The sequence below is a fragment of the Veronia pacifica genome (assembly GCF_001707825.1).
Lineage (GTDB): Bacteria > Pseudomonadota > Gammaproteobacteria > Enterobacterales > Vibrionaceae > Veronia > Veronia pacifica.
On the sequence record NZ_LYBM01000001.1, the window covers coordinates 57,672 to 173,014 of the forward strand.

The 115,343-nt window shown below is 44.8% G+C and carries 100 protein-coding genes and 4 pseudogenes (2 of these 104 cut by a window edge); 47 read left to right on the forward strand and 57 right to left on the reverse strand.

Translation table 11 applies throughout. The annotated features are described in order from the left end of the window. The 12 genes and pseudogenes from tadF to A8L45_RS00320 form a co-directional block, all read right to left on the reverse strand. Window positions 1–375, reverse strand: partial view of a tight adherence pilus pseudopilin TadF gene (tadF, locus tag A8L45_RS00265; protein ID WP_068898010.1) — the 5' portion only. It extends 156 nt beyond the left edge of the window; only the first 375 of its 531 coding nucleotides appear in the window; the start codon lies at window positions 373–375; its stop codon lies off the left edge, out of view. Then, window positions 360–860: a TadE family protein gene (locus A8L45_RS00270; RefSeq protein WP_068898013.1), complete on the reverse strand. Its 501-nt coding sequence runs from the start codon at window positions 858–860 to the stop codon at window positions 360–362. The genes tadF and A8L45_RS00270 overlap by 16 nt, the downstream gene beginning before the upstream one ends. Beyond that, the gene (locus A8L45_RS00275) at window positions 857–1,573 is read right to left on the reverse strand and encodes a tetratricopeptide repeat protein (protein ID WP_068898016.1); all 717 of its coding nucleotides are present in this window, start codon (window positions 1,571–1,573) and stop codon (window positions 857–859) included. The genes A8L45_RS00270 and A8L45_RS00275 overlap by 4 nt, the downstream gene beginning before the upstream one ends. Next, window positions 1,570–2,406, reverse strand: coding sequence for a type II secretion system F family protein (locus A8L45_RS00280; protein ID WP_068898018.1), 837 nt, complete (start codon window positions 2,404–2,406; stop codon window positions 1,570–1,572). The genes A8L45_RS00275 and A8L45_RS00280 overlap by 4 nt, the downstream gene beginning before the upstream one ends. Next, window positions 2,406–3,311, reverse strand: a complete 906-nt coding sequence (locus A8L45_RS00285; protein ID WP_068898020.1) for a type II secretion system F family protein — start codon at window positions 3,309–3,311, stop codon at window positions 2,406–2,408. The genes A8L45_RS00280 and A8L45_RS00285 overlap by 1 nt, the downstream gene beginning before the upstream one ends. A 3-nt stretch (window positions 3,312–3,314) precedes the next feature. Beyond that, window positions 3,315–4,585 (reverse strand): annotated as a pseudogene (locus tag A8L45_RS00290) (TadA family conjugal transfer-associated ATPase). After that, window positions 4,582–5,847, reverse strand: coding sequence for a CpaE/TadZ family protein (locus A8L45_RS00295; RefSeq protein ID WP_068898022.1), 1,266 nt, complete (start codon window positions 5,845–5,847; stop codon window positions 4,582–4,584). The pseudogene A8L45_RS00290 and the gene A8L45_RS00295 overlap by 4 nt, the downstream one beginning before the upstream one ends. Window positions 5,848–5,850: 3 nt before the next feature. Further along, window positions 5,851–6,336: a hypothetical protein gene (locus A8L45_RS00300; protein WP_068898024.1), complete on the reverse strand. Its 486-nt coding sequence runs from the start codon at window positions 6,334–6,336 to the stop codon at window positions 5,851–5,853. Then, complete coding sequence (locus A8L45_RS00305; RefSeq protein ID WP_068898027.1) at window positions 6,333–7,649, reverse strand: type II and III secretion system protein family protein; 1,317 nt, start codon at window positions 7,647–7,649, stop codon at window positions 6,333–6,335. Before A8L45_RS00305 ends, A8L45_RS00300 begins: the two co-directional genes overlap by 4 nt. A gap of 23 nt (window positions 7,650–7,672) precedes the next feature. After that, entirely contained in the window at window positions 7,673–8,482 is an 810-nt protein-coding gene (gene cpaB, locus A8L45_RS00310; RefSeq protein ID WP_068898029.1) for a Flp pilus assembly protein CpaB, read from the reverse strand. Window positions 8,483–8,485: 3 nt separating this feature from the next. Further along, window positions 8,486–8,824 (reverse strand): A24 family peptidase, encoded by a 339-nt coding sequence (locus tag A8L45_RS00315; RefSeq protein WP_349266985.1) that lies wholly within the window; start codon window positions 8,822–8,824, stop codon window positions 8,486–8,488. A 105-nt stretch (window positions 8,825–8,929) separates the two neighbouring features. After that, a complete protein-coding gene (locus A8L45_RS00320) occupies window positions 8,930–9,133 on the reverse strand; it encodes a Flp family type IVb pilin (RefSeq protein WP_068898033.1) in 204 nt (67 codons plus the stop codon). Window positions 9,134–9,506: 373 nt separating this feature from the next. Here A8L45_RS00320 and A8L45_RS00325 point away from each other — a divergent pair, with 373 nt between their 5' ends. The 8 genes from A8L45_RS00325 (at window position 9,507) to A8L45_RS00360 (ending at window position 17,723) form a co-directional block, all read left to right on the forward strand. Next, entirely contained in the window at window positions 9,507–10,091 is a 585-nt protein-coding gene (locus tag A8L45_RS00325) for a TetR/AcrR family transcriptional regulator (protein ID WP_068898034.1), read from the forward strand. A 106-nt stretch (window positions 10,092–10,197) separates the two neighbouring features. Further along, window positions 10,198–11,355, forward strand: a complete 1,158-nt coding sequence (locus A8L45_RS00330; protein WP_068898036.1) for an iron-containing alcohol dehydrogenase — start codon at window positions 10,198–10,200, stop codon at window positions 11,353–11,355. A gap of 119 nt (window positions 11,356–11,474) precedes the next feature. Further along, the gene (locus A8L45_RS00335; protein WP_432416284.1) at window positions 11,475–12,512 is read left to right on the forward strand and encodes an NADP-dependent oxidoreductase; all 1,038 of its coding nucleotides are present in this window, start codon (window positions 11,475–11,477) and stop codon (window positions 12,510–12,512) included. Window positions 12,513–12,533: 21 nt separating this feature from the next. After that, window positions 12,534–13,151, forward strand: a complete 618-nt coding sequence (locus tag A8L45_RS00340) for a glutathione S-transferase family protein (protein WP_068898040.1) — start codon at window positions 12,534–12,536, stop codon at window positions 13,149–13,151. A gap of 212 nt (window positions 13,152–13,363) precedes the next feature. Further along, a complete protein-coding gene (locus tag A8L45_RS00345; RefSeq protein WP_068898043.1) occupies window positions 13,364–13,666 on the forward strand; it encodes a carboxymuconolactone decarboxylase family protein in 303 nt (100 codons plus the stop codon). 302 nt (window positions 13,667–13,968) lie between these two features. Further along, window positions 13,969–15,207, forward strand: coding sequence for a flagellin (locus tag A8L45_RS00350; RefSeq protein ID WP_068898044.1), 1,239 nt, complete (start codon window positions 13,969–13,971; stop codon window positions 15,205–15,207). A gap of 195 nt (window positions 15,208–15,402) precedes the next feature. Beyond that, window positions 15,403–16,179, forward strand: a complete 777-nt coding sequence (locus A8L45_RS00355) for an ABC transporter ATP-binding protein (RefSeq protein ID WP_068898046.1) — start codon at window positions 15,403–15,405, stop codon at window positions 16,177–16,179. Next, complete coding sequence (locus A8L45_RS00360) at window positions 16,167–17,723, forward strand: hypothetical protein (protein WP_068898048.1); 1,557 nt, start codon at window positions 16,167–16,169, stop codon at window positions 17,721–17,723. Before A8L45_RS00355 ends, A8L45_RS00360 begins: the two co-directional genes overlap by 13 nt. 60 nt (window positions 17,724–17,783) lie before the next feature. On the opposite strand, the gene A8L45_RS00365 is transcribed toward A8L45_RS00360, so the two are convergent. The 7 genes from A8L45_RS00365 to A8L45_RS00400 all read right to left on the reverse strand — a co-directional run bounded on the left by A8L45_RS00365 (window position 17,784) and on the right by A8L45_RS00400 (window position 27,143). Next, window positions 17,784–20,003: an esterase-like activity of phytase family protein gene (locus tag A8L45_RS00365; RefSeq protein ID WP_068898050.1), complete on the reverse strand. Its 2,220-nt coding sequence runs from the start codon at window positions 20,001–20,003 to the stop codon at window positions 17,784–17,786. A gap of 131 nt (window positions 20,004–20,134) precedes the next feature. Next, entirely contained in the window at window positions 20,135–20,680 is a 546-nt protein-coding gene (locus A8L45_RS00370) for a GNAT family N-acetyltransferase (protein WP_068898052.1), read from the reverse strand. A gap of 48 nt (window positions 20,681–20,728) precedes the next feature. Further along, window positions 20,729–21,958 carry a sugar efflux transporter gene (locus tag A8L45_RS00375; protein WP_139122262.1) on the reverse strand — a complete coding sequence of 410 codons (1,230 nt, stop codon included), beginning with the start codon at window positions 21,956–21,958 and terminating at the stop codon, window positions 20,729–20,731. Window positions 21,959–22,231: 273 nt separating this feature from the next. After that, window positions 22,232–22,831, reverse strand: a complete 600-nt coding sequence (locus tag A8L45_RS00380) for a rod shape-determining protein (RefSeq protein WP_139122263.1) — start codon at window positions 22,829–22,831, stop codon at window positions 22,232–22,234. 39 nt (window positions 22,832–22,870) lie between these two features. Continuing rightward, window positions 22,871–23,344 carry a RidA family protein gene (locus tag A8L45_RS00385; protein ID WP_349266986.1) on the reverse strand — a complete coding sequence of 158 codons (474 nt, stop codon included), beginning with the start codon at window positions 23,342–23,344 and terminating at the stop codon, window positions 22,871–22,873. Window positions 23,345–23,604: 260 nt separating this feature from the next. Beyond that, window positions 23,605–24,159: a hypothetical protein gene (locus A8L45_RS00390; RefSeq protein ID WP_068898059.1), complete on the reverse strand. Its 555-nt coding sequence runs from the start codon at window positions 24,157–24,159 to the stop codon at window positions 23,605–23,607. 356 nt (window positions 24,160–24,515) lie between these two features. Beyond that, window positions 24,516–27,143 (reverse strand): hypothetical protein, encoded by a 2,628-nt coding sequence (locus A8L45_RS00400; protein WP_068898063.1) that lies wholly within the window; start codon window positions 27,141–27,143, stop codon window positions 24,516–24,518. Window positions 27,144–27,561: 418 nt separating this feature from the next. On the opposite strand from A8L45_RS00400, the pseudogene A8L45_RS00405 reads away from it, so the two are divergent. Next, window positions 27,562–28,943: pseudogene (locus tag A8L45_RS00405) on the forward strand (endonuclease/exonuclease/phosphatase family protein). A gap of 151 nt (window positions 28,944–29,094) precedes the next feature. On the opposite strand, the gene A8L45_RS00410 reads toward A8L45_RS00405, so the two are convergent. After that, window positions 29,095–29,523: a VOC family protein gene (locus A8L45_RS00410; RefSeq protein WP_245680610.1), complete on the reverse strand. Its 429-nt coding sequence runs from the start codon at window positions 29,521–29,523 to the stop codon at window positions 29,095–29,097. Window positions 29,524–29,537: 14 nt separating this feature from the next. Further along, window positions 29,538–30,140 carry a glutathione S-transferase family protein gene (locus A8L45_RS00415; RefSeq protein ID WP_068898066.1) on the reverse strand — a complete coding sequence of 201 codons (603 nt, stop codon included), beginning with the start codon at window positions 30,138–30,140 and terminating at the stop codon, window positions 29,538–29,540. A 270-nt stretch (window positions 30,141–30,410) separates the two neighbouring features. Between A8L45_RS00415 and A8L45_RS00420 the strand changes: the two genes are divergently transcribed. Then, the gene (locus A8L45_RS00420; protein ID WP_068898068.1) at window positions 30,411–31,313 is read left to right on the forward strand and encodes a LysR family transcriptional regulator; all 903 of its coding nucleotides are present in this window, start codon (window positions 30,411–30,413) and stop codon (window positions 31,311–31,313) included. A gap of 594 nt (window positions 31,314–31,907) precedes the next feature. Here A8L45_RS00420 and A8L45_RS00425 read toward each other — a convergent pair. The 4 genes from A8L45_RS00425 to A8L45_RS00435 form a co-directional block, all read right to left on the reverse strand. Then, window positions 31,908–32,960: a WD40 repeat domain-containing protein gene (locus tag A8L45_RS00425; RefSeq protein WP_068898070.1), complete on the reverse strand. Its 1,053-nt coding sequence runs from the start codon at window positions 32,958–32,960 to the stop codon at window positions 31,908–31,910. Further along, the gene (locus A8L45_RS00430; RefSeq protein ID WP_068898072.1) at window positions 32,945–33,916 is read right to left on the reverse strand and encodes a CobW family GTP-binding protein; all 972 of its coding nucleotides are present in this window, start codon (window positions 33,914–33,916) and stop codon (window positions 32,945–32,947) included. The genes A8L45_RS00425 and A8L45_RS00430 overlap by 16 nt, the downstream gene beginning before the upstream one ends. After that, window positions 33,913–34,107 (reverse strand): hypothetical protein, encoded by a 195-nt coding sequence (locus A8L45_RS24320; RefSeq protein WP_175401863.1) that lies wholly within the window; start codon window positions 34,105–34,107, stop codon window positions 33,913–33,915. The genes A8L45_RS00430 and A8L45_RS24320 overlap by 4 nt, the downstream gene beginning before the upstream one ends. Before the next feature lie 362 nt (window positions 34,108–34,469). Then, window positions 34,470–35,513 carry an alkene reductase gene (locus A8L45_RS00435; protein WP_068898073.1) on the reverse strand — a complete coding sequence of 348 codons (1,044 nt, stop codon included), beginning with the start codon at window positions 35,511–35,513 and terminating at the stop codon, window positions 34,470–34,472. A gap of 123 nt (window positions 35,514–35,636) precedes the next feature. Here A8L45_RS00435 and A8L45_RS00440 point away from each other — a divergent pair, with 123 nt between their 5' ends. The 7 genes and pseudogenes from A8L45_RS00440 to A8L45_RS00465 all read left to right on the forward strand — a co-directional run bounded on the left by A8L45_RS00440 (window position 35,637) and on the right by A8L45_RS00465 (window position 41,350). Next, complete coding sequence (locus A8L45_RS00440) at window positions 35,637–36,218, forward strand: TetR/AcrR family transcriptional regulator (RefSeq protein ID WP_068898479.1); 582 nt, start codon at window positions 35,637–35,639, stop codon at window positions 36,216–36,218. Between the two features lie 296 nt (window positions 36,219–36,514). Continuing rightward, complete coding sequence (locus A8L45_RS00445) at window positions 36,515–37,726, forward strand: acyltransferase family protein (protein ID WP_068898076.1); 1,212 nt, start codon at window positions 36,515–36,517, stop codon at window positions 37,724–37,726. A gap of 352 nt (window positions 37,727–38,078) precedes the next feature. Next, window positions 38,079–38,264: pseudogene (locus A8L45_RS23625) on the forward strand (Rid family hydrolase); the annotation flags it as partial. A 38-nt stretch (window positions 38,265–38,302) separates the two neighbouring features. Next, a complete protein-coding gene (locus A8L45_RS00450; RefSeq protein ID WP_245680611.1) occupies window positions 38,303–38,815 on the forward strand; it encodes a GNAT family N-acetyltransferase in 513 nt (170 codons plus the stop codon). A gap of 545 nt (window positions 38,816–39,360) precedes the next feature. After that, on the forward strand, window positions 39,361–40,146 hold the full coding sequence (gene panB, locus A8L45_RS00455; RefSeq protein WP_068898080.1) for a 3-methyl-2-oxobutanoate hydroxymethyltransferase: 786 nt from the start codon (window positions 39,361–39,363) through the stop codon (window positions 40,144–40,146). A 106-nt stretch (window positions 40,147–40,252) separates the two neighbouring features. Next, entirely contained in the window at window positions 40,253–40,855 is a 603-nt protein-coding gene (locus tag A8L45_RS00460; RefSeq protein WP_068898082.1) for a dienelactone hydrolase family protein, read from the forward strand. 66 nt (window positions 40,856–40,921) lie between these two features. Next, on the forward strand, window positions 40,922–41,350 hold the full coding sequence (locus tag A8L45_RS00465; protein WP_068898084.1) for an NUDIX hydrolase: 429 nt from the start codon (window positions 40,922–40,924) through the stop codon (window positions 41,348–41,350). A gap of 500 nt (window positions 41,351–41,850) precedes the next feature. Here the strand turns inward: A8L45_RS00465 and A8L45_RS00470 are convergent, their stop codons facing one another. Continuing rightward, window positions 41,851–42,252: a helix-turn-helix domain-containing protein gene (locus A8L45_RS00470; protein WP_068898086.1), complete on the reverse strand. Its 402-nt coding sequence runs from the start codon at window positions 42,250–42,252 to the stop codon at window positions 41,851–41,853. A 93-nt stretch (window positions 42,253–42,345) separates the two neighbouring features. Between A8L45_RS00470 and A8L45_RS00475 the strand changes: the two genes are divergently transcribed. Further along, on the forward strand, window positions 42,346–43,182 hold the full coding sequence (locus tag A8L45_RS00475) for an alpha/beta fold hydrolase (RefSeq protein ID WP_068898089.1): 837 nt from the start codon (window positions 42,346–42,348) through the stop codon (window positions 43,180–43,182). An 87-nt stretch (window positions 43,183–43,269) separates the two neighbouring features. Here the strand turns inward: A8L45_RS00475 and A8L45_RS00480 are convergent, their stop codons facing one another. The 4 genes from A8L45_RS00480 to bufA2 form a co-directional block, all read right to left on the reverse strand. Then, window positions 43,270–44,157 (reverse strand): hypothetical protein, encoded by an 888-nt coding sequence (locus A8L45_RS00480; RefSeq protein ID WP_068898091.1) that lies wholly within the window; start codon window positions 44,155–44,157, stop codon window positions 43,270–43,272. A gap of 483 nt (window positions 44,158–44,640) precedes the next feature. Beyond that, entirely contained in the window at window positions 44,641–45,408 is a 768-nt protein-coding gene (locus A8L45_RS00485; RefSeq protein WP_068898092.1) for an HvfC/BufC N-terminal domain-containing protein, read from the reverse strand. Continuing rightward, on the reverse strand, window positions 45,405–46,232 hold the full coding sequence (gene bufB / locus A8L45_RS00490) for an MNIO family bufferin maturase (protein WP_068898094.1): 828 nt from the start codon (window positions 46,230–46,232) through the stop codon (window positions 45,405–45,407). The genes A8L45_RS00485 and bufB overlap by 4 nt, the downstream gene beginning before the upstream one ends. A 17-nt stretch (window positions 46,233–46,249) precedes the next feature. Next, a complete protein-coding gene (bufA2, locus tag A8L45_RS00495) occupies window positions 46,250–46,531 on the reverse strand; it encodes a BufA2 family periplasmic bufferin-type metallophore (protein ID WP_068898095.1) in 282 nt (93 codons plus the stop codon). A gap of 785 nt (window positions 46,532–47,316) precedes the next feature. Between bufA2 and betI the strand changes: the two genes are divergently transcribed. The 6 genes from betI to choV are packed head-to-tail and all read left to right on the forward strand — an operon-like array spanning window position 47,317 to window position 54,182. Beyond that, window positions 47,317–47,910, forward strand: coding sequence for a transcriptional regulator BetI (betI, locus tag A8L45_RS00500; protein ID WP_068898097.1), 594 nt, complete (start codon window positions 47,317–47,319; stop codon window positions 47,908–47,910). 16 nt (window positions 47,911–47,926) lie between these two features. After that, entirely contained in the window at window positions 47,927–49,387 is a 1,461-nt protein-coding gene (betB, locus tag A8L45_RS00505; protein WP_068898099.1) for a betaine-aldehyde dehydrogenase, read from the forward strand. A gap of 19 nt (window positions 49,388–49,406) precedes the next feature. Further along, on the forward strand, window positions 49,407–51,113 hold the full coding sequence (gene betA, locus A8L45_RS00510) for a choline dehydrogenase (RefSeq protein ID WP_068898101.1): 1,707 nt from the start codon (window positions 49,407–49,409) through the stop codon (window positions 51,111–51,113). A 46-nt stretch (window positions 51,114–51,159) separates the two neighbouring features. Further along, window positions 51,160–52,089, forward strand: coding sequence for a choline ABC transporter substrate-binding protein (locus tag A8L45_RS00515; protein ID WP_245680623.1), 930 nt, complete (start codon window positions 51,160–51,162; stop codon window positions 52,087–52,089). Window positions 52,090–52,137: 48 nt separating this feature from the next. Beyond that, the gene (gene choW, locus A8L45_RS00520) at window positions 52,138–52,983 is read left to right on the forward strand and encodes a choline ABC transporter permease subunit (RefSeq protein ID WP_068898105.1); all 846 of its coding nucleotides are present in this window, start codon (window positions 52,138–52,140) and stop codon (window positions 52,981–52,983) included. After that, entirely contained in the window at window positions 52,983–54,182 is a 1,200-nt protein-coding gene (gene choV / locus A8L45_RS00525) for a choline ABC transporter ATP-binding protein (RefSeq protein WP_068898107.1), read from the forward strand. Before choW ends, choV begins: the two co-directional genes overlap by 1 nt. A gap of 60 nt (window positions 54,183–54,242) precedes the next feature. Here the strand turns inward: choV and A8L45_RS00530 are convergent, their stop codons facing one another. From A8L45_RS00530 to A8L45_RS00570, 9 genes are all read right to left on the reverse strand, one after another. Further along, complete coding sequence (locus tag A8L45_RS00530) at window positions 54,243–56,654, reverse strand: methyl-accepting chemotaxis protein (protein WP_068898109.1); 2,412 nt, start codon at window positions 56,652–56,654, stop codon at window positions 54,243–54,245. A 444-nt stretch (window positions 56,655–57,098) separates the two neighbouring features. Then, the gene (locus A8L45_RS00535) at window positions 57,099–57,938 is read right to left on the reverse strand and encodes a 2OG-Fe(II) oxygenase family protein (protein ID WP_068898111.1); all 840 of its coding nucleotides are present in this window, start codon (window positions 57,936–57,938) and stop codon (window positions 57,099–57,101) included. A 113-nt stretch (window positions 57,939–58,051) separates the two neighbouring features. Further along, entirely contained in the window at window positions 58,052–58,789 is a 738-nt protein-coding gene (locus A8L45_RS00540) for an alpha/beta fold hydrolase (protein ID WP_245680612.1), read from the reverse strand. A 570-nt stretch (window positions 58,790–59,359) separates the two neighbouring features. Next, complete coding sequence (locus tag A8L45_RS00545) at window positions 59,360–59,920, reverse strand: GNAT family N-acetyltransferase (RefSeq protein ID WP_068898115.1); 561 nt, start codon at window positions 59,918–59,920, stop codon at window positions 59,360–59,362. A 239-nt stretch (window positions 59,921–60,159) separates the two neighbouring features. Further along, window positions 60,160–62,625 (reverse strand): trimethylamine-N-oxide reductase TorA, encoded by a 2,466-nt coding sequence (torA, locus tag A8L45_RS00550; RefSeq protein WP_068898117.1) that lies wholly within the window; start codon window positions 62,623–62,625, stop codon window positions 60,160–60,162. 14 nt (window positions 62,626–62,639) lie between these two features. Further along, complete coding sequence (gene torC, locus A8L45_RS00555) at window positions 62,640–63,821, reverse strand: pentaheme c-type cytochrome TorC (protein WP_068898119.1); 1,182 nt, start codon at window positions 63,819–63,821, stop codon at window positions 62,640–62,642. A 62-nt stretch (window positions 63,822–63,883) separates the two neighbouring features. Continuing rightward, window positions 63,884–64,063 carry a trimethylamine N-oxide reductase system protein TorE gene (gene torE / locus A8L45_RS00560; RefSeq protein WP_068898120.1) on the reverse strand — a complete coding sequence of 60 codons (180 nt, stop codon included), beginning with the start codon at window positions 64,061–64,063 and terminating at the stop codon, window positions 63,884–63,886. A 444-nt stretch (window positions 64,064–64,507) separates the two neighbouring features. Then, window positions 64,508–66,232 (reverse strand): PAS domain S-box protein, encoded by a 1,725-nt coding sequence (locus A8L45_RS00565; RefSeq protein ID WP_217492102.1) that lies wholly within the window; start codon window positions 66,230–66,232, stop codon window positions 64,508–64,510. 175 nt (window positions 66,233–66,407) lie between these two features. Continuing rightward, complete coding sequence (locus tag A8L45_RS00570; RefSeq protein WP_068898481.1) at window positions 66,408–67,316, reverse strand: DMT family transporter; 909 nt, start codon at window positions 67,314–67,316, stop codon at window positions 66,408–66,410. Window positions 67,317–67,424: 108 nt separating this feature from the next. On the opposite strand from A8L45_RS00570, the gene A8L45_RS00575 reads away from it, so the two are divergent. Then, entirely contained in the window at window positions 67,425–68,213 is a 789-nt protein-coding gene (locus A8L45_RS00575; protein WP_068898124.1) for an AraC family transcriptional regulator, read from the forward strand. A gap of 127 nt (window positions 68,214–68,340) precedes the next feature. On the opposite strand, the gene A8L45_RS00580 is transcribed toward A8L45_RS00575, so the two are convergent. Continuing rightward, on the reverse strand, window positions 68,341–70,317 hold the full coding sequence (locus tag A8L45_RS00580; RefSeq protein WP_068898126.1) for a replication initiator protein RctB domain-containing protein: 1,977 nt from the start codon (window positions 70,315–70,317) through the stop codon (window positions 68,341–68,343). Window positions 70,318–71,622: 1,305 nt separating this feature from the next. Here A8L45_RS00580 and A8L45_RS00585 point away from each other — a divergent pair. The 3 genes from A8L45_RS00585 to A8L45_RS00595 all read left to right on the forward strand — a co-directional run bounded on the left by A8L45_RS00585 (window position 71,623) and on the right by A8L45_RS00595 (window position 75,945). After that, entirely contained in the window at window positions 71,623–72,834 is a 1,212-nt protein-coding gene (locus A8L45_RS00585; protein WP_068898128.1) for a ParA family protein, read from the forward strand. Then, window positions 72,834–73,802, forward strand: a complete 969-nt coding sequence (locus A8L45_RS00590) for a ParB/RepB/Spo0J family partition protein (RefSeq protein WP_068898130.1) — start codon at window positions 72,834–72,836, stop codon at window positions 73,800–73,802. The genes A8L45_RS00585 and A8L45_RS00590 overlap by 1 nt, the downstream gene beginning before the upstream one ends. Window positions 73,803–73,896: 94 nt before the next feature. Further along, window positions 73,897–75,945 carry a GNAT family N-acetyltransferase gene (locus A8L45_RS00595; protein WP_139122264.1) on the forward strand — a complete coding sequence of 683 codons (2,049 nt, stop codon included), beginning with the start codon at window positions 73,897–73,899 and terminating at the stop codon, window positions 75,943–75,945. Window positions 75,946–76,333: 388 nt separating this feature from the next. Here the strand turns inward: A8L45_RS00595 and A8L45_RS00600 are convergent, their stop codons facing one another. Both A8L45_RS00600 and A8L45_RS00605 read right to left on the reverse strand, forming a co-directional pair. Further along, window positions 76,334–78,256, reverse strand: coding sequence for a bifunctional diguanylate cyclase/phosphodiesterase (locus A8L45_RS00600; RefSeq protein WP_068898133.1), 1,923 nt, complete (start codon window positions 78,254–78,256; stop codon window positions 76,334–76,336). Window positions 78,257–78,262: 6 nt separating this feature from the next. Beyond that, on the reverse strand, window positions 78,263–78,934 hold the full coding sequence (locus A8L45_RS00605) for a transglutaminase-like cysteine peptidase (protein ID WP_281181476.1): 672 nt from the start codon (window positions 78,932–78,934) through the stop codon (window positions 78,263–78,265). A gap of 419 nt (window positions 78,935–79,353) precedes the next feature. Between A8L45_RS00605 and pdxH the strand changes: the two genes are divergently transcribed. Then, on the forward strand, window positions 79,354–79,992 hold the full coding sequence (pdxH, locus tag A8L45_RS00610) for a pyridoxamine 5'-phosphate oxidase (protein ID WP_068898137.1): 639 nt from the start codon (window positions 79,354–79,356) through the stop codon (window positions 79,990–79,992). 89 nt (window positions 79,993–80,081) lie between these two features. Here pdxH and A8L45_RS00615 read toward each other — a convergent pair whose 3' ends face one another. From A8L45_RS00615 to A8L45_RS00630, 4 genes are all read right to left on the reverse strand, one after another. Continuing rightward, the gene (locus A8L45_RS00615) at window positions 80,082–81,380 is read right to left on the reverse strand and encodes a TRAP transporter large permease (protein WP_068898139.1); all 1,299 of its coding nucleotides are present in this window, start codon (window positions 81,378–81,380) and stop codon (window positions 80,082–80,084) included. Further along, window positions 81,380–81,970, reverse strand: coding sequence for a TRAP transporter small permease subunit (locus A8L45_RS00620; RefSeq protein WP_068898141.1), 591 nt, complete (start codon window positions 81,968–81,970; stop codon window positions 81,380–81,382). The genes A8L45_RS00615 and A8L45_RS00620 overlap by 1 nt, the downstream gene beginning before the upstream one ends. Before the next feature lie 16 nt (window positions 81,971–81,986). Continuing rightward, on the reverse strand, window positions 81,987–83,036 hold the full coding sequence (locus A8L45_RS00625) for a TRAP transporter substrate-binding protein (RefSeq protein WP_068898143.1): 1,050 nt from the start codon (window positions 83,034–83,036) through the stop codon (window positions 81,987–81,989). A 601-nt stretch (window positions 83,037–83,637) separates the two neighbouring features. Further along, a complete protein-coding gene (locus A8L45_RS00630) occupies window positions 83,638–85,479 on the reverse strand; it encodes an SUMF1/EgtB/PvdO family nonheme iron enzyme (protein ID WP_068898145.1) in 1,842 nt (613 codons plus the stop codon). Between the two features lie 612 nt (window positions 85,480–86,091). Between A8L45_RS00630 and A8L45_RS00635 the strand changes: the two genes are divergently transcribed. From A8L45_RS00635 to putP, 4 genes are all read left to right on the forward strand, one after another. After that, window positions 86,092–86,868, forward strand: coding sequence for a helix-turn-helix transcriptional regulator (locus A8L45_RS00635; RefSeq protein WP_068898147.1), 777 nt, complete (start codon window positions 86,092–86,094; stop codon window positions 86,866–86,868). Between the two features lie 282 nt (window positions 86,869–87,150). Beyond that, window positions 87,151–90,258, forward strand: a complete 3,108-nt coding sequence (putA, locus tag A8L45_RS00640; RefSeq protein ID WP_068898148.1) for a bifunctional proline dehydrogenase/L-glutamate gamma-semialdehyde dehydrogenase PutA — start codon at window positions 87,151–87,153, stop codon at window positions 90,256–90,258. Continuing rightward, the gene (locus tag A8L45_RS00645; protein WP_245680613.1) at window positions 90,255–90,998 is read left to right on the forward strand and encodes a delta 1-pyrroline-5-carboxylate dehydrogenase; all 744 of its coding nucleotides are present in this window, start codon (window positions 90,255–90,257) and stop codon (window positions 90,996–90,998) included. The genes putA and A8L45_RS00645 overlap by 4 nt, the downstream gene beginning before the upstream one ends. Window positions 90,999–91,055: 57 nt before the next feature. After that, window positions 91,056–92,552 (forward strand): sodium/proline symporter PutP, encoded by a 1,497-nt coding sequence (putP, locus tag A8L45_RS00650; RefSeq protein ID WP_068898152.1) that lies wholly within the window; start codon window positions 91,056–91,058, stop codon window positions 92,550–92,552. A 252-nt stretch (window positions 92,553–92,804) separates the two neighbouring features. Here putP and A8L45_RS00655 read toward each other — a convergent pair whose 3' ends face one another. Continuing rightward, a complete protein-coding gene (locus A8L45_RS00655; RefSeq protein WP_068898154.1) occupies window positions 92,805–93,497 on the reverse strand; it encodes an HAD-IA family hydrolase in 693 nt (230 codons plus the stop codon). A gap of 141 nt (window positions 93,498–93,638) precedes the next feature. Between A8L45_RS00655 and A8L45_RS00660 the strand changes: the two genes are divergently transcribed. Beyond that, entirely contained in the window at window positions 93,639–94,334 is a 696-nt protein-coding gene (locus A8L45_RS00660; RefSeq protein WP_245680614.1) for a fumarylacetoacetate hydrolase family protein, read from the forward strand. A 34-nt stretch (window positions 94,335–94,368) separates the two neighbouring features. On the opposite strand, the gene A8L45_RS00665 is transcribed toward A8L45_RS00660, so the two are convergent. Together A8L45_RS00665 and A8L45_RS00670 are read right to left on the reverse strand one after the other, a co-directional pair. Beyond that, complete coding sequence (locus A8L45_RS00665) at window positions 94,369–94,941, reverse strand: DUF1415 domain-containing protein (protein WP_068898156.1); 573 nt, start codon at window positions 94,939–94,941, stop codon at window positions 94,369–94,371. Window positions 94,942–95,219: 278 nt separating this feature from the next. Beyond that, a complete protein-coding gene (locus A8L45_RS00670) occupies window positions 95,220–95,693 on the reverse strand; it encodes a CreA family protein (protein ID WP_068898158.1) in 474 nt (157 codons plus the stop codon). A 325-nt stretch (window positions 95,694–96,018) separates the two neighbouring features. Here A8L45_RS00670 and A8L45_RS00675 point away from each other — a divergent pair, with 325 nt between their 5' ends. After that, the gene (locus A8L45_RS00675; protein ID WP_068898160.1) at window positions 96,019–96,411 is read left to right on the forward strand and encodes a DoxX family protein; all 393 of its coding nucleotides are present in this window, start codon (window positions 96,019–96,021) and stop codon (window positions 96,409–96,411) included. Between the two features lie 151 nt (window positions 96,412–96,562). On the opposite strand, the gene ykgO is transcribed toward A8L45_RS00675, so the two are convergent. From ykgO to A8L45_RS00690, 3 genes are all read right to left on the reverse strand, one after another. Continuing rightward, window positions 96,563–96,706 (reverse strand): type B 50S ribosomal protein L36, encoded by a 144-nt coding sequence (gene ykgO / locus A8L45_RS00680; RefSeq protein ID WP_068898162.1) that lies wholly within the window; start codon window positions 96,704–96,706, stop codon window positions 96,563–96,565. Then, window positions 96,706–96,966 carry a type B 50S ribosomal protein L31 gene (locus tag A8L45_RS00685; RefSeq protein WP_068898164.1) on the reverse strand — a complete coding sequence of 87 codons (261 nt, stop codon included), beginning with the start codon at window positions 96,964–96,966 and terminating at the stop codon, window positions 96,706–96,708. The genes ykgO and A8L45_RS00685 overlap by 1 nt, the downstream gene beginning before the upstream one ends. A 315-nt stretch (window positions 96,967–97,281) precedes the next feature. Further along, window positions 97,282–98,244 (reverse strand): DMT family transporter, encoded by a 963-nt coding sequence (locus A8L45_RS00690; RefSeq protein WP_068898486.1) that lies wholly within the window; start codon window positions 98,242–98,244, stop codon window positions 97,282–97,284. A 168-nt stretch (window positions 98,245–98,412) separates the two neighbouring features. Between A8L45_RS00690 and A8L45_RS00695 the strand changes: the two genes are divergently transcribed. The 3 genes and pseudogenes from A8L45_RS00695 to A8L45_RS00705 all read left to right on the forward strand — a co-directional run bounded on the left by A8L45_RS00695 (window position 98,413) and on the right by A8L45_RS00705 (window position 100,305). Then, window positions 98,413–98,868, forward strand: coding sequence for an Lrp/AsnC family transcriptional regulator (locus A8L45_RS00695; protein WP_068898166.1), 456 nt, complete (start codon window positions 98,413–98,415; stop codon window positions 98,866–98,868). 338 nt (window positions 98,869–99,206) lie between these two features. Then, window positions 99,207–99,538, forward strand: a pseudogene (locus tag A8L45_RS25655) (DMT family transporter). 212 nt (window positions 99,539–99,750) lie between these two features. Continuing rightward, window positions 99,751–100,305 carry a Rossmann-fold NAD(P)-binding domain-containing protein gene (locus tag A8L45_RS00705; RefSeq protein WP_068898168.1) on the forward strand — a complete coding sequence of 185 codons (555 nt, stop codon included), beginning with the start codon at window positions 99,751–99,753 and terminating at the stop codon, window positions 100,303–100,305. 205 nt (window positions 100,306–100,510) lie between these two features. On the opposite strand, the gene A8L45_RS00710 is transcribed toward A8L45_RS00705, so the two are convergent. Both A8L45_RS00710 and ileS read right to left on the reverse strand, forming a co-directional pair. Then, on the reverse strand, window positions 100,511–101,662 hold the full coding sequence (locus tag A8L45_RS00710) for a trans-sulfuration enzyme family protein (protein ID WP_068898170.1): 1,152 nt from the start codon (window positions 101,660–101,662) through the stop codon (window positions 100,511–100,513). A gap of 381 nt (window positions 101,663–102,043) precedes the next feature. Continuing rightward, a complete protein-coding gene (gene ileS / locus A8L45_RS00715; RefSeq protein WP_068898172.1) occupies window positions 102,044–105,187 on the reverse strand; it encodes an isoleucine--tRNA ligase in 3,144 nt (1,047 codons plus the stop codon). 463 nt (window positions 105,188–105,650) lie between these two features. Between ileS and A8L45_RS00720 the strand changes: the two genes are divergently transcribed. Continuing rightward, entirely contained in the window at window positions 105,651–106,145 is a 495-nt protein-coding gene (locus A8L45_RS00720; RefSeq protein WP_068898174.1) for an Lrp/AsnC family transcriptional regulator, read from the forward strand. Window positions 106,146–106,165: 20 nt separating this feature from the next. Here A8L45_RS00720 and A8L45_RS00725 read toward each other — a convergent pair whose 3' ends face one another. Then, complete coding sequence (locus A8L45_RS00725; RefSeq protein WP_068898177.1) at window positions 106,166–107,407, reverse strand: diaminopropionate ammonia-lyase; 1,242 nt, start codon at window positions 107,405–107,407, stop codon at window positions 106,166–106,168. Between the two features lie 276 nt (window positions 107,408–107,683). Between A8L45_RS00725 and A8L45_RS00730 the strand changes: the two genes are divergently transcribed. The 8 genes from A8L45_RS00730 (at window position 107,684) to A8L45_RS00765 (ending at window position 112,222) form a co-directional block, all read left to right on the forward strand. Further along, on the forward strand, window positions 107,684–108,016 hold the full coding sequence (locus A8L45_RS00730; protein ID WP_068898179.1) for a DUF2834 domain-containing protein: 333 nt from the start codon (window positions 107,684–107,686) through the stop codon (window positions 108,014–108,016). Window positions 108,017–108,132: 116 nt separating this feature from the next. Further along, window positions 108,133–108,675, forward strand: coding sequence for a chloramphenicol phosphotransferase CPT family protein (locus A8L45_RS00735; RefSeq protein ID WP_068898181.1), 543 nt, complete (start codon window positions 108,133–108,135; stop codon window positions 108,673–108,675). Window positions 108,676–108,748: 73 nt separating this feature from the next. After that, window positions 108,749–109,252, forward strand: coding sequence for a GNAT family N-acetyltransferase (locus A8L45_RS00740; protein ID WP_068898183.1), 504 nt, complete (start codon window positions 108,749–108,751; stop codon window positions 109,250–109,252). A gap of 268 nt (window positions 109,253–109,520) precedes the next feature. Next, complete coding sequence (locus tag A8L45_RS00745; RefSeq protein WP_068898185.1) at window positions 109,521–109,928, forward strand: NUDIX hydrolase; 408 nt, start codon at window positions 109,521–109,523, stop codon at window positions 109,926–109,928. Window positions 109,929–110,053: 125 nt separating this feature from the next. Beyond that, a complete protein-coding gene (locus tag A8L45_RS00750; protein WP_068898187.1) occupies window positions 110,054–110,722 on the forward strand; it encodes a nucleoside/nucleotide kinase family protein in 669 nt (222 codons plus the stop codon). Between the two features lie 21 nt (window positions 110,723–110,743). Further along, window positions 110,744–111,127 carry a RidA family protein gene (locus A8L45_RS00755; RefSeq protein ID WP_068898189.1) on the forward strand — a complete coding sequence of 128 codons (384 nt, stop codon included), beginning with the start codon at window positions 110,744–110,746 and terminating at the stop codon, window positions 111,125–111,127. Between the two features lie 126 nt (window positions 111,128–111,253). Further along, window positions 111,254–111,466 (forward strand): hypothetical protein, encoded by a 213-nt coding sequence (locus A8L45_RS00760; protein WP_068898191.1) that lies wholly within the window; start codon window positions 111,254–111,256, stop codon window positions 111,464–111,466. A gap of 72 nt (window positions 111,467–111,538) precedes the next feature. Continuing rightward, on the forward strand, window positions 111,539–112,222 hold the full coding sequence (locus A8L45_RS00765; RefSeq protein ID WP_068898193.1) for a YdcF family protein: 684 nt from the start codon (window positions 111,539–111,541) through the stop codon (window positions 112,220–112,222). 388 nt (window positions 112,223–112,610) lie between these two features. On the opposite strand, the gene A8L45_RS00770 is transcribed toward A8L45_RS00765, so the two are convergent. Then, window positions 112,611–113,036 (reverse strand): cupin domain-containing protein, encoded by a 426-nt coding sequence (locus A8L45_RS00770; RefSeq protein WP_068898195.1) that lies wholly within the window; start codon window positions 113,034–113,036, stop codon window positions 112,611–112,613. 258 nt (window positions 113,037–113,294) lie between these two features. After that, window positions 113,295–115,343, reverse strand: the 3' portion of a protein-coding gene (locus tag A8L45_RS00775) for a TonB-dependent siderophore receptor (RefSeq protein WP_068898197.1). It continues 150 nt past the right edge of the window; 2,049 of the gene's 2,199 nt are visible here — the last part of the coding sequence; its start codon lies off the right edge, out of view — the gene reads right to left on this strand; the stop codon is at window positions 113,295–113,297.

The following is a 115,343-nucleotide window of genomic DNA, read 5'->3' on the forward strand; positions in this document are numbered from 1 at the left end:
AGACGCCTTATCAAACGTCGGTGCTCGCGGTGAGCCTGTTGCTTTGAACGTGAAATCTGCCACGCGTCCTTCAACCAATGAGGTCATTCTCAGGCTATAAGCGCGGGTCATTTCATCTGTCTGTCGCAGTTTATCCGTCACCTTCAACAGCCTTTTTAGTTCCTGCTGACTAACATGCTTCTGACTGACTTGAAGGCGAGAGCGCTCTTTCACTATGGTCACCAGGTTATAACTGAGCTGATCGAGTTCACCCCGTAACAATACCTGACGGCTGAGATCGGTTAAAAACAGGAGTAAAACAATCAAAAAACTGAGAACAAAAGCCATTTCGATAGCAAAAACGCCCCGCTGCTTTTTCATCATTTGTTCTCCCATTCTTCATGCTCCTGCAATCGCAGAGACTGGCGCTTAATTGTGAACGAGGATATTCCCGGCACCTTGAGTAGCGGAGAGTATTTATAGGTGATGCGGTATTCAGCAAATAGATTACGATTGCGCGTTGATGAATAATTTCCCGCCACATAAGCATCTAAATCTCTGTATAAGCGAACCGAGAAAAAAAACTTTTGTGGTTGAACAATGATTCTCCACAGCGAACTTTGATGCCCCTTGCCCTTTAAGAAATCAGAGAAATGTTTCTTGTAGCCCTCTTTAACTTTTGGATCATCTATCAAGTGACTGTCTCTTGACGCCTCCCGTAACGCGGTATCTGTCAGGTTAACCAAATAGATAAATCGGCAACCCTCAAAGATCAGCATCATAGTGAAAAATAAGACAATCGCCCCGAGCGCAAACTCGACGGTAAAACTGCCCGTTTGCCTTCGCGTACCCCGCCATACATGAGGAGGTTTCAAGGTCATGCCTCACCTCCCCCTGCGACGGTATGGATAAAGGTCGCGACTTCGTCTTTGCTAAATAGTGGCGTCAATACACTTTCTGCCTCTGCGTGTCTGCCTTCGCGAATCAATGCAATCGCAAGGTTAACTTGGGCTTTGTTATGAATAGCAGCCTGATGATTGATCGGAAGCAACATGTCGATAGCCTGGTTATTTTTTCCTTCGGCAAGTAACAACACAGCCAGATTGTTTTTTACTGTGGCTTCATCGCAGCCTTTAATTCTTGCCGTGGTAAAGGCATTGCGTGCCTCAGCAAATTTCGACTGATTGCCCTGCACAATACCTAACAGCAAATACGTTTCGGCATCGTCTTTACCCATTGCTATCGCTCTTTTCGCCGCCTCAGTCGCCTGAACAAACTGTTGACGATGAAAGGCAATTTGCGCTGACAGATAAACAGAGTCCTGACTCATCATCCCCTGATCGTGAAGGTATTGCAGATAGAAACTTGCCGACTCATAGTCCTGACGCATCATGTAAGACTTCACCAGTACAATCGTCCGCTCGGGACTGGACGGCGATTCCAGCCAAGCCGCTTTGTAGTGGTCAACCAATCCCTGATAATTACCCGCCTTCGTCATAGCGTCGGCATCAAAGGAATGTTCAGCGGGGGCAGACGCACACGCAGACAGGAATAACAGCGCGGAAATTGCACCGTAAAAACGAAATGGTTTCATGATAACTGCATAACTCCGGGGGCAATGATCAGCACCACAATGGGAAACATAATGAACAGAATCAGTGGCACACTCATCTTGGCTGACAGTTTGCCGATTTTCTCTTCCACCGACATCACTTGCATCTTTCGGATATCTTCCGACAAATCGCTCAGGACATTGGAAATTGAGGTTCCGTATTGCAGGTTTTGAATCAGGGTAAAAACAAAAGATCTGACTTCCGGTGTCGGTAAGCGAAGGCTTAAATCGTGCAGAGCTTTCTCCAGCCCCTGCATTTTTGCCGCCTCTGCGGTTTTACGAATTTGAAAACACAGATCCTTGTCAAAGGCATCCAGTTCTTTGCTCAGGTAGATGAGTGACGCTTCTACAGTCATCCCCGTTTGCACACAAACTGCCATCATGTCCAACATATAGGGAAGCTGGCGGGATGTTTTCTGAATAAGGGCCTTTTTGCGTAACTCCAGCGCCATATCGGGTATCACCAAGATACCGACCAGCAGGAATGCACCAAGTAATACCTTGTTTTGCATCGACATACCTGCCAATGCCACAACCGATAAACTCACCACCAGAATCAGTACTTTAGCAGGCAGATAATAACGGGCAAAGTTGCGGTTATAGATACCCGCATCAACCAGTTTCTGTTCCAGTTCTTTCTGGTGTTTTTCTCCAAGTCCAATAATCGCGGCGTTGAGTTTTTTCAGCGTATTACCCTGTCGCTGATGGAGAAAGTGCTCGGTATTGGCTTTGCGAATTCGACGCTTCAGCTCCAGGGTGATCATATAAGCGGCTATGACAGCGAAAAGAGCGGAAGCAATAAATACATAAAGCATCAGCGCACCGCCTTAACCAGCATCCAGACAATACCCAAGCCAATGGCCTCACTGCCCACTACGTAGTAGAGCACCATTCGCCCCTCAGGGTCATGAAGGACAAAATCGACGTTTTGAGGGTTGAGAAAACTCAGCATCACCATGAAGCCAAATGGAATCGCAGCAACAATTTTGGCTGACAGACGAGCCTCGGATGTCATGGCCATTTTCTTCTTTTCGAGGTTCCTCGCCTCAACCAGTACTCTGATCAGTCTCGCCATCACTGGCTTCAACTGTCCACCCCGCGCCATGTTGGCCTGAATAGTGACAATGAAGAACAGGAAAGCGGGATACGGATAAATGATGGTCGCCCGGTTAAAGACCTGTGTCGGCGATTCACCGAGACGAAGCCTGTCACCCATGCGTTTGAATTCACGTCCAACTTTGTTATCAAGTGTATTTCCGACGTAGATAATGGCTTGCATGATGCTGTCACCCGCCGTTACCGCACTCATCATCATGTTCAACGCGTCGGGAAAGGTTTCCTCAAACTCGGCCCGGCGTCTTTTCCGGAGCTGTAACCAACCGACCAAAAGGCTGAACACGAGCACAGAGAGAGGAAAAATAAACGGGTTGAAATGTAGATAAAGACTGTTTACCCATACGGCAGCGCCTGTCACACCCAACACAAAACAAGTGATGATCATCGTCGCTCTGCTTCCCAGCATATCGAGCGTTGGAGCCAGCGTATCCAACCAACGCCGGAAGGATGAAATATCGGTCAGAAACCCCATATTCACTGCACTTTCGGTGCTTTCCGTTGACGTGTTTTGCTCATGCTTGAGAAACGTATTAACGTTAGAGCGCTGCTTTTGGCTGTACAGTAAAGCCACAATGCCAAAGAGCACCAAAGAAAGAGATAACATCGATCAGTCCCCTCTGAACGCTGCCATCAGTTCATCTTCAAGGCCAAAGAACTTAGCCCGTTTTACCAGCTCTGAACGCTGCATTATGCCGCCAGTCGTGAACTTACCCTGAACCTGTTCAAGCTGCTGGGTCTCTGCCGCCTCAAAGCGAAAGATCTCCTCCATCACCACACTGTCTCCCTCAAGGCCAACCACTTCAGCGATACTGGTAATTTTTCTCGAGCCATCACGCAGACGGTTAACCTGAACCACCAAATTGACCGCACTGACAATCGTACGGCGGATCGCTTCAAGTGGCAGACTGAGGTTCGCCATCATTACCATAGCTTCGACCCGCGCCATGGCATCTCTGGGTGTGTTGGCATGCAACGTACTCATCGAACCATCATGGCCCGTGTTCATTGCCTGTAACATTTCGAAGGCTTCAGATCCCCGACACTCCCCCAGAATGATCCTGTCAGGTCGCATCCGCAACGCATTGATCACCAAGTCGCGCTGACTGACTGCACCCGTATTTTCAGTGCTGGCCGCCCGGGTTTCGAGACGGACAACATGCGGCTGCAGCAACTTCAGCTCTGCCGCATCTTCGATGGTGACAATTCGCTCGTCTTCACTGGCATATTGGGACAGAGCATTCAGCAGCGTGGTTTTCCCTGAGCCTGTGCCTCCAGAGACCAAAATATTCAGACGACAACGGGCAGCAATCATTAATACCCGCGCCATATCTGCACTCATGGAGCCAAACCCCATCAGTTCCTCAAGGCCCATTTTCTGGTCACGGAATTTACGAATTGAAATTGCCGTACCGTCAATTGCGACAGGGCTGATAACAATATTGACCCGGCTGCATCCTCGAGTCTGGCATCAACCATGGGCGAACTCTCGTCCACTCGTCGTCCTATCTTAGCGACGATGCGTTTGGCGATTTCAAGCAGTTGCTGTTCGTTGACAAAGGTGACTTCAGAACGCTGCAATTTGCCGCTGCGTTCAAAGTAAATGTGATTAGGGCCGTTAACCATAATATCAGTGACCGACTGGTCCTCAATCAATGGCTGCAACGGCCCAAGGCCTGTCAACTCATCAACAAAACCTTTCACCAGATTACTTTTCATCAGTGACGGAACAGGGCGATGGTAGCCAGTTGCCAATACCTCAACAGCTCCCTGAATTTGTGTGGTCAGTGCCTCTTTACTCAAAGAAGCAATTATTTCCGCATCAAGCGCCTCAAAGATCTTGTCACGAAAATTCAGGTACATCTCTTTGTTTGAACTCATCGCTCTGCCCTGCCCGTCAACCAGCTAAAATTCGACAACCGGCTGAGAAGGCGCCCACCCGCACCTACGCGTCGCTGTGATGACTGACCATTAATGATTCTTGCGGCGTCGAAGAAGGGTCGGTCATTCCCTGATTCCAGTTTGAACAGACGTTTTCCCTCTAACAGCAGTTTGGAGAAATGCTTGTCAAAAGGCAGCACAACATCGACATCGCGCGACAGAAAATCCTCGACCTCACTCACCTTGAGTGGAAATGCACTGTCAGGACGGTGAATATTAACGAAGACCAATATCCGGGTTGATACTGTTTGAGGTTGTTGTCTGTCACCGATTTGGTTGATCAGTCTGGCTGTTGAACGCACTGAATTGACGCTAAGGTCAGTGACAATCACCACAATATCATTGCGCTCGACAAGACGATCAGTATCAACTGGCATATGAATTGAGGCGGAATAATCTTCGATAATAAAATGCGCCTGACGATTGAGCAGGTCACAAAGGGTATGGCTATAGTCCCTCAGTGTTTCAGGCTGTTCTTCACCATCCAGTGACAACAGCTTCAGATGCTTCGTCACTTTGTTCAGATACTCGGAGGCACTCTCTTCATCAAGATCATTAATTTGATAAGACAGGCTTTGACTGTCCTGCTTCTGAAAGTTTTTCAACCCCAGAATCACATCAATTCCTACATCACGGTAGTTGTGATTGACCAAAATCGTATTAGCGCCGCCATCGGCCAGTACAGAAGCAATTTCGGCGCTGATCAGGCTGGTGCCAACCCCACCTTTTGCGCCAACTACAGCAACTGATTTTGCTTTCCGGTTCTGACTGACACCCCGGAATTGTTTCTGATTATCGTGAACATGCCGGATAAAGTCAGACAACTCCTGTTTGCTGATCGGCCAGAAAACATAGTAAAAACCCATCTCTTTCAAACTACGCAGGGTAGAAATTGCATCTTCCTGACCGATAACAATAACCCCTTTACGCTGAGGCAACTGGTTAGCAAACCTGACTGCATCTTTCACCACATTTTGGGAGCGATTCAGATCAAGAATCACCAAAGATTCAAGGCTCTCCATGTCATTAAGAGAACGGCTGTATGGTTGCACTTCAGGCGCTGGCCAGCCTTCAAAGCGAAATACTTCTTCGACAAGGGCTTTACACTCGTCACTCTGAAAGAACAATGTGCAATCGACAGACTTTTCTTTTTCAGCCTTCGTCTCGGCCTGAGTGGACAACGATTTTGCCAAATCAAACATACGTTACCCCTTCACACTCGGCATGAGATGCTGCGGATGCGCCACCTGATTCATGCGCATAGATTCGGTATAGCAGCCAATGTTGGTTTGTGGATGCCCATAGCGATAGGGCTGGCAGGTATCGAGATCCAACCGGTGCAAGGTCAGGGTCATGGCGATACTCTTTGGCTCTGCAACAAAAATAGATACGTGATAACGGGTTGGCGCTAAACCATGCTTAAGTAAAACGCGTTGAAGTGCCTTCTCTATGCGGACTGGTACTGTTTCACCAATCGCTAACGATAATTCAAGCCTCTCATCGGTGAGGTCGACCAGAGAAGCAATTCGTTTTACCTCCTCAACAGCCTGCTTCCAATGAGAATCATTAACTCGGATAACGAATTCGTGTTTTATAGGTGACACCGTCACTGAAGCGCCCTGCTGTGGCAATTCGACGAGTGAGCATGCACTGAGTAGCAAACATAGGGCCACTAACATCGAGCTTTTCATTCTGCGAACCCTCCTTCTGCTAGCACCTTAATGGCTGGTAATGAGAAATGTTTTATCGGGGGAAACAGTAAGCGTTCCCAATTCGTCGTTTTATTCATACGAGGCAAGACTATGCTTTCCGGACTGACCGGATTAACAAGATTGACAGTGGCAACAATCAGTAACTCAGTTTTTTGGCGCGTTGTTGACGCCGTTTTAAAGAAGCCACCCAGAACAGGAATATCGCCCAGCAGAGGGACTTTTTTAACCTGCTCAATATCGTCTGAGCTCATCAGACCGCCAAGAATAAAGCTCTCACCATCCCCAAGTTCAATGGTCGTCGATGTCTTGCGCGATGAAAGCTGAGGAACACGCATACCCACTGATTCAATGATCTGTTCAATGGCACTGACCTCAGGCGCTAAATAAAGCTTCACTTTGTCTTCGGACATAACATTGGCCGTCAATTCGAGCTTCACGCCATAGTCTTTAAAGGAGATGCTGGTGCTGGTTCCACTCGATGCAATAACAGGGACTTCGCCACCCGCCAGAAACGAAGCGGACTCACCCGACATAACCGTGAGATTGGGCTCAGCAAGAATGCTGGCAAGGTTGTCATCAGCCATTGCGCTGATGATGGTAGTCAGGTCATCAGACTTAAATTTATTGAGGCTAAAGCTGCCTGAAATTTGCCCCAGTGTTGACCAGTCAATACCCACGGTTTCTTTAAACCGCTCGGTGACCTGTGCGACAGAGATTTTTACATTCACCTGTTTAACACTGATAACCTCAAGGCCCTCGTAAATACCTGTGTAGGTATAGTTTTTAGCAAAACTTGCTTGCGGACTTTCGCTGGTGCCAGAGGGGAGTGTTACCGACTGCGCTTTGCCGTATCTATCGAGCTTGCTCCGATTCAGTAATGTAGCAATGAGTTGGTAGACCTTGTCTCTCTCTTCTTCAGAAAAGACCTTGCCTTTCACGGCTACCTGCTCACCAACAGAAGTAATACGGATATCACGCTCGGGGAAATGGAGTGCTATTTGTCTGCGGACCTGCGAGAGCCCGAGATCAACATGTATTCGGTCAGAGGCCAGCACGTCGCCCTGTTTGTCGTAAACAATCACGCGCGCTTGCCCGACACTGAGGCCAAACAGCACCAAGGTTTTCTTGTTGACGACTTTATAATCTGCAATTAATGGGTCACTGACAAACACAGTGCCAATTTCCTGATCGAATGACAGGTTTTCACCATCACCCGTGGTGAGATACCGAGTGGCAGCCTGCGCGCTGAAGGACGCAACAAGACAGCACAAGATCATCATTTGTTTAAACATTTTCTTTCTCACTGTCTTTTGCGCTAATAGTGTGTGTGCCCGCTGCCACGCAGCTCCAGCACACCGCTGTAATTTTTGATCACATCACTGACATCAACCCCTTGATGGATTCTGCCGGGCTGATTGAGGTAAATTTCAAGGTAAGAGGTACGCTGAGCCAGTGTCAGCACAGGTAAGATATCGGGGTTTACCTCAATGACCACGGTCGACATCGTCCCCTCAGATGCTTTCACCACAGGGTCAATGCCATATTCATTGTCTTGAGCGATAGAAATCACTTTGACGCCAGAGAGCAATACATCAGCAGACACGCCACTGAAGCTGTCCAGACCGAGATTTTCACTCTGGGCTAGGTTGGCTGATGGCGAGCTCACCGCAACAACATCAATCCGATCACCAGGCTGAATATAGTCCGTAATTAGATTTCTCGTAGAGACAGAGAGAGGGTACAACGTCATGTCCGTGTCGGTGATAAGATGGAGGTAGCCCGGGCTGCCCTTGGTTGCAAGCATCTCCGGGAATACCCACTTTCCCTCGGGAATGTCACCCCTAAACAAGGTAGTAGAATCGCGATTAAGCTCAACATCATGACTGATCCCAAGCGCCAGCGCTTCATCCTCAGGCAAAGTCACACGTACTAATTCAGCATCTGTGACTTTACTGCCCTTATGAATATTTTTTGTTGTTTTCCACAAAGAGAAATAGTGAATATCTTTTTGTTGCGGTGTATTTTCAACGGCGACCGGGTCATTATTGTTGACCAAATCATAAATACCATAAAGCCCGGTCATTATCGCAATAAAGGCGATAATAAATATTACTCTGCTATTCATCACTTAAACCGATATTGAATTTAATAAAATCACAAGGTAAAAGCCCGATGAAATAGCAATACCATAGGGTATTCCCCGATCCTTTTTCTCAGGCTTTATTTTTCCAAGCAGCAAATAAAAGACTGATAACACGCCACCAACCATTGCTGTCAGAATCAAAGCATCAGGCAGTATCTCTGGCGTCAGCGCCATAGCAAGCGCGGTGGACAGCTTACTGTCCCCCGCTCCCCATATTCTCACCTTAAACAATATCATCCCTAATATTAGAACAAATAAAAAGCTGATAACTCCACTAATTAAATGGCCATTAAAAAAAGATATTAATATCGATAGTAAAAATATAAGGCTTACTTTTTTGTTTTTTTATTTTTCTTACATAAATATCATCAAAAACAATAAAAAATAAAATTAAAAAAAGTGAAAGATATAAGAATATATCAATTATTTTTAAGATGGAGATAATGTATTCCCGATAGCTTCAAATGCTTTGACTAATTTTGAAACAAAGTTTCCGTCAGCACTAAAAATGAGGGCAAGTGCGGTAGCCATCGCCACAGCAATCAGACCATACTCAACGGCGGTAACACCGCGCTCGTCATTTTTGTAGCTGTAAAGGAAAGCTTGGGTTTGCGCGACTAGTTTTGTCAACATAACGTAATTCTCTTTAAAAAGGATAAAAATGGCTAATGCCAAAAGACCTGAGCATTGATTGCAACCCATTACGATATTTTTATAAGATCTTTTCGTTATGAGTTATTCTCAAAGTGAGAGTATATTCGTTTTTTTTGAGATTTATGTCAACAAATAAGAGGACAAAACTTACCCATTAATTGCAACTTGTTTGATCTAATCGAGTTAATGACCATCAATATAGACAATTAATTTCATATTTGTTTATAAAAAAATACAAATATTAGCGGGTCACTGATCATGGATAGGTCGTTTACTATGGCGATAGGCACGAAGCATCAAGTAAAAAAACAAAACTAGACGACCGGTCTAGTTTTGTTTAGTATGCCTAACCATGAAATCTAAACATCAACATACACAGCAGCATTTACTCGACGTGGGGAGAGACATTTTCTCCAGTGGTGGTTTTAGTTCAGTTGGCCTGAGTACCATACTGAAAGAGGCGAACGTACCTAAAGGCTCCTTCTACCATTACTTCGAGTCAAAAGAGCACTATGGCAAGGCAGTTTTGGTCGAGTATTTTACTCACTACCAGACTTTACTCAGTGACCTGTTTAATCGACCCGACAAAAACGGAAAACAAAAACTGATGGCACTCTGGCAAGCCTGGCAGGAAGTGCATTGTGATTCCGAAACCCAGAAATGTCTGGTCGTTAAACTGAGTGCGGAAGTGGCTGACTTATCAGAGCCAATGCGGTTAACTCTGAAAGAGGGCACAGAAAAAGTGACTCTGAAAATTGCAGATGTCATTGAAGAAGGCATTAAAGATGGATCTCTTTCCGACTGCGATGCGTACAAGCTGTCTGCTCATCTGTACCAATTATGGTTAGGCGCGTCGCTGCTGAACAAGTTGCACAGAGATGGCAAACACCTTGAGCTGGCAATGGAAACTACCCAGGCTCTGCTGAATAACAAGTAGTTCGATAATGAGATTTGTGCCCACTCAAGTGCGTGGGCATTTTTTGGAAACAAAAATAGACGACTGGTCTAATTGGAATGTGTATCAGTCATCAAGAGGAAGCATTATGAACAATTTTGAGTTCTTCAACCCAACCCGGATTGTCTTTGGTGAGGGGGAAATATCTCGGCTGTCATCATTGGTGCCGGAGAAAGCGAGAGTGTTGGTGCTCTTCGGCGGTGAAAGTGCCCGTAAATTCGGCACTCTTGATGAAGTAAAGGCTGCACTTGGTGACCGCCATGTCAGTTTTTTTGGTGGTGTGGAAGCCAACCCGAAATATGAAACACTGCTAAACGCGATTGCTCAGGTCAAGGACGAAAACATTGATTTTTTGATTGCCGTCGGCGGTGGCTCTGTCATTGATGGCACCAAATTTGTGGCCGCTGCAAGTCGGTATCCGAGCGAGCCAATGCAAATGCTTAAAAAAGCAGGGTCAGATCTCAAAGAGGCGATTCCATTTGGTGCTGTGCTGACATTATCAGCAACGGGCTCTGAAATGAATAAGATCTCGGTGATCACTTATGCTGCCGCAAAAGCAAAAATGGCTTTTTTCAGCGAAACCGTGTTTCCTCAGTTCTCTATTCTTGATCCGGTGAAAACCTTTACCCTGCCCCCACGTCAGATCGGCAATGGTATCGTCGATGCATTTATTCATGTCACCGAGCAGTACCTTACCTATCCGGTCAATGCAAAAATTCAGGACAGATTCGCAGAAGGGATCTTACAGACACTTGTTGAAGAAGGACCAAAAACTGTCGAGCAGCCAGATAACTATGAGGTTCGTTCCAACCTGATGTGGGCAGCCTCTCAGGCACTGAATGGCCTCATCGGTGTAGGTGTTCCTCACGACTGGGCAACGCATATGATTGGGCACGAACTGACCGCGCTTTATGGACTGGATCATGCGCAGACACTGGCGGTTGTCCTTCCATCATTACTTGAGGAAAAACAGCAGCAGAAACAATCCAAGTTGGCCCAGTTCGCCGAGCGGGTATGGGGAGTTCAACAAGGTTCTGAAGCAGAAAAAGCCGCACAGGCCATTTCACTCACCCGCGAGTTTTTCGAATCTGTTGGGGTAAAAACCCGTCTCTCCGATTATCAGTTGGATGAAACATGTATCGACCCACTGATTAAACACCTTTCAGACCATGGCATGACAAGGCTGGGCGAACATAGAGACATTGATCTTGATGCATGCCGCCGAATCCTTCAACGCAGCCTGTAACCGAAAAGTCAGAAATAACATCCTGAAGGCTGGTCGCTGACCGGTCTTCATCCACCACTATTTTGAGCACAACACCTGTAACTGGGTGGAGGCGTCTCTACGCCAGATTTAAGGAAAAAATGATGTCACAAACACCATCAACCAATCGCCAGATGACACTGGCCGCACGCCCGTTTGGCGCACCCACTGATGAACACTTTGCCCTTGTTGACACAGATGTTCCCACACCTTCCAACGGTCAGGTATTACTGCGCACCCTGTATCTGTCTGTTGATCCTTATATGCGCGGCAGAATGAACGATGCTGAATCTTATGCTGATCCTGTGCCACTTGGTGGTGTGATGGTAGGTGGCACCGTCAGTAAAGTTCAGATATCAAAAAATGATGACTTTAAAGAAGGCGACTGGGTACTGAGTTTCGCTGGCTGGCAAGATTATGCGCTGTCAGACGGTACGGGATTAATAAAGCTGGATCCTGCCCGCATGCCACCTTCTTATGCATTGGGTGTGATGGGTATGCCGGGTTTTACCGCTTACATGGGATTGATGGATATCGGTCAGCCAAAAGCAGGAGAAACCTTGGTGGTGGCTGCCGCGACTGGCGCCGTTGGGTCTATGGTGGCGCAAATTGGGAAACTACAAGGCTGTCGCGTTGTCGGTATTGCTGGCGGTGAAGAGAAGTGTCGCTATGCGCTTGATACACTCAAGCTCGATGCCTGTATTGATCACAAATCAGAGCACTTTGCCGCCGAGCTGGCTGAAGCCTGTCCGGCTGGGATTGATATTTACTTTGAAAACGTCGGTGGGAAAGTGTTTGATGCGGTTATGCCACTGCTGAATACCCGTGCCCGGATCCCTCTATGCGGTTTGATTTCTCAGTACAACCGCACTGAACTTCCGCAAGGTCCTGACCGTCTCTCGCAACTTGCAGGTCTGCTTTTGGTTAAGCGAATCACCATGCGAGGTTTCATCATAATGGATGATTATGGTCATCGCTACCCTGAGTTTGCACAACAAATGGGGCAGTGGCTGGCTGAAGGGAAAATCACATATAAAGAACAACGTGTTGAAGGTTTAGAGCAAGCACCGCAGGCATTGATTGATGTACTGGAAGGTAAGAACTTCGGCAAGGTCGTGGTAGAAGTTGCCAAAGACTGATTTAACAATAGGACAGAGTTTATGATCACACTTCATCACCTTAATAAATCTCGCTCTAAGCGCATCATCTGGTTGCTTGAAGAGCTGGAGCAACCTTATGAGATTGCTGCTTATCAGCGTGACGCGACCACATTTCTGGCACCACCAGAACTGAAAGCGGTGCATCCATTGGGTAAGTCGCCTGTGTTGGAAATCGATGGCAAAGTGCTTGCTGAATCAGGTGCCATTACTGAATATCTGATTCACCGTTATGCACCAGACACATTGGCACCTGCAAAAGATTCACCGGAATATGCCGATTACCTCTACTGGATGCACTTTGCAGAAAGCTCAGCCATGTTGCCACTGCTGCTGGTAACCTTCCTGAAACGGGAACCAGCAAAAACGGAGTTTCTTGAGTCTTACGCCAACTCAGAAGCAGCCAATATACTCGGTTACATCAACCAGTGCCTTGAAGGTAAAAACTATCTGGTCGGCGATTCTCTGACAGGTGCAGATATAATGATGTCCTTTGTGACGGATGTGCTTGCTCAGCAAGGTGTGATCGAAAACTTCCCGAACATTGCGGTGTATCATCAAACCCTCTCAGCACGACCTGCTTATCAAACTGCAGAGAAAACTGAGAAGGCGCACAATTAATACGAGAGAAAGCGCATAACTAATACGAGAGAAAGCACGAGAAAAGCCGCCTATCAACTGGCGGCTTTTTTTACAACAACGCCCAGTAAGTGCCCGCCCTACTCTCATTCCAGACAACCTTATCTTTATCACCCGAAAAGCTTTTGTCTTTCGCCAGTCTGATTCAAACCCGTTACTGTCATGTAAACCAATGATGAAAGGAAGCAATCACAATGCATGATATGGCTAACCTGAAAAAGCTGGCAAAGCTAAAAGAACACAAACCCGAAACGACGAAAGGTTTTTGGGATTACGATAATCATGCCTTAGCAGAGGGTGTTATTCCGAAGAAATATAAAGAACTGATGGCCATAGCAGTGGGACTGACGACGCAATGTGTTTATTGCATTGAAGCCCATAAAAACGCGGCAATTAAAGCAGGTGCAACCGAAGAGGAATTTGCAGAGACAATACATATTGCTGCGGCACTCCGCGCAGGAGGCGCGCTGACACACGGTACTCACCTTTTTGACTAATTGAAATAAATCTGCGCAAAGGCCAGTAATGAAATAATTACTGGCCTAATAAAAAAGGGCACTTAACTAAAAGTTAACGTATAGATTAAATTATAAAATGCCCATCAAGATAAATATACTGTAAAAGAAACTCTATGTTACAAACCATCATTCCATATATAAATAATTGAAATTATTAATTAATAAAAGAAAAAATAAAACAGCAGAAATAAAAAGAAAAAAACTATTAAAGAGTTAAATTATTAAAACGTTATGGATATATGGAAAAAGTAATAAACAACCTTGGCTAAGGAATTTTCAGTATGGGTGGAAATATTGTAAATGACTACCAAGGGATGATGTTTCATCGGCATATTAATTATGCCAACGAGACAAATGCTACCTCGTCAAACAAGCTTGCATCAGGCATTCGGATAAACAGTGCCGGAGACGATGCCGCAGGTCTGATGATATCTAATCGGCTAATTTCCCAGAGTCGAGGATATGATGTTTCTATGCGAAACATAAACGATGGTATTTCCATTCTCCAAATTGCAGATGGTGCCATCGACGAATCTGTTGAAATACTCCACCGCATGAGAGACCTCGCCCTCCAAGCCGCCAACGGCAGTAATGAGACGAAAGAGCGCGAAGCCTTACAACAAGAAGTCGTCGCCCTGCAAGATGAGCTCTCACGAATCGCTGAAACCACTTCATTTGGTGGACAAAAACTGCTGAATGGCGAGTTCGGCACCCGATCCGTTCAGATAGGTGCTGAGTCTGGCGAAGCAATGCAACTATCACTGGGAAATATTCGCCCGGATCAGGAGGAATTTGGCGGTACTCTTTTCGTGGCAGAGAACAATATGTCAGATGATTGGGTTGTTCCCGAGGGCAACAACTACATCAGATTGTGGATAGAAAACGATTCTCAACTTTCAGAATATTTTGAGCTATTCGGAAAGGAGGGCGACGATCTTCAAGAGTTAGCGACCCGACTCAACAGTTTTAATGGCCAAGGAAATGGTTCATTCTCGGAGGATGCCTTTCGCTTTTCTGTCGGGGATGACAATACCCTTCAATTGTTCGTTAGCGAAGAGTGGCGAAACAATAATGTTCCCATTGGACACCAAGATGACACATGGATTTACGATGGTGATAATGGCTCTCAGACGCTGGTTGATATCCTCGGAATCAAAAATTACACTGATGGGGACACATTGAACCCACCCAATAACAGAAAAAGTGTTACGGTCGACGACATAGAAATTAGCACTATAAGTGGTGCTCAAGCTGCTGTTTCTGTTATCGACGTCACCGCCAAAAGACTCAATGAGCAACGCTCAGAAATTAGCGCAATGCATAGTAAGCTAGAGCACAGCCTTAACAATCTTGGTAAAAGTAATGAGAGTATTGCTGCTGCGACGAGCCGAATTCAGGACACTGACTTTGGTAAAGAGACGGTGAGATTCACTAAATCATCCATGCTTCAAAGTGCGGGAATGTCGATGCTTTCGCAAGCAAAGTCTATTTCGCAGTCTTATTTGCAGTTACTGCGTTAACCCTTCCTAGATAAGTCTTTTAGTCATCTCGTACGAAGTCACCCGGCATAGCAGTAGTGTTTTCATACGATTAACCCGAATTGTACCGCATTTGCTAACCACCCTCCTTGTACGCACATGACGAAAGCGTAAAGCTTCAATATATTCCTGTATTCAAAAATGCAATTTTAATTAGATAGATACGAGGAAAACTCGGTGACGAAGCTGACTGTAAAAAATGCATCAAGACGAGTAGATGGCACAGATATTCTGTCGACGGTGTCTATCGAATTTAACCCGGGTGTCACAGGTCTTGTTGGTGCCAATGGTGCTGGAAAATCCAGCTTACTGAGAGCTATCGCCTTACTCGACCCCCTGTCTGAGGGGGACATACTGATCAACGGAAAAAGCGTTATCGGAAAACCTCAGACGCTTTACCAACAGCTTGGTATTGTTTTTCAGCATAGTCCTTGTTTCGAGCATCTCTCTGTGACTGAATTTTTGCATTACATTGCAGCAATGAAAGGTATAAGGAGGCATGTTGCTGAGGGTCAAATTTCCCAGTGGCTGAATAAAGTCAATCTAAGCTCGGTTAAAGATCGCCTGATGTCTGATTGCTCAGGAGGAATGAGGCAGCGGGTCGGTATTGTTCAGGCATTATTGGGAAACCCTAACATCCTGTTGCTGGATGAGCCCACTGTGGCACTCGACCACAATGAGAGGCTCTCATTTTATTCTTTTATCAAAGACATCAGCAAAACGACCACTGTCATTATCGTCAGCCACCTTAGTGATGACATGGAAGCACTCGCCGATCGCCTCGTTTTTCTCGCACAGGGAAAAGTTATCAAAACAGGTGACCTTGATGCACTTAAAGCCGAGGCCAGTCAGAGTCAGACCAAGGCACCTCTCGCCGTAGACGATATCATCTCCCATTTCTTGACGCAGACCAATGAGACACATGAAAAGGAGGAGGTGTTATGTGGCGTGTAACAATGCTGGATGTAAAACAACGTCTCCACGCACATTCAGTCTGGATTGCCATTTTACTTACCGTCACATTGACCTGTTTTTTATTTCCGGGCGAGAAAGCTGGCTATCGTGTCATTGATATCAACGACTATAGGGGAACGTATAATTCTGCCTGGATGGGGACATCGTTGGCATTGGTTGGCTCTTATCTGCTTTCCATCTTTGGTTATTACTGGCTAAACGGCTCAGTTGACAGGGATCGTCAAAGCAAGATGCTGGAGCTTATCCATACCACAGGCCAGTCGCCGCGTCGGTATTTACTGGTTAGATGGACGGGGCACGTAATCTTATTATCGCTCCTCGCTATTACGTCTATGGTCACTGCAGGCATATTACAGTGTTTCCTCAGTCCTGAATCAGCGATAATGTTTGCAGACTATGCCGTACCGTTTTTCCTGCTTGTCTTGCCCTCGATACTGCTGACCAGCGCCTTCATTTTATTGTTCGATATGTGGCAAAAACCGGGATCGACAGCCAAAAACTGGCTCTACTTTCTGTCCTGGTCTGTCATTACATCAGCAGGGCTGTTGGGGTTTTCAGCCCATACTTTAGTGACATCGGGCATGGAAAGTGATTTTGCTCATCTTGGTATGACAGGAACCGGCTCGATCTCCATTGGCTTTACCCCCCTAGAGAACGCCCAACAAATAGTAAACTGGCAGGGTCTAAACTTATCCTTGGAGAGCTGGCTTCCCGCTGTTTACCACCTGTTGACGACGCTTTTACTGCTGATGATATGCCTCACTCGGGCCAAAAAAGCCATTCCGGGGGCGCATAATAAGCGGCATGACAGGCAACCAACTGTTAGTGAATCTTCAAAGCGTCATGGGCTGATAACATGGTTAGTTGCTCGCTCGCATCTTCCCTCGCAGCTGGCAGAACATGTTTTTACACATCGTTTTTGTGCAGAGGTACGTTTGATTGAACATACACTGAGCGCAAAGCTTTTGATTGTCGCACTCGGTGTTTCTGCGCTCTCTCTCGTTTTACCCCTGTCGGCAGTGAAAAGTGTCATACTGGCCGTTGCCGTGACACTGCCCGTTCTCATGCTGGCTCCACTCCACACCCTTGACCACCAGTCAAAGATCAAAGAGCTTCTCAAGACGCTCGGACAAACAGGTATTCAACGTCTACGACGACCATTAGCGATGTTTTACCTGATAAATCTCAGTTTGGCTGGCGTGACAATCCGTTTCGCGATCACGGGTGAGATAACTGCTCTGCTTCACTGGTTAGCTTTTTTGACGATCAGCGTATTTCTGCCCTATCTGCTGGCTACTTTCACACGCTCAAATAAAGTGTTTGAACTGCTTTTCATCAGCTTTTGGGTAACGGGTATATTGAATAAGGAGCCAGTAGCCGACTTTGTTGGTGTGTCAGGTTCTCACACTGCAATGACGGTGACACTGGCATTCGCCGGGGGTTGCATCATCGCCTGTGTTTTTATCGCCCTACTGAATCCAACTTTCTCTATTAACAAAGTGAAAAAAAGCATCGCAAAATAACGTGTTGTTTTCCAATTAAAAAAGGCACCCAAGGTGCCTTTTTTAACATGGTCTATATTGCTATTTTGCCAGGCTGAACGACTGTCCATTCACACCCAGTTCGAAAAACAGGGTTTCGCCAGCACTGTCATCCACACCGTCGTTATCAGTCACCGCGAATGCTCGCCCATCTTTCGTGATAGCAAAGCCTTCGATTTTGTCAGTAACATAACCATTAGTGGATTTAAGGTCTGTCATGAAATCATACACAGTCTTCTTGGTAACAACTGGAAGCTCCTCCGTCAATGCGACAGGTTTCGCGTCTGCCAAATTGACTCGGGTAAGACGCTTAACTCTTGCATCCGCCCCCAACTGATTATCGCGCTCAATCAGATACAGTGCATCGCCATAAGCGGTGATCTCAGAGAGACCCACCCAGCCTTTGGTTGTCGGTTCTGTGGGATAACGAACCGCACTCCACTCTCGGGTTTTGATATTGTAACGCACCAGTTTAACCGTATCCTTTGGATCATCTTTCCAGCTGCGCTGAATCGCTACCCATAAGTTGTCGCCGACGCGGGTGATCCCCTCAGCACCATAACGTTTCTCAACCGCGAGTAATTCTGGTGGGAAGTTAACCGTCTGCGTAATGTTACCCTCTGCATCGGTGCGATAAAGCGCATGAGGAATACCTTTATCGGTGCGGCCCTCAGATGCCAACCAGAAGCCGCCATTTCCGTCAGTAGTGATACCTTCAAGATCGAGTTTTTTCGCAGGCTTACCATCACGCTTAACCACCAGCTGTTTGGTGATTTTTGCTGGTTTTGAGCTTGCATCAATCAGGAAAATAGATGGCTGACCTTTGTAGAAGCTATCGTTGACGGCGTAGAGGCGGTTAGCGTTATCTTGGTCTGCCACCAGTCCGGAAAGCGCTCCCCAGCCAATTGGCTTGCCATTCACCATAACAGATTGAATCTGCGGATATTGGTTTGTCGTTGCAGTCTGCTCAAACAGCATGACGTGTGCACGAGCACCGCCGTCTTCAATCAAATCTTTCTCATTGGCTGTCGCCAGCAGGTTACGACCCGGAATCGCGGCGGCTGATTCTGGCGAGATACCGGATGGTAGCAGTTGAACAAACTCAGGCGCTCCACCTGTATCACGGTAAACACCGACCAGTGACGCACGCTCTGAGAGAACAAAGATGTAGGTTTCACCGTTGAAGGTACCGATTTCAAGGCCTTCAGGCTCAATTCCCTTATTACCAGAACGCTTCTCTGGATAGTGCCCCGCCATTGCTGCGCGGTATTCAAAATCAAGACCCGATTCAAACAACACTTCGCCTTTTTTGTTGAAGATGGTGAAGCCGCGTGAACCGCCTTCGTAGTCACCTTCATTCGCCGTCACAAAGCGATCATTATCAAGCCATTTGACAGCATCTGGTTCGCGTTTTCTGTTTTCCTGCTGACCGTCGAATGTCAATGCACCCTCTTCCTCAACATCGACATTGTTTAGCGCGACAGCACCTGCTGAGAAGTGATTAAGCACTTTACCCGTATTGCCATCAACGATAGCGATGTGGTTATTTTCTTGCAGAGTAACAACGATTTCATTCAGGTTATTGATGGCAACAAACTCTGGCTCTGGATCCGTTGGAGCGATTTCTGCCAATCCACTGAACGAGATTTTTCGAACCGCATTGCAGTCCAGCATCCCATCTTGTAGGCCGACCAACGTAAGGTGACCTGCCGGATACTGAGGCAATACGCCATCGTTCAGATCCTCATCGCGCTCGTTTTCAATCGCAACAGCCACGAAACTGGCATCTTTTGCAATGGCAACAGAATCGGGCTGTCCACCGAGGTCACACCCCGCTAACTGTTGGCGTGTTTTCAGATCCCACTGGCCGATAATGCCGGAAGGCTGGGTGTAGCTTTCAGACGTGTTGACTGCCGAAATAACGGTGTGGTTCAGCACATCTACTGATGTCGGCTCTCCCTGCAACGCGATAAATCCGTCTGCTACTGGCTGTTTTGGATTGGTGATATTGATGATACCCAGTCCACCGAGAGGGCCATCTGAATACACCAGCGTATTACCTTCTTCGGTCGCTGCAATGATCTCAGCTGACGTCTCCGAATCCAGACTTTTATCTGCGGGTAAATTTGCGACTGTGCTGAACGAGCTGATGCGTTCAAAGCCAGCGGGTTGGGTTATGTCTGCGATAGCGCCTTGCGCAGCGACACTGCATGCTACAGCCAGGAATGTCATTCGTAACGTGCGGTGATGATTAACAGCCATTTGTCTCACTTCCTTGTATGAACTATATACAGAGGAGGCAATATTTCCCGGATAGTATGTAGATATGATGACTAAAAAATGTCAATAAAATGACTGTTGTTAAAATTAATTACTCCGTCGGTGATTTGTCGTTAACCTTTGAGGAATTCAATCAAGCGTCCGATGAATCTTGAGTGCTTTCGAAGGGGTAATGCCATTTTTTGACTAGTGACAACATCTCCACTTGGCAAATGATGAATCTGCCCCTCTTCTTCATATTTAAATCCAATCGATTCGTATAAAGAAATAGCCGTATCGTTTGATTTATACACCAAGAGAGAGATGGTCTGATAACCAAAGCGATGGCAGTCTTTTATCGCCGTTTCGATTAGCGTTCGGCCAATACCCAGCCCTCTATAATTCTTACTCACCATAATACCCAATACACCAGTCTTATCGGCATCCTCAGCATTCATACCGCACATAGAGCCGGGAAACACCTCAACACTGGCGATCAACTGATCCCTTTCATATATCACAAAGTTTGGGATACGCTCCTTCTCAACCCTCTCAATGGCTCTCAATAATCTCTCTTTGGGTGGCACATCGTTGCTGAGGTATTTACCTTCATGATAAACGTCTTTCCATAGACGAATAAAATTGTCGGTATCTGCCCTCGTTATTCTTTTAATTTCCATATCATCATTCTTTTTATTTGGGCGTCAGTCCCACTGAGCCCTCTTCTATCATGTGTATTCAGCTTTAAATACAATATTCTTTTGGCTGTAAAAATAGAAAATAGACAACATCACCAGAGCAAGGCTAACGGTGGTTAAGGAGACAAAAAAAGTATTTTTATATCCATAATATTGCGCCACTATCCCCATCACCGAACTCCCCAGCATTGATCCCGCTGACATGGCACTGAAGTAAATGGCTGATGATTTTCCGACATGATTGGGAGCGTGATCTTGTAGCAAGGAGACAGCAAGACCGACGAAGATGCCAAAAAATGCGCCGTTGAATAATTGAATAGCGGCAAATTGCCATACCTCGTTTGCGAACTGCAAAGAGATAAAAAAAGCCTGCCCAAAAACAAAACTAAGCATCAAGAGACGTACTTTGCCAACCCTCTGTGCCAGCCACCCAGCGAGGAGCATAATAGGTACTTCAAACGCGGCACCAATACCAATGAAAATACCCGGTAAGGTGGTTGGTAAACCGAGATCCTCAGTGAGATAAAGGGGCATGGCTGACATGTAAGACATTCTCGCTAAACTGGCAAGGAGAATGATGGCACCGAGATAATAGATCACCAGAGGTAAACGGCCCTTTTTTTCCTGTGAAGATTGGGCAGTCACCGCCCGATTGTCTTCAGGCAAATAACGCCAGGTGATAAAGAGTGCCAAGCACGCAAATAAAGCAGCAATGGTGAAGTTACTGCGGAAGCCAAGATAATCAATACAGAGAAAAGCAAGAGATGGGCCCACCACCATAAACAAAGAAACAGAAGACCTCATTTTTGACATGACTTGAGTGGTATTCTGCTCTGAGCGCTCAGCAAAGCTACGGATCATCGTCAGTAACAAGGTGATTGAAGATGAGCCTACTGACATCAACATAATGCCGGTAAGTACAGCTTGCCAAAATTCAGTGAGCACAGAAAAAGAGAGGGCTGCACAGACTAACGCGATCAGCGCTGTGATCATCAATTTTTTTTTCGACACACCTCTGTCAGCGAGTCCTCCCATCATATAACTCGCAATGATGGCAGCAGTGGCTGTTCCCACTGTGTAGACACCAATATACCCGGGTTCAATACCGAGTCCCTGAACCAAGAATAGGCTCATGACGGGAAGCATGAAAAAGTAGACAATAGCAGTGAGAATATTGACACTCAGATAAGTACCAGACTCACCCCGGAAGAACTCCATTGAAAGACGAATAGGTTTTGCTCCTAAAGCAAAATCTCCCACAAAAAAGTGCAAGAGACAAAAATCTCATCTCCATTTTCACTTCGAGGCAGTGCACTTTGTTAGCAAGAAAAGTAAAAGGCAGGATAAAAAACTCTCATTTTCACAATGTGAGGTACATCTTTTCGATGACAAAGCGGAAGTCAGTTAACATTCTTTTGCTGAGACAATGGCGATAGCCAGATTGTTCTTTGCCACATTCAATATTATCACGGCAAGAAACGAGTGAGCCCGCTACATTACCCGGGAATAGATGTGGCAGTGACTTTAAATGGGCTAACCCGCCACCCAGAAAAAAGCGACCAGAGCAACGGCATAAAGACCCAACAAGGCTGCCAGTGTACCCGCTACTTTTCTTCCTTGCGCCACATCTGATGCTTTATCTTTATTAACCTCTTTAAACAAAGAGGGGTAATGAAGGGTATCCGGTGATAACTCATCCCCCTCATAGATAAGGGTTTCACGGGCACCAGATTTTACGAAGAGCTCGTCCAACGCCGCTTTCTCGACCTCGGTCAGACCGCCTTCATTTTTTTCCATAGGATGAACGACCACAGCATAAGGAGAGACAAACAATCGGTACTTGCGCAGCGTATTGAAGCAGTGGCGAATGACTTTTTCCGCTCCATATGGCTCAGCAATGATAGTTCTTGGATGCGAAAATGGATTAACAATATCCAGAGCCTCGGCGTCTTGGGTATGGGCACTATCGCCCAGCGCGACAATCACTTTTCCCTTTTTACCATCGTCACGCAAGGCAATCAGCGGCATCTCGTCAAACACTTTTCCGGTAGAGCAGTGTATTGCCCTAAGTCTGTGTGGCCAGATTTGCACATAAACCACCGCTAACAAACGTCGTCTTATCCAATACTGCAAACAAATATCCTTATGTGCGTGTTGACTCCCCTATGCCTGTCAGATTTCTACACACTCAAAAATCGAATCAATGATGACAGGAAGGTTGCCCCTCAGCGAGTTGGCACCCAGCACAGAGCGGGCATGAATTCCCTTCGTACCAAATACCTCGACCATAAGATCTGAGCATCCATCAAGCACTTCGGGATGACGCTCAAAATCCTCAGTTGCATTGATGAAACCCTGAAGTTTCACCACTCGGGTGACCATTTCAAGTGTACCCAATTCTTGCTTTACCGCTGCCAAAATATCGAGACCTGTGGCACGAGCAAATTCATAGCCTTGCTCGACACTGAAATCACGCCCCACTTTCCCTTTGAGTGCTCCATTGATATCCATCGTGGGGCCCTTTCCAGAAATATAGAGCAAATTGCCGGTGCGGACACAATTTGTATAGCTCCCTTTTGGGTGTGACGCATTTGGTAATATCAAACCCATCTGACGCAATTTATCTTCTATTTCCATTGCTTTCATCACCCTTTAAACAGTCTGTTAGATTAGAATTGACGCACGGTTCAATTCTCATACTAACCGAGTGGTTTTGAAGTGATTAAAATAGAAATTACAGGTCTGGTCACAGAATTATCGAATTCGTCATCAATAAGAAACAATTCATTCGTTTACGCACTAGGCATGGTTAGTTTCTTGTTGGCCTTTATTCTGTAACATATGAATATAAAAAGGCCGTGAGATTCGAATTAAATCACACGACCTAATTTATTCGTTTAGAAAATTTACAAGACACGCAGGCATTTTTCGGGTGGTAAACTCAATAAGTTGTTGGCAAAGATTAGCTTTTCATCACGCCAACGCTTCGCGGACTCCGCACTGTCTTTTGACTGTCGGTCTGCATCAAAATAGCTGCGCTGTGGCATACCATCGGCAGGAGTCATCACCATAGACTGCTCATTAGCTCTCACAGTAAACAGAAACTGCCCTCTTTGTCCTGATTGTGCTGCTGGATGATGGAGCGTAGTGTCACAACAATAGCGCTTTTCACTTATTGCCCGGCATGTATATTCAAATGCGTCTTGCGTTCCTCTTCCGGGAAAGGAGGTATAAATACTGATTCCATCTCGCTGCAGTGGTCCATTTCCCGCACTGAGCTCAACGGCGTACTGCACTAACCTAAAGCCAAGCACCAATCCCCCAATGCTATTGATACCACTGAATTGAATAGCGCACTCCAGATCGAGTTTAAGCCGATATTCATCTTCATACAGATACAGCTCTGGACTCGCCCAGTCACTTCGAGGAAGAAGTAAGTCAGTGATGTCAGTGTGGTTCATTCAAGTCTCCGCGTCTTTTTAACAAAGTAGGAGAACCACTTTATATGAAGGAAAAAGAAAAAAAGGTGTCAGCACTTACATTTTTTCTCTACTTTTTAATTTTTAGTTGGCTATCGCTTAATATTCTCACTTCTTTTCTCATTATCTTTATTTTTTCAATAACAACGATAAATTTTTACAATAATAAGACAGTAATATATGTTAGAAGCATTAATGTTTTTTAGAAGCACCAATATTTGTTAAAAGCCTTAATATTATTAATGGTAATGTGCGTTTTCACTTGTTCACTGTTATGAGTGAAGTCATTTTCTGTCAACGAAAAACGTCAGGAACTATTTTTATAAATAGTATTATCGTTAAGGCTTATTACTGGCTATTTTGCTAGTGATCTGGTTGGTATGGTAATCGTGTCTTGATTGCCCCACTTCATTTGTTTCCTGGATGTATGCTTCTCTCTCCGCTTTCGCTTTTTCCTGATCCATCACATCGATCAATTTTTCATTCGTAGCAATCTCGTGTTCCAACATTCTTCTGCGTTGTAAGTCCTCAATAGCCTGATTTTCCTCCATTTGTCTGATTTCTTCTTCAAGACGTTGCTGATCACGAAGTAACTCTTCGGACCATTGAGCTCTCTCTCTTTCTATTTTCTCTATTAACGCGTTTTCATCCGACAGCATTTTGCTCTGTTTTTGCTCTATCTCACGTTCACGGGCAAGAAGTAGCCCGTCTGTATTTCCTTGTGCTTCTGCGAAATCCAAAACGAGTCGGTTAAATTCATCATCATCCTTTGTATTTTCAATCTTTTCTCTCAGTTCAGCCTCTCTGTTGTAAGCCTCATCGATTGTCTGTGGACCTGCAGAGTATGATTCAATTTCACCATTAAGATTACTCTCAGGTAACGACTCGTGTCCGGCATCGTTCTGGCTTTCAGCATGAGAAGTATCGACGCGAAGTACCTGTTCATTTTCACGGAAAACATTTACTTCAGACTCTACGTCTACCCTGTTCTGTATTTGTTGCTCACTCTCTTGATGAGGAATCTCTGTAGTATCCGGTCCGAAGTAAGATGAATCTTCAACAACGTGATTTAGCGAACCTTGTTCGACATACACAGGACTTGCTTGATTGTGCTCGACCGCACCGGGATGCGTAACAACAGTATCTGAAGGCCTTCCAGACTCAATATGCGGGTGACGAGTTGCTGCTCCACCAGATTCTTCAATATGAAGATCCTCTAGTGTGTTGGCTAATTCAATCTGTACTTCACTTTTAGCTTGTTCTATATGGTGAATTTGTATGCCGGAAACATCGCTGTCTCTGTCAATACTATTTCCCTCTTGTACAATCGCCTCCTCCTTCGCCTGTGCAGCAGAGTGAGCATCAAAGACGGGCGAATGTCTTTGCGTAACTATCTGAGGGTTGAGCCCGGTATCATCCGGATATTCGTCCGTTTGCCCTGCTGATTCTTTGATTGGTTTTTCCGTTGTTTGAGGAGTTGTGTAAATAGTTGTTGGCGTTGACGTATCTCCTACCCCCGGTGTTCCGGTATGTTTTGACTCAGTATCTGCCTGCGCAATGTGTACCTCAACCTGAGATTGTTCAACTGCATTTTTTGCAGCTTCCAGTGATGCTTCTGCATAAAATACTTCTTCAGTAGGTAGCCCTTCACCACTGTCGACGCTTGATTGGTACTGATGGGCTGCTTCAACTGCGGCTTTGTCAGCTTGATGTTGCGACTGGGGGGACAGAGAACGACCGGAAAGCATGCGTGGTTTAGGGGTTTCTCGCTCAGTGGTTTGCCCATCAGCATCAAATATAATGTTGTCTTTACCCTCTGTCAGCGGCACTTTATTTTTGCCTGTTGGCTTTATTTCTTTTGATGTCTCAGATGGCTCTCCTTCTTGGGTAGCAGGAATACCATCTGGCTGCCCAGTCTGCTTACTCTGCTCCCCGTCAATGTCCGTTTCCTTACTTTTATCTCCATTTGTTTTTACAGGTGTATCTCGCGAGGCTACCTGCTTTTCTCCTTCGTCATGTTTTTTTTCTTCACTAAGTGGCTTAGATTTGCTCTCCACATCAGTAGTATTTAGTGGCCCGTATTCTGAACGTAATTTATCTTCCTCAAGTTTATCTAGCATTCTCTTCGCATCTTTACCTTTGAACAGATTATTAAATTTATCTGTCGATGGGTCTCTGTATACATCAAGAATTTTCCTCACCAATGCCGTTTTTTCAAGTGTCTCGATTTTAAACTCACTACTGTCCAAAAATCTCGCTTTGACATCTTCCATTTCTTTGGGAAACATTTCTTCCAATTTTTCGTAGAACCCAACTTTTTTAGATGTGCCTCCATCCAGTCCTTTCAACAGTGCTCGATATACATGTCGCGCTATCGTAGACTTTTGCATCTTTTCAAGATTATTAGCATTACTCATATTGCTCATAATCTTTTCATCACTTTCACGTAGTTTTCTACCCGCTCGTTTTAGGGGTTTTTTTTCACCTTCACTTTTAATCTGATGGATATTATCTGGATTTTTATTACCACTATTGTTTTTTTGTTTTTTCTTATTGGAGTAATTAGACAACTCCCCACCTTTCAAATCCTTCAACTCTCCTTTACTATTTTCATCTTGTTTTTTTGTCGTAGAGATAAATACTTTATTACTACCCGTTTGATTATTTTTTTCTATATCTAAACCTGATGTTTTAACATCTTTAGATCTGTTGTCTTCTTTTCTATCACTAATAGTATTTGACGTAGTGTTTATGGTGGCTGGATTTGCTTTGGCATTACTCTCAACAGTCTTGCTTTGATATTGTATTTTATCACTCGGATCGACTGCAGGTCGGTATTTCAACGAACCTTTATCATTCACCGGATCAACGAATACAAATGATTTATTATCCAGCATTTTCCCTTTGTTTGTGCTATCAGGAGAAATATTATTATTTTCTAATTTTTTCTTTGACTCTACTGACATGCTATCCTCACAAAGTATACTCAGGGAAATTTTTACACACCTGCTATAAGATTATTATATTAAGAATAAACATCTCGTTTCATTTCTAAGAGCAAATATATTTTTAATGATAATTAAATTCAACTTATCGTTATAAAAAATTTATAAGTTTATTTAAAAAGAGCAACTCGATAGTAAAATATCTCTACCTAACATGTATTCACTATTATCGATAAATGATAGCGAAAACCCGATAGCGCATAACGAACAAAAATATGATTTGTATCGCATTTAATATGATGAATGACCCCATTGGTTCATTATTTTTGCATGATCTGTCTCGACAAACTCGCAAGGTGAAAAAGTTAAGTCATCACTGATAAAAATAGACTTTATATCGTCAGTGAGATCTATCAACGACGTGAATATGGGTATGACCATGAAAGGAAAAAAACATCTGCTCAGCCTGCTTATTAGCACAACGCTACTGGCAGGATGCGCTCAAACCACTGTAACAAAGAATAAAAATGTGCAGCCAGCCTTCACCGTTGCTGCCTACAATCTTTCATTTGATCGAGGTACCTTTTCTCAGCTTACAGATGAACTTGCCACAAGTCCCTCACAGCAACATCAGCTCGTTTTCGCTTTTCAGCAGGGCATGCTATCAGGTGATAACAAGCAACGCGCGGAGAAAATCATACAAATAAGAAATGTCGCTGCTGCGATTCAAGCCACTCGACCTCATGTTTTAATGATGAGTGAGTTTAATAATGATGGTACTGGTGACGATACTCAGGCACTGCGTAATTTTCAAAAAAACTACCTGTCTGTTGGTCAATTCAGTGATGGTCTGCTCGGCGGCGAACGCCTAGCCCCGCTTGCCTACCCATTTGGTGAGAGTTTTTCTACTAATACAGGACTCAACAGCGGCTATGATCTCGACAATAACGGTAAAGTCGCCCTCCCCGGTGATGCGTGGGGCTTCGGCTTTTATCACGGACAGTATGCCTTTGCCGTGTTGTCGCAGTTCGAAATTGATCGCGAGAATATTCGCACCTTCCAACAATTTAAATGGAAAGATTTACTAGGCGCACAAATCCCGACTATTACAAACTGTGATAGCGAGCGTTATTCAATCCCCGATGGCATGAAATGCGGCGATAACTGGTATAGCGATGAAGAGTGGCAACAAATGCGCCTGTCATCTAAAAACCATGTTGATGTGCCCGTCATTATCAGCACCAACGAAGGTGACAAAGCAGTTCATCTCTTAATGTCTCATCCCACCCCACCTGTTTTTGATACCGTCACCATTAATAACAAACTGCGAAACCGCGATGAAATAAAGTTTTGGCACGACTACATCGACGGAAAGCCTTATTTCTATGACGATAGCGGTAAAAATGGTGGACTTAGCGAAGGTGCAAACTTCGTTATCATGGGCGATTTAAATGCAGATCCAGATGCAGGTGACGGGTTTACGGAAACTATCGGTGCTCTGCTATCTCATCCCTCCGTCAACCAGCAGGCTACTACAGGGCAATTTGTCCCCACCAGTTCAGGCGCAGTCAGTGCTATGAAGGTAAAGAGTGTCGTACTGATAATCCTTACCCAGCTCGGGTAACCAGTACTTTTGGCCTTCGGGTTGACCATGTTATTCCATCAAACACTCTCACTATTACTAATTCTGGAGTTTTCTGGCCAGCACTTGGTGAACTAGGTCGCGGTCTGATGAATGATAAAACGGTAGGAAAGTACGGTGCAGGCAAAGATGTATCGTCTGATCACCGGATGGTCTGGATCAAAGCCAGCTTGAACTGATCACTATCAATACTGAAGTACTGAAGTACTGAAGAAAGTGTGGCCCCGTTAAATAACGGAGCCACACTTTCAAATGCTTCCCGTTTCAAACTAGCCTGGTTTTCGGTATTAATTGCTGATTTCACACACCGAGCTGTTTGAAGGTGATGTTTTATATACTGACTATTGGCTCTATATATTCGTTAAATTCCAGCACGTTGCCATCCGGATCCCGGATAAAACAGGCAATGCGGTTCGGTCCTATCTTCATTGGCCCCTCTGTTATGGTTATTGACGATTCATGACAAAACATCACGAAATGATTCATTGAGTCAACGACGAAAGCAACGTGAGTAATACCGGGCAGCTTGACCTGACTGTCTTGCAAAACGTTAAATGTTCTGGATGGATTGGGCTCTGCATTGAAGATAAGGTTAAGCGTAACACTGTAATCATTGATTAATTCAGCAGCATCATGTTCTGGCAACTCAGTTTCTATATTCATTCCAAGACCAGCATAAAAACGCAGTGCTTCTGACCGATCACTGACACGAATACCAACATGCTCATAGGACAGCACTTTGAATAGCTTACTCATCATCTGAGTCCTCTTCACTACGCTCGCTCAATACCTGACATGGCAATATAACCGTCGAGAACTTCCAACCGCCTGCACCAAGCAACCACAGCGCTGAATTCAGTCGTGGAAACGCCCCCCTGATGAGCCAGTGCTATGTATGGGTAGCACGCGATATCTGCTAACGTTGGCGCATTTCCAACTAACCAGCCGGTTGGTTCCAACGCCGCATCCAGAACGTTAAGTACCTCTTCCGCACTACCTCTTGCTTTCTCCACATCTACATCGACCGAAAAGAGATCATGCAGACGGGCATCATTGGGCCCTCGCGCGATTTCATTGCCAGAAAAAGATAACCATTGCATCACCTTTGCCTGCTCAAAGGCGACCTGAGGCCACCAATCCTCCAAGGCATGCTTCATCGCCAGATAGACAAGGATTGCCTGCGAGTCTCGAAGGATCAGTCCATGATCATCCAGCACCGGGATCTGCCCAAGCGGATTTAAACCAAGAAACGCTTCACGCTTGTGCTCACCGTTCAAGTAGTCGACTGGCACAATGTCGAGTGGGATATTATTGAGCGCACAGAAAAGTCTGACTTTGTAACAATTTCCCGATAACTCCAGATCGTACAGTTTCATCGCCGTCCTCCCGTCGGTGGCTTAACTGAAATAACTGTACCTGCTAACACGCTCCAAAACAGTCTGAATACTTGCCAATCAAAGCTGCAATTTTGCATCTCCCCCCGATATTCATCAGCAAAATACGAAACTCGCCACGGCAAAAACAAAAACGCTGACACACAATCTATCGAAAGTCGCAGACGATTGAGCGCTACATCCTCCCAATGAAGGATTGTCAGATAACGAATAATTTCTCAGGATAATTGTCTGAAGCAAAAGGAGATAAGGATGACGTCAAAGAAATTTGCCCATTTAAACTGGAATGACCTGAGAGTGTTCCATGCTTTTGCCAATACAGACTCTGTCAACAGTGCGTCAAGACATCTTGGGGTAGATAACTCGACAGTATCAAGACGTCTTTTGGCGCTCGAAAAGAGCATTGATACCATGCTGATCCGCAGAACAAGAAATGGCTATAAACTGACAGGTGACGGTATTCAGTTGAAGTCACTGGTGCAGGAGATGACTGACGGCGTAGAGAACATTCAGCAGTGGTTAAAAGAAAAACAGACTACCTTATCCGGCTCTGTGTCAATTAGTTGCTGTGATATCTCGCTACCCCGTTTGTCTCTGCTTATCAGGCACTTTCAGGCCAAATATCCCAGCGTCAAATTCACCATTCACGCCACCGCCCGGCTGGCAAATATGGGGGCAAATGGTGTTGATCTCGCGATAAGAGCAACAAACCACCCGGATGACAGTCTGGTGGGTATCTGTCTCGAGCATTTTTCGTTTGCATTAGCTGCCCCATCGTCTGCCACACATCAGGATTTACTGCCATGGGTAGGTCTGAATGACGGCCAGCAAACCCTTCCCTCTGAACGCTGGCAAGGCCTAGAAAAGTTACGCTGTCACTCTACGTTGTCAACAGACAGCTACCTGAACGTGGCACAGTTAATTGCAAATGGTAATGGAATAGGACTTATCCCCGAATTCATTGTTCGTGGCGACCCGCTTTTACAACGTTTCCCCACACAGTCACCGCTACCAGAATGGCAACTCTGGTTACTGTTTCAACCTCAGTTGAGAAAAAGCCCTGTAATGCGGACATTTTGTGACTTCCTCAAAGTCAACTGGCAAGTAACCCACTCAACGCTTAATGAAGAACTTTCACCTTCGCCTGCGTGCTAGTGATGCTGCCAATTTGAGGGGATGCAAACCATGGCAATGATGCATGTCAAAATGTCTGAGCTATTTGACATCACTCACTGGCGAGAGTGAAAGAAGAATACCAAGTTTAAACGCTGCTGACGGGCATTTAAATGTTCAGGGTACCTGGTGAGAAATATCCCCGCTTAGGTTAGGAAGGCCATATTTAGGACAAATCTCACCAGGTGTGCCGAGGCAGCAAGCGAAGGTTGCTTCGACGAAACCCACACTAATGTAATCGTTTGCACTCGTCTTTTTTTCTAGGCATTATTGCGATAAGGCCTTTAGGTCAACACCTTGTTTCAACAGCTGATTTCACACAAACTGGGGCACTAGACGAAGAAAATGGCTGATACAGAGCCCGCTATCGAGATACGAGTAGGTCATTTGGATCGGGCGAACATTCACTTACAGTTGGGCTAAACCATTTTTGGGTGCTCTGATACCGCGAAAGATTACTACTCGGAGCATAATTGCATTCAGCAAGCGAAGCGTTAAAAATGCGGGACTAAAACCTTTTCCTTCCCGGGAAGAAATTGAGGAGCGTATGAAAAGAACGCCCCCTAAGCCCTCATCTCAGGCGTATAATGATGACCACAGTACTTGACCGCTGGCATCGCCAATAAATATATGTGAGCGTGATTCTGTTACCGCCATCGCAGTGACCTCAGCGTCGTTAGGTCGTCTGAGTATAAGTGCATCAGAGTCGACTAACAGTTCAGCCAGAAGCACTGCTCCATCATGGAACCCGACAAACAGCGCTTCTTCACCGGGTAAGTCCTGAACTACAGTGACACGTTTTTCACCACGGTGAGAAACACAGATTGGCGAACGACGCATCGGCCCGTTCTCGCCATCAAATGGCCAACATATAGCTTCGCTGGCACCAGACGTCGCGAGGTGCGGTTTATCGCCAACCCAGGCAAAACTCTTCACCTTGGTTGGATAGCCAGACATTTCGAGATCTCCCCGGTCAAGCATGCGCCATACATGAACGGCCATTTCTTGCATGGCAGTGACGATAAATTTACCGTCCGGGCTAAAGTTCACCTCGCCATGCGAACCTTTCCACTCTAATTTTGATGATGTCCACTTATCTGCCTTATAGTTCCAGAGTGTCACACCGCCGTAATGCGAAACGGCCAAGGATTTTTGCTCAACATTAACGGCAAGACCACCAACTGTACTCTCATGTTCCAGTGACTTGACAGCCTTTCCTCCTGACCAGACATGCACAGTTCGACCGGAAGAACAGGCGTATAGTCCTTCTGCAGCCGTCACACAGTCGACCCATTTACTGCCAAAGTTCGCGATCTCTTCCACTGTCCCGTCAGGTGATACTCGTAGGAAGCGTCCATCCTCTCCGCCAGTCAGCACATCAGATCCGTTTGCAACCAGACAGAGAATAACCCCCTTGTGAGCACCAACAGAAACGGGCGGCTTGTCTCCTTCAAAAAAGCGGACCTTACCATCACCAAATCCTACAGCGACACGATCGCCGACAGCAACGGCACCCGTAACAGGTGCACCCATATCAAAGCTTTTTCCGCGTCGCTCCAGCTCAGTTTCCTCAAATTCAGGTGGAATGGGAACATCTGCCCACATGTCTGAGTCTACTGTACCTTGCATGCTTCAAACCCTTCCTTCAATCCCATACTATTCAAGTTGCGTCCAATGAATACCACCCGCGAATTTCGCGGTTTCCCCTCCGGCCATTCCCCCATTGATGCACCGTCCATCAGCATGTGGACCCCTTGAAAGACATAACGGTCATTGCGACCCGCAAAATCAAGAATGCCTTTGGACCTCAGAATATCCTGGCCTCGGGTTTGTAAAAGTTGGCCGAACCAAATCCGAAACTTTTCGATATCAAGTTGCGTCTCTGTAGAAAAAGAAAGGCTGGTGACATCATCGTCATGCTCATGAGCATGATCTGACTCCAAGAAATCGGGCTCTACTTCCAGCACACGATCTAACGTGAATGCGTTCAATCCGATAATTTCGTCCAATGGCGCATCACAACGGGCTGTTCTGATCACTCTGGCATAAGGATTAACTTTTTTGATGTGGGTTTCAGCGTTTTTTACGCTCTCTTCTTTGGCGACATCTGTCTTGTTCAGCAGAACAACATCAGCGAATGCGAGTTGCTCCTCGGCTTCATGATGTTCAGATAACTGCGCCTCTAAGTGAACGGCATCAGCGACGGTGACAATGGCATCGAGCTTGGTTCGGTCTGCCACTTCTTGGTCGACAAAGAAAGTTTGAATAACAGGTGCAGGATCAGCAAGACCTGTTGTTTCTACGATAATCGCATCAAGTTGGTCCGCGCGCTTCATCAAACCGCTGAGAATACGAATCAAGTCGCCACGCACTGTGCAGCAAATACATCCGTTATTCATTTCAAAGACTTCTTCATCAGCATCAACAACCAAGTCGTTATCAATGCCCTCTTCACCAAACTCGTTGACAATGACTGCATAACGGCGGCCATGGCGCTCTGTCAGGATGCGGTTAAGAAGCGTTGTTTTTCCAGCACCGAGAAATCCAGTCAATACTGTTACAGGAACTTGCGTGGGTTGACTCATACTATTTCCTTTCTCAAACGTTGATCTCCGTGTTCACCACAAGTGCTCTTGAGGAACATTGATCGTTGAATAACATTGATCTCTGAATAACATCGATCTCTGAATAACAAGGTATTAGACATTTCGCTCAGACTGATTGGTAATGCACCGCAGAACATCAGCGCCGGATCACCCCGCTTCCGTATGGCCATCTTTATGTCTGTTTATGTGATGATTTATATTAGTCACTCTCAATATTTAGGTACCCAATCTGCTAAGCCCTTTTGATAAATCGAGCTTTTTACAGGATGCGATTACCGCTTCTCCAAAGAGTAATTTATAAACAATTACCAAACCGTCCAACCAAATGCAATGTTATAACATTACATTTGGTTGGACGGTGTCAAAAAAGCTTCAAGCATCTAATTCGTCAGGATCTGGCTAATTGAGAAGGGGAAGACAAGATGAGGAGGAGGAAGGGATAGAACATAGAAAACTGGGTCCACGTTTATCAAGACCCAGTGAGTAATAAGGAAAAGATCGTCCTGTTATTGTCTCTTAATGTATCGGTCAGTTAAATGAGTTCTGCTAACATCTCTTCACTGTAAGCTTTAACTGGCTGGCCGGATTTTACTCTTTCAATGTAATCAGGATTGGCGATGAATGGCCGACCAATAGCCACTAAATCAAACCTGTTATTCGAAATAGCGGCCTCGCCAGTCTCTGCGCTATAACCACCCACACCCATAAGAGTTTTCGTGTAATTGCGGCGAACGAAGTCCGTTGCATTACCGTCTAAGTAATCAAACTCCATCGTGTCATCAAACAAACCAATATGAAGATAAGCAAGATCTCGCGTTTGCAGTTCACTCAACAAATACTCAAACACTTGCCTGTCCCTTGGGTCACCCTCTAACAGAAAATAGGCCCCAGGAGAAATACGCAAGGCGGTCCGCTCCATACCAATTCTATCTGCAACAGCATCTACGACTTCGAGTGGAAAACGAGTCATGTTCTCGGCTGAGCCGCCGTACTCATCTTCACGAGTGTTTACGTTGTAATGCATAAACTGGTCGAGCAGATACCCATTCGCACCGTGAAGTTCGATACCGTCGAAGCCTGCTTCAACGGCATTTTCTGCTGCCTGCGCGTAGTCTTTGACCAGTTGTGCAATGTCTTGTTTTGTGGCTGGCTTTGGTGTGACATAGCTGAGCTCACGCATACGCGGCACTGTACCTTCCAGCCTTTCAGCAGAAGCACCCAAGGCAAATTCACCTTTCCAGAAATGCGGATGAGCAACCCGACCTGTATGCCAAAGCTGAGCAAAGATCTTACCGCCATTTTTATGAACAGCGTCAGTCACTTTTCTCCAGCCGGCGATTTGTTCTTGAGTGAAAAGCCCGGGAGTATTGGGATAACCCTGTCCATCAGGGCGAATGATTGCAGCTTCAGAAATAATTAAACCAGCATCAGCACGACGTGCGTAGTAGTCAGCCATTTGCTGAGTAGGCACAAGACTATCATCTGCCATACACCGTGTAAGCGGTGCCATCGCGATACGATTATTTAAGGTAATTTTCTCATTAAGAACGAAAGGCTGGAATAATTTATCGGTCATTTTCTGCATCTCTAACTTGAATGGATGTTCAAAATAGACATATTTGAACAATCATTCAACTATTTTTTTGAACAAGAATTCGAGATTGATTACAATGTCGAAAAATTATCGAAGAGATCACTCATGCGCACAGCAGAATTTGACCGGGAGCAGGTCTTAAGGGCAGCAATCAAAGCTTTTATCACCAAGGGCTACAACAAAACCAGCATGCAAGATCTCAAGCAAGCAACGGGGCTACATCCCGGTTCTATTTACTGCGCATTTGATAATAAGCAAGGTCTACTTCTCGCTGCCCTTCAGCAGTACAACAAAGATAAAGCGGAATTATTCCAAAAATACTTTACCGGTAATCCAACAGTGCTAGATGGCGTGCGTCGTTATTTAGAATGTACCGTTCAGGAATGTGCTGGAATGGGCGCGGAAAGAGTCTGTTTATCCCAAAAAGCTCTGAGTGAGTTAGCACTACAAGCTCCGGATGTTGAACAATTCATTAATGAGGGTATCCGAGACTGGCAGCAAGGGTTTGCCAATGTTTTTCAACAAGCATTGGAGCAAGGTGAAATAAATGGAGAGCGCTCACCTATGCAAAGGGCACAAAGCTTGGTCATGGGCATCTATGGCTTGCGTTCTTATGCCAACACAGACCCAGAAGAAGGAGTGCTAGCCGAATTAGCGTCGCAGCTTTTTAAGGATGTTTGCCGCTAAATACGGAAAATAATCAGATCCTGAGAGTATCCGAAATGCTACATTGTCGAACAGAGTGTAGTCTCGGTACTCGTCGATACTCTGCGTAGTCTGATATCAAATCGTTTCCTTTAATCCTCAAGAATATTTCTATTTCGTTCTTTGCTTAACCTTCATTTTTATGAAATACCAACAAGTAATTATTAATTTGACGTGTATATGATCGCAAATATTATCACTTCATTATTGTGTAAAAAATAAGCTAATTATATTAGCCAAACTGTAATTATTTTTATGACAGCTGAGCGGAGAGTGACATGGAGCAGGGTACTAACTCAGAAAGGCGATATGATTTAGATTGGCTACGCGTGATATTATTTGGATTACTTATTTTTTATCATGTAGGAATGTTTTATACTTCCTGGGACTGGCATGTAAAAAGTATTTATGCCAGTGAGAGCATTGAACCTCTGATGAAATTAATGAATCCCTGGAGACTCTCATTTCTATTTTTAATTTCTGGTTTTGCAATAAGATATGCGATTGATAAACAGAAATTAATTAAATTCACAGTCAAAAGATCTATATTACTTCTTGTACCAATTATTTTTTGTATACATACGATTATTGCTCCACAATCATGGCTTGAGTTATTAGAAAATGGAGAGATAGCGTCCGGTTTCTGGGAATTTTATCCACAATACTTAGAGGGCAGCATTGATAAATATTCAATCATAATTCCAACTTGGAATCACCTATGGTACGTCGTTTATCTATTTGTTTATACCTTATTATTGATACCTGTGGCATGGCCTTTATCTTCGCTAATGAATGGTTATGGCAAAAAGGTAATGAGGAAATGTCTTGATAGTCGGTTAGGTGTTTTATGGGTTATGCTTATCCCTATCATTCCATTCTTCATCTCTAAACTTATTCTAAAACCCATCTATCCATCTACACATGCACTTGTTGATGATTGGGCCAACCACTCACTGTATTTCAGTATTTTTATTTTTGGCTTTTGTGTTGCCAAAGATACTTATTTTTGGAAATCCATATATAAATCATTAGCTCCAGCTCTGACACTGGCTTTAAGTCTCGCAACGGTTTCATGTGTTGTATGGTATTTGGAAAGTCAAAATTATTGGTCATATTCTTATGATATTACAGAGTTTTTATCAGAAAGGATGCGAAAAACCGCATATGCATGGTTTTCAATTGTCGCTTTACTATCATTAGCACAGCGTTGGTTAAACAAACCAAGTAAGACACTCTCTTATATGACGGAAGCTATCTTCCCCTGGTATATTCTGCATCAGACATTAATAGTAATGATTGGATTTTGGTTAACGAGACAAGGCTTATCTGTCTATGTTGAGTCAAGCATACTTATCGTATTAACATTTATCAGCTGTTTTTTGATTAATGAATACTGCATAAGACGCTGGAACTGGATTCGTCCATTATTTGGATTGAAGATAAACAAAAAGGAAAAATATACTCAATATCATAACCAGTCTGCAAAGTGAAAATAGAATAATAAACCTTTAAGCCTGCGTTTTTTAAAAGTAACGCAGGCTTAAATTAGAAAAAATATTGATATATAAATAAATTTATCAGTGTGATTTTTCTTACCTAGCAGTCAGTTATAACACCAGCATTTCTTAGACCTACCTCTCAATAAATCAACCTTTTGTTTAAGGTTATTTTGTTATTCTGAAGGATATGATTCATAAGAATTTCCTCCCCTCGAAATGAAAAAATAATACCAACCTGAGGTAGTGATATATCCATGATACCTATAACGGTAGAATTAAAATTCTAAGGGAAAAAGAATAACGTGAAGGATAGTTTTCATAGGGAGTATCCAGTGATAGACCGAAAACGCGGATCGTATCTGCTCAGGTATATATAGACGACATTACTCAAAAACCTTTAATGGATAAGGTCTGGTGTGAATGGATGGGCAATGATCCGCAACATTGGCCACAAAGGGCATGTTTAGGAGTGGACTTGGAAGGAGATGTATTAGTTGAAATCACGGTTACAGCAGTACGTCCAGTATAAAGCAGACTTTCATTTTACATATGGCTAGGGAGTCTAGATTGGCAGAATTCGCTTGCCAGTTTCAGTGTGAACTTTTTTTATTTTCACCGATACCCACAGATGACGGTGTTGAGCTGTTTCATGCGGTCAGTCACCACAAATTTCCACGCGCTTTGCCACTGGCTGTCATTACCAGCGTTGATGAGGCTGAATACTGGTGTAAAAACAGAGTCAAAGAGTGGCATTCTGGCGAGTGTTTTGTATGGACATGTCGTCGCTTAGGTGAAGAAAAAACCATAGGTCAGGTGACATTGCTACCGCAGTCAGGTGGGCTTGCACTCGCCTATTGGGTAAATCCCAAAAGCTGGGGACAGGGTCTGGCGACTCACATGTGCCAGTCGCTCATTTCTCACCTTGGTCAGTCAGGCTATAAAGGGCAAATTAAAGCTGGTGTGCATGATTGGAACTTACGTAGCGAGTCTGTCCTTTGTAAGCTTGGCTTCACGCAAAAGTCAGTATCAGATTCACCTGATACGAAGACTTTTACGCTGTTTGTTAACTCGTTAGAGTAAACAATACAGCCTTTTTAGATGATCTAACTGTGTTACGTGACACCACTGCAGGGATAGAAACATCTTCGGTGCTGGTCGGGCTCACACCAACGACGAATAGAACGCAAGTGTCGAGGTTGGCTCTCTTCAACTAGGTTTTAAACTCTTCGAGAAAAGCCACCCGACCACTCACTGAAAATGTTAAATCCGCTTTTAGGCACAGTAGTATTTATATAAGTATTTATCGCGTTAGAATGCGATGTACTTCAGCCATCATCAATATCAAATTTGTTAATACCTCACACGTTCTCATGTAGCCTGTACGGTGTTCATTGCAACAGTAATCTCTGGATGAGCGTGAAGACGTATTTGATCACATGAAACTTAGTATCTGATTCTGAGCCATATAGGGCGAGATACCGTGAGTCATTGCTGAAATTATATTTACTATGCGCTGACATATGATATTGACATTGGAAACAGGTGACGCAGTCACGGTACATGAGTCAAATCAATTTTATGCTAATGTAGTGGCTTTGGCTTTTCTGGATGCAAGGAGAGATTAAATGAAGATGTTGCCAAAAGATCTGTCAGAGATGAAAGGGAAAAAGCCAATCACCATGCTGACAGCTTATACCTGCCCGGTCGCGAGGGAAATCGAGAAGGCGGGCGTGCCTGTAATCCTCGTTGGTGACACTGTGGGCATGGTAGAAATGGGGTTTGATAGCACCAGAGACGTCACCATCGAGCATATGGAATACCATATCGGTGCGGTAAGACGGGGGGCACCTGATACCCATATTATTGGCGATCTTCCGTATCTTACAGATAAAGATCCAAATACTGCTCTTGTCAGTGCCAAACGTCTTTTGGCTGCCGGTGCAGATAGCATCAAACTCGAAGGCCCAAAGCTGGATGTTATTGCTCACCTTGTTGCTAACGATATCGCTGTAGTCGGCCATACAGGCCTTACGCCACAAACCGCCAAGAGCTTTAAAAAGGTCGGTGGCACCAGCAGCGAGGCGCAACGGATCATGGATGAGGCAAAAGACATTGAGCATGCTGGTGCATTCATGATTGTGTTTGAGCACATTCCTTATTCACTCGCCAATACGATGACCAGTTCATTAGCTGTTCCATCAATAGGTATTGGTGCTGGGCCAGACTGTGACGGTCAGGTATTGGTCATTAATGACGCGCTCGGTTTAGGGGACTACTGGCCTCCTTTCTCGAAGCAGTATGCCCATGCCAGCCAGACAATTTTTGACGTAGCCAAAGCCTTTACCTCGGAAGTTGAATCAATGGAATTTCCCAACAACATCATCAAACTCACTGGTACTGACAAGCGCTAATAGTATTTTCCAGTCCTTCTGAACATCGCGAGGGCTGGACTTTCTCCACTCTTCTTTTACGTTTCTGTCCCATCTACTTAGAGACGGACAATAGCCTCAGGTATATATGAATATCTTATTGATCACTGACATCTTTGGTGTTTGTGAATCCACCGATAACATTTATCGGTTTCTGAATAACGATGGTCACCACACCCATATTGTTGATCCTTATCAAGCTGTTCGACATGCATTTGCGTCTGAAGATGATGCATATAGAGCCTTTATCAGCCAATGTGGTCATGACACCTATTTTTCACTGAGCGCAGAGGCAGTGAGTCAGACTCAGCCACACATGGTAATTGGGTTTAGCGCAGGCGCCAATGTTGCGTGGCGGCTTTCAGGAAACATAAAAAATAATGAAAGACACTTTGTCTGCTTTTATCCGTCGCGGATATACAAATATTTACAACAGGATCTGATGACGGTGACTGACCTTGTGTTACCCTTTTATGAGCCATCATTCGATGTGGTGGAGATCGCCAACGTACTCAAAAATAAAGATCAGGTCAGACAGCACATTACACCTTTCTCACATGGTTTTATGAATCAAAGATCAGTAGCCTACGACTCAGAGGCAGCAAACTTTGGCCTACGTGTGATCAAAGACGCAATTGAGGCTCATACAGCATCGGGCATATTCATTGAGCAGACCAAGGAAAGTAGCTAGAGGGCAGTTGTATGGTGAATATCAATCCACAGAATATAAAGTGCACGAAGACAACAACAAGCAAAAATGATTGATCAGACAAAACTCAAAGAAAGAAAACTCAAAGTATGTCCCGTCGTCTCTCGCGAGATGAATGGAGAAACGGAAGTTCTGGCATTTTGTCATCCATTGGCTGGTAAACAATTGGTCAAGGGGACTATTGAAATTGCAGAGTCTCCCTCCGATGCTGCTATCAGGGAACTTTACGAAGAATCTGGGGTGACCGTTATTGGCGCACCTCGCTTTCTTTGCCATTGGCACGCCGTACATCAAAATCAAGAATGGTACTTTTACCACTGTCAGACTGAGAAATTAGTAGGGTCATGGCAGCACTTTACCAATGATGACGGAGGGCATCACTTTGCCTTTTTCTGGCACCGACTAAAGCAACTACCCGACTCGGACTGGCATCCCGTTTTTAGAGATGCACTGGCAGAGATAGCCAAGCACTTTTAAATATCGCCATCAAGCATGTATTTACTAATCGATGCTGCGTACAGTTTTCCACGTTTGCGTTTCTGAACAAACAGACAGCAATCGTGAGTGATAACAGATATAAATAAAAGGGGTATCAATCATATCAATGATTAAACCTAGAATACAGATAAAAGAAAGTACCATACGAAATTATTACAAATGGTTACAATTAAATTTAATATTTAAATACTGGGTAATTATTCAAGTCACTTTTAAAGAACAAATTATACGCAATCATACTTAGCTATATTCAACAACGAACATTCAGACAGTAATGTGTTATTTTGTTGATTTAGTGAACAGGGCTATTGATATGTTATTTGAAAGGGTAGATTTGAATTTATGCAAACAATAAATGATACATGGCTTTTATCTTGACTGTATAGACGCAGTGAAGTACTGGCTCACATCAAGTAACGACCTAAACAGTCAACTTTTGTCGCCAGCAACCTCATCAATCATCAAATACTGTTTTGGCTTCACTCCGCTGAGCAGGTCTCAAGTTCTGGTTTGCTCGAAGACGTATGGTTCAGCATCAGTGATGCCATGGCAGAGCTGGTTCTGAGAAGCTCCGCCCTTACCTCTTCAGGCAATCGAGAGATCACAGTCAGAAACTCTATCACATGCATGCTTTCAGTTATTTTTTCAAACTCCTGGCTACTGGGCATTTCTTCAATAAACCAAGATAAGGGTAAGTTCGTCAGCTCAGCAATTTTTCTAAGCATTGTCACTCTCACCTCTGTCTTGCCACTTTCAGCATCTAAATAGGTTTGCCTCGAAATTTTAAGATTTTCAGCCATAAAAATCTGTGTTTTACCTGAACGTTTTCTTGCAATTTTGATTTTTTTAGAAATGTCATTTCTATATTTATTATCATCCATTAAATAACTCCCATTAAATAAATATGCTTTTTGTAAATTGTTATTTTATTGATTTGATACATATATATTTCCTCTTTTGTAAGAGAGGAAACTATGATGAAAAATGTAATTCTTAATAATAAAATGTACCGTTATACTATCCATGAAAATAAAAGCACTGATCAGGTCGCAATTTTTCTTCTAGGGGCATTACAAGACATTGAATCTGTCACTCATTTCTCGCGTGCCTTTTCGGAGACACTCACTTGCATCACGGTTGAGGTTCCGGGTACTGGATATGCCGATCCTTTAGCGCCGACCACAACAATCAGAGACCAAAGCCAGATGCTGATTGATTTTATCGAACATATGGATATCGATGCTGCACATATCATTGGTTTTTCCTATGCCACTGCTATTTCGGTGGAGTTATGCAGCCTGTGGTCAGGCGTCAAATCATTAAGCATATGCGGCGGCGTACCCGGCATACCCTCTTCAGGTATCCACGCAACAAAAAAAATGATTGCCTCAACCATGCAAGGTAAAAGCGAGTTTGCTGCAACGTTTATTGAATCTCTGACGGTAGACAATTCTGATATTCCTCGCTCTCGAGTGATCAAGAAAGCAATGCAAAAGAGTATCTCGCGTCTTGCTGACGAGAGGATACAAATGTTCTTCGATAACTCAGTGCGACTGTTGGTTCATAAGCCGACAAACCTAGATGCTATTCAGGTTCCGGCTTTAGTGTGCGCAGCAGAATTTGACCCTTATGTCACGACACAGGTTGCAAAATCTTTCTCTGATAATCTTCGCAACAGCAGTTACATCGAGATAAAAAATGCTGATCATTTAGTGCACCTTCAACACCCCGATGTTGTTGCTGAAGCACTTATTGCTCTTGCATCGTCATCCGTCAATGTCGAACAAAGGCTACAAACGCTGACTAGTTAATTATTCAAATTTTATGTACCTCGGGTCAACGCAAATACTTACGCATTTTGCGTTGACTTTTTACACTCAGCTGTGCGATGTCACATTTTATAGATAAATCTCGGAAAGAAGATCGATAATTTTAGAAACCTGTTGCTTTTTAGTGAATTCTAAGCGTCTTATCGCCTCGACAATGAGGGTATCTCTGACATGCTGGGCAACACGTAAGTGGTGAAATTGAGGAAAGGCAATCATTGAGTTGGTGAAATTAGTGTGTGATTGTAACTGAAACCCTAGCTTCGCCCGAAAACCGATAGCAACAGAAAATGATATGGGTTTATTTCGATTTTCAAGCACCCGATATTGGTATTCAGAGAGACCAAGCACGCGAGCCGCAAGTTCCTCAGACACATTATTTTCGTACCTAAATTGTTTTAAAGTGATTGCGATAGACCGATAATAGTCTTCACCAAATGCATCAATATCGAGTACTTCGGGTGGAAAGAGAGAATTGTATTCTGGCACGCCAGATTCAACTTCAAGTGCCTCGATGCTCTCTCGCCACTCTCTGAATTCGTGTCTTTCCTCTTCACTGTAGAGATTGGTAATAATATCCAGAATGGCGTTGAATTGCTCCTTGGGGAGTCGGCCTATTCGCACCAGAGCTTCCACAGAACTGTCTTCCATCCCCCGGTAATACTCTTTAAGTCGCATGCCAAAATAAAAAGCGGTCATGGGCACCATCATTACCCACGAAAACCCAGCGACAACATGTATTGGACGCTGCCCTGAATATGATGGCTGCATATATTTTTTGAGGGTATTCATTTTGACCCCTGACATCTTCGTTGCCAGTTCTTCAAATTGAACATTATGTGTTCTGCGAACATATGCCATCGAAAGCGCAATATCTGAATCAATATTCTTGAGCATTTTATTGAGACGTTCAATATGACTATCACAAATCTCAAATTGGGTTTCTTGTACTGATGACATAATAAATAAAAATGACTGCTTTTATAAAAGTAGGCTGTGCCAAGCGCATTAATCACGGTTAAAAATTAATCGAGAAGGCGAATAACCATATAATTAATCTTGCTATTCTAACGCAATAATTGAAGCAAGATCAAAGTTCTATCTATTCTCAGTCTAAAAAATAATGAACAAGAAAAGGGAAATGGAGGCATTCTCATTTGGAGAATAAAGAAGGAATTTCTAATAAATTGCTTACCACGCATAGAATGAATAGGAAGATTACAATATCCATAAAATGAAAAATTCATAGGCTGCAAGCGAAAGCTAGCATCTAAAAAAAATTACTGGCTAATTATTGGCCAAGGTGGCTGTTAATAGTACAACTACTGCTACCATATATTGGCAACGCTAAAAAAAGGTAACGACGAAAACGAAGTTATAGTCATATAAGGGAATACAAACGCTTTACTGAACAACTCACTCATCACCTTCGAGCTTAAAGCCCTAATTAAATGCCAACACTTCATCAATAACCCAACGATGCAACATCACGCCAAATTCTGACGAGATATCTATCTCCGGAAAACGGTTTTGCAGGGCTTCACCTATGTCTTCCACGCGATATCCCTCGCTGGCCCACTGTATAGCCGTCGCCTCCAGTGGTGAAACACTCCTAAAATGCGGGGAGTGACCCTTTCGCCACGTAAGAACACTGACAGGTTGAGGCAAGGTAGTGACAGTCGGTGGTGTTTCCTCTTTATCTATTGCGTGCCAAATATCCAGCGTATTGCATTCATGAGTGGTGAGCGTCATTGTCGGCACGGGCGTAAGACAGAAATTTTCTGGATCCCGGCTGGCAAGGATGGGCAAGGTCTCGAGGGTCAGCACGTCACTGTCCTCGCCATCAAATGCTCTTCTCAATGTCCAATCCAATTCAGCAAGCTCTGCCACCTCCTTGTCATCAGGCAATTGTGTCATCAGAAACGCTGGAAATTTATGGCCATAAAACCCAATGTTATTGAATATTGAATGATGGCTCTGGACATATGCGGTCGCCAGTTGTTCGAACCATTCATCGCCAAGGTAGACGGCGGTATGCTCAAAGTTTTCAAACATGACTTCAATAAGACGCATTCGATAAGCATTGTGATAAATGGCCAGACGCTGCTTTGACGGTAAACGCCCTTCCCGGTCACTAACCCAATTGGCTGCCTGACAATGTTCGTTAAGAACAATATCCTGAAAGTGGCTTTGTATCTCTTGAAGGTTCACGCTGCGCCCTCGGCTTTGAGCACTTTATTGGCAATGCCACGGGCAATATCCAGCTCTGCCAACAACTCAACCAAGGGCGGAATATTATCATCACGTTCAATCATAGTGGGGACATTGCCAAAACGATTGAGCGCATAAGCATAAAGATCCCACACATCATTGCAGACAGGGTGATCATGGGTATCTATTAAGTGGTCGCCATTGTCTTGATGACCAGCAAGATGGAATTGACGAACACTGTTTTCTGGTACGCCATTAACGAAATCGAGAGGTGAAAAGCCATGATTGAATGCACTCACGTAGATATTGTTGATATCCAGCAATAACTGACAATCCGTTCTGTTACAGAGTTCAGTAAGAAACGCCCACTCACTCATTTCTGAGTCTTTGAATTCAACATAACTCGAGACGTTTTCTATCACCAGAGGACGCTTTAAAACATCCTGAGCATGGAGTATGTTTCGCGAAACCACGTCCAACGCCTCTTCGGTGAAAGGCAGTGGCATAAGGTCGTGCAGTTTACGTCCGTGAACTCCACTCCAACATAAATGGTCCGAAATCCACAACGGCTGAGCACGCTGCGCGAGCTCTTTCAGACGTTTAAGGTAATCGTCATCAAGACCATTGACTGATCCGATAGACATGGACACACCATGCATGGTGACCGGGTATTGCTCGCAAATGCGGTCAAGCATAGCCAATGGCTTACCGCCATTGACCATATAATTATCAGAAATGACTTCCAGCCAGTCCACAGGCTGTCTTGCAGTCAGGAAATCAGTGTAATGCTGAGTGCGTAAACCAAGTCCAAAGCTTGTAGTCATTTCTTATCTCCAGTGGATTACACGTCTGAAATTACGCCGCCTTTATCGAGGCACTCTTTGGCTTTCATAGCTTTGAAACCGTGACCACCGCAAGCATTCTGACCTTTACATGCATGCTCTGCTGTCTTGCAGTCTGACTGACCTTTACAAGAGTGAATGCCGTAGCAATGCACTTTATCACCTGCACCGATCGCCGCACCTGAGCTTCCCGCTGGTGACTCTGCAGCAAATGCACTTGTGCTCATTGCTACTGCCAGTGCTACCGATGCGAAAGTGGCTTTCTTTTCAATTTTACTCATTGTAGTTACTCCATGTGTGGGGTTGATAGCCAGTGAATGCCTTCACATCCCTTTGGTGGCTAACATTTAGTCAAGACACTTGTCTTACTACGTTCGCCAAAATAGACCCCACCCCGTAATTAAAAATTTCGCACAAGATTAAAAATGAGAAAAAATAAAATTTAAAATATTGATTTTGTTGATAAATAATTTTTTATTTTTTCTTAGCTAAGTAATTAATTCGACAAAAAAGATCGGGTTGAATAGAAATGGATTGAACAAAAATAGAGTCAGAAACCGGTGTGTAGCACTCTACGGTGACAGTTAAAAAATCAAGTTGTTTCTCTACACGTTGTGCTTCTACATAAGCGGATATTGATTAACATTTTTGCGAGAAAGAATATTGTTTCATTGTCACTAGGAGTTAATACACCTGTAGGTACCATGCAGAATATTGAACAATTTAAAGGTAGAAACGAAATATCACTCCAGCTCGCCAAAGACGTTTTCCCCGTTATAAAACTGATTTACATAACAATGAAACAATCATTTTTTCTCTAAACAACTGATAGCTGAATATCAGTAAAATTTGAAGTTGATCGTATAACTAATTAATTAAACGCTCTGGAATATGACGTTTCAGATCAGCATTCATATTGCTGTTAACCCGTGAAAATACTGCGAAATTAGGTATATTCCGCTTACTGACGGTCACTTTACCAACAAAATATTTGGTTTGAACTCAAAACACTTTTCGGGCAGTTTATTATTAATCGAACGTTCAATTAAAAAAGAAAAGCTACCAGATGCCCAAACTTGGAATGCCTGACATCAGAAGACCACAACTGGTTCGCGCCACAATGGCGGTGATAGAACGTGTCGGCTTGCACAGTGCCAGTATCTCACTCATTAGCAAAGAGGCAGGTGTCTCGACCGGTATCATCAACCACTACTTTGGTGGTAAAGAGGGTTTACTGGAAGAAACCATGCGTGAGGTGTTGCGTCAGCTTTCTCACAGCGTGAAGAGCCGAATGGCCGCACTGCCTCAGGATGCACATCGAGAGCGGATTAACGCTATCGTCGCGGGTAACTTTGATGGATACCAGACAGAAAACAAGGTAGCAAAGACCTGGTTGGCCTTTTGGACGCTCTCAATGCACAACAAAAAACTGAAACGTCTACAACGTGTTAATGAGATGCGGCTGCTCTCACACCTGAAGCGCGAACTGAAAGCACTGTTACCGCAGTCTCAGGCTGAGCTTGCTGCCCACAGTGTTGCCGCTCTCATTGATGGAATCTGGCTGCGTGGAACGTTAAATCCCGACGGTATAGATCTCGATACTGCAAAACGCATTATTAATGATTATCTCGACATGCAGCTTGCCTCCTCAAACAAATAAATTTTAAGAAGATTCAATGGACATGAACGCACTATATATCCACGGCAAACTCACGCCAGCCACCTCTGGTGAGGCACTGACAACACTGAATCCGGCGACGGGTGAATCATTGGCAGAGCTGTCGCATGCGTCTCCACAGGATGTAGAACAAGCCATTATTTCGGCCAAGCAAGGTTTTAAGGTGTGGTCGCAAATGACGGCGACAGAACGAAGCCGTATTTTACTCAAGGCTGCAGAAATACTTAGAGCTCGAAACGATGAACTGGCAGCGTTGGAAGTACAAGATACAGGTAAACCTCTTCAGGAAGCGCTTTATGTTGATATTCAGACAGGCGCCGATGTTATTGAATACTTTGCAGGCCTTGCACCCGGCTTACAAGGCGAGCAACAGCCCCTGAGTGAGAGCCAGTTCTTCTATACCCGCCGCGAACCATTAGGCGTCTGCGCAGGTATTGGCGCGTGGAACTACCCCATCCAGATTGCGATGTGGAAATCTGCGCCCGCTCTCGCTGCTGGTAATACTATGGTTTTCAAACCGTCAGAAGAAACTCCGTTGAGTGCGCTTAAACTGGCTGAGATCTTCACCGAAGCAGGAATGCCAGACGGCGTATTCAACGTAGTCCAAGGTGACCATAGAGTGGGACAGCAGCTTACCCGCCATCCAGATATCGCTAAAGTCTCGTTCACAGGGGAAACCGGAACGGGCAAAGCAGTCATGGCTGATAGTGCCAGTACCTTAAAAAATGTCACTATGGAGCTGGGTGGCAAATCAGCAATGCTGGTTTTTGAAGATGCCAAGTTAGATGATGCTGTATCAGCAGCAATGGTCGCCAATTTCTATACTCAGGGCGAAGTATGTACTCACGGCACCAGAGTATATGTTCATCAGAGTATCTATGATGAATTTCTGTCCCGTCTGAAAATTCGCACTGAAAAACTGGTGGTTGATAACCCATTGGATATGGAGACACAAATTGGTGCTCTGATCTCCAAAAAGCACCTGGCCAAAGTGCTTGAGGCCATAGAGGCGGCGAAACAAAGCGGTGCCCGACTATTGACTGGTGGTTATCAAGTCACAGAGAACGGACTGGACAAAGGCAACTTTGTTGCACCTACCGTCTTCGCTGACTGCAACGAATCAATGTCATATGTTCAACATGAGATATTTGGCCCTGTTATGTCAGTGATGTCATTCAGCGAAGAAGATGAGGTGATTGCCCGCGCCAATGACACACACTATGGTCTTGCAGCCGGGCTGTTTACTCAAAATCTCTCACGTGCTCACCGGGTGATCCACCAGCTGGAAGCTGGCATTTGCTGGGTCAATACCTGGGGTGACTCTCCCGCACAAATGCCCGTCGGCGGCTACAAACAGTCTGGTATTGGTCGCGAAAACGGCCCAGAGACCCTTCTTCACTATACCCAGACCAAAAGTGTATTGATTGAGCTGGGCGACTACGACAGCCCTTACGCCTGATTGCCGGAGACAAAAGACTATGCATAAAAGCTACGATTATATCATCGTCGGCGCGGGCTCTGCTGGCTGCGTGCTGGCGGATAGGCTGTCTGCAAGCGGCGAGCATTCGGTCCTGCTGCTTGAAGCCGGTGGCTCTGATAAAAGTATCTTTATTCAAATGCCCACCGCCCTATCCTATCCAATGAACACCGAAAAATACGCCTGGCAGTTCGAAACGGATGAAGAGCAGGGCCTGGACGGCCGCAAACTCCATTGTCCACGCGGTAAGGTCTTGGGTGGCAGTTCCTCTATCAATGGGATGGTGTATGTCAGAGGACATGCCTGTGACTTCGACGAGTGGGAGCAACATGGAGCACAAGGCTGGAATTACCAGAATTGCCTGCCGTATTTCAAACGGGCAGAAAACTGGATTAAGGGTGAGAGCACATACCGTGGTTCGCATGGCCCGCTCGGCACCTGTGCAGGCAATGACATGACTCTGAACCCGCTCTATCAGGCCTTTATTGATGCGGGAACAGAAGCAGGCTATCCGAAAACAGACGACTACAATGGGTTTCAGCAGGAAGGCTTTGGCACCATGCACATGACCGTAGACAACGGTGTGCGGGCCTCGACCTCTAATGCTTATTTGAAGCGCGCGCTCAAACGCTCAAACCTCACCCTTATCAAACATGTCCATACCCGCAAAGTCCTCCTTGATGGGAAGACTGCAACGGGGATCGAATTTGAACGCCGCGGTAAAGTGCAGACAGTATTGGCGAAAAAAGAAGTCATCCTCAGTGCTGGCTCAGTTGGTTCTGTTCAGCTGTTACAACATTCGGGAATTGGGCCGAAAAAAATCCTCGACAATGCCGGAGTCAAAGTTCGCCACGACCTACCGGGTGTGGGGCAGAATTTACAGGATCATCTTGAGGTTTATTTCCAGTATCAATGCCACCAGCCTATCACCCTGAACGGCAAACTGGATCTCGTCAGTAAGGGGCTGATCGGTGCTGAGTGGATCCTCACCCGTAAGGGACTGGGGGCGACCAATCACTTCGAGTCCTGCGCCTTCATTCGTTCCCGAGAAGGACTGAAATGGCCGAATATTCAGTATCACTTTTTACCTGCGGCAATGCGCTACGATGGCAATGCAGCCTTTGATGGCCATGGTTTTCAGGTTCACGTTGGACCCAATAAACCAGAAAGCCGCGGCTCCGTATCCATTATCTCAGACGATCCCAAAGCCAACCCTCATATTCAGTTCAACTATCTGTCGACTGAGCAGGATCGACAAGACTGGCGTGACTGTATCCGGTTAACCCGCGAGATACTGGCGCAACCCGCCATGGACAACTTCCGGGGTAATGAAATCCAACCCGGCAAAGCTGTAACCAGCGATGAGGCAATCGACGAATGGGTCAAACAAAATGTTGAAAGTGCCTATCATCCGTCATGTACCTGCAAAATGGGCGCGGATAGCGACCCTATGGCAGTCGTCGACGAACAATGCAGGGTGCGTGGCATTGAGCACCTCAGAGTGGTCGACGCCTCTATTTTCCCCACCATACCCAACGGAAATCTAAATGCTCCCACCATTATGGTGGCCGAGCGGGCAGCAGATATGATCCTCGGACATGAATTACTGTCGCCAGAAAATGTGCCGGTATGGCTCGCCCCAGATTGGCAGACACGTCAACGGGTGAATCCTCCTCAACGACAGGTTGACCAAAGAGAAACCGAATAAATTGACAAGAAAGTCGAACGACTGACAAGGAATGATGATGAAAACTATGCACAAAACGTTACTCGCCGCAGGTCTTCTTACTGCTTTTAATGGCTATGCGAGCCAATGCGAGACAGTAAGGTTTGCGGATGTTGGCTGGACCGACATCACCGCGACAACAGCAGTGACCTCGGAGTTATTAAAAGGACTGGGTTATCAAACCGAAACAGAACTGCTCTCTGTGCCTGTTACCTATTCCTCGATGGCTAATGGCGATATTGATGTCTTCCTTGGCAACTGGATGCCAACGATGGAAGGTGACATTGCTAAATACCGCGAAGCTGGCACAGTCGAAACTGTAGGTGCCAACCTTGAAGGCGCAAAATATACTCTTGCTGTGCCCAAGTATGTCTATGACGCAGGTGTAAAAAGCTTTGCTGACTTGAACAAGTACGCTGACAAATTTAAAGACCGCATTTATGGCATTGAGCCGGGGAATGACGGTAACCGTCTTATCCAGTCAATGATTGATGCCAACGCGTTTGGTCTTGAAGAGTTCAAGCTGGTGGAATCAAGCGAGGCAGGCATGATGTCTCAGGTTACCCGTGCTGTGCGCCGTAATCAGTGGATTGTCTATCTGGGTTGGGCCCCTCATCCAATGAACAGTAATGTCGAGATGGCCTACCTGTCAGGCGGCGATGATTACTTCGGACCTAACTATGGCGGAGCCAATGTCTACACCAATGTTCGCAGTAACTATCTCTCAGAATGTAAAAACGTCGGCCAACTGCTGAAAAACTTAACTTTCAGTCTGGATATGGAAAATGCCCTTATGGAGCAAATTCTGAACCAGAATGTTAAGCCTGAAAAAGCTGCCCAGCAATGGCTAAAAGCCAACCCGGCATCTGTTGAGAAGTGGCTCAACGACGTGACTACAAAAGATGGAAAATCAGCAAAAGAGGTGGTTGCAGCCTACCTGCAACAACTTAAGGCCTAACTTAAATGAGGTGGGCACTTGCCCACCTGCCAACACTAAGGCGGTAGTGTGAATTTTATTACGGACAACAAAATCCCTCTGGGTGAATGGATGGCGTCAGGTGTCGACTGGCTGACCATCAATGCAGCAGGCTTTTTTGACACCATTTCTCTGGTGCTTGAAACTCTGGTGCTTTTCATGGTCGACATTTTTCAATGGTTCCATCCGGCAGTTCCCATCATTATGACTGCTGCGCTGGCTTGGTTTCTGCACCGGAGTCTTGCTCTGGTGGCCTTCGTCGTGCTGGCACTTCTGACCATTTTAAATTTGGGTTACTGGCAAGAAATGCTGGAAACCTTCGTGCTTGTTTTTGCTGCAACCTCGATTTCAGTCCTTGTGGGTGTTCCACTCGGCATCATGGCCGCACACCGGCCTTGGCTATTTACTTTGATGAGACCTGTGCTGGACCTTATGCAGACAGTACCAACCTTCGTCTATTTGATACCAACACTGGTGTTATTTGGTCTCGGTATTGTTCCCGGCCTGATCTCTACCATAATCTTCGCCATTGCAGCCCCAATCCGGCTCACTCACCTTGGGATCACCAAAGTCCCGGAAGAACTGATTGAAGCAGGTAAAGCATTTGGTGCCAGCCCACGACAATTATTGTTTAAGGTAGAGCTGCCAGCTGCACTGCCAAGTATTATGGCTGGTGTCACGCAATGCATTATGTTGTCTCTCTCTATGGTAGTGATCGCTGCGTTAGTGGGCGCTGACGGACTGGGTAAGCCCGTTGTACGGGCACTGAACACAGTGAATATTTCACAGGGCTTTGAAGCTGGCCTTGCTATCGTTCTGGTCGCCATCATCTTTGACCGACTGTTTTCAGCACCTCGTCGTCGTGGAGGTGTTTAATGAACGCTGTCTCAATTAAGAATCTAGATGTGGTTTTTGGCGACAAACCTGATTTGGCACTGGCTCTGTTAGATCAAGGGCAATCTCGCCAGCAGATCATCGATCAGACTCAGCAGGTTGTGGGCGTTGACAACGTGTCACTTGATGTAGCCCAAGGCGAGATTTGCGTGCTGATGGGCTTATCAGGCTCCGGCAAATCTAGCCTGCTGCGAGCTATCAATGGGCTGAATACAATCAGCCGGGGAGCATTACTGATCAAAGACGGTGATCAGGATGTGGATCTGGCTTCATGCCACGAGTCAACGTTGCGGCATCTTCGCACACACCGAACCTCTATGGTGTTCCAGAAGTTCGCGCTCATGCCGTGGCTAACGGTTCTCGATAATGTCGCTTTCGGCCTTGAACTCAAAGGACAGAGCAAAAAACAAAGACGGGAAAAAGCTCGTCAGCAACTCGATATGGTCGGCCTTTCGGAGTGGCAGAATAAGTACCCACATGAACTATCGGGCGGCATGCAGCAGCGTGTTGGCCTTGCCCGAGCGTTTGCGATGGACACAGATATCCTGTTAATGGACGAGCCCTTTTCTGCACTTGATCCTCTGATCAGAAACCAACTGCAGGATGAGTTGCTTACCCTACAAAAGACGCTGAATAAAACCATCGTCTTCGTCAGCCATGATTTGGATGAAGCACTTAAAATTGGCAATAACATTGCCATCATGGAATCGGGAAAGCTTATTCAGCACGGTAAACCAGAGGATATTGTTCTTAAACCCAACTCAAAGTATGTCAAAGACTTTGTTGCACACACTAATCCTCTCAATGTTTTGAAAGGGAAAAGCCTGATGCGGCCTCGTTCCTCGCTGCAAAGCAGCCTTGGATGCTGGCAGGTCTGTAAGAAAAGCGCGCTTTGGATTGAACAAGTTGAGACAGGTATTGAAGTTTCTCAGCCTGATCAAGTCAATACGGTTTGTTGGAGTGGCGAGGCAGATACGGCAAAAATCACCGCGTCTAGCTTGGTGATTGCCAATGCCGATATCAGTATGCGAGATGCAATCAGTGTGAAAAAACGCACTGACTTTCCACTGGTATTGACTGAACACAGCCAGTTCGCGGGTATTCTCGGAGATGATGAGCTGTATGATGCTTTGCTTGGTAACCTTCCTTCTCAGGAACAGTACCCGGAGTTGACCCAATAGGGTAAATAAAAAAACGCGCCAAAAGGCGCGTTTTTTTGTTCAAAGCATACTGTGTTTACATCAGCTCGCTTTGGCCTTGGTGGTAAAGAACTCAATCAGCTCCAGTAGATTCTCTGCTTCAATCGCCAGGTTTTCACTGGAAGCGGTTGTCTCTTCTGCCAAACCTGAATTTTGCTGAGTCATCTCATCCATCTCCGAAATGGACTTATTGATCTCTGCAATGCCCTGCGTCTGCTCTTTCGTCGCACCATTAATAGTGGCAATGAGTGAAGAGACCTCTTTAATCGAATCGACAATTTCGAGCAGGTTATCACCAGACTCACGCACAAGATGCGTTCCATCTTTCACCTTGCTCACGCTTTTGTTGATCAGTTCTTTGATTTCAACAGACGCCTTCGCACTTCGTTGCGCCAAGTTTCGTACTTCGCCGGCAACCACTGCAAAACCCCGTCCCTGCTCTCCCGCTCTTGCTGCTTCAACCGCTGCGTTGAGTGCCAACAGGTTGGTCTGGAATGCTATCTCGTTGATCACACCAATGATATCCGAGATCTCCTTACTGGACGTCTCGATTTCTGACATTGCGTTTACAGCATCTGTCACAACCCGACCACCGCGCTCCGCCTTGTCAGTGGCAGTACCAGACAACTCGTTGGCTTGCTGTGCGTTGTCAGCGCTCTGTGACACAGTTGCTGTCAGTTCTTGCATACTCGCAGATGTTTCTTCAAGGCTGGCTGACTGCGTCTCGGTGCGTTCGCTGAGATCAATCGTGCCTGTCTTGATTTCTTTCGATGCTGAGCTGACCGACGATGCCACCTGATTGATGTCTGTTACCAGCTCGTTCAATCTGCTAATCGTCGAGTTCAGTGCCGCCCTAACTGGCTCAAACTCCCGATCCAACTGCTCATCAATCGACTGTGTGAGGTCACCTTTGGACAACGACATTAATATGTCGCTGATTCTCGATACCGCCACTTTCTTAGCAGTGATGTCACTGGCGTATTTGACCACCTTAAACGGCTTACCATTGACATCAACAATCGGGTTGTAAGATGCCTGAATCCAAATTTCTTTACCCCCCTTGCCGTAACGCTGGAACTCACCACTCTCAAATTCACCGCGATTCAGTTTTTGCCAGAACGCTTTATACTCCGGCGAGTTTGCATGTGATGTGCCAACGAACATAGAGTGATGGCGACCTACAATCTCATCGCTACTGTACCCAACGGTAGCCAGGAAGTTTTCATTCGCGTGGCGAATCGTGCCATCCATATTAAATTCGATCACTGCCTGAGATTTGCCAATCGCTTCTATTTGGCCCGAGAAATCAGCATTCTTAACCATCTGTTCAGTTATATCCGTAGCGTATTTTACGACCTTAAACGGCTTACCAGATGCATCCATTATCGGGTTATATGATGCTTGTATCCATATTTCCTGGCCTGCTTTATTTATACGTTTATACTCGCCAGCCTGAAATTCTCCCTGTCCGAGTCTTTTCCAGAAATCTTTATATTCCATAGACTCGCGATAACTTTTTTCGACAAACATTCTATGATGTTTACCTTGTATTTCTTCCAGATCGTAACCCACGGCTCCAAGGAAATTCTCATTGGCTGTTTTAATGGTTCCATCCAATTCAAATTCAATGACTGCCTGTGATTTACTTATTGCCTGAATCTGACCAGAGTAATCAGCACTCATAATTTTCTGTTGTGTTATGTCACTGGCAAACTTCACCACTTTAAAGGGTTTTCCGGACATATCAAAAATAGGGTTGTAAGAAGCTTGAATCCATATTTCTTTGCCACCTTTCCCCACGCGATGAAACTCACCGGACATGAATTGACCACTACCGAGGTCTTGCCAGAACCGCTTGTATTCCGCCGACTGGCTTTGCTGCGTTTCAACAAACATTGAGTGGTGTTTTCCCTGTATTTCCTCCAAAGAGTAACCCACTGTGCTGAGGAAGTTTTGATTGGCGGTAATAATGGTGCCATCAAGTTCAAATTCTATGACTGCCTGACTCTTATGTATGGCCTCGATCTGACCACTGAAGTCGGCATTCCTGAGTTTTTGATCGGTAATGTCAGTTGCAAACTTGACCACGCGGGCAAGCTGGCCGTTACGATTTCGCAGCGGATTATATGTCGCCTGAATCCAAATGGGCCGGTTTCCCTTCGCTAGCCGAGGGAATTCAGCTGACTGAAACTTACCCTGTCGTAATAATGCCCAAAAGTCATTGTACTCCTCCGACTTGGCATACTCAGGGTCAACAAACATTGAATGATGTTTGCCTTTAATTTCTGATAACTCGTAGCCCATGGCGTTCAAAAAGTTCTCGTTGGCGTCAATGATCGTACCATCCATCTTGAACTCTATGACAGCCTGAGACTTGCTTAACGCTTCGACCTTAGCTTCAGAAAAATAGTGTTTGTCACTTGTATTAAATAAATCACCCCAGAAACCTGGCATATGTCCCCCAAATCATACACGCTAACAAACTAAATATTAGTTAACTCTGGGTAAATTGGTAGAAAGAAAAATACAGATAGGGCGATTAAATATTCATATGGTTATTAACCATGACTAATAAGATATAAATATCTTTCCAGTAATAAAATATAAGTATAAATATCAATCAATAAAAATAAACAGAATGGTATTTTATAAAAGTAAAAAATATAACGTTTGGTATTCTCTTTAATTTTCTTTACTGAGCAAAATACAGTTTATCTATACAAGTAAAGACATATTATTTCTTATGACACTTCAGCATAAAAAGCTTTTAACTCACAAAAGAAGCTTTGCGTCTTCCTTTTCAAACAAATATTTGGCCGGCTCTGTTGAAGTAAAGATGACGTGAACTACAAACCCCCAATGCACAATAGCTCAGGGGTTTGGTTATCAATCCAGACGTTACTTCACACCCAACTCACGAAGACGCTCATTAAGATAGCTGTCAGCAGTATGGCGATCAGAAAGTACAACCTCTGGTTTCGGATGAAGAAATAGCGGCAGCGAAATACGCGCTTTGGTCATGTCCGCACCCTCTGGGTTGATCACGCGGTGTGTGGTTGATGGGAAATAACCGCCAGATGCCTCCTGCAGCATGTCGCCGATATTGATAATTAAGTTACCAAAATCACATGGCACGTCCAGCCACTCGCCGTTTTGTCCTTTCACTTGCAAGCCAGGTTCATTGGCTGCAGGCAGAACGGTGAGCAAATTGATATCCTCATGTGCAGCGGCACGAATCGCACCCGGTTCTTCATCGCCACTCATCGGCGGATAATGCAGAACCCTCAACAGTGTTTGCTCACTGCCTTCGATCATGCTGGACAGAGGTTGTGAAAACGCGCAGGCAACATTCTCTGGCGAGTGCTCCTGTACCCAGGATAACAATTGCTTGGCAAGCGTGTTTGCTTGTTCGTAATAATCCTGTAGTTCAGCCTGCAAAGCATCAGGACATTGACCCCAAGGATAATAGTGAAAATACTCTTTGATATCTTTCTTGGTATGGCCTTTTGCCACTTCAGATACAGTTGACGGAAAAAAACCATCTTGAGTACTGACGTTAAACTGATAATCATTTTTTTCTTCGGTGTTGAAGAAGCCATGCCAGTTTTTGTAGATGGAAGAGACGTGATCCATGCTGAGGGGATGATTTTTTAGAACTCCGAAGCCAGTGGTGCGGAGAGATTCAACGAATTTTTCAGCAGCGTCTGGTGCATTAAAGTCAACAGCTTCCAGTTTCATTCTTGTACTCACTTATCAGTCTGTGGTTTGCGCCGCGATTCTATCATCGCTCAAATTAGATACAAATCCCAAAAAGACAACATAGATCACAAAACAAATGCATACTAAACCGACTAGTTTTGAATACCCGCATAGAGGTCAGACAGGTATTCTGACAGAGCATTATTAAACAGCGCAGGCTTTTCCATCGTTACCAAGTGCCCCGCCCCCGGCAGACAAACTGATGTCCCCCCGCGCAGTACCGCTGCCAGCACCTTCTTTGCACCGTAAGAGGTATAATCATTTTCGGAGGCAATGAGGTGTACAGGGCACTTAACATGGTGCAGTTGGTCAAGCACCTGCCAGCTAACAACCTTTTCAAACATTATTTGATAGTGTGCCGCTGGTGTCTGCTGCCACCGTTGCTGCGCTTTTTCCCGTACTTCCAGCAGTGCTTCACCGGGCAGCAGTTTTTTCCCCATCAAACGGGCGACAGTCGATATATCAGCATATTTAAGTAGCAAGCGCCGCAACCAGACCATAATATGCTCGTTTAGCATCCTTGGCCGGGATTCGGCAATTGAATTAATCATGACCAATCCACTGACCTTTTTGGGGTGATGAATAGCAAGTTCCAACCCGACCATACCGCCCATAGAAATACCGACAATATGCGTTGACGATATTGCCAACTCATCTAACAGCGCCGCGACCACATCAGCGCATCCCTTCAGAGAAAACTGCGTGGGGTCACCTTCGCTTTTACCGTGCAAGGGTAAATCGGGAATGATCAGTTGATAGTCATGAGAAAACGCATCTATTTGTTGTTGCCAGTCCTCGGAGCTTGAGCCAAGTCCATGCAACAGTACCAAAGTCGGTCCTCTCTCCCCCACTCGTTGGTAATAATATTGACTCCTTGCTAAATGAAAATGAGGCAATGTCGCTCTCCTTATCCTGACTGTTATGGCTGGATAAAATCGTCACAACAGACGTTCAAACCAAAAAATGAAATCACATTGCACGAAAAGTGGTTGACCTGCCAGTAGCATGATTAAGGATATGACTATAAATGCTATAAATAGGTGGTCATTTAACGACTGTCCAATAACTATTTGACCCAGACAAGGTTCGGATTCAATGACAGTCAGGGTATTCAAAACGGCATTGCCGGGAGAGAGATAACAAAGGTTGAACGCGAACGGCCAGTGAAGACTGGTTTTCATTGCTTGAATAGCGAAAAAACGTTGAAAGTCTGAGCAGCTATCAACAAATGCTAAACAGTCAGTTGCGTATTGAGGCCAATAAAATCATCGTTGAAGGTTCAAATATCACCGGGTAACACAAGGCCAAGGGGCTTATCTCTGGCAGAGCAACCTTTACAGTGTAAATGCAAAAACGAACCTTAAGCCACTGACAAGATCATCGGAAAATGTCGAATGTTTTTAGCACACTTGAGCAAGAGAAGGTCTTACCTTTGAAGATTCCCATTCATCACGTAAGACTCCGTAACGTAACGAATCATAGTACTTGCCCTGATAAAAACGCACTTTGCGAAGACAACCCTCTTGTTGCATGCCTAAGCCTTCAGCACACCTCATCATTCTTGGGTTTCCCGACCATGTGGTCAGCCCTATCCTTTGCAGTTCGTACTTTATAAACAGATGACCAATCCAAAGTCTCAGAGCCCGACGACCGATGCGTTTACCCCAGTTTTGTGACTGGAAAAGAGTGATCCCAACTTCAAGCCAACGTGTCGATTGGTCCTCCCAGTAACAAGACAGATAACCGACCACATTGCCTTTGTGTTCAATCACCAGTGCATTATCCCCCTCTTTTAGACGCCGGAACAAATTGAGTCGGAAGTAAAAGCGGGATTGATATTCCAGTGGGGTATAAGGAGCATCGAGGGCTTTCCATTCATTGTTCATAAATATTTGTTGCCAAAGCTCGTTACGTTCGCCTGAGTGTGCGCATCGTAACGTCAGATCGCCATCTATCAACATACTGATCACTCGTCCTTTATCGCCAACACCGTCTCACAGTAATGTAACCGCCTGTGAAGTACCAGTTCCATGATCCCAATTCTTGTTTTCATTCTTATTGTCACAGGTAAGCTTATGCTTTTCTGTCATATAGAAGACACTCAGAATGAATCATTTTCTGACAAACAGGCGTAATGGGAGCAAAAAGAAGGGAAGGCGGAGTGGGAATCACTCCGCAGTGTTAGTTCATCGAATGTTTTTCAACTTACTTCAATGGGCCCGCCAAAAGCTGTAACGGGTGGAACCTCGCCCTTATATTTCTCCATTTCCACGATACAGGTGTTTGCACTTGTCGCGTTTGCTAATTCAGAGGTGGGAATATCCAGTGTGACGGTATTGGGGTCGCCATAGGTGCATACAGAACCGTCCTTTTCATCGAGTGGTCCGTACCATGCTCCTTCAGCAATTCGGATCACGCCGGGAGGGAAGTCTGCTGACACTTTTGCCCCTGTCAATAGCTGCCCCCTGTCATTAAAGACCCTGACAATGTCACCATCCTTTATGCCTCTGGATTTGGCATCTTCTGGGCTTATGTAACAAGGCTCCCTGCCCTTTACGGCATAACTTTCCCTGTAGTCTGATTCACACATTTGTGAGTGGAGACGGTTGTCTGGGTGACAGGATTGAAGCCACAAAGGGAATTTATCTGAACCGGGACCGCCATGGGATCGTTCAGCCTTTTCAAACCACATAGGATGCCCCTGACAATGCGCATATCCGTAGCTGTCGATCTTTCGGCTGAAGATCTCTATGAAGCCGGACGGGGTACCCAAGGGGTTGATCTCAGGATCGTCACGGAAAGAGGCATGACGGACAAATGGCTTTCCTTTGCCAAAGTCCAGCACCCCTTGCTGCCAGAATGTTTCAAAGTCAGGCATGTCAAACTTGTCTTTATTCGCCGTCTTACAGTCGTCATATAGCATCTTCACCCACTGCATTTCTCCCATATTTCGGGTGTAATCCTTATCCCGGTCAAAACGCTTGCACAACTCGGTGCAAATATCGAAATCTGTTTTCGAGTGGTAAAGAGGGTCAACCAGCTTTTGCATCGCAATAAGGCCACGACCACTGTAAGAGCCATATACATCGATATCATTGCGTTCGTATTGGGTACAGGCAGGTAGGACAATATCTGAAAAGCGACAGGTCGCCGTCCAGGCAAAATCAATGTTGACGACTGTCTGTAGTTTTCGAAACGCTTTTTTCATCCGGTTTCTATCCTGATGATGATTCCATGGATTACATCCACTCACCACCAGCATTTTGATATCCGGTAACGTGACCTCAGTTCCGTTGGATTGGATCTTTTTACCGGGTTCCATAATGGCATCGAGCCAGCGGGCAACAGGGATCGTTCGGCTGTAACCTTTAAAATCGGTGTTATTGTGCTTTGGTTCCTGTCCCTGATCGACATTGCGGGGAAACCCGCCGGGAGCGGAAAAACCTGTTGAGGGAACGCCAATTGAACAGTAGTGATGCGCGTAAGAAATTCCACCCCCCGGCAGACCAATCTGACCCAGCATAGAAGCGAGTACTGCTCCCATCCAGTAAGGCTGCTCTCCGTGTTGTTGCCGCTGGATAGCCCAGCCAAAGATAAATTGGGTTCTGCCAGATGCCAGTAAACGGGCAAAGGCGCGAATATCATCCGCCTTTATTCCGCATATTGCAGACGCCCACTCAGGTGTTTTCTCAACCTTGTCTTTGGTTTCTCCCAGAAGGTAAGGAACAAAGTCGTCAAAGCCCAGACAATAAGTGTCGAGAAAGGCCTTATCGTAAAGCGATTCTTTATACAGGGTATGGGCAAGAGCCAGCATGAAAGGCACATCAGTCTGAGGGTGAATATATTGCTGATCACAACCCAGCATATTTTGGGTTTTGCTGCGAACTGGATCGACAGCGATAACCTTTATTTTACCCGCATCAATCTTATCTTTTAGCTGGTGGAGATATTCAAACGACTCATGGGTTTCACAATTCCAGCCAACCTGAAGATTTTTAGCCAAATCTGTTGCCCACAATACGACATTTTGCGTGTTATTTAAGATCTCAACCCATGAGGTGCCCGGCGCATATACTTCGGTAGAACCCAAAATATACGGCATGATGATTTGGCCAGCTCCCGTGGAGTAATCACCAACCTTGGTAATATAGTTACCGTGCATGGCGACCGCGCGTTGCATATGGCTGGTACAGCTGTGAAATTGTCCGGTCTGACGCCAGCCAGTTTGACCCGCATAGAGGGCCCACGGCCCATAATCTGTCTGAATACGCTCCAGCTCCCGGTACACCAAATCAAGGGCTTCATCCCAGGTGACCCTGACGAAACGGTTATTACCGCGCGTGTCCCCACTGTATTTATTTTTTTTCAACCAATCGAGACGCACCATGGGATACCGGATACGTGATGAGCTGTAAATAATGCCTTTGATCCCCTTGATCATGTCAGACGGATATTTGTCCATCTCTAGCGGTTTCACTTCCTGAACCTTTCCAGCCCAGATTCTGGCCCGAAAGGCTCCCCAATGTGAGCCGGAGATTTTCCATATTCCATCGGTCTGCGCAGCGTTATCGGCCATCGCCTGACCTGCGTTGAGAAGACCCGGACCAATGACGGAGACGGCACTGGTCGACAATAAACCTTTGAGAAAGCTTCTGCGGTGGATCATAGTGAGCTCCTTTCCTAGTGTGCCTTAACAAAGTCGGACGAGTGTTTTTGCAGATATTTGAGTACCAGCGCTTTCGAGTCGGTATCAAAATTGACAAAACCCATCATGCCGTCGAACATTCCTGGCCAGGTGTTGGCATCAAAATGTGCCTCTGCGGGTTGGGTATGACAAACACTGCAGTTGGTTTGGTAGGTAGGTTTGGTCTGAGCCCAAATACTCTGTATGTCTGATACCAGAGCCGATTTTTTCATCCAAAGGTCAACACTCACCCGCTGCCATTTCAGGCCGGTCAATTTATCTTCCTTACTCTCAAACTCTTTCACTACTTCTTTGTTCTGAGAGACAGACTTCGTTAGCGCAGCACTGGAAATATTGAGGCCAAAATCTTCATTCAGCACCCGTCCAAACCCCTTGAGTTTTCGCCACCCCTCGAGAGTCACTTTAATCGCATCTCCTTTTTCCTCGTTAACGGTGATTTTGGTTGCCGGACTCAGCAGACCAGCCTCCTCTTTGAGGGTATTGTCCTCATACAACGGTAAATAACGAATACTGTATAGCGCACTACCCGACTGATAGTTGGTGCTAGCCGATAGGCTTTCCAGTTTCCCGAGTAAACCACCGCTGGAGTCCATATTATCTGGGAGGTGATGAGCAATACCCTTGTGGCAGTCGATGCAGCTTTGGTCTTTTTCGGCAGCCTGCTTCATTTGTAATCTTGCCGCTGGCGACATGATTTCCCATTTCATGCTGGCGTAGCTGTGGCAACTCTTGCACTCCAGAGATCCGTTTGCTGAAAATCTTGCCCACTCGTGTTGCGCCAGCTCTAAACGTTTGGCCAGGAAACGTTCTCTTGTATCAATAAATCCAGCCAGATGACTGAAAACCTCCTTGCTTGCCTGCATTTTTCGGGCGATTTTATCAGTCCAGTTATGTGGCACATGACAATCAGGACACGTTGCCCTGACTCCTGAATGATTTGTCCAATGGACAGTTCCCTGTAATTCCTGATAGACATTGTCACGCATGGTATGACAGCCGATACAAAACTTTTCTGTGTTAGTCATTTCAAGCGCAGTGTTAAATGCTCCCCAAAACATAACACCACCGATAAAGCCCCCGAGGGTGAGTACCCCCAAACTGATTTTGGTCGCGGGCCGACACATGGTCGTCCACAGCTTGATGATGAAAGATTTCATAGACATTGCTCATAGGAAAGGATCTGAATAAGACTTATTGGGATATGTTGTATTCGCGCTATTTATCCGTGGCCCGGAGGACCAAAGAAAAACACCTGACTCATCCAAATCAAAAATCCATAACCGCCAACGACCATAATGCTCAAGACGGGAAAGAGAATCACAGTGATAAAGAAAAATGCCCGCCATTCAAATGAACGTTTTTCGATTTCCTGAATATCTGAGGGTTCGTTTTGTTGCATAGCTACCTCCAGAGAATTGCCTGACATCAACTTAAAATGTATGAAAATAAATACACAAATCCATATTACTCCAGTGGTTATTGATAAATGTCTCTTTTATGAATCAAAGAAGTAACTAGCCAAAATAAAGAGAAAAATTATTGGATTTGTACAGAAGGGGGATAAAAGGTATAAGCAAAACATTCATGCTTATGTGTAAAGAAGAAGGCAGCTCTGATTGCATTCTAAAAACGAAGTGAGTACTGATAATAAATGTACTTTGGATGTCGGAAACGGTGCTATTTGTGACGTTTAAAAAGGGTGTTTGATGGATGTGGCTGACAACGGCTTACTGTAATGAAGGTTGATATAAGCTCACCATAAAATGAGTGCAAGTTAACAAGCGATAGACTGTTCAGTCTCCACCTTAACCAGTCTATCGAAGTAAGAAGTATAGCCTTTCTGTTAGGTGCCTGTTTTAAGCTTCAGCACATCCGCCAGCTCATTGAGCAGCTTACGGGTGTTGTCTGACAGTCTGTTTATCTCGTTAGTTGACTCAGACGACCTGGATGCCAGCTGTCTTACCTCATCGGCAACGACGGCAAAACCCCTTCCATGGTCCCCTGCCCTTGCAGCTTCAATGGCCGCATTCAATGCCAGCAGGTTCGTCTGGTCAGAGATACCGTCAATCACTTTGGCAATGTCTGAGATCTCCGAACTGGATTTCGCAACCCTTTCCATGATCTCTCCCATACCGTCGCGTTGCTCAACATCAGCGGTGACATCTTTAACGAACGCGGTGTAAATCGTTCCTGAATCGAGGACGACTTTGGACAATGACAATAGACCCCAAAACAGCGTGCCGTCCTTACGATGTATAGGAACCTCGCGGGAAGAGCCCACAATTTTATCGATACCTGTTGAGCGGTTGCTATTGACCAAATTATCGTGATTGGCCTGTATCTCGACGGGTACCAGCATCTTAACGTTCTGTCCTATCACTTCTTTGGCATCATAACCCCACAACGCCTCAGCAGCCGGGTTGAAGAAAGTAACATTATTGTCTGAATCAATGGTAACGACCGCATCTAACGCCTGTGACAGTGTTTGGTTAATCGCATCCTGCGCGGCCCGCTGTTCAGAGATATCGCGGACAAATGCAGTGTAATGCAACTGATTGTTAATGGTGACTCTGGATAAGGACAGGCTCACCCAGACTTCAGTACCATCTCTTCGCACCAGTTGTATCTCTCTGGCTGAACCGACAATCTTATCGATACCGGTTCGGCGATTAGTATTGACGTAGTTATCGTGGTTGGGTTGATGTTCAACCGGAACCAGCATTTTTACGTTTTTACCCAGTACGTCCTCTTTGTCATATCCCCACAATGCTTCTGCTGCTGAATTGAAGAAAGTGACATTATTATCGCCATCAATACTGACGACCGCATCGATGGCCTGTCGAAGAATTTGCTCAAGGCCATCTCTTGCTGTTTTCTCTTCACTGATATTGCGAGCGAACGCCGTATATCCCACTTTGCTTCCAATTTCAGTTCTGGATAGCGATAAGTTCACCCAGATCTTAGTGCCATCTTTCCGCTCTAACTCGAGGTCTCGGCTAGTACCAACAAGATTGTCTATCCGGGTTTGGCGATTAGTATTGACATATGTGTCATGGTATTGCTGAATTTCTTGAGGAACGAGCATTTTTACATTGCGTCCCAATACTTCCTCTTTATTTAAATCCCACAACTCTTCAGCCGCTTTATTCATGTACGTGACACAATTATTTTCATCAATAGATACAACAGCATTTATCGACTGGGCGAGAATAAGTTCGGATTGCAGGCGCTGCTGTTCATCCGTAGTGATGTCTTTTATCACCAAAGCAATACCACTCTGCTGCTCCATGCTGTTAACATCGATTTTCAGATGTACAGATTTCTCTTTCGACAATGTGAGGATGTGTTTGTATCCCTCATTGAGATGACTGGCAGGGTCGCCGATAGAGAGTTCGGTGAGTCGCTTACCCGCCAGATTACTGATGCCAAGCAGCTTGTGTGCAGAGGGGTTAGCGAAAATAACATTACCCTTGTTGTTTGCGATAATTATCCCATCTGACGCGCTCTGCATCATCTGGTAACTGAGCGCATTTTTGTCTGAACCCAGACCGAAAAGTACTGGTAGCATGCCCATAATTTCTTGCTCACATAATTATTGTTTTTGTTGATATTGGGTGTTGCTTTTATGGATTAGTGTAGTAACGGGAAAATCTTTGTTCCACAGGCAGGAAAGGTGATATTTGCTATGTAAACAAAAAACCCCATATAAAAATGGGGTCTTTTACTATTCAACTCTCTGAAAATTAAGCAGCTCTACAACTTTGCAAGTTTTCTTGATTTTTTTTGATTTTTTCTTTGTTTTTCATCTGCGATATCGCAACACCGCATAACACCATCAAGCCGCCGATGTAATGATATTGAGCCAGAGTTTCTCCAAGGGTGTAGACAGCAATCAACGCAGTCATTGCTGGCATCAGGTTCATAAACATCGCTGAGCGGCTGGCCCCAATCGCCTCTATCGCCTTCAACCAACAGAGCGGTGCCAGTACAGATGCAAAAATACCTGCATAACCCACCAGAGGAAGGGAAGCCGCTGAAAGACTGACACGTTCACTGGTCAAAAACAGTGGAAATAAAATAAATACAGCAAACAGACCCTGAACGTAAACAGATTGCAGTGTTTTGATCTTGAGTTGCCAGCGTTTTAATAGTACACAATAAAGTGCATAGCTTAACGAGGCGATCAGCACCAAGCCGTCACCACGGTTGATACCTTGTTCAATAAGCGCTTCTGGTGCGCCTTTGGTCAACATTTCCACCAGCCCGGCAAGTGCCATAAATGCTCCGCCAATACCTGTAAGGCTGATCCCTGCGCCAAGGAGAGGCACACTGATAAACATGCTGATCAAAGGCACCAAGGCCATGATCAATGCCATATTGGTGGCCGTTGTAGATTCGGCTGCGAAATAACCGAGTGACTGATTCAACACCATACCGAGTGATGCTAAAGCCGCCAGCTTTGGCAGCAGAGGACGAATCGTCTGCCAGTTTTTTAATAAAGGAGGTAGACAGAATGGTGTCAGTACCAGTACCGCAACCGCCCATCGATAAAATGACATTGCACCTGGTGACATCGTCTCGACAGAGAGTTTGTTCACCACAGTGTTCCCTGCCCATATGATCACAGGGATCAGGGGTAAAAGTAGCTTCATTGGTGGAGTTCCGTGCAGCAAAACGAAAGGCGTCGAGTTTGACACGTCTTTTTTAATAGATATATCTTTAATCGGCCACTGTTCATCCTTCATCGGACACATTAGATTATGAAACATCTCTACACCCCGTTATATGAGTGGGAACAGCCACCAGCTGACATTTTTTTTGGCCATGGTGAGTTTTTGTCAGGCACCTTCACTCGGGATCACAGTCATTCTTGGGGACAATTGCAGTTGATTAGAGGTGGGATCATGGAGGTCAAGGTTGGGGACAAGCGTTATCTCTCTCCTTCTCAGTTTGCGATTTGGGTTCCGCCACACATCAGCCATACCAGTTATATGCGTCGTTCAGTAAGCTACTGCTCAATGAATATTGCAGTTTCCAAGGCGACAGTCATGCCCTCCCATCCTTGTTTGTTCGAGGTGTCTGCTCTTATCAGCGCGATTGTCGATGAATTGAAAGTACAAAAACTTACTGTGCCTGAAACCGATGAGGAGAAACGTTTAGCTGCAGTGATGTTTGATCAGGTCATTGCCGCCAAACAACATTCAGGCTTTCTTCCAACCAGTGGCGATCCTTTGATCAGGCCTATCATAGACGCATTGGAAGAAGATCCGACCAATGAACGATCATTAGCGACGTGGGCAAAAGAGCTTCATACTTCAGAAAGAACGCTGGCAAGGCATTGTGTGAGTGAACTTGGTATGAATTTTACCGAGTGGCGTTCAAGAATTAAATTTGTTCACTCTCTTTCGCTTCTCAGGAAGGGGAAATCTGTAAAAGAGGTTGCCTTGTCGTTGGGATATAACCAAAGTTCTCCGTTTATTACCATGTTCAAAAAGCATGCTAACTGCACACCGGAGCAGTATCGAAAGCAAAATGCTTTGTTTGACTAACCCTGTTTAACGAGTGGTGGACTGTTTTACGCGTTGCATCATCTAGCAGTTGCTAGCTGGTGGATAAAAATAAAAAAAGCAGCCAGAGCTGCTTCATTTAATTGATAGTTTCACTGCTGCCACGCCATCACGCGCCGCTTGCCACTTCATCCAAAACCGCAAGCACAGACGTGTCTAACTGACCGTTAAATACCTGTTTACACACTTTACGACGCACTGCCAGCCCGGATATAAGGCGTTCTATCGACAGATGTCTGTCTTGCTGATGTTGGTTGTAAAACTCAATGGTTTTTCTTAGCGTGTCAATGGGCATTATCTCGCCATCTACTCGCAGCCAATCTAGTTTTTCCATGTATGCATTACACTCATCTGTAATGGTCGCGGCCGGATGCCCAGTCATGGCTGACAGGGCAGCTATACTGCGTTGCAACGCTTCATCTGACGTATATCGTGACAGAATGATCGTTAACTCATCGGCATTGATCTCTACAAGGTGTTTGCGCTGTTTCACGCGGCGACCAAGTTTACCACCGCGCTTCTCATTGCGTTGGATCGGCTCAAACTCGCCATCAATGATCCCGGAAAGCTGATCAAGGTCAGCCTTACCAAGAATCTCATTGCGAAGCGGGTTTGGCATTGTAGGCGCCAGAGATCGTTTACCTTCGTTATACATCTTCGCCCGGGAGAACCTGATCACCTCTTCGACGTTACATTTTATGTCGATTCGATAGTCAGGATACTTTTTGTCATCGTCCATGCGATAAACTGTCAGGTGATATCCGTACAAATTAATCGCAAAAAGATCATCTGTTTCATTACCATCAGTTGCTAGCTTACGAAGTTCGCGTATCAGATCGGCCGAGAAACGCCGCCATTCGATGTTTCTCGCCATTTTCTGGTTGAGGTCACTCAATGTCATTGAATCTTCAAGACGACGCGACATACGGCTTCTGAAGAGCGTATACAGCTGGAACACCAAAGTATGTTGACGAAGAATTTCTGGTGGAAAGAGAAAAAAGTAATCACGTGTCATCAACTCTTCAAAAAACGAAGGCTCCCAGACCAAGATGTAAAGATTTGGCTTGATCCTTATTTCGCCATCTTCACCTTCCCGTGGCGCTTCGTCTGACGCAGTGATAGTCCTTGCCAAGAAGCGGAACCTGTCACTTTTAAAGCCTTCAGGCATGTTCTCACTGAGCCAACGCCCTGTCAGTTCATGAAGTTGAAAATCGGTAAACTCAATTCTGTCGATACTTTCACGAATAGAATCTCTAGCAGGCCCACTGTCCTTCTTGCCGCGCAAAGCCAGTATATCCGTGATATACACCGGCGTTTTATTGCCTATGGTTTGCGTATGCAGTTCATAGGTTGGCAAGTGATGATCATGATATTGGACTGTCAGGGTAAACAATGCGAATAGCGTCATCAGATCATCTACTGTCATAATTGATTTCGATGAACGTGTTTCAATGATCGCTTTGGTACCGCTTATTGATACCATCGATTTTTGATAACTCTTTTTGGTTCTTGGCGGCGCGAGTGCCTGATCAATGATCCCAGCCCAGCTGGTCGGGGATACCAGAATCTGATCTTTTTCATCAGGCATCATAGGCGGCGTTCCGAGGCCATGCTCGGTAAGAAGTTGCCTGTTTACCTGATTTTGAGCCAATGCTTTAGAGCGTTTCTTTTTCTCTCTGACACGGTTTTGCTCAGAGTGCAGTCCTTCTGTTCCGAGCACAGTAACCAGTTTGCTCGGATTAACAAACTCATGAAGCATTGTCTTTCCAGCTAGCCCTTCTTCGAACTTCACAGGGTGCTGAACAAAGAGACCAACTTGCACAGCTGCCCGGAGACGCTGCTGAATAGCTGCCCGGGTTAGCTGACCTTCTGTCGCATCTATTAATTCAGTGGTGGATACCAAGCCATCTGTCGATGAAAAACCACGAAGAGAGATCAAATTAAGCAGCTCGAGAATACTTTTCGTTACACCCTTGAACGCTTGATACTGTTTCATCCAGTCTACCAGTTGTCCGTGAATCTGAAACAAATGGCCGTCTTTATGGGTACGCGGGGCATTGATAAGGATCTTTTCGTTCGCAGCCATCTCGGCTTGGCTCCTGTCAACCTGAGCAAATAGTAGGTAAGAATACAAATGATCGTAAATTCGTCATCTTTCCAGAAAGATTAATAGAAAAAATCCAAGAAAGAAAGATCTTTTTTATTGTTTTACTTAACTGATCTTTTTGATTTATATGATTTATTTGATTAAGTGATCTATTGATCTGAATATGAGTTTTCACATAAGTGCATGAAATATATAAATTAATTTTTTGCCCCATTCAGAAGCATGATCATGACCGTTTCGGATCTATGATCATAACACCTTGGAAAACATGATCATTAGATCGTTGAAACGATGATCATCAATAATTCGAAACATTGATCATCATTACTTTGAAACGATGATCAAGTGCCGTTAACAAGTTATCCACAATTAATGTTAATTATCTGTGTATTTTTCTGACGCCAACGGCATCATCTTCATTTTTTGATATGGAAGAATGATCAAGCTAGCTGTATTTGCTGTCTTTTTAACCGTTTTTAGTCTCACCCGTCAGCGAAGAGTGACGCATTTAAAGTTGAAATACAAAATTGGTTCGACACAAGCCGTAGTTAAGCTGAGTTCGGATATGTGTCCGGTGTTCGAAACGATGATCAAGAAAGAGATATGATCATTGGATATTCATTTTACATGGCTGTTTGTTAGTGAGTGTATGTCTAAATATTATCTTAAGTTGTCACAGATGCGGTATTGACGCGGCTTTCACCGTAATTTAGCGGTTATGTTTCATCGTTCCGGCCTGTGGCGCTGTGAATATTGAATTTAAGCGTACTTGATCATTTTTCCGATTAATCTTGGTCGGAATTATTTGTCGTTCGCTGAGATATCCGCCAAGAGTTATCCATGATCATTCTTCCTGCAAAGTATTTTGCACTCGGATCAATGATCAAGAAAAGGCCATGTTTATATCTTGGCCCGCGAAGTATTTTGATACTTATCTTGATCATGTTTCCTGAAAAATGATCAAGATACTGTAATGAGGTGTCATTGTCGGTCTTACTATTGAAAATACACTGCTCCGTAATTTAGACAGACTTCTACATGTTTCCAGCTGTAATCTTTCTCAGTGATGAATATTTCTTTACATTGTAAATAAGTGACAAGGTAACATTTTAAATGTTGTAGAATTTGGTAGCCTATTTAGGTGTAAATTTAAATCTTTAAATTTCGAGATCTTACAATTAGTGACCATTATCTTAATTCTTTCGCTAATCGTTCAGCTTTTTATTGAACGTTTTATAAAGTGCTGTACACTCATCTTTATACTAACCTACGGCGAAAAGAAAAATGAATAGGGAAAAGACTATATCCAATCTGCAGCACATTGCAGAACAAACCCGTCAGGTGCAAGCCGATCGGATTGAAATTGTTATGGAGGAACGTCAGGATCAATTGTTCCCTCCAATGTCCAAAGCGATGATGGAAACGCGGTCCGGTCTGACCCGACGTAAGCTTGATGATGCAATTTCTCGTATGGAGTCTGACGGTCACCAATTTACAAAGAATAATGCGAATCACTATTCCATTACTCTCGAAGAAGCTCACCAAATTATGAACGCTGCTGGAATACCGTCTTTTGCAGAAAAGAAAGGACCAGAGCACAAGCCGTGGGTGATTAATGTTCAGAACCAGAAGGGGGGTACGGGCAAGTCAATGACTGCAGTGCATATGTGCGCTTGTTTGGCCTTGAATCTTGAAAAACGCTACCGGATTTGCCTTATTGACCTTGATCCTCAGGGCTCATTGCGTTTATTCCTCAATCCACAAATCAGCGTCACAGAACAAGAAGGCATCTATTCTGCCGTCGATGTAATGTTGGATAATACGCCATCAGAAGCAGATAAAGATTTTCTTATGAAAAATGTGCTTCTGCCGACCCAATACCCTAATTTGAAAACCATCGCGGCTTTCCCAGAAGACTCGATGTTCAATGCTGAAGCATGGCAGAGCCTGACAACTGATCAATCGCTTGATATTGTAAAACTGCTGCGAGAAAAGGTGATTGATTTAATCAGCGACGAATTCGATATCATAATGATTGATACGGGTCCGCACATTGATCCATTGGTATGGAATGCAATGTATGCGTCAAACGCGCTTATGATTCCATGTGCGGCCAAGCGTCTTGACTGGGCTTCAACGGTTAATTTCTTCCAGCATTTACCGACTGTGTATGAGATGTTCCCAGAAAACTGGCCGGGTCTGGAATTTGTTAGAATGATGCCAACCATGTTTGAAGACGATAACAAGAAGCAGGTATCGGTTTTAACTGAAATGAATTACTTGCTCGGTGACCAGGTTATGATGGCAACCATTCCAAGAAGCCGTGCTTTTGAAACCTGCGCTGATACCTACAGCACTGTTTTTGACCTTACTCCTCAAGATTTCGAGGGAGGTAAAAAGACACTGTCGACCGCACAAGAAGCGGTACATCGGGCAGGTCTTGAGCTGGAGCGTGTACTACACAGTCACTGGTCTCAACTTAATCAGGAGTCTTAATGGCTATTAAAACCTCAGACCTGAATGCCCGCTTATTTGGTAAAGCAGACAAACGAAAAGCAACAACTGTTCAGGAAGCCCAAAAAGCGGTGAGCGACAAAGCAGCAGTGATTGAGCTATCTGTTGCCGGTGAACAAACGGTACAGTTTGAACTTGTTAAAATTCCCGCTCATGAAGTTAAGAATCGGACCAGCGTATTTGCTGATAACGCCAGAGAGCAGTCCTTTCTGAATGAGCTGGCGCTTTCTGACATTCTTGTAACGTTAAAAGATCGTGGTCAGCAGTATCCTGCAGTCGGACGCTGGCTTGATGGCGATAAAATTGAGGTCCTCGACGGTAGCCGTCGTCGCATGTCTTGTATCCTGGCTGAACAGGATTTCTTGATATATGTTGCGTCAGACATAAATGCAAAGCACGCTAAGTTTCTCTCTGATGTTGCTAATGCGCATAAACCTCTTTCTTTATTCGAACGCGGTAAAGAGATGCAGGCTATGCTATCTCGGGGTGAAGTGAGCGATCAGAAAGAGTTGGCAAAAGTTTGCCAATGCAGCGAGGCCCTTGTCAGTGGTGCGTTGAAAGCAGCCACGCTTCCATTGGAGATGTTACAAGCGTACCCAAGTGTCGGAGAGCTGGGTAGGCCGACGATAGTAAAGCTTCACAGAATGTATTTTTCTTTGAGCGATAGTGAGCGAGGTGAGTTACTGACAAAGCTTCGCCAACAACCGCTATGGAAAGATGTCGATGCTCAAGGCATCAGTAGAATAACCCGTGAAGTGACGCTCCTAATTGAGCAGTGGCGTGATGAATTAAAACCCAAGCCAATGGTTGAAAAGTCGGATACGGAAGAGCTGATTGCAGGTAGGGCGTCATACCGCCATCAGGGAGACGCGTTGTCCATTAGTTTAAAAAATGTGAGTCAGGCTGAGAGCGAAGCTATTCTTGCTTTTATAAAAAATCATCTTTCATAATTGACGGGCCCTATGGCCCGTTTCTTTTTGGTGTTGCCTCGTTCGATATCCGCTATCATTGCTTTATATTATTCAAAGTGATGAGAACACAATTGTGTTTACCTCCCTCAGCCAGTTTTCTGACTTTTCTCAATCAAGACGTATCCGGTTTCCTATTCTTCTCGATGGGTCTCCCTCATGGTGTCTAAGCCAGGTTGATGGCTTAAATAATGTAACGATTGTCAGTGATGAATTTGAGCATGCTATGCCGTGGAAAGCGGTCAAAGGTTTACTTGGCCAAGAGTTAGGGCACGTTGTCCTCGACATTCGTTATAAAGCTGATATTGAGAAGATATGTGCCATTGCAGGTTGCCTCAGGGGAGGGGCGTTACTGTTTTTTATTGGCTTGCCAAATAGCACTGATAAAGACGATAGATTTCTTCAACGATTCTATTCTATGTTTTCATCTGAGCACGCAAGAGTCGTGACGCAAGGTGGTCAGACAGCACTTTTGTCTTCAGACAATCCAGCGTGTGAACAACAGTCGTCTCAATTTTCTTTTGGCGCAGTGACGTCGGACCAAGAGCAAGCCATTATAGCCGTAGAGCGTGTTTTGTCAGGTCATCGAAAGCGTCCACTACTTCTCACTGCGGATAGGGGGAGAGGTAAGTCATCGGCTATGGGTCTTGCAGTCGGCAAGATTCTTAAAGAAAAAAGTAAACGCATAGTAGTGACGTCTCCCAAGAAAGCAAATGTAGAGACATTGTTTGAACACATTTATACATCATTGCAGCTTGATAAGGGGAAGAACCCTTTTGATGTCACAGCACCATTGGGCGGTTCAGTGTCATACATTGCGCCAGATAGATTACTCCAAGAAGATATTGAGGCAGATTTACTTCTTGTCGATGAGTCCGCTGCGATTCCATTACCTATGCTGCAAAGAATGTTCAATCAATACAGCAGAGTCTGCTTTTCAACGACTGAACATGGTTATGAGGGCACAGGTCGGGGATTCAGTACTCGCTTTCGTCATTTGCTTGATTCTCATTTTATGTCTTGGCGAGAGGTGAAACTCCTGGCCCCAGTACGATGGGCGATGGAGGATCCGCTTGAGCATTGGCTTAGTAATACATTTTTATTTGACGTTGAGGCCTGTGAGGTCGAGCCTGATAAAACAGTTTCTGTTGAATTGAATCGGCTTTCTGCCTCTTCCCTAGTTAGTGATGAGGCTACACTACGTGAACTTTTTGGCCTTTTGGTCAGTGCGCATTATCAAACATCGCCTAACGACTTAGTACATATTCTCAATGATCCTTCTCTATACATTTATACAGCAAGCTATAAGGGGCATTTGGTGGGCGCCCTGTTAGCGCAGTTTGAAGGCCAGTTTTCAACCGAGCTTTCAAAACAGGTTGTTCGCGGAGAGAGAAGAATCAAGGGGCATCTGCTTGCACAAGGAATGGCATTTAACAGTGGTGTCGCATCGTTATTAGCGGCTAAATTTTCTCGTATTACCCGCATAGCAGTTTTGCCCTCGTTCCGTCGGAAAGGTATTGCTTCTATGATGATCAGGCAATTCGAAGATGCCATGTTAAGTGAGAACGTGAATATGGTAGGTACCAGTTTTGGTGCGACAGAGGGGCTATCATCCTTCTGGTTTTCTCTTGGCTATCAGCCGATAAAACTTGGGGTACAGAGAGACGCAGCCAGTGGGTGCTATTCGTTGTTACTTGGCAAGAACATTGAGGGTTTAGAAAACGATTTGCGAGATTCCTTATCTTTGTTCTCAACGAATTTTCCTGCTCAACTTACTGAGCAGTTCAAAGATGTCGAGCCAAGTTTGGTTCCAATTTTACTTCGTGAATGCCAATTACAAAATGACTTACCCTCAGCTTGCCAGCTTCAACTTCATCAGTTTGCTAAGGGATATCTAGGTTATGACCATGTTGTTGGTAGTCTCTCTTCTTGGTTAGTTCAATTGTTTTCAGATACTGAAAAAGTAACTTCTGATTTACGTTGCTTTGGTTTGTTGGTTGAAAAAATTCTTCAGCGGAAACCATGGGATGTTGTTGCTAGTCGCCATGGGTTTAGAGGTCGAAAGGGCTGTGAAAAAGCAATACAGGTAGAAGTGAAAAAACTTCTGGCATTGGAGGAGATTTAATTAGCCTTCGATTTACAGTGTAAACAATAATGGTTCTGCTGAATCTTGAAATTTACACTGTAAAATCTTGATAATAACTGCCAATGCAGAATTCCTCTAAAGTCCTTCTAAAATAACAAGGAGTTCTCATCGGCAGCTCTTCTTGTTATCAATAAATACTTCAAGCGACTAGATTCATTGTTACGCCTAAGTATAGCTGTCTATATGGGTTCTTATTTGTAAATGTAGTTTGCCTAATCCAGATGTCTATCAAACATTATTGACCGCTTTTACAGTGTAAATTAAAAAAAGCAGCAAATTGATGGGCGATAAATGGAAACGAAAGAAAGGGATTGTTGAAGTGGGTTGAAGGGAAAACTGGCATCTCTCGATGCCAGCTTAAGCGGTGTTATACTACTGGGGCATCCTCAATAATATATCCTTGGAAACCATCAATAAATAGCTCAGACAGTCTGTCTAACTGAATCTTGGTTTCAACGCGGGTTGCGATAGTTGTAATTTCTAAATTGGACGCCGTACGGCAAATTGAAGACAGCACGTGACGTTTAGTCTCATCTTCAATGTCTTTAGTATAAGCAAAGTCGATTTTGACATAGTCAGGCTTGAAGGCGTTCAGATAGTCGACTGATTTAAAATTCCTTCCGAAATTATCAACACCGAAGCCAAATCTATTACGACGAATTTGCTCTACCAATAACTGACCATGATCAGGGTAGCGAACAAATACTGATTCAGGGATTTCAAAGAACAATCTGTCTGACAACGAATGATGACGCTGCATCTGACGCGTTAACCATAAGATGAAATTCGCATTGGTAATACTGAACGAGGTGAGGTTTATCGCCAAGGGACCAATTGACGGTTTATTTTCTAACTCGGAAATTACGCGCTCAACAACATATTTATCAAAAGCATCGCCCATTTTAAGTTGTTCAATCATGCCAAGAAACTGACCTGCACCGAAATACTGTTCGCCAATTTGGATAGCTGAAAAAACCTCATGGTGAATAACATCGCTGTGCTTGGTTGAAGCTTGCTGATAGTTCAAAATGAAATGGTCATTGAGCATTGAGTCAGTAAGCAGTTGTCGCCACTGCTGCTTACCCATGATAGCTTGCTCAGCAGTGTTATCAATTATCGCAATCGTCTTGTCAGACTGCTGCTCCGCTTGCGAAAGTGCGTTATCTGCTTGCGCCAACAATATACTGGCATCATGATTATTGTCGTTGTTTATTGCCAAACCTATCGATAAATCAAGCGGCTGTTGTGCATATCCTGTTTGAGTGTTGGATAGATTATGGAAAATGTTTTCGGCAATAATTCTTAACGTATCAGAGCCAAAGTTTGGTGCAATAATGCCAAATTCGTCCTGAGAGATTCTGGCCGTCGTAAAGTCGCTCTCACCCGTAGCCTGAGTAAGCATCGATGAGAAGCGGCTAACCAGCTTATCGCCTTTTTCATATCCCTCTTTGCTATAAACTGATCGAATAATACCGATACGAATTAAGATAAGGCCGCCTTGGGTATTTTCAGCGAGCCATGATTCAAGCTGACCAGTGAAAAAGCTTCTGTTACCCAGTCCTGACACTGCATCCATAAACGCCTGCTCACGGAGCTTGTTAGCTTCTTGTGCTTGTTGGCGAAAAAACGTTTGAAGCTGTTCCGCCATTTTGTTTATCGCTTTCACCACTGTCTTGAGTTCTTCTGTCTTGGGCTCTGCGATAGGTGCAGGGAAATGATTTCTCGCGAGTTGTTCGACATGACGGGTAATGGAACGAAGAGGGCGAAGGGACTGTCTGACTTGGAGCGCAATAGCTACGATAGCGACAAAAAATAACAGAGACACCCACATCGATAGCTGAACAGTGGTGTTCCACAATTGGCGATATGCATACCCAGGGTGAGGAATAATGGTCAGCTCACCATATTGCTTCCATCCACCAGATAAAATCCGTTGATGTGACACCTCAGGGAAAAAATTCATTTTCACAAACCAGTCAGGCACACCTTCGATATTAACGGGATACTTCCGAACTATTGAGGATTTATCCTGAAATAAATCGATGCGTATCTCGCGATAAAAGCTACCATCAAACTGAGCATTCATCAGTGATTCAATAGCTACCTTATCGCCAGATTTAAGATAGGGGTCGAGAGAAAGACCTAGATTGTTTAGCGCGTTATCCGCGCCTGTTGTTTGCTGTGCAACTAAGAAGTTACGAGTGGTATTGAGTTGTACTGCCGTTAATGCGAATAGTAGTACAGTAAATACGACCAGCAGCCAGGTGAATATTTGTCTGAAAAGAGTCATGTTAGTTCAACCATCATAATTCACGATCGCTTTTTTCATTTCTGAAGAACGAATTCGGGACTTTACGTCATTCCATAAACTTAAACGTGAAGCTTTCCCTGCAAGAATGGAGCGCCCACGCTCTTTTGATAACCAAAGCCTACTACCATTAAAGCTGTACACGGGGAATAAATCGTTTCTTTTTGACGCATATTTGATTTCTGGATCGAGATTATCAAGCAGTAACGGATCTGAATCAGGAGTGGGATAATATGCCAAAACCATATGGAACTGGTTTAAATGTAGGGCTTTTACGTAAATTAGGCGCAATTTAGCGTCATCGACCCCCAATTCCCGAAGTGTGAAATACTTCGCAATGGTAAAATCTTCGCAGTCCCCAGCGTTGTTGCCAATCATTTCTACGGGGGTTGCCCAGTAATCCACTTTTCCCCATAGTTTGTAATCATCAACAAAGTTTAATTGATTGAAGAACAGATTAACTTCGTACAATTTATGGGTTTCAGGCTTGGCTTTCATCGTTTTTAACATTGCCTGCCATACAGTGGTTCTTCGGGCGGCGGGCTCACCGTACACATGCTTTACCCGTTTAACCAGTGTGCTATCTCCCATGATTGAATGGCTGGCGTCAGCAAAGGGTGCCAATGTCAGGCACAACAACAGTAATGCACGCATATGCAATTTACTCACCGAGCCTGATCAGAGCGACATAAGAAGATGGAGGAGCGGTGTCCGGGAAAAAACAATATAACGCGCATAAAAAACTACGGGACATATCTTCGCCTCTTTTAGTGACTTTTGAGCGTTTGATAATCAAGGTACTTTCTTGAGTGTAGATATAGCCAAAAGAAATGGTCGGCAAATCGCTAACCCCATGAACCATCCTGGTCAACGTTGTCCGATAACTCTAACAGTAGATAAGTGATGAACGTGAAACTTTAAGTGAGATACTGAGCCAATACAGAAGAGAAAACTGAATTATTTATGCGACATATATGCAAGCCGATGTCAGCACGGACAAAACATTCCGGATGCGTTTTACTTGAGATATAGACGTTAAACGACCAAAATACACTGAAAATATAAGTTGGAGAAATTACATGGAATTGTCTGATATTCGTCGGGAATATATTCAAGGTGGACTGAGACGAAAGGATTTGAACGAGGATCCCATCGCATTCTTCGAGCATTGGTTACAGCAGGCAATTGATGCAAAGCTACCAGATCCTACGGCGATGACGGTTGCAACCGTTGACCAAGATGGGCAGCCTTTTCAACGTATCGTGTTACTAAAAGATGTCAGTAATGAAGGTATGGTTTTTTATACTAATCTGGGTAGCCGCAAAGCCGAACACTTAAAGCATAATCAACGTATCAGTCTGCATTTTCCGTGGCACCATCTCGAGCGTCAGGTACACATTACTGGTGTTGCTGAAAAGTTGACAACGACGGAAGTCATGAAATATTTCACTTCACGTCCAAAAGAAAGCCAACTAGCCGCATGGGCCAGTAAGCAAAGCCAACGATTGACTGCTAGAAGCGCTCTCGAGGGTAAATACATGGAGTTAAAGCAGAAGTTTGCCAAAGGTGAGGTGCCTGTACCAACTTTCTGGGGCGGATTCCGAGTAAAGATAAACAGTATGGAATTTTGGCAGGGGGGAGAGCACCGCCTTCATGACCGTTTTATCTACCAGAACCAGACAGATGGTCAGTGGGACATTGAACGTCTTTCTCCGTAGATAACATTCCCGTAATAGGCGAAAAAAAGCCTCATATCGGTCATGATATGAGGCTTTATTATCAGATAAGCTATTACATGTTCAAGGTGTTACATCAGTTCCGGTAAAAATGTCACTATGCTTGGGAATAAGGTGATCAAAGTGACCAGCAGTAATATACCGATAAAGAAGGGTAGTACACCCACCATAACATCAGTGATACTCCCCCTGTTCCTCACTCCCTGCACAATATAGAGATTCATTCCTACAGGCGGAGTTAGCAGCGCAAGCTCGCACATGATCACCACAAATACACCAAACCATATCGGATCTATACCTACAGCGGTAACGACTGGAAACAACACAGGTATCGTCGTTATCATCATTGCAAGTGCATCCAGAAAGCAGCCAAGAATGAGATAGAGTACGACCAGATAGAGGATAAGCTCCGCTGGTGACACCTCCAGAGAGGTAATGAAAGATGCCACTTCATTGGGGATGCCAAGCACCCCCATACTAAAGTTAAGGAAGAAAGCACCAATCAGAACCAAGACAATCATTGCAGTGATACGCACCGTACCCAACAGACTCTCGTTGAGCATCTCAAAATTGAGTTTCTTGTAGTAAGCTGCAAGTCCCAATGACGACACGACCCCTACAGCCGCCGCCTCCGTCGGCGTTGCCCATCCTCCATAAATACTGCCAATAATCATGAAGAAAATGAAAGCAGGCCCCACCAAATCAATCAGGCGGGATAAACGACCTGAAACATCTGCCTTTCTATCTGAGTTACCTGATATGTCTGGCCAGATAACAGAAGCCACAGCAATGATGAGCACAAAGAAGGATGCGAGTAACAGCCCGGGGACAATCCCTGCGATAAAAAGGTCACCGATAGAGGTATCAGTAACTGCACCATAGATGATCAAGTTAATCGAGGGGGGTATAAGGATCCCTAGTGTCGCGCCACTTGCAATCGATCCTGCAACCCAACGCTCGTCGTAGTTGTTCTCTCTAAAAGACGGGAATGCAACTGTACTTATGGTTGCAGCAGTAGCAACTGACGAGCCAGAGATAGCAGCAAACATTGATGATGATGCAATGTTGGAGTGCAATAGCCTCCCTGGGAGCCACTGCACCCAGTCAGACAAGGACCGATACATTCTCTCGGCAACCTGGCTTTTGACAAGGATCTCACCCATCAAAATGTACAGTGGGATAGCAGTAAGAACAAAACTGTTCATTTGTCCCCACATGAGGTTACCCGCTGAGTTCATCATTGAAGGCCCAAACCCCCACATGAGTCCCAATAAAGCTGTTACCACCATCACGGTACCTACATGCAGACCCAGCATCAGCAATCCGATAACACAGAGAAAACCAATGAATATAACTTCTATTCCAACCATCAGTTATCTCCTGTTTTAGAGGTAGAGTCACCGAACCCGGCAGCGTCAAGTTCCTGCTGCTCAATAGACTGCGCACGCATCAAGGACTCCACACCGATGAAGTCCATTTTAGAGATTTTGAGGATGCACCGAATGAAGATACTGATTGTGACAACAGAAAACATGACCAGACCGAATACCCACAAAGACTGTGGTATCCAAAGGGGGATTTGCAAAGGTGTTGTTGAAATTGAGCCTAGGTCTAACGATTGTCTCAGGGAGCGAACCCCAAACCACAGCATACCTACTGATACACTGGCAAGAACAAAACTAGCCAATAGGTGGAAACAGCTGCGAAGAGATTGAGGTGCATGCTTGATGGCAAAATCGATACGGGTATGGGCACAGGTTATTCCTGCATAACCAAATCCAACACTGGCCGCAAAGGCCAGTGCATATCCGCCAAGCTCATCGACGCCCTGAAAAGAATGATTGAAGACTTTTCTGGAAACAATTTCGGCGGCGGTGACAAACGCCTGAACAAGCAGAACATATCCTGCGCCCAGTGCGATCAGGCGCATTAGCTTATTTACGCGGTCTTCAAATTTCATAATCTCAGCCCCACAATTATTTGTCTTGTGGCGATATACCGCGTGCCGAGCCTACTGTATCGTACCAGACCTTCTCACAGCCCTTATAGGTTGCTTCACAGCGCGAAAACCAGTCTGGTAAAATCACTTTTTTTACCGCTTTTTTTACGCGTTTCTTGTCTTTTTCAGTAACAGGTACCAGTTTCATCGAGAACTTTTCGCCGACACTACAACCGGTTTGACCAGTATTACAAGCCAATGCGTCATCATTAATTGTCTGTGCCAACTCCCATTGAGCCGCCTCAAGTGAAGAATAAGTTTCTGTTATTTTTTTTCTCTCATCATCTGAGAGACTTTGCCACCAATCGAGGTTGGCAAAGATACCCTGAACGGCTCCGGATACGGAAAGCGGCAACTGATGCGTGGTGACTTCCGGCCATTTACCTGAGTTGCCAGAAGTTGGAGAGGTTACTCCGCAGTCAGCAACGCCGCGTTGCAGAGCAGGATATACCTCGCCAAAGTTGAGCGTAACCGGACTGGCGCCGAATGATTCGAGAAGAGCTGACATAGATGGCGTGAAACTTCTTATTTTCAAACCTGAAAGATCATCGACTTTGTTGATTTCTGCGTTGCAGTAGAATACCTGTGGACCAAAGGGCCACAGTGCTAAAACGGTTGCTCCAAATCTGCTTCGTAGACGATCGTCAAATGCAGGTCGGTAGGCGTCAACAGCGGCGCGAAGGCTCGTCATATCCGTTGAAACACCAATCAAATCCAACCCTTCAAAGAAAGCATCATCGCGGGCAGCTGTACCTATCTGAACAGACACAATGTTGAAGGTGTTATCAGCAATTAAACGAAGACCGTCCTTGGTACTTAAACCCAAGCCTTCATAGTTGTTGTAAAGTACATTGAATCCTTCACTTTTCAGTGATTTGATTGCCATCTCTTCATTAGGGTATTGTTTTGCTGTCTCGAGGAGCTGAGTGAGTACTCTGACGGATTGTGCAGATGCGGAGAAAGATTGAGAGAGGAGAAGCCCACCTATGAGTCCGGCACTTATCCATAAACGACGGTTAATGTCCATAGCAATAGTTCCTTTACTGTTGTTGTGAAAAGGACAGGACGTATGCTTTACGTCTCGATACGTTGTCCAAAAAAAAACGAAAAAATGTAATTAGCTAATTGGTAATGTCGGATAAATATCTTGTTCAACAAAGAGGTTATCGCATTAGATTTCAAATTTGATGAGTAAGACGTCATTCCAATATTTATATTTTTCAACAAGAACGATTCAACATGTTATACAAATGTATCTAGTATTGTGTACAATAATGATAGTAATTTGTATTCTATACGTTGCATGCAGAGTTTCCATTTATTTTGATAAAATCGGGTTTCGTTATTGAGAATTACTTAAATAAAATGAATTAAACAATTGTTTTTATTAATTTTTATTTTTCGTATATTTATACGGAATTGTCGTCTCAAAAATGTCTTTAACATCTACAATCCAGATTATTTTTTAGATACATTAGTAATTTATTAATAAATTACATTTTAGCGCCCTTTATATGTGGAAATAGATAAAGTAAGTATCCATTGTTGTCGTCAATTTATTTCCTGTTGCTTATCTCAAGATAAAAAAAGGCAGCTAAGCTGCCCTGAAATAAATAACTTATGTTTATTCATATATTTCTGACGACACGGAAACCGAGGTAATTGGCTGAGCTCTCTGGCTTTAACTCAAGACGCTCTGATACCCGGGCACTCCCGGGTGAAAAGCTCCATGCCCCGCCTCTTGCTACGGGCATATCACTGTCGGACCACTCCCAGACATTACCAGCAGTATCATAAACGCCATAGGGATTGGCAGGAAAGCTGGCGACAGGTGAAGTACTTTTGTTTGACCACGCACTACCACTCCAACCTGTATTTGCACGACCGACCCCAATGTCGTCTCCCCACCAATAGTCTGACTGACTGCCGCCTCGGGCGGCGATTTCCCACTGAGTTTCAGAAGGCAGAGAATAATTATGGCCAGTATGGCGACTTAACCAGTTTGAGTAGGCCATTGCATCCCGTCTGCTAATACAAACAACCGGTGAATTATCTGATTGTTTGAAGCCCGGGTTACGCCAGCTATGGTTGAGTAGTTGTTTCGTTTTTCCGTAAACCAACGCAGAGCAGCCGAGACCATTCTCTGCATCTGTTACAAAATTGGTTTCACTGACAAACTCACGAAATTGCTTAACGGTGACAGGTGTCGTGGCAATTGAAAAAGGTTTAACAATTTTTATCGGCCGTTCAGCATGCTGACCGATCTGATAATTACCCGCTTTAATCACCACCATAATTGGTGCCTTGCGGTTGTTAGACAACTGGTCACTAAATCTTTTGCCGGGCTTCGATGCATTATCGATTTCTTCAAGATTGGCCCAAATGACAGAATCTTTGGTCATGATCATCTGGCGGCTATATGGCTGATACCCCGGTTTTTCTACCATAAGCTGATGTTGTCCTGCCGGTAGCATAATTTCCACTGGCGTGCTTCCATATGCGACCCCGTTGATCGTCACCTTATCGTCAAAGCGATTTGAGCGGATCTTTACATTGATCCAATGTTTATTTGGATTTAGGTCATCACTTTGAGCCAGTTCCTGTAATTGATTCAGGCAATAGCGATCAGAAAAATTAAGCAGAACACAGGCCACTTTTTCATCGGGCTGACTGCGCATTTCTACATTGATACGAGTGATGTAGCTACTGTCACCCTTGAAACCGCTGCTAACGATATTGCTGTTCAGCACCTGAATATTAAAAGACACGGCACCGACATGAAGTTTTGCCAGTGAGGTTTCGGTCAGCGTATCAATTAACTGGCTTTGAAATGTATCAACCGCTTTCTGCATGGTCAGGGCTTTACCTTGTTTGGAGCAGGCAGCCAGTGTGACATTAGGGTCGCAAGTGATGGTATGAACCAATTCGATGGAGTCTTTATAGCTCAACTCCTGATTGATTCGCTTCACTCTTGCCAGCTTCATATCTTCCTGAATACTGTCGAGAGCATTGCTTAACAACTGTTTTTGTTGCTTGAGATCTTCAACGAGTTTCTGTTGATCGCTTACCAGCAAATCCATGTTGCCGATTTTATCGCTATTTTCCTGCAAAGATTGCCACGCTGAGAGATAGTCTTGTTGATACTGGCCAAGGCTCGTTGTATCTGGCCGTTCCAGTAAGCGGCGGTACTGCTCATCCAGTCTGTCACGGGTTCGATTTCGTTGTATCTCAAGATCACTTCGTACCTTGTTCAGGTTAGAGCGTTTATTGATCAAGGTCGCAAGTGTATCGTGTTGAACCTGGAGGTTCTGAGAGTGGGTGTTTATCTCTGTTCTTTTCTCTTCCTGATGTTGCTCAAGGACTGCAACCGGATCTTCTTGCGAAAACCCGAGTGACTCCTCTGCGACAACCTGACCACTGAGAAGTATCAACCACAATGCAGACAACAGCATGGACAATCGATTACTCATTCTATTTACCCTGCTAATTCAGATATGACCGAATGACTCCGTTTCACCACTTCATAAACAGCCCTTCATTACCGCCTCAAAAATGAATCATGAATAGTAGTTAACAAACGTATGTATAGAATTTAAAATTTAGTCGTTGATCAGATTTAAGGTGTTGTAGTGGGGAGATTTTGAGAGTTCAGTCAATAGCTTCTGAAAAAACTATGAAAAAGTACATTTGAGAGCTGTCCTTGGTTGAGTGATCAAGAAGAGTTAAAGGTGGGATCAGTATGGTCAGAAGAGGTTGATCGTTTTTGTACGGAACGATGATCATGGAATGATCGGCAGTAAAATGTCATGGAAGCATGATCATGATGTCTGTAAAACACGGATAAAAATATTTAACATATTTTTCAATACTTTAAATTGAATCGTGTGTTTTCTGCGACTGAAAAAATAGAAATTGCATGCTTATCATCTCTTACATTGCCCGGATCCTGTTCACTTATACAGTCGAAATGACATTGACCGTAGTTTAACAACCACTTGATCATCTTTCCGAGATTCAACATCGCCTTTTTTCAATAATGATGAGACAATTCAGGCAGGTAAAATAGATAATTAACACACCAAATGAAGCCAGCGCGAAAACAATCTCAGATCATTGCCCTTCCCAGTTATACGTCAAACCATACACATGATTATGGTCAGGTCGTTATTGGCTTGCAGGGACAATCTGAATTCGAGGTCAGCGGCCGGGGAGGACTGGTTGGCCCGGGGCAGGGTTGCTTAGTTGCCTTTGACGAAGAACACGCATTTTCTGGTATTGGACACAACGAAATTTTGGTGATCAATGTACCGATCACTGAAGAGGGTGGTCAGCAATATTTCGAAGATAAGGTTGATCGGTTATTCAGCGGTGATGCCTATTTTCAGCTCGACAATCAGGCCCAGTTACTCATAAAAGCACTAAGTACAGAAATGGCTGCAAATCCTGATGATTTGTTACTTAGCTCTGCCTGTGCAGACACACTTATATGCGTACTGCAAAACCATTTGAAAGATCGCGCCCAATCCCGACGTCACGGACAACGTTTGAATCTCGATGTTATTGATAGCTACATTCAGGCACATATCAGCCGTAAAATTTCGGTTGCTCAGCTCGCTGGCACTGTTTTTCTTGCTGAAAGCCAGTTCCACCAGTTATTCAAAGACCAAGTTGGCATGACACCACACCAATATGTATTGGAGAAACGCTTTCACCTCGCAAGACAGTTGATCCAAGAAAGCAGGATGACAATGGGACAAATTGCAGACAGTTGCGGTTTTTCCAGCCAGAGTGGCTTTACCAGTGCCTTTTCCCGCTATTTCGGCGTGTCTCCTGCGCGTTATCGTGTCAAAAACTGTTGATGATTTTCCTTCAATAACATTCAGTTAGTTGTTATTGGCTGATATGTCTGCTTTAAAACCTCTTTAGCAAAATAATAAACTGCTTATCTATTTTAATGTCATCATTTCTGTTAGTTATTTATAAATAACAGAGATTTTCTTTGTTAATTATCGGAGTTTTTTGCAATAATGCCGCAGGATATTGAAAGACCAGTTTCAGACATCAGCCTAGAATCGGTTTACTAATAACATGGATGCAACATTTTCCGTCTGAATGCGGAATGAGGAGAGAGGATCCTGCTTATGTTTAAAGCGATTGATGTCCTTGCCCCTGCGTTTATCGAGCAACCGCTTGATCAGCTTTGGCAGAATATTTCCCCACTTTATAGTGTCGATGAGAGCCTGTGGCTAAAAGAGCTACTGCCTCTTGCGACCCCTTCTGATGAAGAACGCAAAAATACCGATCTGGCGTCGACTCAACTGATTGAATCCGTACGCGCCGACAGCAAAGCGGTGCAAATGATCGATGCCCTGTTACTCGAGTACAGCCTTGATACCCGCGAAGGTATTCTGCTGATGTGTCTGGCTGAAGCGCTGATGCGAGTGCCTGACAGCAAAACAGCTGATGCACTGATCCGAGACAAACTGGGCGTTGCCGATTGGAAATCTCATCTGAAGAGTTCTGAGTCTGTTTTCGTCAATGCTTCAACCTGGGGGCTGATGTTAACGGGCAAAGTGGTGACGATGGATGATCAAAATGATAGTCCGGTATCGACGCTTAACCGTTTGGTCAATAAGTTCTCCGAACCTGTCATTCGTCAGGCGATGCATCAGGCAATGAAAATCATGGGGCACCAGTTTGTTCTGGGCCGTGATATTGATGAAGCATTAAAAAATGGTGAAAAGCCACGTGACAAAGGTTTCACCTACTCATTTGATATGCTGGGTGAAGCAGCACTGACCCGTCAGGATGCACAAAAATACTTCAATGATTATATGGAAGCCATTGAAGCTGTCGGCAGAAACCTGCGCCGTGGGAAAGGCCCAGAGCCTTCTGTCTCCATCAAGCTATCCGCACTTCACCCACGTTATGAAGTAGCCAACACAGAACGTGTTATGACAGAAATGCATGATATTGTTCTGGCGCTGCTTGAGCGGGCTATCGACCTTGGTGTCGCTATCACTATCGATGCTGAGGAAGCTGACCGTCTTGAACTGTCACTTAAGTTGTTCGAGAAGCTCTACAATCATCCGTCAGTAGTAGGGTGGGGTAAATTCGGACTGGTTGTGCAGGCTTATTCTAAGCGAGCATTACCAGTGATCACTTGGTTGGCAGGTCTCGCCAGAGTCCACGGTACTGTCATCCCAATGCGACTGGTAAAAGGTGCCTACTGGGATACAGAAATTAAGCTGTCGCAGCAGCATGGCCACCATGGCTATCCTGTCTACACGCGCAAAGAAGCTACCGATGTTGCGTATCTTGCCTGCGCGCGATTCTTGTTATCTGAACAGGTTCGTGGTCTGGTTTATCCTCAGTTTGCCAGTCACAATGCTCACACAGTGGCGGCAATCTCTGCGATGGCAACACACGGCGACTTTGAATTCCAGCGTCTCCACGGTATGGGCGAAGCCCTTTATAACCACGCGATGAACCAGTTTGGTAATGGTGTCAGAATTTACGCACCGGTCGGCAGTCACAAAGACTTACTGCCATACCTTGTTCGTCGTCTGTTGGAGAATGGTGCGAACAGTTCTTTTGTGCATCGTCTCGTTGATGCACGATGCCCAATCTCTGATCTTATTCAACACCCGATAGATACCCTGTTGTCAAGGGAGACGCTACATAATAATCGCATTCCTATGCCTGTTGGCGTGTTTGGTGACGACCGTAAAAACTCTATGGGTGTTGCCACTGATATTGACTCTGAATGGACACCTTTTGCAGAGAAAGTCTCGGCATTCATGGAACAGGTTGAGTGGCATGCAGCGCCTTTGGTTAACGGGCAGATTCTGGATGGTGAAAAGCATTCAGTAACTTCACCTTATGACAACAGACAGCAGGTTGGCACCATTTCTTTTGCTTCGCAGCAACAGGCCAGTCTCGCGTTAGACACCGCGGCGGCAAGTTTTTCTTCATGGTCTGCATTAAAGGCTGAAGAACGAGGTGAATACTTACTATTGCTCGCTGACAAGCTGGAAGAGAACCTTCCTGAGTTGGTCGCGCTCTGTCATCGCGAAGCAGGTAAAACGGTTCATGACAGTATTGATGAAGTGAGAGAGGCTGTCGATTTCCTTCGTTATTACCCCGGTGAAGCAAAGGCGTTAATGGATACGCCCGAGACTTACACTGACTTTACCGGTCTGACGCGCAGCGTGTCTCATCAGGGACGTGGCGTTTTCACCTGCATAAGCCCTTGGAACTTCCCACTGGCTATTTTCATTGGTCAGGTAGCTGCTGCATTAGTCGCAGGTAACACCGTGGTTGCTAAACCCGCAGAACAGACGTCACTGATCGCCTTCCGTGCCATTCAGTTATTACTCGAAACGGGCATTCCCGCAGGTGTGATTCAGTTGTTACCGGGCACAGGTGCTGAGCTGGGCAGTTTGCTTACCAGTGATGAACGCATTGCCGGTGTTGCATTTACAGGTTCTACGCCGACAGCGCAGCGTATCAATCGCAGCCTTGCCAGCCGCAATGCTGAGCCTGTTCCGCTGATTGCTGAGACAGGTGGTCAGAATGCAATGATTGTTGATAGTACAGCACTTCCTGAGCAGGTTGTACGTGATGTGCTCCGCTCTGCATTTGCTTCCGCAGGGCAGCGTTGCTCAGCGTTACGTGTGTTGTATGTCCAGCAAGATATTGCAGACCGCGTTGTAGCTCTGATTCGAGGTGCGATGTCTGAACTGTCTGTCGGTAAGCCATCATTGCTGAGTACCGATGTCGGTCCCGTCATTGATGAAACCGCTCAGAAGAAATTGCTGTCACACATCGCTGAGATGGAGAGACATGCAGAGAAAGTTGCCGCCGTTAAACTGAATGGTGCCTGCGAACATGGCACATTCGTGCCTCCGACGGCTTTCGAAATTGATTCGATATCTCGTCTTGATCAGGAGCACTTCGGCCCGATCCTGCATATTGTTCGCTACCATGCTGACGAGTTGGATCAAGTGATTGATCAAATTAATCAGACTGGCTTTGGCCTGACTCTCGGAGTGCACAGCCGAAATGAGGGGACATACCGTCACATTGATCAACGTGCTCGTGTCGGTAACTGCTACATCAACCGAGATCAGGTTGGTGCCATGGTGGGGGTTCAGCCATTTGGTGGTCAGGGCCTGTCTGGCACCGGGCCAAAAGCGGGTGGTCCTCACTACCTGCACCGGTTTACTAAGGTGGAGGCTTCTGCATGAGTTCGCTATTTCAGGGAGTAAAAAGCATGACGGGAACAGAACAGGCAGTGAATCAGAGTCTGGCTGTTTGGGAAGACTGGAATCAGCAGGGCGTAGAGAAACGCATAACGTTGTTGAAGGCATGGTCTGATGCGGTCGAAAAACGCGGTGGTGATGAATTCTCTTGTGCCGCAGCAATGATCCGTTTTCAATGCCAAAGTGCAAAACGATATCTGTTGCCTGTTCATGAGATGCCTGGGCCAACAGGTGAAACCAACGAACTGTATATTTCAGGCCGTGGTGTGTTTGTCATTACGGGCGATCACACCTTGTCATTAACCGCACTTGCGGGACAGCTGGCTGCTGTATTACTGGCAGGTAACTGTGGTCTGGTCGTTGTGCCTGATAATCTTGCTAACCATGCTGATGCTTTGTTGGCTGATTTAACCAAGGCTGGCTGTCCGTCACGCACTGCCAACCGATTACCATTGATTGAGCTGGATGAACTAACAGCTGACTCACGTTTGGCGGGTGTCGCTATAACTGCGGAGCAAACGCAGGTTCGTGATGTAAACCAGCGTCTCGCCGAGCGAGATGGCTTGTTGGCTCAGCTCATTTCAGAAACAAATCCATCGCAGCTTACGCTGGTGGGTTCTCCTTCCTATGTATTGCGCTTTATCACAGAGCGCACCCGAACAATAAACGTCACTGCAGTAGGTGGTAACGCCACACTTCTGGAACTCGGCAGTGGTGGACACTAACAACTTCCAGAAAACGGCCCCGTAAATCGGGGCCGAAACATTTTTGAGGAACATCCAATGATAGAAAACAGCTTTGCTGTCAGCGCTACGTTTGTTGCGTATTTGGCCCTGATGCTAGCAATAGGTGTTTACGCCTATAAAAGAACATCGAATTCAGAGGACTATTTTCTAGGGGGACGCTCTCTGGGCCCCTGGCCGGCTGCGTTATCTGCTGGTGCATCAGATATGAGTGGCTGGTTGTTGCTCGGTTTACCGGGTTACGCATATGCGGCAGGTATGGAATCCTTGTGGCTTGCAGGCGGCTTACTTCTCGGTACTTGGTTAAACTGGCTTATCTGTGCAAAACGCCTGCGCACGTATAGTATAGAGGTTGATAACGCACTGACACTCCCTGAGTTTTTTGCCCGTCGTTTTGATGACAACAGCAAATTACTTCAAACTATTTCTGCATTCTTTATTCTCCTTTTCTTCCTTTTCTACACCAGTTCTGGATTGGTAGCAGGAGGTAAGCTATTCGAGACTGTCTTTGGTCTTGATTACCAAATTGCAGTCATTATCGGAACGGTTTGCGTGGTTTCCTACACCTTGTTTGGCGGATTCCTTGCCGTTTCGTGGACTGATTTGGTACAGGGACTTCTGATGTCAGCGGCACTTGTATACGTGCCTCTGGCGGTGATGGACGGTTCATTCGCTGACCTCAGTGCTGGTCTGACGGCTAAAAACCCTGAATTACTGACCATCTGGAATGATGTGAAAGGTCAGCCTCTGACAACAATCAGCATTGTCTCTCTCGCTGCTTGGGGACTGGGTTACTTCGGTCAGCCACACATACTGGCTCGTTTCAAAGCGACGCGCAGCAATAAAGATATCGGCACTGCCCGTCGTATTGCCGTCACATGGACAGCCCTGTCTATGTTTGGTGCGATGCTCATCGGCCTTGTAGGAATCCTGTATGTTGATGGTCATCCCGGTACAGTGTTGGAAGACAGCGAAAAAATCTTCATGGTACTGGTCAACGCTGCATTCCACCCTGTGATCGCAGGTATTTTGCTGGCTGCGATTCTTGCTGCGATCATGAGTACTGCTGATTCACAACTTCTGGTGTCTTCGTCGGCGCTGGCTGAGGACTTCTATAAGCAGGTTTTCCGTCCGGATGCGACCAATGAGCAGGTTGTGATGATGGGCCGCATTGCTGTTGTCGCTTTATCGCTGGTCGCTTTGGCACTCGCAATGAACCCCGATAGTACAGTGCTTGGTCTGGTATCTTATGCATGGGCTGGTTTTGGTGCTGCTTTTGGTCCTGCACTATTACTGAGCTTGTTCTGGAAAGAGATGAACCGCAACGGTGCACTTGCTGGTATTTTGACAGGTGGTATTACAGTGGTGGTTTGGAAACAGCTGACCGGCGGTATCTTCGACCTGTATGAAATCGTTCCGGGCTTTATTCTGGCGACTCTGGCAGTTGTTATCGTCAGTATGCTGACTGGCGGTGCGTCAGATAAGGTCAGAGCGCGTTTCAATAGCTATGAAAAGCAGTTGGAAACGATGGACTAATATGGTTCAAGACTAAAATTAAAAGGATGCCTCGGCATCCTTTTTTATTGGATGACGAACTCTTTCACCGAAAGAATGATCAAGGAAAAGAATGTCAGATCTTTGGTGGTTTCGTGAGAGGTACTGTGTTTAAAGTATGATGCTGCTGACAGGTGTCGCTCATGCAGTAGATTCAAAATGACGCGGTGTGCTTTTATGCCTGCCCTGAGATGTCCAAAATTTAATTTATCTGAATTTACTTGAGGATGTATCCTAATGCCAGTTGCTGGCCACTGGCATTCTGTTAATAGCTTTCGCTACTTTTTTCATGCTGGTGACGGTTTTAATCAAAGGATGCGAGATAGTCTTTCTGCCAGTGTTATTAAAGTGCAGTGTCCTCATCCCTGCATTAATGCCTGCTTTTATGCCAGACAAGGTGTCATCAATAAATAAACAATGCTCTTTTGGCGTCGCCATATTCATTGCCGCATATCGAAGAACATCCGGTGCGGGCTTCCAGTTATTGGTTTCGTAGGCACTAAACAACCGCCCCTCAAAATAAGGGAGCAGGTCTGTCACTTCAAGACTGGCATACATCCTATCAATCGGACCATTTGAGGCAACGCATACATCTAAACCTATCTGATAGAGGTGGTCGAGGAGTTCAGTGACTCCCTCCATCGGCTTGAGATGTTTACTGAACAGTTTGTCACATTCTTTTCGGTAACGGAGCTCTAGTTTATCAATCGGAAAACTGACGTTTTTACGCTCACAAGTCTGAAGTAAAACATCAGTTATCTTTCCTCCCTGAAAGTGCTCTACACACTCGTCAAGCGAGAGCGTTTCACCAAAATGTGCAAACGTGTTGACCAGAGCCTGTTGTGAGAGAATTTCACTATCCACAAGCGTTCCCTCGCAATCAAATATGATGCAGGAAATAGCTGTATCAAAATCAAAATTTTCCATGCTTATGCTCCGGTCAAATATTCCTCTTATTCATATTTGTTGCCATTATGGCTTTGAACAAGTGACCCGCCTCTAATTTGCCAACGCCGTCCTGTTCGCCACTTGAGAGGAATGCCAAAGTCGGCGTAGGATCTAAGTTAAATGGAATTTGTATGTGAATTAAGGGAAAAAATGACGTATCAACATCAATACAAGCATAAAGGTAATGTGAATTTACCTGTCGGAAAAGTGGTTTGCATCGGCCGTAATTACGCAGATCATGCTTTAGAGCTGGATAATCCTGTACCTGATGAGCCCGTTCTGTTTATCAAACCTGCGACTGCTGTTGTCAGTGCCTCGGAAGACCTCATTTTACCTACCCGTTTCACCCCCATTCACTATGAGGCTGAGCTGTCAGTTCTGATTGGTGAGACCTTGTGTTGCGCGAGTGAGGAACAAGCACGAAGTGCAATTGCAGGCATCGGGGTGGGATTAGATCTGACCCGCCGTGAAATACAGAGTGAATTGAAGAATAAGCAGTTGCCGTGGGAACTATCCAAAGCCTTTGATGGGAGTTGTGCGCTGAGTCCTTTCCTGGAAAGTGACGGTATCGACCTTGCACACTGTCGTTACGGTCTTGATATCAATGGGGCTGAAAGGCAACAGGGAAACACTGAAATGATGCTGACACCAGTGATGGCTCTTATTTGCCACATCAGCCAGTTCTTTACGCTGCAACCGGGTGATGTCGTACTCACCGGAACGCCAAAAGGTGTTGGTGTACTGAACGATGGCGATACACTGACCCTGAGGTTTGCGGATGAACCTCTTGCACAGTGTCAGTGTATTTCAGACTAAGCATCGTAGAGGGTGTTTAGCGCGTTGCTTTAACTCAGTGCGGGAAAAGGAACGGGAACAGTTGTTGCTTTTCCTTCGCTGAAAGGTTGCACACCCTCTCGACATTAATATCGGGAATATCCTCAGGATCACCACCGTAATGCTTCAGTGCCTTCTCGATACTGGCTTCTCGAATCAGGTGAAAGACTGGGAATGGTGAACGGTTGGTCAGGTTGCTGTCACAGTCTTGGTCTGCATCCGCAAAGCAATAATCTGGATGAAAGCTGGCCACTTGATAAATACCACGCCAACCAAATTGATCAACCAGCATATCAGCCACATCAAGAAACTGATTATATTGGTCAAAGTCCTGAAAATGGTTTGGTGTGACAATCAGTGTTGTTTCCAAAACCTCAGGATCATTCTCGTCCAGTGCCTTCAACTCATCACAGATAACCTGCATAACAGACTCATCATCGTCGGCTTCACAAACCCGAATACGAATTTGCTGTTTTCTTTGTGGCTTTGCCGCAAAAGGGCAAAGGTTTAAGCCAATAACGACCTGATTGAGCCAATTTTCCGTTGCCTCTTCAACGTCCTTAACGGTATGTGAGCTTACTGATGACATCTTTTACCCCTGATTTTTTGGTCGGCTTATCTTAATGAAAAATCTATGGAGTGAAAGATGTTTCTTTTTTCGATAGATAAATTGCAGGGGGGAGATTTCATTTATATAGAATGAGTGCCTCTACCATTGGCAGATTCTATGACGTTATCAAGAGAATCGTCAGCAGCAATGAGCATCAGAAGTGACTGACAGGATTTACAGTGTGAATCCCAGCAGTCGGCATTTTACCGACTGCTGGTTATGACGAAAGCACGTTTCGATGTGCAATAGCAGAGTGTTTATTTTTTATCTACGACTGGCGGTGTAACGTAAGCTGCAGTGCCCCAAAGTGGCACGGTAGACAAGCTGTGTTTAAAGCTACCAGATGTTTCTTTTGTTGAATAAGACAGATACATCAGCGTCTGGTTTTCAGGATCATAAATACGGCGTACTTTCATCGATTTAAAGAAAATACTCTTAGATTTTTTAAATACCACTTCGCCAGATTTATCTTTATCAATTTCTGCAATCATTTGTGGCGTTATTTCGCCAGTCTGACGACATGAAATAGAGCTGTCACTGGGATCGGCAAGACTCAAATCTGCTTCGACAGACGCGATGTGACAGGTTACGCCTGTGACAATCGGGTCAACGAGGTTGTTAACTTTTATATCTTTCAGAGTAAACATGCCTAGCGAGACGTCACCGACCTCACTGTTATCACACCCACTCAATAACGTGATAAGTCCCAGAGTAAACAGCGTCTTTTTCATAATTATTCCTTGTTTTTTTATCACCCTTAAAGGTGGGAGTATATCAAAGATATTGTGATCACAGAGTGATATACCAAGGTAAATCATTGCCATATCTAAGACTTTATCACTTTCTAAATTAAATCGTCACAGATATCCAGCGTTGAAAATTTCTACAGTGTGTAACAGTGACATGTGAGTAAATATTGAAGAGACAACATAGAAAGTTGGTAGGTATGCAAAAAGCCGCCAATAAACGTCGTTCACGTTAAAGTGAATAGAGATCTCAGTAAATTTAAATCACGAGCGATATAATCTTCCAAGATTTAATTCGATGAGGATAATAATGAAAAGGTATTTGTACAATAGTGGCCGATGTTTGCTGGCACTTTACTTCTTATTGCCCGGGATCATGAAGTTTGCTGCCTGGGAACAACATATTAACCTGATGCAAGATCATGGAATGCCATTCGCCCCTGTTCTGTTGCCACTTGCTGCAATAATTCAAATTGGCGCAGCATTGCTTATCATTTTCGATCGTTTCACTGCCATTATGGCGCTGGTATTGGCGGTGATGGTGGTTCTGATTAACATCAGCTTGCATGACTTCTGGAATTATACTGGATTGATACAAGCACACGAGACTCAGAACTTTGTCAAAAATCTTGGCATTCTTGCCGGGCTGTTAGTTCTGGCTGCCATGAACTGGGAGATGATGCCTTCTAGACAGGCGAAATAAGACTGGGCAGGTGAAATAAGACTGGCGGTGGAGGATTCCAGCTTTTTGCGCTTCATTAAATATAAAAACGGCCAGTGACATGCTCTAACTTGTCACAGGCGTTTTTATAAAAGTGTGAAGCATAAATATGTAGAACCTGATGCGATAGGATTTACTTTTTCTTCTTCACTTTCCCTTGAACCGCTTTGAAGCGTGGGTTTGACTTGCATATAACGTAAATACGACCTCTGCGTTTTACTATTTGACAATCTTTACTGCGTTTTTTTGCGCTTTTCAATGAACTAAGAACTTGCATTATTTACCTGCCTTTAAACCTGCATTTCCGAAACGTTTAGCAAATCGTGCCACTCGACCGTCCTGTCGGGCAACTCTCTGTGTACCTGTGTAGAAGGGGTGTGAAAATGAAGACACATCCAGCGTCACGTAAGGGTACGTCTCGCCGTCTATCTCGACAGTCCTTGACGTCTCAATGGTAGAACCTACCACTATATATTTGTCTGCCCCTGTATCGTGAAAGGCCACTTTTCTATATTTTGGATGAATCCCTTGCTTCATGTGTTCCTCCTAGCATGGGCTGCGTTAATTGTAATGTTATAACATAACCGGGCACGTACTTTAAAACAAATGAGATTTGTTATCAATAAGTGTGCGCATTTATCTTTGGATCAGAGCAGAGTGGCGAATGAAAGTTTTGGTCAATCGGTATAAGTTTGTGTGATACCTACTATGCGAAAAACGTTTTAGTATTGAAAGGTTAGGGTAAAGTTCTGATATAAATGATCTTTAACGTTTTTATGGGGGAGGCGTTACGTTTATAAGGGGTAAGTGAAAAGGAAGACTTCGATGAAAGCCCTCCTCTTCGTACTATGCTCAGCTACCCGAGCGGTGTTGCTTGTGGAAGATATTACTCGCGACCAAACTGCCAACACAGACGAATGCGAGTGCGAAGATAGTCATTAAATCAGGCTGCTCGTTTAACAGAAGAACAGCCAGCAATGTCGCAACCACAGGGGTAGCACTCCCGAAAGCTGCACTCTGTTCTGCTCCCAGCTGTTTTACTGCATACAAATAGGTAAAAGAAGAAACAACCCCCGCTCCAACACCCTGCAATAATGTATGCGTAATAACGTCTTGCCAAGGCCACAGTGATAGGGGTGTCTCTACAAGTGCACTTGATAGCCATCCCATACTTATAGAAACGCAAAGTCCCAAACAGGAAAAAATAGCCAATAAACCCGAACATGCGAGTGCGTTAAGGTTGGCGACTCTGGCACAGATGGTAAAGACTGCCCACATGAAACTGCCAGCCAGAAATAGAAGATGTCCCTTTAGCTGAGCCAAATCATAGGTGGACGATATTTCACCGACATTCATGCTTGTGGTCAGAAAAAGTACGGTGCCAACAGAGATTGCTATCAGGCCGATAATTCGGTGTGAACTGAGAGGCTGATTGAAAAGGCACACCGCGATTGCTGTGACAAATAATGGGAGTGTACCCGGAATGAGCGCGCTGCCATGTGAGACAGGAGCATATTGCATGGCTGTGCTGGCAACCAATAAGTATGGTAGGCCACTGCCTATAAACATACCGACCAAATACTTCATAGGGATTGCTCTGATCTCATTGCGCGCGCGAAGAGCAAATGGAGTCAGTAAAATTGCCGGCACGATAAACCGCATTAGAGCGAGATCAGCGGGTGCCAGTTCTGAATTAGCACCGCCCTTGAGTGACAAGAAAAACCCCGCCCAAATCAAAAGTGTTGCCAGCATGGCAAAATAGCCTTTGATATTTGCTGACAACGCTATGTTCTTGTGAGAGCCAGCATGTTGCATCAGATTCTGAATTGATGACATGATTGAATCCATGTAAATGACGATTGAATGGTAGCCATTATCAAGCAAATGCTTTAGCGTAAGGTGGCAATATTGACGGTAATATTTTTTATCGCGCTGCTTTCAGCTAATATTTTGCTAATTCTTAATTTATTCAGGCGTGACCATATGGATCGTATCGATAGACAGCTTTTGGCTCTAATGCAAAAAGACGCAAGACTGACAACGGCCGAGCTTGCAGACATGGTGGGGCTGTCACCCTCACCATGTGCCAGAAGGATAAAGCGCTTGGAAAAAGAGAACATCATTGATGGCTACCACGCAGCTCTCTCACGCGAAAAAGTCGGCATCGCGATGACGATGTTTGTTGAAGTGAGTCTTAATAACCACCAGGTCACATCAGTGGATGATTTCGAGCAGGCCATCAGCGATATGCCTGAGGTGGTCAGTTGCCATGTTGTCTCGGGGACCTACGACTACTTGTTAGAGGTCGTTTCTAAGGATTTGCTGGGCTATGAACAATTCACTCGTAAACTTCAGTGCCTTCAGACAGTGAAAGATATTCACACTCAGCTTGCGATACGTAAGGTGAAAGACCGTGGTGTGTTACCCATTTATTCCTGAGTCAGAAACCTCAAATAAGCCGAATTTTAATATAGTGAAACGGCAAATGGTTACTGCTCAATGAGTGAAAGCTGGTGGCAAAAATCAGATATCCATTGCCATTTATATAAAGGAACAGGTATTGCCAAGATAGCGAGCAATATATTTCCTATCCATTAATTTACTTCACTATTTTCAGCAATATAGCTTTCGAGCTTCCTCTAATATCAACGACTAAGTACTGTACTTGGTAAATCAGATAAGTGCTAATAATACTCGTCAATACATAAAAGCGAATATTGATAATGAGTGACATACATAAAGTCTATATGGCCTGTTGATAGATAATGGAGTAGAAAATGGCGTGGTTATATTTGGCAATTGCTGGCTTGTTTGAGATTGTCTGGGCGGTAAGCATGAAGTATTCAGAGGGTTTTACCAAACTCTGGCCGTCAGTCATCATGGTGTCTGGTATGTGGATATCGTTTGGTTTTCTGGCCCTTGCAATGAAAACGCTGCCTGTTGGGAGCGCCTATGCAGTCTGGACGGGTATAGGTGCTGTCGCGTCATGATCGCCGGGATAATTTTGTTCGGTGATAAATTAGACTGGGTGCGCATTGGCTGTATTGGTTTAATTGTCATGGGTGTTGTGGGTTTAAAACTGTTGGGTGGTGATTCTCAACAAGTGTAAGCAGATAAAAGAACAGTCCTGTCTGGTGCATAATGGGCTGTTCGATATATTTTGGCGGCAGCTGCGTTGATGTGTTCATTGGGGCAACGTTCTCCAGAGTCACATATGTGTTTGATGATGTGATTTTAAGCTGCCAAACCTCCAATAAAAAAATACAGTCTTTGGCTAAACGGTATTAATCAAACGGTATTAAATGCAATTTTTGGTTTGCTATGCATAAAAATATATTGGTTATCGGTGGTACAGGAATGTTGAGTGATGCCTCTTACGAGCTTGCCCAGCAAAGTGATGTTTTCACATCCGTGGCTCGAACAAAGGAGTCATTGAATCGGTTTAATCAAAGACTGGTGAATGTAAATACCGAGCATCACACCCTCAGTTTAAATTGGGACGATAAAGAGAGTTTTATCAGCACTCTGCGCCAGCATATTAATGTAATTGGTGTGCCTGATATGGTTGTTACGTGGCTTCATCGCAGTGCGTTTATTGGTGAACTGTCCCGTTTATTCGTTCAAACAGAAAGAGAAGTCATAATTTATCAGGTGCTCGGAAGTAGTGTCACGAATCCTGGCAAGGCAAATGATATCGCCGATACTGTAGCTGACGGCATAAATTATCATCAGATCGTACTGGGCTTTACTGTTGAGTCTGGTCAGTCGAGATGGCTAAGAAACGAAGAGATCTCGGCTGGAGTGATAGCAGCTATCAAGCGCAATCAGCAGACATACATAGTGGGGCAATTGGAGCCCTGGTCATTGCGCCCTTAATCTCTGACGAACTTTAATTCGTGAACCTCTCCTGAGTACGTATAGCCAAATATTGAGACGAGGAAAGGCCCTTTTTAGATTTTTGTCTTGCCTCTAAATAGCATTAGAGGCTTTCATAACCCATGGTCACAACAAAATCTGATAGCTATTTATTTTTGAAACTTAGCCAAGCTTTTCATTAGCCGGATAAACCTCGTTTTGCCCTTTATGGTGCCAGTGCTTGTTTCAGGTCATCAATTAAATCATCTGCATCCTCGATACCCACCGACAGACGAAGGGTTTCAAAGTAAATACCCATAGCTTCGCGCTCTTTTTGAGGCACTGAGCCGTGAGACATGCTGGCGGTATGGTTGACCATGCTCTCAACACCGCCGAGTGATTCTGCGAGTACAAAAAGTTCAAGCCGGCCAATAAATCGCCTCACTGTCTCTTTGTTGCCTCTCAGACGAATCGTGACCACAGCACCTCCTGTTCGCATTTGCTTGTTGCACAACACATGCTGCGGATGGGAGGGAAGACCGGGGTAATGAACTTCCAATATTTCACTGTGCGCTGAGAGAAATTCAGCAATCTTAAGGGCATTGGCACATTGACGTTCCATTCTTACATCCAGTGTCTTCAGTCCTCGTAGCGCGAGATAGGCATCAAATGGGGAGGCGGTGGCACCGACAGTTGTTTTTAGCTTGTCGAGTGAGGTTGCCAGATCGTCACGTGCGGTGATAAGCGCGCCGCCTATCAAATCTGAATGACCACCGATATATTTGCTGGTTGAGAGCATGACAATATCTGCGCCATGAGAGAGAGGGCGCTGGTTCCATGCCGTTGAGAAAGTATTGTCGACACAGGTCAGCAGGTTGTTTTCTTGGGCGAGGTTGCAAATGGCTGTCATGTCGACCAACTCAAGCAGTGGATTAGTCGGCGTTTCAATCCAGATCATCGCGGTGTTGCTTTGTATGGCAGATGTGACTGCCTGTATGTTGTTAAGATCGACATAAGTGAAAGATAGCCCTGACGTGCGGGTACGCAGGTCTTCGAATAGACGATACGTACCGCCATAAACACTCGACATGACAATAAGGTGCGCGTCTCTTGGAAGAAGCTCCAGTGCGAGCGACGTTGCTGCCATCCCTGACGCAGTTGCTGTCGCATAAATGCCTCCCTCCAGCGCTGCAAGGGCGGATTCGTAAGCCTTACGTGTCGGGTTGCCACATCGGGAGTAACTGAATTCACCGCCTTCGCCAAGGTTGGGTTGAACAAAGGAGCTTGCAGTAACTATGGGTGGAAAAATGGCATTGTGGCCTTTGTCCTTCAGATCACCGCCATGGATCGCAATGGTTGCTATTTTTCTTGTCGTCATTTCAGTGTTCTCAACATAATCCGGCTAAGAGTATCGAGTCACCAACGTATCTCTGGGCGACCAGATAGTGCAAGTTATCTACTTCGATTAGTGATGGAGGTAATGGTTCTGTTATTTCGACATCTGGACAAACGCTTTGGGAATCAAAACAAAGAGGATGGGTAAATAAAGACCTGATATTTTCTATTCGGTAGCTCCGGGTGAGGGAAGTGAGTCGTTGTTGGTTTTGCGTATATCGCCGATCAACTGTGCGTGATGGACGCCATACATTATCCTAAATCGCTATCTGAAAAGAGAACTGACGAGCGAGTAACAGAGAAGGCGAATTCTCTGTTACTCGTTTATATTTAATCGTTTACATCTAATCTTTGGCGTTTAAATTCAATCAGATTGCTTTTTAACATCAATGGTGATTGAGCCAAGTTCAAGTTCATGCTGCTCGCCTGAATCAGGGCTTGCATCAAAATCGAGTTGGGTCGTCAGGGTTTCTGTTTTTAGATAGTCTTCGTGCGTTTTAATCCAGTCCTGAATTGACTGTGAGGTGTGGAGTGAGACGTTGACTCTGTCTGTCACCTCGAACCCAAGTGCTTTTCGTCTTTTTTGAATTAAGCCAACAATTTCTCGAACCATTCCCTCTGCGATGAGCTCTTCTGTCAGCTCTGAGTCAAACTCCATCGAGATATAACGGTTTGATACCGCATTGACGCCCTCTTTTGCTTTTCTATAGATGACGATCTCTTCTGCACTGAAAGATTCTCCATCGAGCTGTATTTCTTCGTTGGTTTGAAGATGATCGATCTCTTCAGCCGTCAGGTTCGCAATCAGACTCGCAAAATGTTTCATCTGCTTACCGAGACGCTTTCCAAGCAGCTGGAAGTTAGCCCTCGCATACAAATCAATAAACTGGTCTTCCTCAGTGCTGAAGTCGAGCGTTTTGATGTTCAGCTCTGCCTTGATGTAGTCAGCCAGTCGCATCACATCATTTAACTCTGCGGTGTTTCTATGCAGCACAGTCGCTCGCTGGAGTGGCGTCTTGGTTTTAATTTTGAGCTCGTTGCGCTTCTGTCGGCCCATTACGACCAAGTTCTGCAGTCTTTGGACGCTTTTCTCCAACTCAGGTGCCTTGCGTTCAGTGCTCGATTGCGGATACTCACACAAATGAACGGAATCTGCGGCGTTTTCTTTATTGGAAAAGTGCTTAAGTTCCTGATAAACATGCTCAGACAAGAAAGGCGCAAATGGAGCCATCAAGGTGGAGAAAGTATTCAGACAGTAATAAAGCGTGCTATACGCGGCTTCTTTATCCTCATTCATCTCTGTTTGCCAGAAGCGTGCTCTGTTCAGGCGGATGTACCAGTTAGTGAGGTCTTCCAAGAACTCAAACAGAGGTGGTACCACTTCGTATAGGCGATACGCCTGCATCTCCGCATTCACCTTTTCCTTCAGGCTTTCGAGGCGAGAGACAATCCACTGATCGAGCACATTTTCAGTGCTGAGTGAGCCCGATGCTTTCCACTGATCAATGTCCGCATAGGTTTTGAAGAACTTGAAGCCGTTATACCAAGGTAAAAGTACCTGACGCACCATTTCCTGTACGCCACTATCGGCAAACTTTTGTTCCTCTGCTTTTACCAAACTTGAGTTGATGAGATACAAACGCAATGCGTCAGCGCCGTACTGCTCCATCAAAGTGTCTGGTGCAGTGTAGTTCTTCAGACGCTTCGACATCTTTTTGCCGTCTTCGGCCATGACGATGCCATTCACGATAACGTTTTTGAACGCGGGCTGACCAAAGAGACATTCGCTCAACACCTGTAGGGTATAGAACCAGCCGCGTGTTTGGTCGACGCCCTCGGCAATGAAAGAGGCCGGGAAATTAGACTCAAACTGCTCTTTGTTTTTGAACGGGTAATGGGCTTGAGCGTATGGCATTGCACCGGATTCGAACCAACAGTCAAACACCTCTGGAATACGTCGATACACGCCTTCTTCGTCTGGCCGCGTGAAAGTCAGCTCATCGACGTGGTCACGGTGTAAATCAGAGACCTCCTGACCTGTCAGTGATGTCAGCTCTTCAATAGAGCCAATACACATCTGATTACCTGTTTTGTCGTTGATCCAGATGGGGAGTGGCGTCCCCCAATAACGGTTGCGGGATATGGCCCAATCCATTGCATTTTCGAGCCATTTACCCATTCTGCCTTGTTGGATGTGTCCCGGTACCCATTGGATCTGTTTGTTGTTTTCAACCAAGTTATCCCGGATGCTGGTGACATTGACGTACCATGAAGGCACACTGCGGTAAATGATCGGGGTATCTGAACGAGGACAGAAGGGATAGCTGTGCGACAGGGTATCGTGTCGATATAACAAGCCATCATTTTTAAGTGCCTGAAGAATCGGTTTGTCAGCGTCTTTGACATAGTTCCCCGCAAACGCTTCCACTTCGGCTGTAAATCGGCCTCGGTTATCTAAAGGACAAACACTGGCTTCAACACCATGCTCACGGCAAACGCGCTGGTCATCTTCACCAAATGCCGGTGCCATATGAACGATACCTGTACCGCTGTCTGTAGACACAAAGCCATCAGACAATATCTGGAACGCGCCTTTATCTTGTTGTGATGCAAAATAAGGGAAAAGCGGCTGATAACGCTTTCCGGATAACTCGCTACCTTTTGCTGTTGTCAGCACTTCGACATCATGCTTTTTAACCACCTCTTCCATTCTGGCTTCGGCGATCCAGATAGTTTTGTCGATAGTTTTGTCGAGGACCTTCACGTAGTTAATCGATGGGTTTACACAGAGCGCCAAATTAGAAGGTAATGTCCAAGGGGTGGTTGTCCAGGCTGCGAGGTAGGTGTCTTCGTCTTCAAGCTTGAACAGCACAGTGGCAGCAGGGTCTTGCACATCTTTATAGTTAGAAGATGCTTCAAAGTTGGATAATACCGTTTCCAGCTCTGTTGAGTAGGCCACGACTTTCTCACCAAGATATACCAGCCCTTTATCCCAGAGTTGCTTAAATACCCACCATACCGATTCCATATACCATGGTTCCATGGTGCGGTAATCGTGTTTAAAATCGACCCAACGGCCTAAACGGGTAATGGTCTTTTCCCACTCTTGAGTATAACGCTGCACAATGCCCCGGCATTCATCGTTGTACTTAGTGATCCCGTATTTTTCTACTGCTTCTTTGGCAGACATGCCGAGGGTTTTATCAATTTCATGTTCGATAGGAAGACCGTGGCAATCCCATCCAAAGCGGCGCTCAACATGATGACCAAGCATAGTCTGGTAGCGTGGGACAATATCCTTGATGGTAGAGGCGACAAGGTGACCATGGTGAGGCAGGCCAGTTGCGAATGGAGGACCATCGTAAAAGACAAAGGCAGGCTTATCTTTCGTTTGTTCAATGGATTGTTCGAAGATCCGGTTTTGTTGCCAGAACTTGAGCACTTCATGCTCGGTGTGGACAAAAGAAAAGCTCGCCGAGTTTGACCCGGGTTTTTGCTCTGAAGACATATTCACCTCTGTCTGTTCCCCTTTGAGGTGAGTTATAAAAAAACCCGCCTCTTGGGCGGGTTTCTAATTTGTTAGTTATGCAAACTATCCCACCATTTCTAGAGAAATAATGCTAATAATTCGTGAGATGGCTGCTTTAAAAATCATCGGATAATCGTGACATTGCTGTAAGAGCTTGTCAACGCATTTAATGGATTGCTATCAGACATTGATCCAGCTTAAATGCAACTGTCTCACTCTGAGTGCGATTCTTAATACACGTCGTTTCGTTGAATTCAATGCCACTGGTGTAGTCGCGTCAAAGCGAGTAAAAACCAATAAGCGATTAAAAAAGTAAATTTTATAAGTGTGTAAGCGTTGCTCAACGTCTTGACGAGAGGCCGGGTCAGGTCAAAAATAAAGTAGAAACTCAGGGGCATTAAAAAAACGGCCTCTTGGCGGTGTAGAAAACAAGGGTATGTTTATGCCGAAATCCAGCCTTCCGGTAATTGATAGCTTTGATCGGAAGATTTTGAACATAGTACAAGTTTCTAATCGCATTACCTCTGACAAGATAGCCGACCAGATTGGCCTGTCACCCGCGGCAGTGCAGCGAAGATTGAAGCGCTTACGAGCAGAGAAGGTCATTGAGGCCGACGTGGCTGTCGTCAATCCAAAAGTCGTTGGTCATGCAATGACCTTTGTCGTTCAGGTCGCTCTGGAACGTGAGCGTGTCGACCTTATGCATAATTTTAAAAAAGACATGCAAGCTAACCCCGCAGTACAGCAGTGTTATTACGTCACGGGCAGCTCAGATTTTATCCTGATTGTAACTGCAAGAGATATGGAAGGGTATGACACCTTTACCCGGGAAACTTTCTTTGATAATGCCAACATCAAGAGCTTTCAGACCAATGTGGTGATGGATGCGGTGAAAGTCGGACTGTCATTGAATATAGAAGAAGACGCAGAGAATTAACTCTGCGTCCGCCTTCTTGCTTAGGAGGATTCGTTAATCTGGCTGGTAACAAGCTGGTGGTACAATTCGGGGTCTGTCGCCCCTTCTGTGCCTAAAACCAGAATCTTACTGTCACTGTTTAGGTTAAGTTGGTTAGCAAAGTCAGACGTTTTACGTGCAATGACCATGGCTGCAAGCCCTGCAACTGCTGATTCACCCGCCTCAACGGCCGGATCCTCACCCACCCCTTTGGCTAACAACTGCATGGTTTGGGGCACGGTTTCTTCACTGACGGTCATAAAATCGTCTGCGCCTGACGCTAAAATTGTCCATGCCAGCAATGATACTTCGCCGCAGCAAAGTCCAGCCATCATGGTTTCTAAATCCCCGGTCACGGTGACAGGCCTTCCAGCTCTTGCACTTTGCTGAAGGCAGTTTGCATTCTCAGGTTCAACAACCACAAAGCGTGGACGCTCTTGTTGCCAATATTGCCAGAAGTAGCCGCAGACTGCGGCTGCTAATCCACCCACGCCGCCTTGCACAACGACATGGGTCGGTATTTCTCCGTCTAATTGCTCGATAATTTCAGCGAGCATAACGGTATAACCCAAGGCAACATCTTTGGGTATGTCCATATACCCCTCATAGGAGGTATCGGACACGATAATTCTATTGTATTGCTTGGCCTGCTCCGCTGCAGTGCGAACGGACTCGTCATAATTTCCATCAATACGAATGACCTCAGCACCAAATTGTTCCATGGCCAGTCGCCGTCCTTCAGAGACATCAGAATGAATAAAGATGACGCATTGGCAGCCAAACATCTGAGCACCCCATGCTACAGAACGACCATGGTTTCCATCAGTCGCACAACTGACAGTCACATCAGCCAAATGCTCACTGTACATACCAAGAAGAAGATCATCGATTGACACCTGTTGGCCGATTTTCTCTCTCAGGACAGCTTGCAGTTGACGTGCGACAGCAAAGGCTCCACCAAGTGCTTTGAAACTTTTAAGAGCGAAGCGTTGTGATTCATCTTTATACCAAATACGCGAAAAACCAGCTTGATCTGACAAGGCGTTTAGAGAGAGAAGTGGCGTCGCTTTGTATCCGGGCCATTTTTTAATATCACGAATGGCTACTTCTGCGTTTGTCAGATTCAGTATTGACTGGTGCTGGTCGGTATACACATTACTTGCGCCAGCTCTTGGATTGGCAAAATGACTCACAGTGCCTTCTATAAGGTGTTTTGTGGTTTTTATTGATGTATCCGTTGTCATCACTTCGCACTACTCCATCAGAATTCACTTCACCGGGTATTCATTGGTGCAAATGGGTTATGAGATTACTTACCTACCGTATTTTGCTTGGGCAGGAATATTTTTCGATTGATCTTAGTTTATTCAGCGTGCGTGTGGTCAAAACGTAAATTTCTATTGTGATGTGAGGAATTTCTGCGATTTTGAGGCGCTAATCGAAGTAAAACATTTCTACCATTTCTGATGCCGTATAAATCATTGATAGTTAAGCAATAGAGAATTTGACGGAGAAATGGTATGCGATGGATTTATCTGATTCTGGCTGTCGTTGGCACTCTTTTACCTTATGGCGCTTTTCTACCCTGGTTGATCGACAATGGCCCTGACCTTTGGCAACTCATCAAGGATGCCACCGTCAATTCCATCAGTGTTTTTGCATGGTTAGACGTAGCGATCGCTGCTGTCGCGCTTATCTTATTCATCGTTAACGACAGCAGAAAGCACAATGTGAAATACGGGTATCTTGCCATTATGGCGACACTGACGATTGGTGTATCTGCTGGGCTGCCACTTTATCTTTTCTTACGCCATGAAACTGAAATAGTAAGCCAGCGCCTTGAGGGTGTCTGATGTGACCTGAGCATTCCCGCAGACATGACATTGTTCAATACCCTGCTGTATCCGCTTATTTGTCAACGGACTAATATCAGCCGAGGGTAATCAGTATTAAACCAGAGGAGTTTTTAGTGTATCCAGACGTTATTTTATTGAATGGTACAGGCAGTTCGGGGAAAACGAGTTTAGCGAAACAGTTGCAGGAACTCATTCCCGTACAGTATTTAAACTTCAGCATCGACAGTATTCTGTATACCCTGCCACCTTCTGACCTCAAGCGAATGATGGCTGGCGGAGCCATTGAACGGGACGGTTACGACTACCATCAGCTTACAGATGGCTACCATCATTGCGTCGGCGCGCTATTGAAAGCAGGGTGCAGAGTGATCATTGACAATGCGTGGGTGCATCAAGATGAACTGGACGCGCTTGAAGATATCCTGTCTGATTTTGAGGTCGTGAGGGTCAAGGTACAATGCCGCTTGGATATTTGTATCCATCGCGAGCTTTCTCGTGGAGACAGAGCAATTGGCCTTGCTGAGTGGGAGTATCCTCTGGTTCACAATTACATGAAATATGATGTGGTAGTGGATACAAGCGATATCTCGCCGAAAGAAGCTGCTGCTTTTTTGCTTGTAGAACTGGAGAAATTCAATAAAAGTCGCTCACGTTAAACAGGTAAATACTGATGTGTGCAGAGTGACTGACCAGAGAATAATGTTATCTATATAGTAATAAGGGAACTGAATGGATATTAAGCATGTTATCGCAGACCATTGTCTTGATCTTCTTCCGGCCTTTGTTGAGCTGGAAAGCTATTACTTCGCGGAAAATGCAGCAACTCAAAACGAGCTGTCTCATTACCTGACTGAACGCGTATTTTCTCAAGCATCCAGTGTCAAAATCATCGCGGCGTATGAGAAGGGTCAGGTGCGTGGTTTTGCCACTTATACTGTGATGTATCCCGCCCCAAGACTTTCAGGCCAAATGTATATCAAAGACTTATTCGTTACCTCTTCGGCGCGGGGAAAAGGAGTGGGTCTGGCCTTGATGAAGTATCTGGCTGCTGTAGCAGTAAATGCTGGCTGTGAGCGTTTGGATTGGACAGCAGAGAGCATCAATCCACGAGCCGGTCAGTTTTATCAGGCTATTGGTGCCAGCCTAGTATCAGAAAAAGAATATTATCGTTTTGAAGGCACAGCCCTGAGTCAATTTGCACAATCTCTTCTCAATGATGATGTTAAACATTGAGCGTCTTGAATCACATGTTTATTAGCTCTTAACCCGCCTCGAAAGTCATATCATTACCATTTTTTGAGCTATTCAAATGTTTTTCGTCGGTGAATTCCGTAAATGACCTAGAGGGTGTATGGGCAGTAGGCATATGGGTAATCTGGCCGAGAGGGCACGAGGTATGCAGACGATCGCAAATTTCACTCGTGGATTATATTAGACAAATCGCAGGAATTATATTGGACGCCTGTGTGTAAAACCTTGTTAGACCTCAATGGTGCAATCAATGACAGCAAAGGAATGTGTCAGTTTCATGTTGGTAAAAGGCGATAAAGTGCTTGTTGAGCAGCGTGCCTTACACAAGGAGACCGACCCTGGATTGATAACTCTACCCGGTGGGCATATTGAGCTAGAGGAAACTCGCGAGCAAGCTTTAGTCCGTGAACTCAAGGAAGAGTTAAACGTTGTACCAAATACATACTATTACCTGTGCTCTTTGCATCACCCAACCCAAGAGTTACAGCTGATCCACTATTACGTTGTTCTCGATTGGAGCGGTAAACTCTCAAATCGAGAAGCTGATGAAGTTATGTGGTGTTCATCATCGGAGTCTCAAATAAGTATTGAAGCCGATAGAGTTGCTTTGAGAGAGATGAAAAGAATGCAAGAGTTGCTTGTTCAAAGTTCGTTCTAACAAGCTAATGATCGAGGTAAGTTTACTTTTGGCGCATTTTTTCACAGGAATGCTGTCATTCAGGCTCTTCAATAAATTTGGGTAGTAAACGCCCGTTATTCTTACGTTACTGTGAGGGAATCTGAATGCCAATAATATGTCTTGAAGGGGCTAGCGGTATCGGAAAGAGTACTGCAGCTTTTTTTATGGAAAAAGAGTACGGATACGTTCGCATTCCAGAAGTAAACGAATTATTCGAACAGTCATCTGGTGAACCAGATGACTGGTATTTCGAAATGCAAGTTAAACGTTGGGAGTTAGCTAATGAGGTCTCTCAATCTGGTGAAGTAGCCATCCTAGATGGGGATCATTTGCAGCCAGTTTGGTATAACTGGATTCTTGATGATCTAAATTTCCAACCCTTTGATGCAGTTTTGGATTTCTACTCTAAGGCATTCTTACAAGGCAAATTAGATTTCCCTGATTCGTATGTTTTATTGCATACAAGTATCGATGAATTACGAATTAGGAAAGAAAACGATAAGAGTCGCAACAGAAGTCACTTTGATATGCACTTGCGATTAATTGAACCTCAACATGAATACTTTGAATCATTGCGTTCAGGCGGCCTTAAAGGCGTGAGTTTTATAGAGGCGACTTCTCCAGTGGATATTGGCAATTACTGTCATAACATGCAGAAAGTCGGTTTGGTGAAGAACCCAAATAAGCCAGGATTTAATATCTTTGAGGATTACATTAATTCGAAAGTAACAAGTAAAGGCAAGGGACGCGAAAAAGCCGCGCCCATGCTCTAAGCGTTATGCCTAAGAGGTAATATGAAGAAGTCTATTGTCCCTGAGCAATTCAAACACTACTACGACGATTGGCACTTTTCACCAGTAATTGAAGCAGATGGAACGGTTTATCTATCCGGCGTTACTGCTGCTAGAAAAGATAAACCAATCAGCATTGATCCCCAGGAGCAGTTCCACGATGCGTTTTATAAACTAGGTGTATATCTCGATGCCGCAGGATTAACTTACGATGACATTCTTGAAATGACCACATTCCACGTTGACTTAAAGGCACACATTGATGTGTTTTCAAAAGTAAAAGATGAATATGTGAAAGCTCCATATCCAGCGTGGTCTGCTGTAGGAGTATCTGAGTTTATTCCAGAAAATGCCTTAGTAGAAATGCGTGTTGTGGCAAAAAAATAATTTCGCTAAAACAAGAAAATGAACGTGGACGTTTACTCGCGGTGCATTTTCTCATAGAAATACTGTGATTTTGTATTTTAAACAGTTTGGGTGAGTAAGCGCCCGTTTTATGTCAAAAGGAATTAAATGAGTATCAACATTTATTTACTCGGTCAGTTGGTTTTTATCTCAATGTTGTTCGTCGGAGGCTTGAGTTATTACTTGGGTAAGAGGAAAACTTCCACACCAAAAGTGGCAGCCATGATTGGCGTGACCTTGTGTATCGTCCCTCCGCTTAATTTTATCTATTTGATCATTTTATTGCTCAAGAAAGATATCAAGGTTGGGGCAACAGCCTGACGAACATATTACAAGCGCAGTCTCGTTATAAATTTTCACTGCGCGTTAATTTGCCCATGCTACAGACGTTGTATGCAAAAAAATGATCGAGTACCAATAATGATGTTAAGCGAACTATCTAAAGAAGATATCAATGAAATCACATGCCTAGTGTTTGGAGACGACCTGACACAAAAGGAGCAGGCCGACCTGATCTTTGTTTTCGGGGGAACTAATCCAGGTATATGGCAAGCGGCATATAAGGCGTACAGCGATGGTATCGCTGAGCGTATCTTGATAGCTGGCGGGTTAAGCCCTAATGGAAGAAAACACTATGCTTGGGATCTTGGTGACATCCCCGAATCCGTCGGTATCAAGCATAAACTCGTTGAACTCGGCGTCCCAGCTAATAATATTTTGTGTGAGGTAAACTCATCAAACTCTTATGAAAACGTCGTGTTTTCGAAGGCAGTGTATGGCCTCAGTAATCTGAGAAACATTGCGGTTGTGTGCAGAAGCTATTCTGCTGGAAGGCAGTGTAGAACAATAGATAAACAACTTGGTGGCAGTGTTCGTATCACGCCTTTTACTTTTGAAGCCAAGCAGCACCCGGATGAAGCTCCGATTAGCCGACATAATTGGCTTAAGAGTGAACGTAGTTATAAGTTCGTGATTGGCGAGTTTTTGAAAATAATAAAATACGGAAGCTACGGACACTTAACCGAGGCGAATATTAATAGTGGAAGGCTAATCGATTACGCCAAGTTGCAAGTGTAAGCATATAACAAAACCATCCAACTGACTCCGCAACGTCGCCTTTTTTGCTAATAAACACAGCAAAACGGGCCACATTGCTCCGCGGTTGATTGCGGCGTTATGTGTCATGGAGTACTTAGTGACCCAAGTGGGAGAAATTGGGCAAATCGAATCTGGCGATGATCAGGGCTTTTAAGTCAAAATCATTGATGATTCTGAGAGCACAGGTGGTTTCCTAGTCCTCATGGGTAAAGACCTAAACAATCCTATTTCGCTAGCTGTTGACAGTTAGGTAGCAAACACCGAAGAACTTAGAAATCCAGAGGCCTGCTATTCATATAATGTGTTACATCAGTCTACGATTTACAGGCTTATCGTTACTTCAAAAAGCGCTATCCTACTGGCGTTGCTACATTTGTTTTCTTATTCCTGGCGCTATTTCATTCATTTTTAGAGAGACCAATTGCAAAATAACGTCTCCTTGCCGTGCCGCCAGCCAATGGGGGTCTTTTTCTGGCACCGTCAGAATGTCACCCGCTTCGTATACTTTCTCTTCCGACTTATTAACCTTTTCTCCGTTTCCCCAGAATAATTTACCTGAAATTACTGTCATTAAACGGATCCCACTTTGTGTGCTGTGTGGAGGAACCACTTTTCCAGACGGTAACTGAAACAAAATAACACTTGGTTTTCCGTCAGATACCGCAAGAGGAGTCACTTTTGCTACTTCATACACTGTTTTTGATGGCAGAAGATCGAGATCTATCAATCTCGTTTCTGCATATACCTGATTCGATGCAAGTAAAGATAGGAAGAAGAAGGGGAGTAATTTCATGATTTCACCTCTTGACGTGATGACCAGTGACCTTGTGATAAGTAGATATTTCCGCTCGAACAGCAAAGAGTATCTACCCATCACCAATTAATGATAATGATAACCATTATCATCTTTTCATGAGGTCGATATGCCACACAATCTATTCAGTAGCCATAATTATGATTTTGGAGTCGTGATGGTCATATTGTGAGTACTGAAGAGTTTTTGCGCTCATGTATGTTGTCACTTACATTCTCAGCCTGTATTTACACACCTCTAAAACTCATAATCTAGCTTCACTTCAACAGATCGTTCTGCACCAAACCAGCAGTTTGTTTTATCAAAACAGGTATAACTCTCTTGATCGAGAGCGTTGGTGACTGCAACGTTGACCGCTGTCCCTGTTAACTGGTCATTGAGTTCACCGAGGTCATAACCAAGTGATAAATCGACGGAGGTATAAGCAGGTACTTTGCCCTGAGTGTTGCTATCGTCCATTTGCATTTCACCCACATAGCGAACGCCACCACTTATTCGCGTACCCGCTAAAACCCCGTCATCAACAAAGTAATTGCCGGCTAGATTGGCTGAATGTTCTGGAACATAAATAGGAGTCGTGCCTTCAAGTTGGTAAGCGGTGTCCTTTGTTACTTTAATATCAGAGTAGGTGTACCCAGCAGCCAGGGTTAAACTGTCTGTAACACCCCATTGAGTTTGTACTTCAACACCTTGCGATGTAATTTCACCAACCTGAAGTGGAGGATTACGATAGTCAGCCGGGTTTATGATAAGTGCGTCACTTTTTACTATTCGATAAACAGATACGGAAGCATTGCTTCTTTCATCGTCTGACTGGGCTTTTATCCCCAGCTCCCATTGCTCACTGGTCTCCGGTTTATACGAGATACCATTGGGGCCTTTGCCGGGGGTGGGTTCAAAGCCAGTTGCGTAGTTGAGGTATGGCGCAATACCAAAATCAAACTCGTACAAAGCCCCAAATCTGTATGAGAATGCGCTTAAATCAGCTGTTATTTCTTCTGTATTACCACCTATAAAGCCGCTTACATAGGTTTCACTTCTATCAACGACACCTTTATAAATATCGTAGCGGCCGCCGGCAAGAAGGACGAGACCATTGAAACGGAGCTGGTCTTGGAGGTAGATACCAATCTGTTGGCCGAAAATATCATCTTTCTGATTTCTCAGTTCAAAAAGAAGTTTCGGTGACAATATATCATTGTCTGGATTGAAAACATTAAACACATAAAAAGGGATGTTCAGAGTGAAATATTCGCTGTAGTCCGAAACACCGGATAGGTACTGATAGTCTGTACCCAGTAAAATATCGTTTTCTAACGAGCCATAGTGAAAATTTGCTGAAATCTGATTATCAATTGTAAAGGCTTTTGTCGTTTCCTCGGTAGAGTATATGTTGCGAAATAATTGTCCCGTAGACTCATTAAAATTACAATTTGCCGGATTGTCTGGCTCATTGCAGGTATGGTAAGTGTTCTTTTGGAGTAATTCACCTTCTGTATACCGTGCGTTCTGAAGAAACGACCAACTTTCGTTGAAATCGTGGTTTAGTTTGTAGCCAGCCATCAACATTTTACGTTTGAATACACTCCAGTTGAGATCGCCTGCTGAGGTTGATGGAGATATTTTCCCCAGTGGGTTATCAATAAACATTCCTGATGCGGGTAAAGAAGAATTAATACCCATTGAGGGATCATTTTGGTAGTAAAAGCTAATAGTTAAATCGGTACTATCTGTAATTTTCCAGTTCAATGATGGTGCAAATAAATAACGTTCATCTGTAGCATTATTGACCTGACTGTCTTGCTTTCTTCCCATAGCAATAACTCGATAAGACAGATCGGTATAACCAATAGAGCCAGTAGTATCAAAACTAGCCTCCATCAAATTTCTCATTCCTAGTGATGCACTAAAAACCGATATTGTGTCAGTTTGAGGTGCTTTCGAAATGATGTTAACTAGACCGCCGGGTGACATAGAGCCGTATAAAACAGAAGTCGGTCCTTTAAATATTTCTATCTGTTGCATCGCAATGGGATCGACTTGTGGTTGCAGGTTCCAGCCAATCAAATAAGGAAGGGGCAGGCCGTCATAATACGCTTGCCTTATGGGAAACCCTCGAACATAAAAATTATCATACATATTAACCGATGAACCTTTAGTTTCCGTCACCGTACCAGGCACATACCTTAGTGCTTGGTTCAATGATTTTACGCCTCTCTGCATAAGGGTCTCACCATCAACTATATTGATAGCTTGCGGCGTTTCATGAGGTTCAAGTTTTGTCTT

Excerpts from the sequence above, each read along its gene's own strand:
- A8L45_RS00420 (WP_068898068.1), top strand. The coding sequence starts at position 30,411 with ATGACGTCAAAGAAATTTGCCCATTTAAACTGGAATGACCTGAGAGTG.
- betI (WP_068898097.1), top strand. The coding sequence starts at position 47,317 with ATGCCCAAACTTGGAATGCCTGACATCAGAAGACCACAACTGGTTCGC.
- A8L45_RS00280 (WP_068898018.1), bottom strand. The coding sequence starts at position 2,406 with ATGCTTTATGTATTTATTGCTTCCGCTCTTTTCGCTGTCATAGCCGCT.
- A8L45_RS00745 (WP_068898185.1), top strand. The coding sequence starts at position 109,521 with ATGACAGCAAAGGAATGTGTCAGTTTCATGTTGGTAAAAGGCGATAAA.
- A8L45_RS00320 (WP_068898033.1), bottom strand. The coding sequence starts at position 9,133 with ATGTTGACAAAACTAGTCGCGCAAACCCAAGCTTTCCTTTACAGCTAC.
- A8L45_RS00410 (WP_245680610.1), bottom strand. The coding sequence starts at position 29,523 with ATGATGAGTAAGCTATTCAAAGTGCTGTCCTATGAGCATGTTGGTATT.
- A8L45_RS00755 (WP_068898189.1), top strand. The coding sequence starts at position 110,744 with ATGAAGAAGTCTATTGTCCCTGAGCAATTCAAACACTACTACGACGAT.
- A8L45_RS00760 (WP_068898191.1), top strand. The coding sequence starts at position 111,254 with ATGAGTATCAACATTTATTTACTCGGTCAGTTGGTTTTTATCTCAATG.
- A8L45_RS00295 (WP_068898022.1), bottom strand. The coding sequence starts at position 5,847 with ATGTTTGATTTGGCAAAATCGTTGTCCACTCAGGCCGAGACGAAGGCT.
- A8L45_RS00300 (WP_068898024.1), bottom strand. The coding sequence starts at position 6,336 with ATGAAAAGCTCGATGTTAGTGGCCCTATGTTTGCTACTCAGTGCATGC.
- A8L45_RS00430 (WP_068898072.1), bottom strand. The coding sequence starts at position 33,916 with ATGAGTCAACCCACGCAAGTTCCTGTAACAGTATTGACTGGATTTCTC.
- A8L45_RS00635 (WP_068898147.1), top strand. The coding sequence starts at position 86,092 with ATGAAGCCAGCGCGAAAACAATCTCAGATCATTGCCCTTCCCAGTTAT.
- A8L45_RS00770 (WP_068898195.1), bottom strand. The coding sequence starts at position 113,036 with ATGAAATTACTCCCCTTCTTCTTCCTATCTTTACTTGCATCGAATCAG.
- cpaB (WP_068898029.1), bottom strand. The coding sequence starts at position 8,482 with ATGAATAGCAGAGTAATATTTATTATCGCCTTTATTGCGATAATGACC.
- A8L45_RS00590 (WP_068898130.1), top strand. The coding sequence starts at position 72,834 with ATGGCTATTAAAACCTCAGACCTGAATGCCCGCTTATTTGGTAAAGCA.
- torE (WP_068898120.1), bottom strand. The coding sequence starts at position 64,063 with ATGCAACAAAACGAACCCTCAGATATTCAGGAAATCGAAAAACGTTCA.
- torA (WP_068898117.1), bottom strand. The coding sequence starts at position 62,625 with ATGATCCACCGCAGAAGCTTTCTCAAAGGTTTATTGTCGACCAGTGCC.
- A8L45_RS00725 (WP_068898177.1), bottom strand. The coding sequence starts at position 107,407 with ATGACAACGGATACATCAATAAAAACCACAAAACACCTTATAGAAGGC.
- A8L45_RS00615 (WP_068898139.1), bottom strand. The coding sequence starts at position 81,380 with ATGGTTGGAATAGAAGTTATATTCATTGGTTTTCTCTGTGTTATCGGA.
- A8L45_RS00400 (WP_068898063.1), bottom strand. The coding sequence starts at position 27,143 with ATGTCAGTAGAGTCAAAGAAAAAATTAGAAAATAATAATATTTCTCCT.
- pdxH (WP_068898137.1), top strand. The coding sequence starts at position 79,354 with ATGGAATTGTCTGATATTCGTCGGGAATATATTCAAGGTGGACTGAGA.
- A8L45_RS00515 (WP_245680623.1), top strand. The coding sequence starts at position 51,160 with ATGCACAAAACGTTACTCGCCGCAGGTCTTCTTACTGCTTTTAATGGC.
- A8L45_RS00720 (WP_068898174.1), top strand. The coding sequence starts at position 105,651 with ATGCCGAAATCCAGCCTTCCGGTAATTGATAGCTTTGATCGGAAGATT.
- A8L45_RS00660 (WP_245680614.1), top strand. The coding sequence starts at position 93,639 with ATGGAATTTGTATGTGAATTAAGGGAAAAAATGACGTATCAACATCAA.
- A8L45_RS00360 (WP_068898048.1), top strand. The coding sequence starts at position 16,167 with ATGTGGCGTGTAACAATGCTGGATGTAAAACAACGTCTCCACGCACAT.
- A8L45_RS00445 (WP_068898076.1), top strand. The coding sequence starts at position 36,515 with ATGGAGCAGGGTACTAACTCAGAAAGGCGATATGATTTAGATTGGCTA.
- A8L45_RS00415 (WP_068898066.1), bottom strand. The coding sequence starts at position 30,140 with ATGAAACTGTACGATCTGGAGTTATCGGGAAATTGTTACAAAGTCAGA.
- A8L45_RS00270 (WP_068898013.1), bottom strand. The coding sequence starts at position 860 with ATGACCTTGAAACCTCCTCATGTATGGCGGGGTACGCGAAGGCAAACG.
- A8L45_RS00480 (WP_068898091.1), bottom strand. The coding sequence starts at position 44,157 with ATGTCATCAGTACAAGAAACCCAATTTGAGATTTGTGATAGTCATATT.
- A8L45_RS00470 (WP_068898086.1), bottom strand. The coding sequence starts at position 42,252 with ATGGATGATAATAAATATAGAAATGACATTTCTAAAAAAATCAAAATT.
- betB (WP_068898099.1), top strand. The coding sequence starts at position 47,927 with ATGGACATGAACGCACTATATATCCACGGCAAACTCACGCCAGCCACC.
- A8L45_RS00600 (WP_068898133.1), bottom strand. The coding sequence starts at position 78,256 with ATGACTCTTTTCAGACAAATATTCACCTGGCTGCTGGTCGTATTTACT.
- A8L45_RS00705 (WP_068898168.1), top strand. The coding sequence starts at position 99,751 with ATGCATAAAAATATATTGGTTATCGGTGGTACAGGAATGTTGAGTGAT.
- ileS (WP_068898172.1), bottom strand. The coding sequence starts at position 105,187 with ATGTCTTCAGAGCAAAAACCCGGGTCAAACTCGGCGAGCTTTTCTTTT.
- A8L45_RS00530 (WP_068898109.1), bottom strand. The coding sequence starts at position 56,654 with ATGCCAGGTTTCTGGGGTGATTTATTTAATACAAGTGACAAACACTAT.
- A8L45_RS24320 (WP_175401863.1), bottom strand. The coding sequence starts at position 34,107 with ATGGCCATACGGAAGCGGGGTGATCCGGCGCTGATGTTCTGCGGTGCA.
- A8L45_RS00570 (WP_068898481.1), bottom strand. The coding sequence starts at position 67,316 with ATGAAGCTACTTTTACCCCTGATCCCTGTGATCATATGGGCAGGGAAC.
- A8L45_RS00690 (WP_068898486.1), bottom strand. The coding sequence starts at position 98,244 with ATGCAACATGCTGGCTCTCACAAGAACATAGCGTTGTCAGCAAATATC.
- A8L45_RS00435 (WP_068898073.1), bottom strand. The coding sequence starts at position 35,513 with ATGACCGATAAATTATTCCAGCCTTTCGTTCTTAATGAGAAAATTACC.
- A8L45_RS00620 (WP_068898141.1), bottom strand. The coding sequence starts at position 81,970 with ATGAAATTTGAAGACCGCGTAAATAAGCTAATGCGCCTGATCGCACTG.
- A8L45_RS00670 (WP_068898158.1), bottom strand. The coding sequence starts at position 95,693 with ATGAAAAAGACGCTGTTTACTCTGGGACTTATCACGTTATTGAGTGGG.
- A8L45_RS00340 (WP_068898040.1), top strand. The coding sequence starts at position 12,534 with ATGATCACACTTCATCACCTTAATAAATCTCGCTCTAAGCGCATCATC.
- A8L45_RS00630 (WP_068898145.1), bottom strand. The coding sequence starts at position 85,479 with ATGAGTAATCGATTGTCCATGCTGTTGTCTGCATTGTGGTTGATACTT.
- A8L45_RS00335 (WP_432416284.1), top strand. The coding sequence starts at position 11,475 with ATGATGTCACAAACACCATCAACCAATCGCCAGATGACACTGGCCGCA.
- A8L45_RS00425 (WP_068898070.1), bottom strand. The coding sequence starts at position 32,960 with ATGCAAGGTACAGTAGACTCAGACATGTGGGCAGATGTTCCCATTCCA.
- A8L45_RS00685 (WP_068898164.1), bottom strand. The coding sequence starts at position 96,966 with ATGAAGCAAGGGATTCATCCAAAATATAGAAAAGTGGCCTTTCACGAT.
- A8L45_RS00330 (WP_068898036.1), top strand. The coding sequence starts at position 10,198 with ATGAACAATTTTGAGTTCTTCAACCCAACCCGGATTGTCTTTGGTGAG.
- A8L45_RS00370 (WP_068898052.1), bottom strand. The coding sequence starts at position 20,680 with ATGGAAATTAAAAGAATAACGAGGGCAGATACCGACAATTTTATTCGT.
- bufA2 (WP_068898095.1), bottom strand. The coding sequence starts at position 46,531 with ATGAGTAAAATTGAAAAGAAAGCCACTTTCGCATCGGTAGCACTGGCA.
- A8L45_RS00305 (WP_068898027.1), bottom strand. The coding sequence starts at position 7,649 with ATGTTTAAACAAATGATGATCTTGTGCTGTCTTGTTGCGTCCTTCAGC.
- A8L45_RS00765 (WP_068898193.1), top strand. The coding sequence starts at position 111,539 with ATGCAAAAAAATGATCGAGTACCAATAATGATGTTAAGCGAACTATCT.
- A8L45_RS00740 (WP_068898183.1), top strand. The coding sequence starts at position 108,749 with ATGGATATTAAGCATGTTATCGCAGACCATTGTCTTGATCTTCTTCCG.
- betA (WP_068898101.1), top strand. The coding sequence starts at position 49,407 with ATGCATAAAAGCTACGATTATATCATCGTCGGCGCGGGCTCTGCTGGC.
- A8L45_RS00575 (WP_068898124.1), top strand. The coding sequence starts at position 67,425 with ATGAAACATCTCTACACCCCGTTATATGAGTGGGAACAGCCACCAGCT.
- A8L45_RS00695 (WP_068898166.1), top strand. The coding sequence starts at position 98,413 with ATGGATCGTATCGATAGACAGCTTTTGGCTCTAATGCAAAAAGACGCA.
- A8L45_RS00385 (WP_349266986.1), bottom strand. The coding sequence starts at position 23,344 with ATGAAAGCAATGGAAATAGAAGATAAATTGCGTCAGATGGGTTTGATA.
- A8L45_RS00350 (WP_068898044.1), top strand. The coding sequence starts at position 13,969 with ATGGGTGGAAATATTGTAAATGACTACCAAGGGATGATGTTTCATCGG.
- A8L45_RS00545 (WP_068898115.1), bottom strand. The coding sequence starts at position 59,920 with ATGTTGATAGATGGCGATCTGACGTTACGATGCGCACACTCAGGCGAA.
- putP (WP_068898152.1), top strand. The coding sequence starts at position 91,056 with ATGATAGAAAACAGCTTTGCTGTCAGCGCTACGTTTGTTGCGTATTTG.
- A8L45_RS00710 (WP_068898170.1), bottom strand. The coding sequence starts at position 101,662 with ATGACGACAAGAAAAATAGCAACCATTGCGATCCATGGCGGTGATCTG.
- A8L45_RS00345 (WP_068898043.1), top strand. The coding sequence starts at position 13,364 with ATGCATGATATGGCTAACCTGAAAAAGCTGGCAAAGCTAAAAGAACAC.
- putA (WP_068898148.1), top strand. The coding sequence starts at position 87,151 with ATGTTTAAAGCGATTGATGTCCTTGCCCCTGCGTTTATCGAGCAACCG.
- A8L45_RS00475 (WP_068898089.1), top strand. The coding sequence starts at position 42,346 with ATGATGAAAAATGTAATTCTTAATAATAAAATGTACCGTTATACTATC.
- A8L45_RS00625 (WP_068898143.1), bottom strand. The coding sequence starts at position 83,036 with ATGGACATTAACCGTCGTTTATGGATAAGTGCCGGACTCATAGGTGGG.
- A8L45_RS00675 (WP_068898160.1), top strand. The coding sequence starts at position 96,019 with ATGAAAAGGTATTTGTACAATAGTGGCCGATGTTTGCTGGCACTTTAC.
- A8L45_RS00730 (WP_068898179.1), top strand. The coding sequence starts at position 107,684 with ATGCGATGGATTTATCTGATTCTGGCTGTCGTTGGCACTCTTTTACCT.
- A8L45_RS00460 (WP_068898082.1), top strand. The coding sequence starts at position 40,253 with ATGAATATCTTATTGATCACTGACATCTTTGGTGTTTGTGAATCCACC.
- A8L45_RS00390 (WP_068898059.1), bottom strand. The coding sequence starts at position 24,159 with ATGAACCACACTGACATCACTGACTTACTTCTTCCTCGAAGTGACTGG.
- panB (WP_068898080.1), top strand. The coding sequence starts at position 39,361 with ATGAAGATGTTGCCAAAAGATCTGTCAGAGATGAAAGGGAAAAAGCCA.
- A8L45_RS00275 (WP_068898016.1), bottom strand. The coding sequence starts at position 1,573 with ATGAAACCATTTCGTTTTTACGGTGCAATTTCCGCGCTGTTATTCCTG.
- A8L45_RS00465 (WP_068898084.1), top strand. The coding sequence starts at position 40,922 with ATGATTGATCAGACAAAACTCAAAGAAAGAAAACTCAAAGTATGTCCC.
- A8L45_RS00655 (WP_068898154.1), bottom strand. The coding sequence starts at position 93,497 with ATGGAAAATTTTGATTTTGATACAGCTATTTCCTGCATCATATTTGAT.
- A8L45_RS00580 (WP_068898126.1), bottom strand. The coding sequence starts at position 70,317 with ATGGCTGCGAACGAAAAGATCCTTATCAATGCCCCGCGTACCCATAAA.
- A8L45_RS00565 (WP_217492102.1), bottom strand. The coding sequence starts at position 66,232 with ATGCTACCAGTACTTTTCGGTCTGGGTTCAGACAAAAATGCGCTCAGT.
- A8L45_RS00285 (WP_068898020.1), bottom strand. The coding sequence starts at position 3,311 with ATGTTATCTCTTTCTTTGGTGCTCTTTGGCATTGTGGCTTTACTGTAC.
- A8L45_RS00585 (WP_068898128.1), top strand. The coding sequence starts at position 71,623 with ATGAATAGGGAAAAGACTATATCCAATCTGCAGCACATTGCAGAACAA.
- A8L45_RS00645 (WP_245680613.1), top strand. The coding sequence starts at position 90,255 with ATGAGTTCGCTATTTCAGGGAGTAAAAAGCATGACGGGAACAGAACAG.
- torC (WP_068898119.1), bottom strand. The coding sequence starts at position 63,821 with ATGAAATCTTTCATCATCAAGCTGTGGACGACCATGTGTCGGCCCGCG.
- A8L45_RS00365 (WP_068898050.1), bottom strand. The coding sequence starts at position 20,003 with ATGGCTGTTAATCATCACCGCACGTTACGAATGACATTCCTGGCTGTA.
- A8L45_RS00325 (WP_068898034.1), top strand. The coding sequence starts at position 9,507 with ATGAAATCTAAACATCAACATACACAGCAGCATTTACTCGACGTGGGG.
- A8L45_RS00750 (WP_068898187.1), top strand. The coding sequence starts at position 110,054 with ATGCCAATAATATGTCTTGAAGGGGCTAGCGGTATCGGAAAGAGTACT.
- ykgO (WP_068898162.1), bottom strand. The coding sequence starts at position 96,706 with ATGCAAGTTCTTAGTTCATTGAAAAGCGCAAAAAAACGCAGTAAAGAT.
- A8L45_RS00440 (WP_068898479.1), top strand. The coding sequence starts at position 35,637 with ATGCGCACAGCAGAATTTGACCGGGAGCAGGTCTTAAGGGCAGCAATC.
- choV (WP_068898107.1), top strand. The coding sequence starts at position 52,983 with ATGAACGCTGTCTCAATTAAGAATCTAGATGTGGTTTTTGGCGACAAA.
- A8L45_RS00665 (WP_068898156.1), bottom strand. The coding sequence starts at position 94,941 with ATGTCATCAGTAAGCTCACATACCGTTAAGGACGTTGAAGAGGCAACG.
- bufB (WP_068898094.1), bottom strand. The coding sequence starts at position 46,232 with ATGACTACAAGCTTTGGACTTGGTTTACGCACTCAGCATTACACTGAT.
- A8L45_RS00535 (WP_068898111.1), bottom strand. The coding sequence starts at position 57,938 with ATGAAACTGGAAGCTGTTGACTTTAATGCACCAGACGCTGCTGAAAAA.